Annotated in this window: 86 protein-coding genes and 1 riboswitch (2 of these 87 cut by a window edge); of the genes, 33 read left to right on the plus strand and 53 right to left on the minus strand. The window is 71.6% G+C overall.

What is annotated here, in order from left to right; translation table 11 throughout:
* Positions 1 to 7 carry the start of a PaaI family thioesterase gene (locus tag ACIBAG_RS33460; protein ID WP_399110320.1) on the minus strand. Its footprint begins 578 nt before the window's first position, so the window shows 7 of its 585 coding nt (coding positions 1-7); its start codon is at positions 5 to 7; its stop codon lies off the left edge, out of view.
* 111 nt (positions 8 to 118) lie between these two features.
* Here ACIBAG_RS33460 and ACIBAG_RS33465 point away from each other — a divergent pair, with 111 nt between their 5' ends.
* On the plus strand, positions 119 to 580 hold the full coding sequence (locus ACIBAG_RS33465) for a DUF3093 domain-containing protein (protein ID WP_399110322.1): 462 nt from the start codon (positions 119 to 121) through the stop codon (positions 578 to 580).
* 112 nt (positions 581 to 692) lie between these two features.
* Here ACIBAG_RS33465 and ACIBAG_RS33470 read toward each other — a convergent pair whose 3' ends face one another.
* The 4 genes from ACIBAG_RS33470 to ACIBAG_RS33485 all read right to left on the minus strand — a co-directional run bounded on the left by ACIBAG_RS33470 (position 693) and on the right by ACIBAG_RS33485 (position 4,239).
* On the minus strand, positions 693 to 1,619 hold the full coding sequence (locus tag ACIBAG_RS33470; RefSeq protein ID WP_399110324.1) for a hypothetical protein: 927 nt from the start codon (positions 1,617 to 1,619) through the stop codon (positions 693 to 695).
* Between the two features lie 13 nt (positions 1,620 to 1,632).
* Positions 1,633 to 1,929 (minus strand): DUF4193 domain-containing protein, encoded by a 297-nt coding sequence (locus ACIBAG_RS33475; RefSeq protein ID WP_003997302.1) that lies wholly within the window; start codon positions 1,927 to 1,929, stop codon positions 1,633 to 1,635.
* A 405-nt stretch (positions 1,930 to 2,334) separates the two neighbouring features.
* Positions 2,335 to 3,579: a sensor histidine kinase gene (locus ACIBAG_RS33480; protein ID WP_399110326.1), complete on the minus strand. Its 1,245-nt coding sequence runs from the start codon at positions 3,577 to 3,579 to the stop codon at positions 2,335 to 2,337.
* A gap of 6 nt (positions 3,580 to 3,585) precedes the next feature.
* A complete protein-coding gene (locus ACIBAG_RS33485; protein WP_007385219.1) occupies positions 3,586 to 4,239 on the minus strand; it encodes a response regulator transcription factor in 654 nt (217 codons plus the stop codon).
* Positions 4,240 to 4,656: 417 nt separating this feature from the next.
* Between ACIBAG_RS33485 and ACIBAG_RS33490 the strand changes: the two genes are divergently transcribed.
* On the plus strand, positions 4,657 to 4,830 hold the full coding sequence (locus ACIBAG_RS33490) for a hypothetical protein (protein WP_399110327.1): 174 nt from the start codon (positions 4,657 to 4,659) through the stop codon (positions 4,828 to 4,830).
* A gap of 71 nt (positions 4,831 to 4,901) precedes the next feature.
* Here ACIBAG_RS33490 and ACIBAG_RS33495 read toward each other — a convergent pair whose 3' ends face one another.
* Complete coding sequence (locus ACIBAG_RS33495; RefSeq protein ID WP_399110329.1) at positions 4,902 to 5,717, minus strand: inositol monophosphatase family protein; 816 nt, start codon at positions 5,715 to 5,717, stop codon at positions 4,902 to 4,904.
* 8 nt (positions 5,718 to 5,725) lie between these two features.
* Positions 5,726 to 6,853, minus strand: coding sequence for a ferrochelatase (locus ACIBAG_RS33500; protein WP_399110331.1), 1,128 nt, complete (start codon positions 6,851 to 6,853; stop codon positions 5,726 to 5,728).
* Positions 6,854 to 7,072: 219 nt separating this feature from the next.
* On the opposite strand from ACIBAG_RS33500, the gene ACIBAG_RS33505 reads away from it, so the two are divergent.
* From ACIBAG_RS33505 to sepH, 3 genes are all read left to right on the plus strand, one after another.
* Positions 7,073 to 8,311, plus strand: coding sequence for an MFS transporter (locus ACIBAG_RS33505; RefSeq protein WP_399110333.1), 1,239 nt, complete (start codon positions 7,073 to 7,075; stop codon positions 8,309 to 8,311).
* A complete protein-coding gene (locus ACIBAG_RS33510; RefSeq protein ID WP_399110334.1) occupies positions 8,271 to 9,590 on the plus strand; it encodes a D-arabinono-1,4-lactone oxidase in 1,320 nt (439 codons plus the stop codon). Before ACIBAG_RS33505 ends, ACIBAG_RS33510 begins: the two co-directional genes overlap by 41 nt.
* A 461-nt stretch (positions 9,591 to 10,051) precedes the next feature.
* Positions 10,052 to 11,092, plus strand: coding sequence for a septation protein SepH (gene sepH / locus ACIBAG_RS33515; RefSeq protein ID WP_399110336.1), 1,041 nt, complete (start codon positions 10,052 to 10,054; stop codon positions 11,090 to 11,092).
* Between the two features lie 91 nt (positions 11,093 to 11,183).
* Here the strand turns inward: sepH and ACIBAG_RS33520 are convergent, their stop codons facing one another.
* The gene (locus ACIBAG_RS33520) at positions 11,184 to 12,035 is read right to left on the minus strand and encodes a sulfurtransferase (protein ID WP_399110338.1); all 852 of its coding nucleotides are present in this window, start codon (positions 12,033 to 12,035) and stop codon (positions 11,184 to 11,186) included.
* Positions 12,036 to 12,330: 295 nt separating this feature from the next.
* Here ACIBAG_RS33520 and ACIBAG_RS33525 point away from each other — a divergent pair, with 295 nt between their 5' ends.
* On the plus strand, positions 12,331 to 13,134 hold the full coding sequence (locus ACIBAG_RS33525) for a VOC family protein (RefSeq protein WP_399110339.1): 804 nt from the start codon (positions 12,331 to 12,333) through the stop codon (positions 13,132 to 13,134).
* Positions 13,135 to 13,269: 135 nt separating this feature from the next.
* On the opposite strand, the gene ACIBAG_RS33530 is transcribed toward ACIBAG_RS33525, so the two are convergent.
* The 5 genes from ACIBAG_RS33530 to ACIBAG_RS33550 all read right to left on the minus strand — a co-directional run bounded on the left by ACIBAG_RS33530 (position 13,270) and on the right by ACIBAG_RS33550 (position 20,765).
* Entirely contained in the window at positions 13,270 to 16,218 is a 2,949-nt protein-coding gene (locus tag ACIBAG_RS33530; RefSeq protein ID WP_399110341.1) for an amino acid adenylation domain-containing protein, read from the minus strand.
* Positions 16,215 to 17,123, minus strand: a complete 909-nt coding sequence (locus ACIBAG_RS33535; protein ID WP_399110343.1) for an LLM class flavin-dependent oxidoreductase — start codon at positions 17,121 to 17,123, stop codon at positions 16,215 to 16,217. Before ACIBAG_RS33535 ends, ACIBAG_RS33530 begins: the two co-directional genes overlap by 4 nt.
* A 101-nt stretch (positions 17,124 to 17,224) precedes the next feature.
* Positions 17,225 to 18,595: a DUF6002 family protein gene (locus ACIBAG_RS33540; protein ID WP_399110345.1), complete on the minus strand. Its 1,371-nt coding sequence runs from the start codon at positions 18,593 to 18,595 to the stop codon at positions 17,225 to 17,227.
* A gap of 32 nt (positions 18,596 to 18,627) precedes the next feature.
* Entirely contained in the window at positions 18,628 to 19,980 is a 1,353-nt protein-coding gene (locus ACIBAG_RS33545) for an MATE family efflux transporter (protein WP_399110346.1), read from the minus strand.
* Positions 19,977 to 20,765 carry a thioesterase II family protein gene (locus tag ACIBAG_RS33550; protein WP_399110348.1) on the minus strand — a complete coding sequence of 263 codons (789 nt, stop codon included), beginning with the start codon at positions 20,763 to 20,765 and terminating at the stop codon, positions 19,977 to 19,979. Before ACIBAG_RS33550 ends, ACIBAG_RS33545 begins: the two co-directional genes overlap by 4 nt.
* Positions 20,766 to 20,806: 41 nt before the next feature.
* Between ACIBAG_RS33550 and fabD the strand changes: the two genes are divergently transcribed.
* Complete coding sequence (fabD, locus tag ACIBAG_RS33555; protein ID WP_399110349.1) at positions 20,807 to 21,760, plus strand: ACP S-malonyltransferase; 954 nt, start codon at positions 20,807 to 20,809, stop codon at positions 21,758 to 21,760.
* 37 nt (positions 21,761 to 21,797) lie between these two features.
* Here fabD and ACIBAG_RS33560 read toward each other — a convergent pair whose 3' ends face one another.
* The 7 genes from ACIBAG_RS33560 to ACIBAG_RS33590 all read right to left on the minus strand — a co-directional run bounded on the left by ACIBAG_RS33560 (position 21,798) and on the right by ACIBAG_RS33590 (position 42,234).
* Positions 21,798 to 22,826, minus strand: a complete 1,029-nt coding sequence (locus ACIBAG_RS33560) for a MupA/Atu3671 family FMN-dependent luciferase-like monooxygenase (RefSeq protein ID WP_399110351.1) — start codon at positions 22,824 to 22,826, stop codon at positions 21,798 to 21,800.
* Positions 22,823 to 29,878 carry an amino acid adenylation domain-containing protein gene (locus tag ACIBAG_RS33565; protein WP_399110353.1) on the minus strand — a complete coding sequence of 2,352 codons (7,056 nt, stop codon included), beginning with the start codon at positions 29,876 to 29,878 and terminating at the stop codon, positions 22,823 to 22,825. Before ACIBAG_RS33565 ends, ACIBAG_RS33560 begins: the two co-directional genes overlap by 4 nt.
* A gap of 43 nt (positions 29,879 to 29,921) precedes the next feature.
* Positions 29,922 to 33,419 (minus strand): amino acid adenylation domain-containing protein, encoded by a 3,498-nt coding sequence (locus tag ACIBAG_RS33570; RefSeq protein WP_399110355.1) that lies wholly within the window; start codon positions 33,417 to 33,419, stop codon positions 29,922 to 29,924.
* Positions 33,416 to 35,980, minus strand: coding sequence for a beta-ketoacyl synthase N-terminal-like domain-containing protein (locus ACIBAG_RS33575; RefSeq protein WP_399110357.1), 2,565 nt, complete (start codon positions 35,978 to 35,980; stop codon positions 33,416 to 33,418). The genes ACIBAG_RS33570 and ACIBAG_RS33575 overlap by 4 nt, the downstream gene beginning before the upstream one ends.
* Positions 35,977 to 39,078 carry an amino acid adenylation domain-containing protein gene (locus ACIBAG_RS33580; protein WP_399110359.1) on the minus strand — a complete coding sequence of 1,034 codons (3,102 nt, stop codon included), beginning with the start codon at positions 39,076 to 39,078 and terminating at the stop codon, positions 35,977 to 35,979. Before ACIBAG_RS33580 ends, ACIBAG_RS33575 begins: the two co-directional genes overlap by 4 nt.
* Positions 39,079 to 39,083: 5 nt before the next feature.
* The gene (locus tag ACIBAG_RS33585; protein ID WP_399110361.1) at positions 39,084 to 40,256 is read right to left on the minus strand and encodes an argininosuccinate synthase-related protein; all 1,173 of its coding nucleotides are present in this window, start codon (positions 40,254 to 40,256) and stop codon (positions 39,084 to 39,086) included.
* A gap of 73 nt (positions 40,257 to 40,329) precedes the next feature.
* Positions 40,330 to 42,234 carry a non-ribosomal peptide synthetase gene (locus ACIBAG_RS33590; RefSeq protein ID WP_399110363.1) on the minus strand — a complete coding sequence of 635 codons (1,905 nt, stop codon included), beginning with the start codon at positions 42,232 to 42,234 and terminating at the stop codon, positions 40,330 to 40,332.
* Between the two features lie 70 nt (positions 42,235 to 42,304).
* Here ACIBAG_RS33590 and ACIBAG_RS33595 point away from each other — a divergent pair, with 70 nt between their 5' ends.
* Both ACIBAG_RS33595 and ACIBAG_RS33600 read left to right on the plus strand, forming a co-directional pair.
* Entirely contained in the window at positions 42,305 to 42,826 is a 522-nt protein-coding gene (locus ACIBAG_RS33595; RefSeq protein WP_399110365.1) for a thiamine pyrophosphate-binding protein, read from the plus strand.
* Positions 42,827 to 42,830: 4 nt separating this feature from the next.
* Positions 42,831 to 43,400, plus strand: a complete 570-nt coding sequence (locus ACIBAG_RS33600) for a thiamine pyrophosphate-dependent enzyme (protein WP_399110366.1) — start codon at positions 42,831 to 42,833, stop codon at positions 43,398 to 43,400.
* 433 nt (positions 43,401 to 43,833) lie between these two features.
* Here ACIBAG_RS33600 and ACIBAG_RS33605 read toward each other — a convergent pair whose 3' ends face one another.
* A complete protein-coding gene (locus ACIBAG_RS33605) occupies positions 43,834 to 44,187 on the minus strand; it encodes a hypothetical protein (RefSeq protein WP_399110368.1) in 354 nt (117 codons plus the stop codon).
* A gap of 292 nt (positions 44,188 to 44,479) precedes the next feature.
* Here ACIBAG_RS33605 and ACIBAG_RS33610 point away from each other — a divergent pair, with 292 nt between their 5' ends.
* The 5 genes from ACIBAG_RS33610 to ACIBAG_RS33630 are packed head-to-tail and all read left to right on the plus strand — an operon-like array spanning position 44,480 to position 49,919.
* Positions 44,480 to 45,307: a PIG-L deacetylase family protein gene (locus ACIBAG_RS33610; protein WP_399110370.1), complete on the plus strand. Its 828-nt coding sequence runs from the start codon at positions 44,480 to 44,482 to the stop codon at positions 45,305 to 45,307.
* Positions 45,304 to 45,963, plus strand: coding sequence for a hypothetical protein (locus ACIBAG_RS33615; RefSeq protein WP_399110372.1), 660 nt, complete (start codon positions 45,304 to 45,306; stop codon positions 45,961 to 45,963). Before ACIBAG_RS33610 ends, ACIBAG_RS33615 begins: the two co-directional genes overlap by 4 nt.
* A 43-nt stretch (positions 45,964 to 46,006) precedes the next feature.
* Entirely contained in the window at positions 46,007 to 47,194 is a 1,188-nt protein-coding gene (locus tag ACIBAG_RS33620) for an acyl-CoA dehydrogenase family protein (RefSeq protein ID WP_399110374.1), read from the plus strand.
* 50 nt (positions 47,195 to 47,244) lie between these two features.
* Positions 47,245 to 48,591, plus strand: a complete 1,347-nt coding sequence (glyA, locus tag ACIBAG_RS33625; protein WP_399110376.1) for a serine hydroxymethyltransferase — start codon at positions 47,245 to 47,247, stop codon at positions 48,589 to 48,591.
* The gene (locus ACIBAG_RS33630) at positions 48,588 to 49,919 is read left to right on the plus strand and encodes an amidohydrolase family protein (protein ID WP_399110378.1); all 1,332 of its coding nucleotides are present in this window, start codon (positions 48,588 to 48,590) and stop codon (positions 49,917 to 49,919) included. The genes glyA and ACIBAG_RS33630 overlap by 4 nt, the downstream gene beginning before the upstream one ends.
* 96 nt (positions 49,920 to 50,015) lie before the next feature.
* Here ACIBAG_RS33630 and ACIBAG_RS33635 read toward each other — a convergent pair whose 3' ends face one another.
* From ACIBAG_RS33635 to dapA, 9 genes are all read right to left on the minus strand, one after another.
* Positions 50,016 to 51,194 carry a pyridoxal phosphate-dependent aminotransferase gene (locus ACIBAG_RS33635; RefSeq protein ID WP_399110380.1) on the minus strand — a complete coding sequence of 393 codons (1,179 nt, stop codon included), beginning with the start codon at positions 51,192 to 51,194 and terminating at the stop codon, positions 50,016 to 50,018.
* A 174-nt stretch (positions 51,195 to 51,368) separates the two neighbouring features.
* A complete protein-coding gene (locus ACIBAG_RS33640; RefSeq protein ID WP_399110382.1) occupies positions 51,369 to 52,991 on the minus strand; it encodes a thiamine pyrophosphate-dependent enzyme in 1,623 nt (540 codons plus the stop codon).
* Complete coding sequence (locus ACIBAG_RS33645; protein ID WP_399110384.1) at positions 52,988 to 54,286, minus strand: acetyl-CoA carboxylase biotin carboxylase subunit family protein; 1,299 nt, start codon at positions 54,284 to 54,286, stop codon at positions 52,988 to 52,990. Before ACIBAG_RS33645 ends, ACIBAG_RS33640 begins: the two co-directional genes overlap by 4 nt.
* Positions 54,287 to 54,377: 91 nt before the next feature.
* Complete coding sequence (locus tag ACIBAG_RS33650) at positions 54,378 to 55,478, minus strand: thioesterase domain-containing protein (protein WP_399110386.1); 1,101 nt, start codon at positions 55,476 to 55,478, stop codon at positions 54,378 to 54,380.
* Complete coding sequence (locus ACIBAG_RS33655; RefSeq protein ID WP_399110388.1) at positions 55,475 to 56,743, minus strand: MFS transporter; 1,269 nt, start codon at positions 56,741 to 56,743, stop codon at positions 55,475 to 55,477. The genes ACIBAG_RS33650 and ACIBAG_RS33655 overlap by 4 nt, the downstream gene beginning before the upstream one ends.
* Positions 56,740 to 58,260: an amino acid adenylation domain-containing protein gene (locus ACIBAG_RS33660; protein ID WP_399110389.1), complete on the minus strand. Its 1,521-nt coding sequence runs from the start codon at positions 58,258 to 58,260 to the stop codon at positions 56,740 to 56,742. Before ACIBAG_RS33660 ends, ACIBAG_RS33655 begins: the two co-directional genes overlap by 4 nt.
* Positions 58,261 to 58,529: 269 nt before the next feature.
* A complete protein-coding gene (locus tag ACIBAG_RS33665; RefSeq protein WP_399110391.1) occupies positions 58,530 to 59,048 on the minus strand; it encodes a flavin reductase family protein in 519 nt (172 codons plus the stop codon).
* Complete coding sequence (locus tag ACIBAG_RS33670) at positions 59,045 to 59,554, minus strand: DinB family protein (RefSeq protein ID WP_399110393.1); 510 nt, start codon at positions 59,552 to 59,554, stop codon at positions 59,045 to 59,047. Before ACIBAG_RS33670 ends, ACIBAG_RS33665 begins: the two co-directional genes overlap by 4 nt.
* A gap of 111 nt (positions 59,555 to 59,665) precedes the next feature.
* Positions 59,666 to 60,544: a 4-hydroxy-tetrahydrodipicolinate synthase gene (gene dapA / locus ACIBAG_RS33675; protein ID WP_399110394.1), complete on the minus strand. Its 879-nt coding sequence runs from the start codon at positions 60,542 to 60,544 to the stop codon at positions 59,666 to 59,668.
* A gap of 367 nt (positions 60,545 to 60,911) precedes the next feature.
* Here dapA and ACIBAG_RS33680 point away from each other — a divergent pair, with 367 nt between their 5' ends.
* From ACIBAG_RS33680 to ACIBAG_RS33705, 6 genes are read left to right on the plus strand one after another with little or no spacing between them, the layout of a single operon-like run.
* The gene (locus ACIBAG_RS33680) at positions 60,912 to 61,904 is read left to right on the plus strand and encodes a fatty acid desaturase family protein (RefSeq protein ID WP_399110396.1); all 993 of its coding nucleotides are present in this window, start codon (positions 60,912 to 60,914) and stop codon (positions 61,902 to 61,904) included.
* A gap of 31 nt (positions 61,905 to 61,935) precedes the next feature.
* Positions 61,936 to 63,264, plus strand: a complete 1,329-nt coding sequence (locus ACIBAG_RS33685) for a diaminopimelate decarboxylase (protein WP_399110398.1) — start codon at positions 61,936 to 61,938, stop codon at positions 63,262 to 63,264.
* The gene (locus tag ACIBAG_RS33690; RefSeq protein WP_399110400.1) at positions 63,261 to 64,235 is read left to right on the plus strand and encodes an aspartyl/asparaginyl beta-hydroxylase domain-containing protein; all 975 of its coding nucleotides are present in this window, start codon (positions 63,261 to 63,263) and stop codon (positions 64,233 to 64,235) included. The genes ACIBAG_RS33685 and ACIBAG_RS33690 overlap by 4 nt, the downstream gene beginning before the upstream one ends.
* A 2-nt stretch (positions 64,236 to 64,237) precedes the next feature.
* The gene (locus ACIBAG_RS33695) at positions 64,238 to 65,407 is read left to right on the plus strand and encodes a GNAT family N-acetyltransferase (protein ID WP_399110402.1); all 1,170 of its coding nucleotides are present in this window, start codon (positions 64,238 to 64,240) and stop codon (positions 65,405 to 65,407) included.
* Positions 65,404 to 66,726, plus strand: coding sequence for an MFS transporter (locus tag ACIBAG_RS33700; RefSeq protein WP_399110404.1), 1,323 nt, complete (start codon positions 65,404 to 65,406; stop codon positions 66,724 to 66,726). The genes ACIBAG_RS33695 and ACIBAG_RS33700 overlap by 4 nt, the downstream gene beginning before the upstream one ends.
* A gap of 10 nt (positions 66,727 to 66,736) precedes the next feature.
* Positions 66,737 to 68,038, plus strand: a complete 1,302-nt coding sequence (locus ACIBAG_RS33705) for an acetyl-CoA carboxylase biotin carboxylase subunit family protein (RefSeq protein ID WP_399110406.1) — start codon at positions 66,737 to 66,739, stop codon at positions 68,036 to 68,038.
* A gap of 162 nt (positions 68,039 to 68,200) precedes the next feature.
* Here ACIBAG_RS33705 and ACIBAG_RS33710 read toward each other — a convergent pair whose 3' ends face one another.
* Positions 68,201 to 68,995 (minus strand): response regulator transcription factor, encoded by a 795-nt coding sequence (locus tag ACIBAG_RS33710; RefSeq protein WP_399110408.1) that lies wholly within the window; start codon positions 68,993 to 68,995, stop codon positions 68,201 to 68,203.
* Positions 68,996 to 69,627: 632 nt separating this feature from the next.
* Between ACIBAG_RS33710 and ACIBAG_RS33715 the strand changes: the two genes are divergently transcribed.
* Positions 69,628 to 70,239: an LmbU family transcriptional regulator gene (locus ACIBAG_RS33715; protein ID WP_399110409.1), complete on the plus strand. Its 612-nt coding sequence runs from the start codon at positions 69,628 to 69,630 to the stop codon at positions 70,237 to 70,239.
* 44 nt (positions 70,240 to 70,283) lie between these two features.
* Here the strand turns inward: ACIBAG_RS33715 and ACIBAG_RS33720 are convergent, their stop codons facing one another.
* Positions 70,284 to 71,228 carry a DMT family transporter gene (locus ACIBAG_RS33720; RefSeq protein ID WP_399110411.1) on the minus strand — a complete coding sequence of 315 codons (945 nt, stop codon included), beginning with the start codon at positions 71,226 to 71,228 and terminating at the stop codon, positions 70,284 to 70,286.
* Positions 71,229 to 71,291: 63 nt separating this feature from the next.
* On the opposite strand from ACIBAG_RS33720, the gene ACIBAG_RS33725 reads away from it, so the two are divergent.
* Positions 71,292 to 72,245 carry a LysR family transcriptional regulator gene (locus ACIBAG_RS33725; protein ID WP_399110413.1) on the plus strand — a complete coding sequence of 318 codons (954 nt, stop codon included), beginning with the start codon at positions 71,292 to 71,294 and terminating at the stop codon, positions 72,243 to 72,245.
* A 74-nt stretch (positions 72,246 to 72,319) separates the two neighbouring features.
* Here ACIBAG_RS33725 and ACIBAG_RS33730 read toward each other — a convergent pair whose 3' ends face one another.
* Genes ACIBAG_RS33730 through ACIBAG_RS33745 form a run of 4 tightly spaced genes read right to left on the minus strand, consistent with a single transcriptional unit; the run spans position 72,320 to position 77,706 of the window.
* Complete coding sequence (locus ACIBAG_RS33730; protein ID WP_399110414.1) at positions 72,320 to 72,970, minus strand: thymidine kinase; 651 nt, start codon at positions 72,968 to 72,970, stop codon at positions 72,320 to 72,322.
* 54 nt (positions 72,971 to 73,024) lie between these two features.
* On the minus strand, positions 73,025 to 74,218 hold the full coding sequence (locus ACIBAG_RS33735; RefSeq protein WP_399110416.1) for an alkaline phosphatase family protein: 1,194 nt from the start codon (positions 74,216 to 74,218) through the stop codon (positions 73,025 to 73,027).
* Position 74,219: 1 nt separating this feature from the next.
* Positions 74,220 to 74,807, minus strand: coding sequence for a DUF5998 family protein (locus ACIBAG_RS33740; RefSeq protein ID WP_399110418.1), 588 nt, complete (start codon positions 74,805 to 74,807; stop codon positions 74,220 to 74,222).
* A 52-nt stretch (positions 74,808 to 74,859) separates the two neighbouring features.
* Positions 74,860 to 77,706 carry a GNAT family N-acetyltransferase gene (locus tag ACIBAG_RS33745; RefSeq protein ID WP_399110419.1) on the minus strand — a complete coding sequence of 949 codons (2,847 nt, stop codon included), beginning with the start codon at positions 77,704 to 77,706 and terminating at the stop codon, positions 74,860 to 74,862.
* Between the two features lie 178 nt (positions 77,707 to 77,884).
* Here ACIBAG_RS33745 and ACIBAG_RS33750 point away from each other — a divergent pair, with 178 nt between their 5' ends.
* A complete protein-coding gene (locus ACIBAG_RS33750) occupies positions 77,885 to 78,166 on the plus strand; it encodes an HPr family phosphocarrier protein (RefSeq protein WP_016432192.1) in 282 nt (93 codons plus the stop codon).
* Between the two features lie 278 nt (positions 78,167 to 78,444).
* Here ACIBAG_RS33750 and ACIBAG_RS33755 read toward each other — a convergent pair whose 3' ends face one another.
* The 4 genes from ACIBAG_RS33755 to ACIBAG_RS33770 all read right to left on the minus strand — a co-directional run bounded on the left by ACIBAG_RS33755 (position 78,445) and on the right by ACIBAG_RS33770 (position 83,375).
* Entirely contained in the window at positions 78,445 to 79,140 is a 696-nt protein-coding gene (locus ACIBAG_RS33755) for a GntR family transcriptional regulator (protein ID WP_399110420.1), read from the minus strand.
* A gap of 339 nt (positions 79,141 to 79,479) precedes the next feature.
* A complete protein-coding gene (locus tag ACIBAG_RS33760; protein WP_399110422.1) occupies positions 79,480 to 80,265 on the minus strand; it encodes a M23 family metallopeptidase in 786 nt (261 codons plus the stop codon).
* Positions 80,266 to 80,278: 13 nt separating this feature from the next.
* Positions 80,279 to 80,442: riboswitch (cyclic di-AMP (ydaO/yuaA leader) on the minus strand.
* A gap of 204 nt (positions 80,443 to 80,646) precedes the next feature.
* Positions 80,647 to 82,035 (minus strand): M16 family metallopeptidase, encoded by a 1,389-nt coding sequence (locus ACIBAG_RS33765; protein WP_399110424.1) that lies wholly within the window; start codon positions 82,033 to 82,035, stop codon positions 80,647 to 80,649.
* Complete coding sequence (locus ACIBAG_RS33770; protein WP_399110425.1) at positions 82,032 to 83,375, minus strand: M16 family metallopeptidase; 1,344 nt, start codon at positions 83,373 to 83,375, stop codon at positions 82,032 to 82,034. The genes ACIBAG_RS33765 and ACIBAG_RS33770 overlap by 4 nt, the downstream gene beginning before the upstream one ends.
* Before the next feature lie 915 nt (positions 83,376 to 84,290).
* On the opposite strand from ACIBAG_RS33770, the gene ACIBAG_RS33775 reads away from it, so the two are divergent.
* Positions 84,291 to 86,747 carry a DNA topoisomerase (ATP-hydrolyzing) subunit A gene (locus tag ACIBAG_RS33775; RefSeq protein ID WP_399110427.1) on the plus strand — a complete coding sequence of 819 codons (2,457 nt, stop codon included), beginning with the start codon at positions 84,291 to 84,293 and terminating at the stop codon, positions 86,745 to 86,747.
* Here the strand turns inward: ACIBAG_RS33775 and ACIBAG_RS33780 are convergent.
* Entirely contained in the window at positions 86,744 to 87,856 is a 1,113-nt protein-coding gene (locus ACIBAG_RS33780; protein WP_399110429.1) for a CobW family GTP-binding protein, read from the minus strand. The two genes, ACIBAG_RS33775 and ACIBAG_RS33780, sit on opposite strands and share 4 nt — an antisense overlap.
* A 320-nt stretch (positions 87,857 to 88,176) precedes the next feature.
* On the opposite strand from ACIBAG_RS33780, the gene ACIBAG_RS33785 reads away from it, so the two are divergent.
* The 3 genes from ACIBAG_RS33785 (at position 88,177) to ACIBAG_RS33795 (ending at position 90,441) form a co-directional block, all read left to right on the plus strand.
* Positions 88,177 to 88,728: a DUF6082 family protein gene (locus ACIBAG_RS33785; protein ID WP_399110431.1), complete on the plus strand. Its 552-nt coding sequence runs from the start codon at positions 88,177 to 88,179 to the stop codon at positions 88,726 to 88,728.
* 126 nt (positions 88,729 to 88,854) lie between these two features.
* Positions 88,855 to 89,091, plus strand: a complete 237-nt coding sequence (locus ACIBAG_RS33790; RefSeq protein ID WP_399110433.1) for a hypothetical protein — start codon at positions 88,855 to 88,857, stop codon at positions 89,089 to 89,091.
* Between the two features lie 714 nt (positions 89,092 to 89,805).
* On the plus strand, positions 89,806 to 90,441 hold the full coding sequence (locus ACIBAG_RS33795) for a hypothetical protein (RefSeq protein ID WP_399110435.1): 636 nt from the start codon (positions 89,806 to 89,808) through the stop codon (positions 90,439 to 90,441).
* Positions 90,442 to 90,534: 93 nt separating this feature from the next.
* Here ACIBAG_RS33795 and ACIBAG_RS33800 read toward each other — a convergent pair whose 3' ends face one another.
* The gene (locus tag ACIBAG_RS33800) at positions 90,535 to 91,701 is read right to left on the minus strand and encodes a citrate synthase/methylcitrate synthase (protein ID WP_399110437.1); all 1,167 of its coding nucleotides are present in this window, start codon (positions 91,699 to 91,701) and stop codon (positions 90,535 to 90,537) included.
* A gap of 108 nt (positions 91,702 to 91,809) precedes the next feature.
* Between ACIBAG_RS33800 and ACIBAG_RS33805 the strand changes: the two genes are divergently transcribed.
* The 4 genes from ACIBAG_RS33805 (at position 91,810) to ACIBAG_RS33820 (ending at position 96,626) form a co-directional block, all read left to right on the plus strand.
* Positions 91,810 to 93,060 carry a citrate synthase family protein gene (locus ACIBAG_RS33805; RefSeq protein ID WP_399110439.1) on the plus strand — a complete coding sequence of 417 codons (1,251 nt, stop codon included), beginning with the start codon at positions 91,810 to 91,812 and terminating at the stop codon, positions 93,058 to 93,060.
* Between the two features lie 114 nt (positions 93,061 to 93,174).
* A complete protein-coding gene (locus ACIBAG_RS33810; protein WP_399110440.1) occupies positions 93,175 to 94,116 on the plus strand; it encodes a sucrase ferredoxin in 942 nt (313 codons plus the stop codon).
* Between the two features lie 156 nt (positions 94,117 to 94,272).
* Positions 94,273 to 95,949: an ATP-binding protein gene (locus tag ACIBAG_RS33815; RefSeq protein ID WP_399110442.1), complete on the plus strand. Its 1,677-nt coding sequence runs from the start codon at positions 94,273 to 94,275 to the stop codon at positions 95,947 to 95,949.
* Positions 95,946 to 96,626 (plus strand): response regulator, encoded by a 681-nt coding sequence (locus ACIBAG_RS33820; RefSeq protein WP_399110444.1) that lies wholly within the window; start codon positions 95,946 to 95,948, stop codon positions 96,624 to 96,626. The genes ACIBAG_RS33815 and ACIBAG_RS33820 overlap by 4 nt, the downstream gene beginning before the upstream one ends.
* Before the next feature lie 255 nt (positions 96,627 to 96,881).
* On the opposite strand, the gene ACIBAG_RS33825 is transcribed toward ACIBAG_RS33820, so the two are convergent.
* The 3 genes from ACIBAG_RS33825 to ACIBAG_RS33835 form a co-directional block, all read right to left on the minus strand.
* Positions 96,882 to 98,474: a cation acetate symporter gene (locus ACIBAG_RS33825; RefSeq protein WP_399110446.1), complete on the minus strand. Its 1,593-nt coding sequence runs from the start codon at positions 98,472 to 98,474 to the stop codon at positions 96,882 to 96,884.
* The gene (locus ACIBAG_RS33830) at positions 98,471 to 98,932 is read right to left on the minus strand and encodes a DUF485 domain-containing protein (RefSeq protein ID WP_399110448.1); all 462 of its coding nucleotides are present in this window, start codon (positions 98,930 to 98,932) and stop codon (positions 98,471 to 98,473) included. The genes ACIBAG_RS33825 and ACIBAG_RS33830 overlap by 4 nt, the downstream gene beginning before the upstream one ends.
* Before the next feature lie 242 nt (positions 98,933 to 99,174).
* Positions 99,175 to 101,298, minus strand: a complete 2,124-nt coding sequence (locus ACIBAG_RS33835) for a type IIA DNA topoisomerase subunit B (protein WP_399110450.1) — start codon at positions 101,296 to 101,298, stop codon at positions 99,175 to 99,177.
* A 445-nt stretch (positions 101,299 to 101,743) separates the two neighbouring features.
* On the opposite strand from ACIBAG_RS33835, the gene ACIBAG_RS33840 reads away from it, so the two are divergent.
* Positions 101,744 to 101,974 (plus strand): hypothetical protein, encoded by a 231-nt coding sequence (locus tag ACIBAG_RS33840; RefSeq protein ID WP_380865525.1) that lies wholly within the window; start codon positions 101,744 to 101,746, stop codon positions 101,972 to 101,974.
* A gap of 99 nt (positions 101,975 to 102,073) precedes the next feature.
* Here the strand turns inward: ACIBAG_RS33840 and ACIBAG_RS33845 are convergent, their stop codons facing one another.
* The gene (locus tag ACIBAG_RS33845; protein WP_399110452.1) at positions 102,074 to 102,922 is read right to left on the minus strand and encodes a serine protease; all 849 of its coding nucleotides are present in this window, start codon (positions 102,920 to 102,922) and stop codon (positions 102,074 to 102,076) included.
* Positions 102,923 to 103,164: 242 nt separating this feature from the next.
* Between ACIBAG_RS33845 and ACIBAG_RS33850 the strand changes: the two genes are divergently transcribed.
* The gene (locus tag ACIBAG_RS33850) at positions 103,165 to 103,356 is read left to right on the plus strand and encodes a hypothetical protein (RefSeq protein ID WP_399110454.1); all 192 of its coding nucleotides are present in this window, start codon (positions 103,165 to 103,167) and stop codon (positions 103,354 to 103,356) included.
* A 585-nt stretch (positions 103,357 to 103,941) separates the two neighbouring features.
* On the opposite strand, the gene ACIBAG_RS33855 is transcribed toward ACIBAG_RS33850, so the two are convergent.
* The 7 genes from ACIBAG_RS33855 to ACIBAG_RS33885 form a co-directional block, all read right to left on the minus strand.
* On the minus strand, positions 103,942 to 105,477 hold the full coding sequence (locus ACIBAG_RS33855) for an RNA polymerase sigma factor (RefSeq protein ID WP_399110456.1): 1,536 nt from the start codon (positions 105,475 to 105,477) through the stop codon (positions 103,942 to 103,944).
* Positions 105,478 to 105,904: 427 nt separating this feature from the next.
* Positions 105,905 to 106,792 carry a FadR/GntR family transcriptional regulator gene (locus ACIBAG_RS33860; RefSeq protein ID WP_399110457.1) on the minus strand — a complete coding sequence of 296 codons (888 nt, stop codon included), beginning with the start codon at positions 106,790 to 106,792 and terminating at the stop codon, positions 105,905 to 105,907.
* Between the two features lie 163 nt (positions 106,793 to 106,955).
* Positions 106,956 to 109,019 carry an ATP-binding cassette domain-containing protein gene (locus ACIBAG_RS33865; RefSeq protein ID WP_399110459.1) on the minus strand — a complete coding sequence of 688 codons (2,064 nt, stop codon included), beginning with the start codon at positions 109,017 to 109,019 and terminating at the stop codon, positions 106,956 to 106,958.
* A 208-nt stretch (positions 109,020 to 109,227) separates the two neighbouring features.
* Complete coding sequence (locus ACIBAG_RS33870; RefSeq protein WP_399110461.1) at positions 109,228 to 109,986, minus strand: NUDIX domain-containing protein; 759 nt, start codon at positions 109,984 to 109,986, stop codon at positions 109,228 to 109,230.
* Between the two features lie 198 nt (positions 109,987 to 110,184).
* Positions 110,185 to 112,098 carry a glycogen debranching N-terminal domain-containing protein gene (locus ACIBAG_RS33875; RefSeq protein ID WP_399110585.1) on the minus strand — a complete coding sequence of 638 codons (1,914 nt, stop codon included), beginning with the start codon at positions 112,096 to 112,098 and terminating at the stop codon, positions 110,185 to 110,187.
* 1,296 nt (positions 112,099 to 113,394) lie between these two features.
* Positions 113,395 to 115,086: a DUF4192 domain-containing protein gene (locus ACIBAG_RS33880; protein ID WP_399110462.1), complete on the minus strand. Its 1,692-nt coding sequence runs from the start codon at positions 115,084 to 115,086 to the stop codon at positions 113,395 to 113,397.
* Between the two features lie 239 nt (positions 115,087 to 115,325).
* Positions 115,326 to 115,343: the end of a DEAD/DEAH box helicase gene (locus ACIBAG_RS33885; protein ID WP_399110464.1), read on the minus strand. Its footprint extends 2,142 nt past the window's final position; only the last 18 of its 2,160 coding nucleotides appear in the window; its start codon lies beyond the right edge, outside the window; it ends in the stop codon at positions 115,326 to 115,328.

Here is a 115,343-nt window from a genome sequence, read left to right on the forward strand (position 1 = left end):
CACTCACAGCCGCAGACCTTACCCGCCCGCCCGTCTCCCACCGCCGCCCCGCCTGACGGCGCTTCGCGCCGGCCCCCTGACTCCGGCACCAACCGGACACCGTGCCAAGCTTGGCTCCATGCAGCTCTCCGCCGCCCCGTACGAAGAACGTCTCACCGCCCCCCGCTCCTGGTGGCTGATCTCGTTCCTGGCCGGGGTCTCCCTGGCCCTGATCGCCCTCCCCTTCGGCACGCTGCCCATGCTCGTCGGCCTGGTCGGCGGCACCGCCGCGGCGGCCGTCATGGCCAGCTCGTACGGCTCGGTCCGCATCCGCGTGGTGGGCGACTCGCTGATCGCGGGCGAGGCGAAGCTCCCGGTGCGGGCGCTGGGTGAGGCGCATGTGCTGGACCCGGAGGAGGCCCGTGCCTGGCGTACGTACAAGGCCGACACCCGTGCCTTCCTCCTGCTGCGCGCGTACATCCCCACGGCGCTGCGCGTGGAGGTCACGGACCCCGAGGACCCGACCCCGTACCTGTATCTGTCGACCCGCGAGCCGGAGCGTCTGGCGGAGGCGATCAAGGCGGCCAAGGCCTCGGTCTAGCGCACCAGGCCCTCGGTCTCGCACACCCGAACGGGCCGTCACCGGCCTGGCAAGGACTTGTCCTGCGGCAAGGACTTCGCCGGGCCACGAACCCCTCCCGGCTGAGGAGGTCTCAGCCGCCCCCGAGCTCCTTGCGCCCGCGCGGCCGCGTGATCGCCCCCATGTCCAGCGGTCGCTCGGGGCGCTCCAGCGGGGACAGTTGCGGCAGCTCGTCCCACGGCACCTGCACCTTCCGCAGGTCCGCGCGGATCCGCGCCGCGAGTTTCTTGGTGTCCCGGCGGTTCATGGCCGCGCCCACGGCGGCGCCCACCAGGAAGGGCATCAGGTTCGGCAGGTTCCGGACCATCCGCTTCATGATCTGCTGACGCAGCTCCCGCTTCATCTGCCCGCCGAGCGCGGCGTTGACCGTCGCCGGCTTCATGGGGTCGATACCGCGTTCCTCGGACCACGAGGACAGATACGCGGTGCTGCGGTCCTTGAGGCCGCCGGGCGGGCGTACGCCGTACACCTCGTGCAGCTCGGCGATCAGCTTCAGCTCGATCGCCGCCACGCCGGTGATCTCGGCGGCCAGTTCCGTGGGCATCGCGGGCGGCACCGGCAGCATCGCCGCCGCGCCGACTCCGGCGCCGACCGTCGAGCTCGCGTTCGCCGCGCCCGCCACGAGCTTGTCCGCGAGCTGCTCGGGCCCGAGGCCCGGGAACTGCTTGCGGAGCGTCGCGAGGTCCCGTACGGGGATCCGCGGGGCGTTCTCGATGATCCGGTCGGCCAGGTACCCGAGGCCCGCCCTGGCGCGGCTGCCGCCCTTACGGACGCCTTCCCGGGCCTTTTCCCGGATCACCGCGGCCGTGCGCCGTGTGACAGGCGCGGGAACCGCCTCCTGAGCCTGGATGTCGGCGCGGCCGGGCGCCGGCTCGAGCGAGGCTCCCACACCGGGTGAGCCCCGCTCGTCCTCACGCGTGCCGTGCGGGCCGTCGGACGGCCCTGGGTCCGCTCCCCGGAACGGGAAGCGGCGCTTCCGAGGTGGGGTCGAGCCAGTCATGCCCGACCCGGCCTCAGTCGCAGTCGCGGCAGATCGGCTGACCGTTCTTCTCCCGGGCCAGCTGGCTGCGGTGGTGCACCAGGAAGCAGCTCATGCAGGTGAACTCGTCCTGCTGCTTCGGCAGCACCCGGACAGCCAGCTCCTCGTTTGAGAGGTCGGCGCCGGGCAGCTCCAGGCCTTCCGCGGCCTCGAACTCGTCGACGTCCACAGAGGAGGTCGACTTGTCGTTCCGCCGGGCCTTGAGCTCTTCAAGGCTGTCCGAGTCGACGTCGTCGTCGGTCTTGCGTGGGGTGTCGTAATCCGTTGCCATGTCGCTCTCCCCCTCTGGGTGTCTGCGGTGTCTCCAGCGCACGTAACGCGTGAGAGGCCGGACTTGTGCCCGACCCGAGGCGGAGATTTTGCCTCACATCAAGGTCTGTTACTCAATCGACACCCAACCGGACTCCTCAAGAGTGATCGGCTTGGATGGCGAACGGGACCGTACACGGTCCTAATGCCGCAGTTCAAAGGCGTCTCACCGTGTACTTCCCGTGATCAAGACCCCCGAAAACCCGGATTTTCCCGGCTTTCCGACAGGTCACATGATCACTGAGAGTAGATGGCTGGAAAACCGCCCTTGTGATCGATCACACACGGGGCTGCTCGCCGAGTGCCCAGAAAATTCCGCGCAAAGCGAACATCCCCGTGTGCCGGCGAAGTATCGGCGCACATGTTCTCAGATCGGGAGGGTGACTCGCATCACGAGACCTCCGCCCTCTCGCGGCTGCGCCGAGATGTGCCCGCCGTGCGCCCGCGCCACGGACCGCACGATGGACAGCCCGAGGCCCACACCCTTGTCGCTGCCCGTGCGCTCCGTGCGCAGCCGCCTGAACGGCTCGAAGAGGTTGTCGATCTCGTACGCCGGCACCACCGGCCCGGTGTTGGAGACGACCAGGAGCGCCTGCCCGTGCTGGACCTCGGTGGTGACCTCGACCCAGCCGCCCTCCGGGATGTTGTACCGGACGGCGTTCTGCACGAGGTTCAGCGCGATGCGCTCCAGCAGCACGCCGTTGCCCTGGACGACCGCGGGCTTCTGCTCGCCGCGGATGACCACGCCCTTGGCCGCCGCCTCCGCGTGCACCTGGTCGACGGCCTGCTCGGCCACCTCCGCGAGGTCCACCGGTTTGCGCTCGACGACCTGGTTGTCGCTGCGGGCGAGCAGTAGCAGACCCTCGACCAACTGCTCGCTGCGCTCGTTGGTGGCCAGCAGCGTCTTGCCCAGCTGCTGGAGCTCCAAGGGCGCGTTCGGATCGGACAGGTGCACCTCGAGGAGTGTGCGGTTGATCGCGAGCGGGGTGCGCAGTTCGTGCGAGGCGTTGCCGACGAAGCGCTGCTGGGCGGTGAAGGCCCGCTGCAGCCGCTCCAGCATCTCGTCGAAGGTGTCGGCCAGCTCCTTCAGCTCGTCGTCCGGTCCGTCCAGCTCGATACGGCGGGACAGGTCCGAGCCGGCCACGGCCCGCGCGGTGCGGGTGATCCGGCCGAGCGGCGACAGGACACGGCCGGCCATGGCGTAGCCGAAGGCGAAGGCGATGATCGCCAGGCCGAGGAGGGCGAGGAGGGAGCGGCTGAGGAGATCGTCCAGCGCGACCCGGCGCCGGCTGTCGATGCAGGCGCTGATCGCCTCGTTGAACTGGGAGATGGTGAGGCCCTCCCGGATCGCGGGGCAGTCCTCGCTCGTGACCTGGAGCTTGCTGCCGTCCACGATCTTGAACGGGGGTTCGTTGCCCGTGTTGATCGCCTGCGCGGCCAGCAGATAGATGATCGACAGCAGCAGGATGCCGGCGATCAGGAACATGCCGCCGTACAGCAGGGTGAGCCTTATCCGGATGGTGGGGCGCAGCCACGGGAAGGGTGGCTCCGCCCTCCGGGGGTCCCAGGTGGGCTTGGGGGGCGCCTGGGGAGGCGCGGGAGTCGCTGCCATGGTCGATCAGATCCGGTAGCCGGAGCCGGGCACGGTGACGATGACCGGCGGCTCGCCCAGCTTGCGGCGCAGCGTCATCACGGTGACCCGCACGACGTTGGTGAACGGGTCGGTGTTCTCGTCCCAGGCCTTCTCCAGGAGCTGCTCGGCCGAGACGACCGCGCCCTCGCTGCGCATCAGCACCTCCAGGACGGCGAACTCCTTCGGCGCGAGCTGCACCTCCTTGCCGTCGCGGAAGACCTCGCGGCGGTTCGGGTCGAGCTTGATGCCGGCGCGCTCCAGGACGGGCGGCAACGGGACGCTGGTACGGCGGCCGAGGGCACGCACGCGTGCCGTCAGCTCGCTGAAGGCGAAAGGCTTGGGCAGATAGTCGTCGGCGCCGATCTCCAGCCCTTCGACACGGTCACTGACGTCGCCGGAGGCCGTGAGCATCAGCACGCGCGTGGGCATGCCGAGTTCGACGATCTTGCGGCAGACGTCGTCGCCGTGCACCAGCGGGAGGTCGCGGTCGAGGACGACCACGTCGTAGTCGTTCACGCCGATGCGTTCCAGGGCGGCCGCACCGTCGTACACGACGTCGACGGCCATGGCCTCCCGGCGCAGTCCGGTGGCCACCGCATCGGCGAGCAGTTGCTCGTCCTCGACGACGAGTACGCGCACGTCGCTTGTCCTTCCTGTGTCCACCCGCGTAGCGCTTTCCGGCGCGCGGGCAGGGTTTGTCGATGGGGGTTCCTGGCCTCCATCCTGCCCTTTTCCGCCATAAGTCGGCGGTAAGACGGGTGTGCGGACCATGAAGGACGGGTGTGAAGCCCGGGAATGCGAGATTTTCTCTTCCGGTTGAGGTTTCCGTGGATGGGAGCGGGGGGAGGACGGCTTGTACACCCCGCGATCACGCTCTGCATGTACCGCAACACCATGCGGTACAGCGCAATCCGCTTTCCGCAGAGCGGGTGTGGGTGTCCGGCACCGTCGCCGCCCAGCAGGGCAGCGCTGGGCATCTACTGGAGACGTGATCGCCCCTTCCGAACGGCACACCCCCGTGCCACCGACCCACGACCCAGGACGAGGGGGCGCAGCATGGACGCATTCACCGCAGGACTTCTGCAGCGCATAAAGGCGACCGAGTCCGACCTGACGCGGGCTCGCAACGAGGGCGACGACTTCCTCGTCGAGGTGGAGCAGGGCGAGCTCGACGACCTGCGCCGCCTCGCCGCCGAGCACGGTGTGGAAGTCGGCGCGTCTGGCGTCTGACCCGGCTTGTGAGCGGAAAGCGGGCCCCCGGCGAATCCAGCGCCGGGGGCCCGCTTCATGGTCTTGATCGGCTAGTCGTGCCAGGCCCCGAAGTCCTCCAACAGCCGCTGGAGCGGCTCGAAGACCCCCGGCGTGGCGGCGACCGTCAGATCCCATGACGGCCGCTCTCCGGGCCGCCCACCGGTCAGCGCGCCCGCTTCCCGGGCGATCAGGTCTCCCGCCGCCACGTCCCAGGGGTTGAGCCCGCGCTCGTAGTACCCGTCCAGCCGGCCCGCCGCCAGGTCGCACAGGTCGATCGCGGCCGAGCCGCCGCGGCGGATGTCGCGCAGCCGCGGGATCAGCCGCTGGGCCACGTCGGCCTGGTGGGTGCGGACCTCGGTGACGTAGTTGAAGCCGGTCGAGACCAGGGCCTGGTCCAGGGGCGCCGTGGGACGGCAGCTGAGCCTGCGCTCGCCCTCCCAGGGCCCCGTGGCCCAGGCACCACCACCGCGCACCGCGTGGTACGTCTCGCCCCGCATCGGAGCCGCCACGACCCCGGCGACCGTCTCCCCGTCCTGCTCGGCGGCGATGGAGACGGACCAGGTCGGCAGTCCGTAGAGGTAGTTGACCGTGCCGTCGAGGGGGTCGATCACCCAGCGGACGCCGCTCGTGCCCTCGGTGGAGGCGCCCTCCTCGCCGAGGAAGCCGTCGTCCGGGCGGCGCTCGGAGATCAGGTCGGTGATCAGCTTCTCGGCCGCGATGTCCATCTCCGTGACCACGTCGATCGGGCTCGACTTGGTCGCGGCCACCGCGAGGTCGGCCGGGCGGCCGTCGCGCAGCAGTTCTCCCGCGCGACGGGCGGCCTCCCGGGCCAGGGCGAGCAGGTCCGTGTGCAGGGCGTCGGTCACGGGGCTCCTCATGCGTAGGGGCTGTCGGCGCCCGCGGCGGCGGGCCGGGGCGCACGGGACGGGCAGCAGCCCACCGGGCACAGGTTGTGGCTCGCGCCGAGCCCGCCGAGGACGCACGGCGTGACCTCCTCCGCGCGCTCCACGGCGGCGCGCTCCAGGACGAGGTCGCGGACAGCGGCGGCGAACCGCGGGTCGTCGCCGACGGTGGCCGAGCGGCGCATCGGCAGGCCCAGTTCCTCGGCCTTGGCCTTGGCCTCCGTGTCGAGGTCGTAGAGGACCTCCATGTGGTCGGAGACGAAGCCGATGGGCGCGATGACCACGGCCGGCGCGCCCGCCTCCTGCCGCTCCTCCAGGTGGTCGCAGATGTCCGGCTCGAGCCACGGGATGTGCGGGGCGCCCGAGCGGGACTGGTACACGAGCTGCCAGGGGTGGTCGACGCCGGTGCGCTCACGGACCGCCTCGGCGATCAGCCGGGAGACCTCCAGGTGCTGCTCGACGTACGCGCCGCCCTCGCCGTGGTCCTCGACGGGGCCGGAGGTGTCGGCGGCGGCCGTCGGGATCGAGTGCGTCGAGAAGGCGATGTGGGCGCCGTCCCGGACGTCCTCGGGCAGGTCGGCGAGGGACGCGAGCACGCCGTCGATCATCGGCTCCAGGAAGCCGGGGTGGTTGAAGTAGTGGCGCAGCTTGTCGATCCTGGGCAGTTCGAGGCCCTCGGCCTCCAGGGCCGCCAGCGAGTCGGCGAGGTTCTCGCGGTACTGGCGGCAGCCCGAGTAGGAGGCGTAGGCGCTGGTGGCGAGGACGAGGATGCGACGGCGGCCGTCGGCGACCATCTCGCGCAGGGTGTCCGTCAGGTACGGCGCCCAGTTGCGGTTGCCCCAGTAGATCGGCAGATCCAGACCGTGCTCGGCGAAGTCCTTGCGGAGGGCGTCGAGCAGGGCGCGGTTCTGGTCGTTGATGGGGCTGACCCCGCCGAACAGGAAGTAGTGCTCGCCGACTTCCTTGAGGCGTTCCTTGGGGATGCCCCGCCCACGGGTCACGTTCTCCAGGAACGGAATCACGTCGTCCGGCCCCTCGGGGCCGCCGAAGGAGAGCAGGAGCAGGGCGTCGTAGGGGCTGGCATGGCGCGCGTCTGGCATGGGTCGATCCTGTCATCCGGTACTGACAGCCGGGAAACGGCGGGGTGACCACCCGGGTTCCCGGTTCGTCCGGACGGGTGCGTTAGGGTCACCTAACTCGTAAGCTGTATCGGCCGCCCGCGCGCCTTACCGCACCAGCCCTGAAGTGCCCTTGCGTCACCCCTGAGTTGCCCCCAAGCCACCGCAGTCCCGCGCTGCTTCCGCCTGACCGGAGACCTCGTGCCCAGCCCCTACCGCGCCCTGTTCGCCGCCCCTGGCACCAGGGCCTTCTCCGCCGCGGGTCTCCTCGGCCGGATGCCGCTGTCGATGATGGGCATCGGCGTGGTCACGATGGTGTCCCAGCTGACCGGGCGGTACGGCCTCGCCGGCGCCCTGTCGGCCACCATCGCGCTCGCCGCGGCGGTGGCGGGCCCGCAGGTGTCGCGGCTGGTCGACCGGTACGGGCAGCGGCGGGTGCTCCGCCCCGCGACGCTGGTCTCCCTCGTGGCGGGGGCACTGCTGCTGTTCGCCGCGCACTACGGGTGGCCGGACCGGGTGCTGTTCGTGGCCTGCGTCGGCATCGGGTGCGTGCCCAGCGTCGGGGCGATGATCCGGGCCCGCTGGGCCGCGCTGTACCGGGGGACGCCTCAGCTGCACACCGCGTACTCCTTCGAGTCCGTGGTGGACGAGGTCTGCTTCATCTTCGGGCCGATCATCTCCATCGGGCTGTCCACGGCGTGGTTCCCGGAAGCCGGGCCGCTGCTCGCGGGCTGCTTCCTGGCGGTCGGCGTGTTCTGGCTGACCGCCCAGCGGGCGACCGAGCCCGCGCCGCATCCGCGCGAGAAGCGCGGTGGCGGCTCGGCCCTGCGTGCCCCCGGGCTGCAGGTGCTGGTGGCCACCTTCGTGGCGACCGGAGCGATCTTCGGAGCCGTGGACGTGGTCACCGTGGCCTTCGCGGACGAGCAGGGCCACAAGGGCGCCGCGAGCGTCGTCCTCGCGCTGTACGCCGCGGGCTCCTGTGCGGCGGGCCTCGTCTTCGGACTGCTGCGCTTCAAAGGGTCGCCCGAACCTCGCTGGCTGCTGGGCATATGCGCGATGGCCGTGAGTATGATCCCCCTCCTACTGGTCGGAAACTTGCCGTTTCTGGCCGTGGCGCTGTTCGTTGCGGGCATGGCCGTCGCTCCCACGATGATCACGACCATGTCCCTGATCGAAGAGCACGTACCACGCGCGCAACTGACCGAGGGCATGACCTGGGTGAGCACCGGGCTCGCGGTCGGGGTGGCGCTCGGCTCCTCCGTGGCCGGCTGGGTGATCGACGCCGCCGGTGCGAGCGCCGGGTACGGGGTTCCGGCGGTGTCCGGGGCCGTCGCGGTCGCGGTCGGTTTCCTGGGGTACCGCCGGCTCAGCAGGCCGGCTCCGCGTCGGGGAGGCACCGTTGAGCAGCACAGCGAGCGGGAAGAACGGCACGTGGCGTAACTGGGGCGGCAACGTCGCCGCCCGTCCCGCGCGTGAGGTCACTCCGGCCTCCGTGGAGGAGCTGTCGGCGGCGATACGCCGGGCCGCCGAGGACGGCCTGAAGGTGAAGGCGGTCGGGAGCGGACACTCCTTCACGTCCATAGCCGCCACCGACGGCGTGTTGATCCGCCCTCAACTGCTGACCGGCATACGCGACATCGACCGGGACGCCATGACCGTCACGGTCGAGGCCGGCACCCCGCTCAAGCGGCTCAACATGGCCCTGGCCCGCGAGGGCCTGTCGCTCACGAACATGGGCGACATCATGGAGCAGACGGTCTCCGGCGCGACCAGCACCGGCACCCACGGCACGGGCCGTGACTCGGGCTCGATCGCCGCCCAGATCAAGGGACTGGAGCTGGTCACGGCCGACGGTTCGGTGCTCACCTGCTCCGACAAGGAGAACCCGGAGATCTTCGCGGCCGCCCGCATCGGGCTCGGTGCCCTGGGCATCGTCACCGCGATCACCTTCGCCGTGGAGCCCGTCTTCCTGCTCACCGCGCGCGAGGAGCCGATGCCCTTCGACCGGGTCGTGGCCGAGTTCGACGAACTCTGGGCCGAGAACGAGCACTTCGAGTTCTACTGGTTCCCGCACACCCGCAACACCAACACCAAGCGCAACAACCGCAGCGCGGGCCCTCAGAAGCCGGTACCGCGGCTCCAGGGCTGGTTCGAGGACGAGTTCCTCTCCAACGGCGTCTTCCAGGTGGCCCAGTGGGTCGGCCGCGCGGCGCCCGCCGGCATCCCGGCGATCGCCCGGATCTCCAGCAAGGCCCTCTCCTCGCGGACCTACACCGACATCCCCTACAAGGTCTTCACATCGCCGCGCCGGGTGCGCTTCGTGGAGATGGAGTACGCCGTCCCGCGCGCGGCCGTCATCGAGACGCTGCGCGAACTCAAGGCCATGGTCGACCGCTCCGGGATGCGGGTGAGCTTCCCCGTCGAGGTGCGCACGGCCCCCGCCGACGACATCACGCTGTCCACCGCCTCGGGTCGCGACAGCGCGTACATCGCCGTCCACATGGCCAAGGGGACCCCGTATCAGCGGTACTTCACCGCGGCCGAGCGGATCTTCACCGCGCACGAGGGGCGGCCGCACTGGGGCAAGGTGCACACGCGGGACGCCGAGTACTTCGCCCAGGTGTACCCGCGCTTCGGCGAGTTCACCGCGCTGCGTGACCGGCTCGACCCCGACCGCCGGTTCCAGAACGACTACCTGCGGAGGGTGTTGGGGGCGTAGCGCCCACCGGCCCGAGCCGGCGTTCGGCCAACCGCGCGGCAAGGGGACGTATGCGCGAAACCATTAGTTCCGTTTCGGCGGATTGCGTGAAGTACGCCACGTTGAAGATCGGACAACGGCTCAACGGTCGGCCGAGTCACGCTTCTTGCCAGAAGTTGGACGGCGTGCCAATCCACGCACGTGGCCCAAATGGAGTACTGTTGCGAGCCCTGGGTCCGGTCTCCCGCCAGGGCGTCCGTGGCCTTCAAGGACCGCCGGGAGGGGGCTAGTTGCACAGGGTGACGGAGTTGGTCACTTAGCGTTGCGAATAGGTAACCGTGCCATAACGGCGATCCAGGGCCCGCGCCCGACACGCCGGGCAACTCGGCAAGGTTGTGGCAGGCTGCACCCGGGCAGGCCACACTCGACTAGCGGAAGCAGCGACGCACGTGACGTCGGCAGGCACCACCCGGGAGGTCCCCATGCCCGAACTGCGTGTCGTGGCCGTCTCGAATGACGGCACACGGCTGGTGCTCAAGGCTGCCGACGCGACGGAGTACACCCTTCCGATCGACGAACGGCTGCGCGCCGCCGTGCGCGGCGACCGGCCGCGTCTCGGCCAGATCGAGATCGAGGTGGAGAGCCATCTCCGCCCCCGTGACATCCAGGCGCGGATACGCGCAGGTGCCACCGCGGAAGAGGTCGCCCAGCTCGCCGGCATCCCCGTCGACCGCGTACGGCGCTTCGAGGGCCCCGTCCTCGCCGAGCGCGCGTTCATGGCCGAACGTGCCCGCAAGACTCCCGTCCGCCGCCCCGGCGAGAACGCGGCCGGTCCGCAGCTCGGCGAGGCCGTCCAGGAGCGGCTGCTGCTGCGCGGTGCCGAGAAGGACTCCGTGCAGTGGGACTCGTGGCGCCGGGACGACGGCACCTGGGAAGTGCTGCTGGTCTACATGGTGGCGGGCGAACCGCACTCGGCGAGCTGGACGTACGACCCGCCCCGGCGGCTCGTCCAGGCCGTCGACGACGAGGCGCGCTCGCTGATCGGCGAGTCCGACGACCTCGCGGCGCCGGAGCCCAGCTTCCCGTTCGTGCCGCGGATCGCCCGGCTTCCGCGCGAGCGTTCGATGGACCGTGCCCTCGACCGCGTCGACCGGCCGAGCCTGCCCGCGCAGGCCTCCGAGCCGGCCGAGGAGACCACGGAGGAACGGGACTCGCTGACCAGCCTGCTGGAGGCGGTGCCCAGCTTCCGCGGCGACCTGGTGGTGCCGGAGCGCCCGTCCGAGCCCGACGTGGAGGAACCTCCCGCCGAACCGGCCGCGGAGGAACCTCCCGCGCCGGCCGCCTCGGCCGGTTCGGCCTACGCGGACGTCCTTATGCCCCGCTCCGTCGGCAGCCACCGCGACCGTCTCATCGGCGCCACGGACCGCCAGGCCGAAGCGGACGGCGTCCGCCCCGGCCGCCGGGCCGCCGTCCCGAGCTGGGACGAGATCGTGTTCGGTACGCGCCGGAAGAAGCAGGAGTAGTCGGTCGTACGGCTGCCCAGGCGGCCGTACGAGGACGAGGGCCGCGTGGGTCGCAACGCGGCCCTCGTGCCGTTCGGGGCGGTGCGGCGCCCTACTGCGGATCCGGTCCCACGGCCACCGGCCGGGACGGATCCGACGACCACTCCGACCACGAACCGACGTACAGCGCCGCCGGAATCCCCGCGACCGCCAGCGCCAGCACCTCATGGGCGGCGGAGACGCCCGAACCGCAGTACACGCCGACGTCCGTGCCCTCGGACGCGCCCAGCGCCGTGAAACGGGCCCGGAGTTCCTCGGCGGGCAGGAAGCGGCCGTCCGCGCCGACGTTGTCGTTCGTGGGGGCGGACACGGCACCCGGGATGTGGCCGCCGACCGGGTCGATCGGCTCGACCTCGCCGCGGTACCGCTCCCCCGCACGGGCGTCCAGCAGCACCCCGGACCGGGCGAGCGCCGCGGCGGCGTCGGCGTCGAGCAGCCCCGTCGCTCCCGGCGCCGGCTCGAAGTCGCCCTCCGCCGGGGTCGGCACGGACGTCTCCAGGGGTCCCTCCCAGCTGGGCAGTCCGCCGTCGAGGACCCGCACATCCGGGTGCCCCGTCCAGCGCAGCAGCCACCACGCGCGTGCCGCCGCCCAGCCCTGACCGCCGTCGTACACGACCACCGGCGTCCCGGACGACACGCCCGCCCGGCGCATCGCCGCGCCGAATCCGGCCAGGTCCGGCAACGGGTGGCGGCCGCGCGAACCGGGCGTGGCGGCCAGTTCCCGGTCCAGGTCGATGTAGACCGCGCCGGGGATGTGCCCGGCCTCGTAGGCCTTCCTGCCGTCGAACGGGGGCTCACCGGGCGTCCTGGCCAGGGTCAACTGCCAGCGGACGTCGAGCAGCACCGGCGGGTTCTCCCCCGCCGTCGCGCTCGCGAGTTCGGATGCGGAGATGATGGCGTTCATGGCGACCATCCTTGCGCACGGGGTGGCCGCATCGGCTCGCTCCGGATACTCTGCCCGCCGGACAGGCCCGATCACGAGGCGTACGGGACCGGGCACATGCTGTACAGACGATCGACATCCGTCGGCAATCGCACGGAAACGGGCGGTAAATCGCACACCGGGCATCCTCCGGGCACCGGCCGCCGTGCGCGGCGCGCCCGCAGCGCGCGCGGCCACGGGTGGTGCGAGCATCGGCACGGGGGTCCGGACAGCGGAAGCGACACGGCCACCGCGAGGGACCGAGGAGAGAGTGACCATGACCGAGGCACGGGGGTCGGCCGGCCCGAACGGCGCGACGCACGCCCGCCACGCGCCCGGCACGCCCTGCTGGGTGAGTCTGATGGTGCACGGCCTGGCCGCGACCCAGGAGTTCTACGGCGCGCTGTTCGGCTGGGAGTTCCAGCCCGGCCCCCAGCAACTCGGCCCCTATGTGCGGGCCCTGCTGAACGGCCATGAGGTGGCCGGCATCGGCCAGCTGCCGCCCGACCGCCACCTCCCCATCGCCTGGACGCCCTACCTCGCCTCGAACGACGTGGACCTCACCGCCGAATCGGTACGGCTGTGCGGCGGCACGGTCGGTGTGGGCCCGCTGGACGCCGGCGAGGCCGGCCGGATGGCGATCTGCTCCGACCCCTCAGGCGCCGTCTTCGGGATCTGGCAGACGGCGGCCCACCTCGGCACGGCCGTCACCGGCGTGCCCGGCACCCCCGCCTGGAACGAGCTGCTGACCTTCGAGTCGGTGAACGTGGCCAAGTTCTACGAGTCGGTGTTCGCCTACGAGGAGGAGCCGGTCGTCTCCGCCGACCTCGACTACGTCGCCCTGCACATCGACGGCCGCCCGGTCGCCGGCATCCACGGCGTCGGCAACGCCCTGCCCCGGGACCGGGGCCCGCACTGGATGACGTACTTCGAAGTCGCCGACACGGACGAGACGGTGGCCGAGATCGTCCACCTCGGCGGCCATGTGCTGCGGCCGGCCCACGACAGCGCCCACGGCCGTGTGGCGACGGTGGCGGACCCGGAGGGGGCTCGGTTCTCCGTCATCGAGAACCCGCACTGACGACGCCCGGAGCAGAGCCGCGGGACGCGGCCGTGGATCAGGCCGGCCGCACCGGCAGTACCTCGGGCGACGCCACACCGCGCCGCCGCGCGTGCGCCGGGATCGTCGACCATGCGCGCGAGTCGGTCCATCCGCCTACGGCAGGACAGCCGCGTCGGACAGCAGCACGTCATGCAGACGGCGGACGCAGTCCGTGGCCACCGCGCGCGGGTCCCACTGCAGCTCGACCGCCACACCGTGATCCGTCAAAGGCCTTGCTTCCAGGTGCAGTTGGAAGGGAGACGCGAGCGGGGTGACCGGAACGCGGCGGATCTTCCGGCCGGGAACCCGGAGCGTGGCAGGGGCAACGTTCTGGTACGTCATGGCGGCCTGGAAGACGGGGGGCGTGCCCGGTCGCCGCCCCGCCGTCGGGGCCAGGCCCATCAGGTCCTGCATGGAGAGCGGGACCTGGGAGACGGACCTCAGCCACTGCTCTCGCACGTCCCGGTTTCCCGGGAACCGCACAGGGACAGGGCGCACGAAATACCCGACGGCGTCCTCGTCCACCTCCTCCCGGCCCGCGTAGTAGGAGCCGACGCAGAAGTCGGGTGTCCCGGTCACCGTGCGCAGTGCCGTGGCGAACCAGGTGAGGAGGCCGGCGTGCAGGTCTCCCCCGGCCGCCGAGCCGAGCCGCTGCGCTTGGTCGGCGGACAGCGTCCAGCGCAGGAAGTCGGCGGTTCGCGGGCTTTCGGGGTTGCCGGGTTCGAGGTCGAGGGAGCCCGATCCCTTGAGAAGGTCCGTCCAGTGGCTCCGGGCCGCCGCCAGTTCGGCCTCGCTCCGCTGCGGCTCGAGGTACACGCGGTCGCTCACCGGCTTTTTCAGGCCACCTGCGAGCGCGGTTGCGAAGTCGCGGGCGATCACTTCTTCGGACCAGCCGTCGCAGGCGATGTGGTGCACGACGAAGGTGACGTGGGTGCCGGTGCCGGAGCGGGTGACGAAGCACCTGGCGGGCGGCTCGGACTCCAGGTCGAAGGGGCTGGTCCAGGCCGGGTCGACCTCACCCTCGGGCGGGCTCTGCGCCCACGTTTCGGCCGAAGCGCTGTCGCTGGGGAGCAGCTGCGCCCAGAGCGCGTCCTCCTCGTACCGGTACACCGTCCGCAGGGCAGGGTGGCGTGCCAGGAGTGCGCTGAACGCCGTACGCACCACGTCCTCCGGTACGGCGGGCTCCACCGCGTAGGAGCTGACCAGGAATTGGGCGGGGTCGCCGGGGAGCATCTGCTCGCGGAGCCAGATGTCGAAGCGGCCGTCCGTGACCCGTGCCCGGCGGACGGGTCCAGCGGCGGTCTCGGCGCGCACGGCCACCGCCGCCTCGGCCATGGCACGCGGTGTACGGCCGCGGTGCAGGGCCTCCACGCCGACGGATAGGCCGTGCAGCCGGCGCAGCCGGCTGACCAGGCGCATGCCGAGCAGGGAGTTGCCGCCGTGGGTGAAGAAGTCGTCGTCGGCGCGGACCTGCCGCCCCAGCAAGGACGTGGCTTCCCGTATGCAGGCCCCCAGTGCGGTGAGGGGTTCGGCTGTGTGGTCGGCGGCAGGCCGCACGGGGGGCAGGGCGTTGCGTGCGATCTTGCCGCTGGTGTTGACGGGCAGGGCGGCGATGGGGACGAAGGCCGCGGGGATCATGGGTGTGGGCAGCAGTTCGGCGAGGGCGGTGCGCAGCGTGCGCTCGTCGGGCCGCTCGCCGTCACGGGCGACGTAGTACGCGGCGAGGAACGACTCCTCCCCTTCCTGCTGGACGGCCACGGCCGCGGCGGTCACCCAGGGCAGGGAGTTCAGTGCGGCTTCGACCTCCTCGAGTTCGATGCGGTGGCCGTTGACCTTCACCTGGTTGTCCATACGGCCTGACACGACGAGGTCTCCGGACGGAGTGCGCCAGGCGATGTCGCCGGTGCGGTAGAGCGGTCCGCCGGGGTCGAGGGCCGGAAGGCTGACGAAGCGGCGGGCGGTGAGGTCCGGATCCTTTACATAGCCCTTCGCCACCCCGTGCCCGCCGAGGAGCAGTTCGCCCGGTTCGCCGTCCGGGACCGGGACGAGTTGCTCGTCGACCACGTAGGCCCGGGTGTTGGCGATGGGCTGCCCGACGTGGATCTCCGTGGGATCGTCCGGAACAGTCCAGCAGGTGGACCACACCGTGGTCTCGGTGGGGCCGTACATGTTCATCACGACGTTACGGCCGAGGGCTTTCAGCCCTGTGGCGAGAGCGCGGTCCATGGCCTCGCCGCCCACCAGGACCAGGTCGAGACGCGCCATCGCCGCACGTGCCGTCGGGTCGTGGAGCAGCATGCGGAAGAACGTCGGCGTGCCCTGCATCGCGGTGACGCCGTGCCGGAGGATCAACTCGTGGGGCATGGCCGGTGGACCGCCGTCCGGCAGGGCCAGTTCCCTGGTCTCCGCGGTCTCGGCCAGGACCACCGGGATGCCTCGGCTCGCCGTCCACAGCAGTTCGAGGACGGCGATGTCGAAGGTGACCGCCGTGATCGCGAGCCACACGCAGGGTTCCGGCAGGGGGATCTCGGCGTCGAGGGCGAGGAACAGATTGGCCAGGTTGGCGTGGGTCACCTCGACTCCCTTGGGGACTCCCGTGGAACCCGAGGTGAAGATGACGTAGGCGCTGTCGGTGCCGGTGATGGCGGGCAGCGCTGGGTGCGGATCCGAGCGGAGCAACTCGTCGACGTCGACGTGCATGATGTCGTGGCCGAGGCGGCGGTGCGCATACGGGGCGTTGGTGAGCAGCGCGGCGCAGTCCGCCCGGCGCAGGGTTTCCGCGGCGCGTTCGGCCGGGCCGGTGCCGTCGACCGGCACGTAGACGAGACCGGCCCGCATGATCCCGAGCAGAGTCATGACGAGCTCTGGGGAGCGGGAGACGAGGACGCCGACCCGCTGCCCGGGCCGCAGTCCCCTGCGGAGCAGGCCCGAGGCGACGGCTGTCGCACCGGCGTCGAGCTCGCCCCGCGAGACGGTGCGGTCCCGGTAGGTGAGGGCGGGGGCGTCGGGGGCTTCGGCCAAGCGCGCGGCGATCGCGTCCGGGGCGAGTGTCTGCTGTGTCACCTGGCACCTTTCTCGAAACCGCGTACCACGGGGAGGGCTTCGGCAGCGATGCGCTCCAAGGTCCGCACGTCGGCGGCGAACGGCGCCGATCGACGCGGGTAGTGGACGACGAGGTCAGTGAATCCCCGTTGCGCGCAGCGGCCCGCAAAGTCGACGAACCGGTCGACCGAGGCGAGCGGTTCATCGCCCACGACGCTGCCGTTGATCAGCCGGGAGAGTTCCGCGGGGTCGCGGTCGAGGCCGGCGCAGGCCTCGTCGAGCCGCTCCTGCTGTCGGCTCACCAGGTCGAGCCCCTCGGCCTCGGGCACCTGCCCGAACCTGCGCGGGTCCCCGTTGGTGATCCAGATCTGGGCGTGCTCCGCGGCGAGCGCCAGGCCGCGCGGGCCGGTCGCCGCGAGGGCGAAGGGGATTCGCGGGCGCTGGACGCAGCCGGGCTCCATGCGCACGTCCACGGCGGTGTAGTAGGTACCTCGGTGGGTCGTCGCGGGCTGCCGCAGCAGCAGGTCTGCCGTCTCCACGAATTCGCGGAACCTGTCCTGCTTCTGCCCTGCGGTCAGTTCGGGGCCGCCGAGTGCCGTGGTGTCGTGTCCACCCGCGCCGGCCCCGATGCCCGCCACGAAACGGCCACCGGACACGTCGTCCAGGGTCATGACGTCCTTGGCCCAGGTCACGGGGTGCCGGAAGGTGGGCGAGGCAACCAGGGTCCCGAGGGTGATCCGCTCGGTCACCGCAGCGGCCGCGGTAAGGGTGGGGATCGCGCCGAACCAGGGGCCGTCCCGCAATGACCGCCAGGACAGGTGGTCGTACGTCCACGCGTGGTCGAATCCCATCTCCTCGACCTCGCGCCAGATCCGGCGGGCCTCGCTCCACCTGTGTTCGGGCAGCACTACGACGCCGACACGCATGTCTTCTTCTCTTTCGAAGTCTGTTCTTCCGGTCGCCAGAGGGGTCGGGCCGGAGGCCGCCGGATCGCGGCTTCCGGCCTCGTGGCATCGCCGCCGGCCCCTCAGGCGGACAACGACTCGACGATCACGTCGCTGAGTTCGTCGACGTCGGTGACGGGGTTGACTGCGGCCTCCTCCAGCTCGGTGAAGTCCGCGGTGTGGTAGCTGCCGCTGCCGTGGACGACGATGTCCTCCCCGGCGGCGAGGAGTCCGCGGTCCGCCGCGTTGAGCACGCCGGTGAACGCCATGACGAGGGACCACTCGCGCAGTTGCCGCGGGTCGGCCGGCAGGGTGATGCCGGCGGCGCCGAGCAGGGCCCTGATCTGCGGGTAGCGGCTGAAGCACTCGTGGAGGGAGACGACGATGCCATCGCCGCCCTGACGGTGGATCAGCCCGGACATCTCCTCGGCGGTGACCGGGGTCTGCGTGTAGAAGGTGGTTTCCAGCGTCTCCCCGGGGTCGGCCGTCACGGCCGGGAAGTGCGGATCGGCGTCCTGCCGGTGCAGACCCGTGGCGGCGTCGTAGGTGAACGCGGGCACGCGGGTGCGTGAGAAGTCGCCGCCCCGCAGGTGCAGGACCATGTCGGGGGTGTCCAGGTGCTGGACGAGCAGGTAGCGCGGTGCCGCGCCCTCGGACGCGAGCAGGTGGCGATGGCCGAACGCGTGGCCGAGCAGGCCGTAGGCGCTGGAGACGGCGTGCGCGTGGAGGCGGCCCCGCTCCGGGGCTGGGCCCAGGGTGTCCTGCTCCACGAGGGCGCGCAGGGCGTCGGCCATCTTGTAGTTGGCGATGGCGAGGCTGTACCAGATCCGGTAGCCGGTACGGCTCTCGGTCTCCGCACCGAACTTGTCGACGAAGGACGCTGCCAGGTCCTTCACGGAGGCCCGCTGCGGCCCGTCGTAGGTGATGACCGGGTTCTGCGCCCGCCGGTCGGTGTCCTGGCTGAGAGGCGAGGACCAGAGCTTGCGGCGCGCCGCGCCGGGGACGACCACGGCGATGCGCAGTTCGTCGCCGGTGACGAGGCCGCAGTCCACGGCCCGCTGGACGGCGTCGCGCAGGGCCGTCGCCTTGTTCGCGGAGGATGGCGTGATGATCGCTATGCGCTCGCCGGTACGGCGGATGTGGTGGACGGCCCGGGCCACCATGAGCAGCGACGCGAACGTCTTGGTCGTACGGGTCCCCGGGTTGCTCATCATGTTCAGCAGGGTCAGCGAGTGCCCCTGGTAGACGTCGAGTTCGTGGACCGACACGTCGGAGGCGGCCAGATAGCGGCGCAGGTCCTCGGTCAGCGGCGGGAGTTCGAAATCCGGCTCGAAGCCGGGGTGCCCCGGGGCGGCCTCCGCGGCCAGCAGGCGGGCGGCCTCGCGCGCCCTGTCGTAGTAGCGCGCGAGGACGTTCTCGACGCGGACCGTGCGGGGGGTCTGGCTAGCACTCATGAAGATCGCTTCCGGTCGGAGTGGGGTGGACATCAGGCGGCGGGGCCGGGTTGCTCGGGGGCAAGGCGGGCGCTGTGCCGGTGGAAGATGACGCCCTTGGTGATCGCCTGGAGGAGGTTCGCGCAGATCAGCGCGGACCACAGGGCGGTGAGCCCGCCGGCGTCGGCCACCGGGACGGCGCTCAGGCACAGCAGGCCGAAGAAGACGGCGGTGGAGACCAGGCTCGGGAAGGTCCGCTTCAGCCCGAGCATGCCGAAGCCGGCGATCGCCTGCAGAGCGTCGGTGACCACCACGGCGAACACGAGGGGGAGCTGGTCCTCCAACTGCGGCCGCAGGGAGGCGTCTTCGCTGAAGAGCGGGACGATCCAGTGGCCGAAGACCACGAGGACGAGACCGAGGGTGCCGACGCCGCACAGCGCGACCCCGCCGCCCGCGAGGACACTGCGGCGGGCCCCGGCGACGTCGGCGTCGCATGCCGAGCTCGCCACGATGGGGACGGTCGCCTGTCCGATCGCCACGGCGAGCGTGTAGATCAGGTTGACCAGGGTCTCCGACACCCCGTGCACGGCGGCCTGTTCGGTGCCGAGCCGGGCCGCGGCGAACGTCAGGACGCCGAGGACCACGAACTTGATGAGGACGGTCCCGGCGAGCGGGATGCCGACTCTTGCGAGCCGGAATACCTGAGGCAGGTCGGGTCGTCCGGGGCGCAGGGACTGGCCGGCCAGCACCGGGAGCCGGTGCAGGGCGAGCTGGACGCGGACTGTGGTGACGAGGCTGGACGTCAGCATGGCGATGCCGGCGCCGTTCAGCCCCAGGGCCGGAAGGGGTCCGGTGCCCGCGATGAGGCCGATCGACAGCAGCACGGCGACGGCGGTGCCGACGAGTCCGGCCCGCATGACGAGCTTGCCCTGTCCGAGGGCGACCAGGACGGAGATCGCGGAGGCGCCGACCGACGTGGACAGCACGGCGACGGCCAACAGGTAGGGGAACGCTCCGAGATGGTCGAGGGTGGATTCGGGGACGCCGGTCACGCGTCCGATGACCGGCACCCCGGCCACGGCGACGGCGCCGAGCAGGCCGACGATGAACCCCAGCCACATGCCGTTGCGGACCAGCGGAGCCATGCCGTCGGGGTCGTCCTCGTGCTGGCTGACGAACGGCATGACGCCGCGCAGGGCGCCGGTGACGGTGGCGGTGGCGGGGCTGTAGACGGCGATGGTCACGGCGAACGCGGCGAGCGAGGACGTCGCGTGTCTGCCGAGCAGGGCGGTGTCCACCAAGGCGCCGGCGGAGGACGTGACCATCGTGAGGTAGAGCGGTAGCGCGGTCTTCGCGATCCTGCTGAAGGGGTTCTGCCGCCGTTCGGTCGTGGCGGTTTCAGTCATGAGATTTCCTGTCGGTTCAGTCCGCTTGCTTTCTGCTCCCGGACCCTTGCTTTCCGCGCCAGCGCCCGGTCGAATGAAGTGGTTATGACGGTCGCCAGTTCTCCTTCCGAACCGAACAGGTAGAAATGACCGCCGGGCCAGGAATGGCCGTTCACCGCATGGCGGAAGTACTCTTCCCAATGGCGGGTCTCGACCCCGTCGAGGAGCGGGTCGGCGCGGCCGTGGAATATCTCCGCGACCGTGTCCAGCGGGGCTTGGGTGCCGCATACGTACGTATCGACGAGTTCCAGATCGGGGCGGATCACTTCCAGCAGGTAATCGACGACGTCCGGGTCCTGGAGCAGTTCCTCGGGCGTACCGCCGAGGTCCCGCATGAAGTCGACGAGGCGTGCGTCGTCCCACAGGTCGCGCCTTGTCCGCGCGAGGGGCGAAAGGCTGGGCGGACGTACGGCGGACAGGCCCAGCCAGGTGACCGGGGTGCCGCGTCGCTCCAGTTCGGCGGCGAGCTCGAAGGCGACCACCGCTCCCATGCTGTGCCCGAACACGGCGTCCGGCAGGACACCTTGCGCGTCGAGGGCGTCGAGGCAGAACCCGACGGCCTCCCCCGCGCTCCGGCACGGCTTCTGCCCGAGGGACGCCCCCCGGCCGGGAAGGTCGGGCGTGAGCGTCCTGAATTTCCCTCCCAGTGATTTCGCGAGTTCCCGATAGGCGATTGCCGAACCGCCGGCATGATGCAGAATCAACATCACAGGCAATGGCGAAACTGCCGCATCGTCAGGATTCAAGGATTGCCTCCCGGATGAGCGGGGTGGTACAAACTTGTGTCATGAAACGAATCGCTGTCGTTTACCCGGGTCAGGGCTCGCAGGTTCCAGGAATGGGAAAGGATGCGGCGGAGGCGCGCCCGGACCTCTCGCGAAGTTATTACGAGGCGGCGGACGACATACTCGGGCTGCCGCTCAGCCGTATCTGCTTCGAGGGCGACGCGGAGCAGTTGCGCGACACCGCGGTGACCCAGCCCGCGATCTTTCTCACGAGCCTGGTGTTCACCCGGCTCCTGGAGGAGCAGGGGGTCGTGCCGGACGTGGTCGCCGGCCACAGCCTGGGCGAGTACGCGGCGTTGGTGACGGCCGGGGTGCTCGACTGGACGGACGCGCTGCGCCTGGTCCGCCGTCGCGGCGAGCTGATGGCGGCGGTGAACCGCCGTACACCCGGCAGGATGGCCGCCGTGCTCGACCTCGGTGCGGACCGGATCGACGAGCTGTGCGCGGAGGTCACACGGCAGGGGCGGGGCACCGTGCAGGTCGCCAACTACAACTCCGCGACGCAGACCGTGGTCTCCGGAGACGCCGGCGGCGTCGAGGAGTTCGCCGCCGCCGCGCGCCGGGCCGGCGCCCAGCATGTCGTCGACCTCAAGGTGGGTGCGCCCTTCCACTCGGTGTTCATGAAGGAGATCGAGGCCGAGTTCGCCGACGATCTGGCGGGCGTGCGCTTCGCCGAGCCGGCGCTGCCCGTCGTGGCGAACGCGACGGCCGGGTACGTGGAGACGGCGGAGGCGGCCCGGGAGCTGCTGCGCCGTCAGCTCGCCTCTCCGGTCCTGTGGACACAGACCGTGGAGCTGCTCGTCGCCGCAGAGGTCTCGGCCCTGCTCGAAGTGGGCCCCGGGCGCGTGCTGTCGAACATCGCGCGTGCCTCGGCGCCCGGGCTGCCCGCCCTGCCCGTGGGAACGATGCGTCAGCTCGACAAGGCCGTGACGCAGGTGTCCGCTGTCACCGTGTGAGGTGAGGGGGGCGGCCCGGCGGCCGCCCCCCACCGTGTCAGACATCCGCGCACACCTCGCTGAGCCCGGCCAGCGCCTCCAGCCCGCGCAGCACCTCGTCCACCGGCAGCCCGAAGTCGACCAGGCAGGCGATCTCGTCCACCCCGAGCTGGGCCAGTGACTCCACGATCGGCAGGCAGTCCTGGACCGAGCCGATCAGACACCGGCTGCGGGTGTAGCCGTCGTAGACGTGTTCCAGCATCTCGGTGAGCTCCTCCTCCGGCACCTCCCCCGAGGAGAGAGCGGCGGGAAGGGCGAAGAGGTTCAGCGACGAGCGCATGTACGCCGTCAGCGGCGCCCTCGCGGTGTCCCGGGCCCGCTGCCCGTCGTCGGCCACATAGGTGTGCAGCATGACCGCGACCCGCTCCCTGTCCAGGCCGTGACCCGCCTTCTGCAAGGCCTCGCCGTAGTCGACCAGGTTGTCCTCCAGCTGCTCCCAGGTCTGGCCGAGCAGATGGGTCAGCACTCCGTGCCCGAGCTCCCCGGCGAGGGCGAAGGTCGCCGGGGAGCCCGCCGCGGTGATCCACAGCGGGATGTCCTGCTGGACCGGACAGGGGAAGGACCGAATGGCCACCATGCCGCCGTCGGGCCCGGGCCGTTCGACCTCCTCGCCCGCCCACAGGGACCGGACCTCCGCGAGCTTCGACCGCAGGGCGGACTTGTTGTCCGCGAAGGCGTCGGGGGCGAGCACGAAGTCCCTCGGATTCCAGCCGGATGCGAGCGCCAGTCCCGTACGGCCACCGGACAGCTGGTCGACGACGGCCCACTCCTCTGCCACCCGGATCGGGTCGTGCAGCGGGAGAACCACGCTGCCGGCCCGGATCTCCACACGTTCGGTCATGGTCGCGAGGGCGGCCGCCGTCACCGAGGGGTTCGGGAAGGGCGCGCCGAACTCGTGGAAGTGCCGCTCGGGTGTCCAGACTGCCGTGAAGCCGTGGGAGTCGGCGAACCGCGCCGCCTCCTTCAGCAGACGGTACTGCTCCTCGGGGGCGTCCCCGCTGGAGAAGAAGAAGAGGCTGAACTTCATGCGGTGGCTCCTGCCGGTGCGGGGTCGACGAGGCCCGGAGCGGAGTCCGGTTCGAACAGGAGGCGGAAGACGGCCTCGCGGTAGAGCCGGAGCAGCTCCTGCGCGTGCCAGGGCCCGTCCGCGTCCCTGCACAGCAGTTCCACCCGCAGGGAGTCGGGCGCTTCGATCGGGAGGAACTGCAGGCTCTGTCCCGGCGGGAGGGTGTCCGGCTCCAGCGCCTCGAAGGGCGCGCCGGCCAGCAGGACGTCCTGGCCGTCGTCACGGACGTAGGTGAAGGACACCGGCTGCGAGGTGTGGGCGGCCAGCGCGGGGTCCTGGGCCGCCAGGTCGCCGAAGGGCACCAGGCGCACGGACTCGATGCGGGCATGGACGCGCTGCGCCTCGGCGAACGCCTCAGCGGGGGACTGCTCCGGTGCGAAGCGCAGCGGTACCGGGACGACGTTCGCGAACGCGCCCACCGAGTCGCTCAGCGCGGAGTGCACCCGGCCGTCGAACGCGACGGAGAAGCAGACGCCCTGCTCGCCGGTCCGGCGGGCCAGCGCCGAGGCGAAGGCGGTGAGGTGCAGCAGGAACGGAGTGGTCCGGCGGTCCGCGCACCACGAGCGGATCACGGCGTGCAGGGAGGCTTCGGGGCGCCAGCTCACACGGTGCACGGGTGCGGTGGGCGGCACGGTGTCCGATGCGCGCTGCGTGGGCAGCAGCTCCCGCCACACGTCCAGCGCCTGTGCGAAGGACGGCATGGACGGCAGCTCGTCCCGCCAGGCCAAGTACCGCAGGAATCCCGGGTCCTCGGCCGTGGCCGCGCCGGGCGCCGCGTCGTAGGCCTCGGCGACCGACCGGACCAGGTTGAGCAGGCCGATGCCGTCCAGGGCGGCCGCGTGGACCGTGAAGGAGACCAGCAGGCCCTCCTCCGGCACCCGCACTGCGCGCACCCGCAGCAGGGCGTCCCGGCGCGGGTCGATCGGGTCGGCCTGGCCTGCCTCGGCCAGCCACTCGTGCGCGCCCCGCGGCGGCGGAGGCGTCGGCAGCCGCAGCTCCTCCACGCTCGCCGCGTGCTCGCCCGGGGCGGCCAGGACGGGGCCGCCGTTGTGCGGGTAGCGCACCCGGAGCGCGGGGTGCCGGACCAGCACCGCGTCAAGCGCCGACTCCAGCCGTCGCAGGTCGAGTTGAGCCCCCGCACGGAAGACGAAGGTCTTCTGGTGGGCGGCGCCCGGGCTCTGGACCCGGCGCAGCAGCCCGCCGGGGACGGTGTCAGGAAGCCGTGGCGGGGGCAGGGTCACCGCGTCGTCGGGCCGGGCGGACCTGTCGGCCACGACAGCCGCCAGTGCGGACGCCGTTCCGGCCGTGTAGAAGTCGCGGATCGACAGACGAACGCTGAATGTCTCGCGGACGAGGTGCAGGGCTCGGGTGGCCAGGAGCGAGTGGCCACCGGAGTCGAAGAAGTCGTCCTCGGCCCGCAGTCGCGGCTCCTGGAGCAGTTCGCGGAAGACGCCGAGGACCTTGGTCAGGACAGGGTCGTCGCCGTCGTCGGTGGGCTGCTGCGCGGCTGCCGACTCCGGGTGCGGCAGCCGGGACGGGTCGACCTTGCCATTGACGTTCACCGGGAAGGCGTCGACCACCGTGAACGAGGACGGCACCAGCGACGGGGGCAGTTCCTCGCGCAGCCGGTCGCGGACCGTGCCTGCCAGGTTCTCCGCGTGGCCCGCGGAGATGAGGTAGGCGTCGAGGCGCTTGTCGCCGCTCTCGCCGGTGACCCGCAGATAGACGTCCCGCACGCCCGGCACCCGCCGGACGACCAGTTCGATCTCGCCGAGCTCGACGCGCGTGCCGCGGATCTTGACCTGCTGGTCGCCGCGGCCCAGATAGAGCAGGTCGCCGCTGGACAGCAGCCGGACCCGGTCGCCGCTGCGGTAGGTGCGCTCGCCCGTCACCGGATGGGTGGAGAACCGCTCGGCGGTCAGTTCGGGCCGGCCCAGATAGCCCGTGGCCACGCAGGGGCCGCTGAGGAACAGCTCGCCGATGCTCCCGTAGGGCACGGGCCGGCCCGCCTTGTCCTTGATCTCATAGGTCACGTTCTGGATCGGACGGCCGATCGGCGCGTACCGGGGCCAGGTGCGCGGAGGGCCCGTGAAGCGGTAGAAGGCGACGCAGTGCGTCTCGGCCGGGCCGTAGTTGTTGATGAGTTGGCACTCCGGGAGTGCCTCGAAGAAGCGGATCATCTGCTCGCTCAGGCGGAGTTGTTCGCCGGTGGTGGTGATCTCCCGCATGGTCGCGAAGAGCGAGGGGTCCGCCTGGTAGCGGGCGGCGAGCGCGTGCATGAGCGAGACCGGGAAGATCGCCTTCTGTACGCCGTGGTCCCGGATGAACGCGGGTAGCAGCTCGTGGTCGTGCTTGTCCTCGTCGTCGACGACGTGCAGGGATCCGCCCGAGCACAGCGCGCCGAAGGTCTCGTGGAAGGAGACGTCGAAGCCGAACGAGGCGAACTGAAGCCAGCGCGTTCCGAGGGGGGTGACGCGGGTGTCGTAGTCGGCCAGGTTGGCCAGGGCCCGGTGGGTGAAGTGGATGCCCTTGGGGCGTCCGGTGGTTCCGCTCGTGTAGGTGACGTAGGCACCGACGGCCAGGTCGACCGCGTCGCCGGGCAAGGGTCCCTCGGGGCCCTGGATCCGTGTCACGTCGGCGAGTTCGAGCGGTTCGGCCCCGGTGGCGAAGCGGGCGTCGGTCGCGTCGGCGCAGAGCACGAAGCGGGCGCCGCTGTCCTCGGCGATGACCGCGAGTCGCTTCGGGGGGTGCGCCAGGTCGAAGGGCACGGGGGTTGCGCCCGCCCGCATCACGCCCAGGAGTGCGGCCACGAGGGGAACGCCGCGCTCCATCGCGATGCCGACGGTGTCGCCGTGCGCCACGCCGCGCTCGGTGAGCAGGCCTGCGATGCCGGCCGAGATCCGGGCGAGCTCCCCGTAGGTGAGCCTCATCCGCTTGTCGGCCACCGCGGTGCGCTCGGGATGGCGTGCGGCGAGCTCCGCGAAGACGGCGTGCACCGGCCGGTCCGGTACTTCGGCGAACGGGCCGACGAGGGCTGCCGCGGTGCGTGCCGCGGCCTCGGGGGTCTCGACGGGCAGGTCGGCCGCGAGGGTCTCGGGGGCGCTGGTGGCCCGGTCCAGCAGCTGGCCGAACCCCTCCTGCCAGGCGGCCACCGTCTGGGCGTCGAAGCGGTCCGAGTCGTACATGAACCGGCCCGACAGCGTGCCGTCGCGGCCCAGCCACCAGCTCAGCGAGAGCTCGTAGGTGCTGGCCTCGCGGTCGAAGGGCACGGTGACCGCGCGCAGGCCCTCCGGCGCCGGGGGCGCGCTGGCGTCCTCGCTGAGCATGTTGAACAGCACCTGGAACACCGGGCTCACGGACAGATCGCTGTCCGCGCCGAGATGCCGCGCGAGCACCTCGAACGGCAGGTCCTGGTGGTCGAGGGCGTCGGTGAGGCGATCCTGCGTGCTGTGCAGCAGGTCGCGGAAGGTGTGCTGCCGCTCCCAACGGGTGCGCATCGGCAGGGTGTTGACGAAGTTGCCGATGAGCTCCCGGGTCTCCGGGCGGTGCCGTCCGGAGACCGGCGTGCCCACGACCACATCGCGGCTGTCGCTGATCCGGCCGAGGAAGAGCGAGAACGCGGCGGACACGACGACGAAGGGCGTGGTCCGCTCCCGGGCGGCCAGTTCCCTCACCCGCGTGGCCAGTTCGGCCGGGAGGCTGAAGTCGAGGTTGCGGCCCGCGTAGCTGCGGGACGAGGCGCGTGGGCGGTCGGCGGGCAGCTCGATCGCCTTGGGGGCGTCGGCCAGTTCACTCGTCCAGAACTCCAGGTGGCGACGCATGTCCGCGGATTCGAGCGCCTCGGCCTGGCCGAGAGCGTGCGCGGCCAGCAGGCCGTCGAGCGGTGGCAGGTCGGGGACCTCGCCGCGGACGCGGTGTGCGTAGGCGGCGTACAGGTCGGTGAGGAGGATGCCGGTGGAGCGGGCGTCGGCGCAGATGTGGTGCACGGCCATGGCCAGCACATGGCGTTCGGGCGCGAGCCGGAAGACGCGCGCGAGCAGGACGGGTGCGCGGTCCAGCGGGATCTTGGCGGCGAGCAGCGCGCGGATCCGCTGGCGCAGCTCGTCCTCCGTGACGTCCTCGACCGGCAGGTCGACCTCGGCGGCCGGGTGGATCTGCTGCACCGCGCGCCCGTCGACCACCGTGTACACCGAGCGCAGCGCCTCGTGGCGCGCCACCACGTCGCGCAGGGCGGCGTGCAGCGCCCTCGTGTCGAGGGGGCCGCGCAGGTCGGCGAGGACGGGGACGTTGTACGCCTCGGCAGCGTTGTCGATCTCGTCGAGGAAGACGAACTTCTCCTGATGGGGGGTCAGCGGCAGGAGGCTGCGGGGGCGGTCGGTCACGGGGGCCGTGGCGGGGGAGGCCGCGCGCACGAGTTCGGCGAGCCGGCGCGGCGTCGGGCCGCGCATGAACGAACCGAACGGCACGACCGCGCCCCAGCGGGACTTGGCGGCGGCGACGACGCGCTGGGCCAGCAGGGAGTCGCCCCCGAGGGTCAGCAGGTCGTCGTCGGCGGTCACCTCGTCCACGCCGACGGCCGCACGGAAGAGTTCGCGTGCCTCTTCCTCGAGGTCCGCGCCGGGTACGGCGTCTCGGGCGGGCGCGTCGGGGGCGGCGTCCTCGGCCTCAAGCCAGTACCGCTGCCGGTGGAAGGGGTACGCCGGTACGTCCACCACTGAGCCCGGTGCCACGTCGGCCGGGGGCAGGACGGCGCCCTGGACCCCTGCGGCCCAGGCGCTGACGGCGCCTGCCAGCAGGGTGTCGGCGCCGGGCCGGACGCCCTCGGGGAGGCTCGGCAGGATGGAGACCAGGCGCCCCAGCCGGCCCAGGGCCTCGGCGGCCGGCGGCTGAGCGTCGGGCGTGACCGCCGGACGTGCCACGGTGAGCCCGCGCGGTGGCAGCGTGCGCAGACCGGGCGAGGCGGGCGCACCGGCTCCCAGATGGGCGGGATCCGCCGCCCGCCCGGCGGGGACGAGTTCACTGCCGTCGGCGTCGTACCAGGTCAGCTTCGCGGGGCCGAGGGTGAGGCCGCGCGCCGCCGTTTCGACGGGTTCGCCGGTGGCGAGCCGGGCCAGCAGACGCTTCAGCTCTTGTGGGGGCAGTACGCCGGTGAGCACGGCTGCCGCCAGCCGGCACTCCGGGGCGGCGAGTACGGCCGCGGGCTCAATGCCGTGCTCGCGCCAGACGGCGGTGGCGCCGAGGGCCGTGACCGTGGCCAGGACGGCGTGCGGCAGGGCGCCGAGGCTGGGGTCCGAGCCGGGACCGAGGCCGGACCGCCAGGCGTCCAGGAGTGGGTCCGCCGCCGTCCGGAATGCCGGCAGGGTGTCGTACAGGTCGCCGAAGAGGTCCGCGATCGGTCGTGGGAAATCCAGCAGGAGGGCCACCGGCCGGGCCATGGGGGTTGCGGTCTCCGCCGGTCCGACCCGGACGATGTCGCCGCCGGGACGCCACAGCAGGGCCCGGCGCAGGGGGTGCTGGGTGCGTCCCCGCCGCAGGGTGAACGCGATGTCGTGCGCTCCCTCGGCGGAGGTGACGTTGCTGAGGTGCTTGCGCAGTTGGGTGTCCAGGGCGTCGAGGGACTCGGGTGACCTGGCGGTGAAGGCGAGCAGGACGGAGTCGTCGGCGAGCACGGGCGCCGGTGTCCGGGGCTGCCGCGGGGCCTCCTCCACCAGCAGGTGGACATTGGTGCCGCCGATGCCGAAGGAGCTCACCCCCGCCCTGAGCGGGTGTGCTCCCTGCCAGGGGCGCAACTCCCGGTTGAGGTAGAACGGTGAACTCGGCAGGTCCAGATGGGGGTTGGGCTCCTCGCAGCCGAGTGTCGGCGGCAGTTCGCGGTGGTGCAGGGCGAGGACGACCTTGATGAGGCCGGCGATGCCCGAGGCCGAGTCGATGTGCCCGATGTTCGACTTCACCGAGCCGAGGGCGCAGAAGCCGGTCGCCGTCGTCGTCTCCCGGAACGCCTCCGTCAGGGCGCTGACCTCGATCGGGTCGCCGAGGGCGGTTCCCGTGCCGTGGGCTTCCACGTAGCTGACGGTGTCGGCCGGGATGCCGGCCAGCGCGTGGACGGTGGCGATGAGTTCGGCCTGTCCGGCGGCGCTGGGCGCGGTGTAGCCGCTCTTGGAGGTGCCGTCGTTGTTGACGGCTCCGGCCCGGATCACGGCGAGGACTCGGTCGCCGTCCTCCAGCGCGTCCTCCAGGCGGCGCAGCACCACCAGGCCGACGCCGCTGGCGAAGACGGTGCCGGCGGCCTCGGCCGAGAACGGGCGGCAGCGACCGTCCGGGGAGGCCGTCCCGCCCTCGGTGTACAGATAGCCGAGGTCGCGGGGCTTGATGCAGGAACCGCCGACGACCATGGCGTCGGCCTCGTAGTCCAGCAGTGTGCGGCAGGCCTGGTGCACGGCGGCCAGGCTGGACGAACACGCGCAGTCCACGGCGAGGCTCGGACCGGTCAGTCCCAGCCGGTAGGCGAGCTGGGTGGCGGTGAACCCGCGGTCGTTGCCCATCAGGGTCCGGTGCCAGCCCAGCCGCTTGATGGCGTCACGGTGGGGCAGGACGTTGTCCAGGAGGTAGTCGGAGTGGTTGAGGCCGAGGAACACGCCGATGCGCCCGGAGAACCGGACGGGGTCGATCGCGGCGTGCTCCAGGGCGTGCACGGCCGTCTCCATCAGGAACCGCTGCTGCGGGTCGGTGATCTCCGCCTCCGCCGGGGTGAGTCCGAAGAACCCGGCGTCGAACAGCGCGGGATCCGCGAACCTCTTGCGTACGGCCACGTAGGCGGGGTCGTTGATCAGGCTCTCGGGCAGCCCGGCGGCCCGCAGCTCTTGGTCGGGGACGTTCTCATTGGGCTCCCCGCCGCTGCGCAGCAACTGCCAGTACTCCTGCACGGAGTCGGCGCCCGGGAAGCGGCAGGCCATGCCGACGACGGCCACGGCCGGGACGTCGCCGTCCACGGGTTCGGGCAGCGCTTGGGACATGTGGATGCTCCTAGGGGAAGTCAGATGCGGTGGGCGAAGCGGGTCAGGCGCCGTCGGATTCGCGTGCGTACGGTGGCCGTTGCTGTCGGGCCGCGGCGATCTCCTTCTTGCGCCGTACCTGTTCGCGCCGCTGCTGCTGCGCCATGCGGCGTGCATCGATCCGTTCGTTCACCTCGGTGGCAGCCCGCTCCCCCGGCCTACCCGGGGTCTCGGCGCTCTGTGCAGGCCGGGTGACATGAGCGGCGTACCGGCGCACCGTGGGGTGGCGGAAGAGGTCCACGATGCGGGCGTCGGGCACCAGTTCCCGGCGCACGGCGCTCAGCAGCCGGGCCACGAGGATGGAGTTCCCGCCGATCTGGAAGAAGTCGTCATCGGGGCCGACGGAGGGGTTGCCGAGCACTTCGCGCCACACGGCCAGCAGACCGGTCTCCAGTGCGCCTTCGGGCTCCTCGGCCGGTCGGGCGGGCGCGGCGAGCGGGATCTCCGGGAGGGCCCGCCGGTCCACCTTGCCACCGCTGGTCGTGGGCAGTTCGGGCGTGGCGGCGAAGGCCACGGGGATCAGCGCATCGGGGAGTGTGCGGCCGAGGCCCGCGGCCAGGGCGGCCTCATCGACGCCGCTGCCGGGTGCGGGGACGCAGTGCGCCACCAGGGCCGGGCCGGACGGGGTGTGCTGCACACACACGGCGCAGTCGGCGATTCCCGGCAGGGAGTTGAGCGCCTGCTCGATTTCCTCCAGCTCCACCCGGTGGCCGTTGACCTTGACCTGGTTGTCGATCCGGCCGACAACCTCCAGGGTGCCGTCGGGCAGCCACCGCCCCATGTCGCCGGTCCGGTACACCCGGGTGCCGGGGTCTCGGCCCAGGGTCACGAAGCGCTCCGCAGTCAACTCCGGCTGGCCCACGTAGCCGTGAGCGACCCCGGCGCCGCCGATGACGAGCTCGCCGTACATGCCGACCGGCAGCGGAGCGAGCCGGTCGTCGACGACGTACACCTCGTTGTTGGCGAGCGGCTGCCCGATGCGGACCGGCTCGGGGGCGTCCGGCACCTGCCAGCAGGTGGACCACACGGTGGTCTCGGTCGGGCCGTACATGTTGAGCACGGTCGGGATGCCGAGTTCCTTGAGCCTGCGGGCCAGGGTGGCGTCCAGGGCCTCGCCACCGACCATGAGGAGCTGCAGCCGGCTCAGGGCCTTCTCCGCGTCGGGCAGCCGCAGCACGCTGCGCAGCAGGGTTGGGGTGGCCTGGAGGGCGTTGGCCCCTTCGGCGAGGATCAGTTCGGGCAGTGTGCGGGAGTCGTCGGCGTCGCCGAGGGTGAGGGTTTCGGTGGTCTCGGCGAGGACGACGGGCACCCGGCGGGCCTGTGTCCACAGCAGTTCGACGACGGAGATGTCGAAGGTCGCGGCGGTCACGGCCGCCCACACCGGGTTGTCCGGCAGCGGTACGGCCCGGTCGAGCGCGACGAACAGGTTCGTCAGGTTGTGGTGGCTGACCTCGACGCCCTTGGGCTGCCCGGTGGATCCGGAGGTGAAGATGACGTAGGCGGCGTCGTCCGGGTCCGGGGTGTGGGGGTCGACGGCGGGTGCACCGCTCCGCAGGAGTTCCTCGGAGCGCAGCCGGAGCGCGGCGCTGCCGCGGCAGTGGTCCGTGTACGGTCCGGCCGTCACCAGGGCCGCGCAGGCGGCGCGGTCCAGCATGGCTGTGAGCCGGTTCTGCGGCGAGCGTCCGTCGAGCGGCACGTAGACGAGTCCCGCGTGGAGGATGCCCAGGACGAGCGCGAGCAGGTCGGGAGAGCGGGGCACCAGGACGCCGACCCGCTGACCGGGACGCAGGCCCGCGTCGCGCAGGCCGGCCGCCACGCGCGCGGCGGCCGCGGCGAGCTCGCCGCGGCTCATCCGCCGGCTGCGGAAGCGGACCGCAGGGCGTTGCGGGTCCTCGGCCAGGGCCTTCCGTATCTCGTCGTACACCGGGCGCGCCGGCACGGGGACGCGCGCCGCCGCGTTCCAGGCGTCGATCCGCCGCGCGTCGGCCGGGTCCGCCAGTTCCAGGGAACCGACTGTGGCGTCCGGGTGGTCGCACATCGCGTTGACCAGCCGCTCGTACAGGGTGACGAACCGTTCGGCGTCCTCGCGGGAGAGCAGCGTGTCGTTGAAGATGAGCTGCCCTTGAAGCCCCTCGGTGTCCGGCTGCACCTTGAACATCAGGTCGTACTGGGCCGAGTAGATCGGGCAGTCGGCCTGCCGGGCCTTCACTCCGGGCAGCCGCAGCTCCTCGTCCGGATAGCTCTGGAAGATGAAGAGGGACTGGAAGACCGGGGAATGGGAGGTGCTGCGCTCCGGCGCCGCCGCGGAGACCACCTGGTCGAACGGAAGGTCCTGGTGGGCGAATGCGTCGAGGACTGCGCGCCGGCAGCGGCGGACGTAGTCACGGACGGACTCCTCCGCATCGATGCGGGTGCGGATGGTTATCGAGTTGAAGAACAGGCCCAGGGTCCGCTCCAGGACCGGGTAGGCGCGGTTGGCGAGGGGGCTGCCGACAGTGATGTCGTCGGTTCGGGACATCCGCGACAGCAGGAGGCTGAAGGCGGCGACGAGGGTGCCGTACAAGGTGCTGCGGGTCTCGGAGCCCAGTCGGCCCGCGGCCGCGACCGTGTCGGCGCCCAGCCGGAAGAGCAGCTCGGAGCCGTGGAAGCTCTGCACCGTCGGCCGCTTCCGGCCGGGGACCAGCTCCAGCGGGGCCGGCAGGTCCGCGAGCGTGCGCCTCCAGTACGACCGCTGCCGCTCGGCCATCTCGCCGCCGAGCCATGACTGTTCCCAGACCGCGTAGTCGGCGTAGTGGACATCGACGTCGGCGAGCCGTGCCGCCCGGTTCTCCAGTCGGGCCGCGTACAGCTCCGAGAGCTCCTTGCGCAGCAGCCCGGCCGACCAGCCGTCGGAGATGACGTGGTGCTGGGTGAGCACGAAGGTCCAGCTCTGCGGACCCTTCCTCAGCAGGTCGAAGCGGATGAGCGGGGCCCGGGACAGATCGAAGCGGGTGGTGACGATCTCGAAGAGCAGCTCGTCATGGCCGCCGTCGGTCACGTCGTGGACCCGGAAGTCCGCCGGGCACCGCGGGCTGACCGACTGCACGAGTCCGTCGTCGGTCTCCACCAGGGCGGTGCGCAGCACCTCGTGACGGTGCATCACCTCCTCGGCAGCGGCACGCAGGGCCGCCGCGTCGACGGGGCCTTCCAGGTCGTAGGCGAAGTACATGTTGTAGACGGGCAGGTCCGTGCCGAGCTGCTCGACGAGCCACAGGCGTTGCTGGGCGTACGAGGCGGGCAGCGGGGCACTGCGGTCGGCCCGTTCGATGCGGACGCCGCGGCGCGCCTCCTCCTCCCGCTGCTCCCGCAGGAAGTCGACGATCTCGGCGCGGCGGGACCGGATCTCCTGCCGGATCTCCTCCGGTATGCCGCCGCCGTGCGTGGAGGCCAGCAGCCGGTCGCCGTCGAGGGAAAGGCGGACGCCGGCGGCGGCCAGGTCGGCAAGCAGGTGTGACAGGCTCACAGTTCCACCGGCTCCCAGGTCGTTTCACCGTCGGCTGCCCGGTCGTCGGAGAGCTGCCGGTACAGGTGCATGGCTGCCAGTTCCTTCTCGACGAGCGTCGCCATGTCCCGGAAGGACTCCCCGGCGAGCAGGTCGCCCAGGCTGATGCGGACGCCGTAGGTCTCCCGCAGCCGGGCCAGCACCTGCACGGCGATGATGGAGTGGCCGCCGAGGGCGAAGAAGTCGTCGTCCTCCTGGATGCCGTCGACGCCCAGGACATCGCGCCAGATGGCGGTGAGGACGACGGAGACGTCCTCCTGCGCGGCCGGTGCGGGGGCGTCTGCGGCGGCTTCTTCCCGTGCGGCGGGTCCGGGCACGTTCGGCCACCAGTGCCGCTGCCGCGCGAACGGGTAGGCGGGCAGCGGAATGCGCCGACCGGCGCCGCCGGTTCGCAGCCGCGTCCAGTCGAGGTCGCCGCCGCGTTCCCACGTGCGGGCCAGGAGGCCGAGCCACGCCGTCCAGGAGACCAGGCCCTCGGCCAGGTCGAGGCCGCCCTCCGGCGCCTGTGCCGCTCGGGGGTCCATGACGGCGTCGCGGGACATCTCCGCCAGGTGGCGGGCCGCGCCCTCGTGGCCGACGGGCAGGACCGTACCCTGCTGCGCCGACCTCACCTCGATGGTCAGGGCGCGGTGCGCCGCCGATTCGAGCAGTCGGTCGATCTCCTCCAGCAGCGACTCGCAGCGGCTGAGGTCCTGGCCCGCCTCCGCGAGCCCCACGGCCTCGGTGTGCAGGAGCGCGGCCCGCAGCGCGATGTCGGCGGGCAGGGCGCCCGCGACGGCGCAGGCAACGTATTCGCCGGCCCCGACGCCGACCAGCGCGTCGGGTCGGGCACCGACGTCCATGAGCGCGGTCAGGCCGCCGTGCAGGCGCCACAGGCGGCGGCCCGCCTCGTCGGCGGCCGCGGCCCGCCCCAGGGCCTCGGCGAGCTGCGGCAGCCGCGTGTCGAGCTCGGCGGTGAGCGCGCCCGGCACGTGGTCCGGCCGTACGGTCACCACCCGCTCCCGGAGTGTGCGGGGCTGCGGATCGGCGGCGAGGGCCGTGCTCAGGTCGGCGGTGCGTGCGGCGACCCAGGCCCGCCGCCACGGGTGCTTGCGGCGGCCCGACTGGAGCGTGGCCGCCACGTCGGCGACCGGGAGCTCCGGTTGCCGCTCCAGCGCCCGGGCGAGGGCTCCGCTCAGATGCCGGAACGCCTCCGAGGTGTGCGAGGAGAGGGGGATGATCCACGGCTCGCCGTCCGGGGTGGAGGCCGGTGCCGGGGGCGGTTCCTCGACGATCACGTGGGCGTTGGTGCCGCCCATGCCGAGGGCGGTGACTCCGGCGCGGCGCGGCTGCCCGGAGTCCGGCCAGGGCCGGGTCTCGGTGTTGACGCGGATCCCGCTGTCCGTCAGGTCGATCTGCGGGCTCAGCTCGGTGTGGTGCGCGGTGGCGGGCAGGACGCCTTCCCGCACGGCCAGCGTCGCCTTGACGAGACCTGCGATCCCGGCGGCCGTGTCCAGGTGGCCGATCGAGGACTTCACCGCGCCCACGGCGAGCGGCCCGGAGGCCTTGTGCGCGGCCCGGGCCTCGCGCAGCGCGGCCAGTTCCACGGGGTCGCCGAGCGCCGTGCCCGTGCCGTGGGCCTCGACGAAGCCGACGGTGCCCAGGTCGATCCCGGCGTCGTCGGCGGCGGCGAGGATGACGTCGCGCTGGCCCGTCACCGACGGCGCGGCGAAGCTCAGCCGGTCGGCGCCGTCGTTGTTCAGGGCGGAACCGCGGATCACCGCGTGCACGGTGTCCCCGTCGTGCAGGGCGTCGTCGAGTCGGCGCAGGACGACGACGCCGACTCCGCTGCCGGGCACGGTGCCGTCCGCCGACGCGTCGAAGGGGCGGCACACACCAGTGGGGGAGGTCACCGCGCCGTCGCGCCAGTCGTAGCCGTGCTCGTGCGGGAGCTGGACGGAGACGGCACCGGCGAGAGCGAGGTCGCAGTCACCGGCGAGGAGACTGCGCCGGGCCAGGTGGACGGCGGTCAGCGAGGTCGAACAGAGGGTGCTGACGTACACACTGGGGCCGCGCAGGCCCAGGTGGTAGGAGACCCGCAGAGGCAGCGAGGCGGGGTTGCCCCACTGCTCGACGTAGGTCCGGGCGACGGGGTCGTCAGGGTCGGCGAGGGCGGCGTAGCGGTTCTCCCCGCTGCCGCAGAAGACGCCCACCCGGACGTCGGGTGTGTCGGCCCAGCCGGCGTCCTCCAGGGCGTGCAGGGCCTCTTCGAGGAACAGGCGGTGCTGCGGGTCCATGGCGGCGGCCTCGGCGGGTGCGATGCCGAAGTACTCCGCGTCGAAGAGGTCGGCATCGTCGATGGCTCCGGCCACCGGTACCCGGCGGGTTCCCGCAGGCGATGCGGGGGCCGCACTCTCCGTGCGCCGGACCGCGGTCTCGCCGCTCAGCAGCCGCTGCCAGTAGGCGGTGACGTCGCCGCCGCCGGGGAACCGTCCGGCGAGACCGACGATCGCTACGGCGTGCTCGGGGTGGGAATCGGTCATGACGTCTCCTCGGCTCGGTCGGCCGCGACGGCCCTGGCCACCGCGGCGACCGTCGGGTACTTGAACAGGTCGGTCACCGCGAGGGAGGGGGAGATCTCCTCTCTGATGCGCCGGTGCAGGCGGACCAACGACAGTGAGCTGCCGCCGAGTTCGAACAGGCCGACGTCACGGGGCACCCGGTCCGGGGTGGTCGCGAGGACCTCTGCCCACAGGGCCGCCAGGCGCGATTCCAGGACGGTGCGCGGGGCCTCGGAGACGGTGACCGTGTCCCCGGCCGGCGGCGTCGGCAGCGCGCGGGTGTCGAGCTTGCCGCTCGCCGTCACCGGTAGCGCGTCGAGCCGGACCACCTGTGCGGGAACCAGGGCGGCCGGCAGGCGTTCGGCCAGGTATGCCCGCACGGCCGCGCCCTCCAGCCCTTCACTGCCCGTCAGGTAGGCCACGACGGCGTCGTCACGGTCGCGTCGTACGACCACGGCGACGTCGTCGACGTCCGGGTGCCCGAGGGCCAGCCGGCGGATCTCGTCCAGCTCGACACGGATGCCGTGCAGCTTGACCTGGGAGTCGTCGCGGCCGAAGTACTCCAGTTCGCCGCCGGCTGTCCAGCGGGCCAGGTCGCCCGTGCGGTACACCCGCAGGTCCTCGCCGTCCGTGAGCGGCAGGGTCACGAAGCGCTCCGCGGTCAGCTCGGGGCGGCTGACGTAGCCAAGGGCGAGCGGGGTGCCGCCGACGCACAGTTCGCCCACGAAGCCCGCGGGCAGGGGCTGGTCGCCGGCGCCCAGGACGAAGACTCGGGCGCCGGGAACGGGACGGCCGATCGGCATCCGTGGGCCGGTGTCCGTGGGGCGGCAGTGGTGGGCCGTCGTCTCGATGGCGGCCTCGGTGGGGCCGTAGAGGTTGACGACCTCGCACCCCCACACCGACCGCACCGCCTCGACGACGGCAGGGTCCAGGCTCTCCCCGCCGACGAAGACCCGGCGCAGGGAGTCGGGCGGTGCGGCCTCCTCCTCGGCGAGCACGCTCTTGAGGAGCGTCGGCACGAACTGGGCGACGGTCACCCGGTGTTCGCGCATCTCGTGCAGCAGGTGGCGCGGGTCGCGGTGGGCCCAGTCGGGGGCGATGACGATCTCCGCACCCAGGGCGAGCGGCGTCAGGTACTCCCAGAGGGAGGCGTCGAAGACCGGCGGCGTCTTGAAGTAGAAGCGGTCCTGGTCGGTGAAACCGAAGTCTCGGATCTTCCAGGCGATGTTGTTGGCGATGGCCCGGTGCGGTACGGCGACGGCCTTGGGCAGGCCGGTACTGCCGGACGTCGTGATGACGTACGCCGCGTCGGTGTCGTGTACCGGCGCCGGGTCCGGAGCCGACTCCGCGCCGGCTGCCGTGAGTTCGTCCAGCGCGATCACCGGCAGGTCCTGCGTCGTGTCCTTGACGTCGTCGCGGGTGCGGACCACCAGGGCCCGCGCCCCGGCGTCGGCGATCACGAAAGCTCGGCGGCGCACCGGCTGTTCCATGTCGACGGGCAGGAAGGCCAGCCCCGACCGGAGGACGGCCATCGCCGCGATCACGTACTCCGGCGAGCGGGGCAGGCACAGCGCGACGGGCGACCCCGGGGACAGGCCCAGGGCCGTCAGCCGGGCGGCGAGGGTGCGGGTGCGCTCGTCGAGTTCGCCGTAACGGATCTCGGTGTTCCCGTACCGCAGGGCATTACGCTCCGGGGCCGCCTGGGCCCGGGCGAAGAATGCCTGGTGGAGGGGGGCGTAGGGCAGGGCCGGTTCCGGGGCGCCCCAGTCCGCGACGACCTGCGTGAGTGCCGTGCGGTCCATCAGCCGGACCGCGGCGGCCGGGGTGGCGGGTTCCTCCAGAAGCTGGACCAGTACTTCGTGGAAGGCGTCGGCGAGGCTCCGCGCCGTTTGCTCGTCGTAGAGCGCGGTGTTGAACTCCAGCCGTCCGGTCACCCGCCCATCCGCATCGTGGAGGTCGAGCAGCAGGTCGGCCTTGCCGTCACGGGTGTCCAGGGGGAGCTTGCGCGTCACCGTGCGCGCAAGGCAGAAGTCGTCGTCGGTGTCGGTCAGGGAGACCATCGCGGCACCGCGCAGTCCGTCCACCGGGTTCGCGGCCCTGACCTGCTCCCACATGGCATCCAGCGGTGCGCCGCGGTGGTCCATGCTCTCCAGCAGGGCTCCGTGGACGTCGCGTGCGAAGTCCAGCAGAGTCGCGTCCGCGAGGCCGGGACTGCGATAGACCAGCAGGTCGGTGAACGGCCCCACGACCAGTTCGAGTTCCGTCCGCTGCGGATCAGCGGCGGGATAGGTCAGCAGCACGTCCTCGGACCGCAGGAAGTGCCGCAATACGACCGCGAAGGCGGCCATGTGGAGGGCGAACGGGGTGCACTTCAGACGGGCCGACCGCGCAGCCACACCCTCGGGGATGCGCACGGGCACGGATGCCTTCGCGATGCGCTGCGCCCTGTGGGTGCCGCCGACCGAGGGTGGTGAGTTGATCTCCCGCAGGTCGTGCAGATAGGTCTCCCAGTACTTGCGGGCGTCCGCCTCGACGGCAGGATCCGCGAAGCGCCGCTGTTGCCACTCGACGTAGTCCGCGAAGCCAGGGCTTCGCGGCTGTGCGTCACCGCCGGCGGCGGACCGGCCGTCGGATGCGTACTCCTCGGCGAGGTCGCGGAGGAAGACGGTCACGGACAGCGCGTCCATCACGAGGTGGTCGAAGACGAAGAGGAGGACGGCGCTTCCCGGTGCGCTGCGGAAGAGCTGGACCCGCAAGCGCGGTCCCGTGTTCGTGAAGGGCGCGCAGGCCGCCTCGGCGACGGCGGTGGCCACCTCGTCCGCGGCGCACGAGGTGACGCGGACGACCCGCTCGGGCACGGCTCCCAAGCGCTGTCGGGGGTCGCTGTCCGCGCTGTCGTCGATCTCCAGGAGCAGGGCGTCATGCCGTCGTGCCACGGTGCGAACCGCGCGGTCGAACGCCTCGTCGTCGACGGGTCCGGTCACCTCGTAGGCGACCGGCACGTTGAAGACATCGCTGTCGGGGTCGAGTTGCCGGGCCGTCCAGATGCCGCGTTGCTGCTGGGAGAGGGGAAAGTCCATGCGGATCACCGGAGTTCAGCCGCGATCGACCGGCGCTCCCAGGCCTCACGGTCGCGCAGGTAGCGGGGGTGCTCGGCGATGATGGACGTTGTCTCCGCCTGTCCGGCGGACAGCCGCCAGCCGACGGTTCCGCTCACCTGCTCCAGGCACGTGTCGACGAACGCCTGGCAGGCCAGGCGCAGTTCGCCGAACCAGCGGCCCTCCAGCGCCTCGCGCACCCAGACCTGCTCGACGCCGATCTTCTCCCGGAGGGTCTCGGCTTCCAAGACCGCGGTCTCCAGGTGACGGCGCGAGGCGAGGAGCAGGCGGGCGGCCGGCATCTCGCGGATCTCCAGGACCTTGGAGCCGTCGGCCAGGTGCTCCAGACCGCTGTAGCGGCCGAGCCCGAAGGCTCCTGCCCGGGTGTTGAGCGCCTCGATGAGCGCCTCCAGCTTGAGCTTCTCACCGTCGACGGCCACGGGGTTCCCGGCGACGAAGGTGATCTCGACGTGGTCCGACGCGGTCACGTCGCGCAGGCGGCTCCAGCGGTAGAACTCCTCGGGCACGGCGTGTGCCTCGGGGTCGTCGAGCAGTCCGGACTCGAACTCCCGGCACCACAGGTTGGAGTCGCTGCTGACGGCGCGCGTTGCCATCTCGTCGACGCCGGCAGCCTTCAGCTCGTGCATCTTCCGGCCGCGGTCCACGGGGTCGAGGTCGTATGGGCTGCCGTAGGTGCCGCGGAATCCCAGCAGGCCAAGTGCTCCGTTGATGCGGCGCAGCGAGTTCTGGGAGCGATTGGCGGTGTGGAGGACGCCCGTGGCGCCGATCTCCTCTGCCACCCCCATGACGGTCTTGGCGAGGAGGGGACGGCTCAGGGTGGAACTGACGGGGTGGGTGTCCAGGTACACGCCGTGTGCCGCGATGGCGGGACGCACGTAGAGTTCGGCGAACTCCGAGCGGGCATCGACGTGGTGGAACCGTACGCCGATCTTCTCCGCGATGCGCGCCTTCTCCTCGCTGGTCTCGTCGCCGCCGAGGTCGATGCTGACCGCGTGGACGTCGGAGGCTCCGGCCTGGACGAGGCGGAGCAACAGGTAGCTGCTGTCGAGCCCGCCGCTGAACAGCGTCACGACCGGTCTGCGGAGGTCGGATCCGTGCTCGGTCAGATCACGGAAGGACCGTATCAATGGGCCGTACAACGGTGATTCTCCTTGAAACACTCAAAAGGCGCGGTGGGGTGACGCGGGCCGGACGGGTGCGAGACGGAACGGCTCAGCCAAGGCGGCGGCCGAGCTCGGCGGCGAGCCCCGTGACGGTCGGGTTGCGCAGCAACTCACGCATGGAGACGGGGATTCCGAGGACCGCCTCGAGCTGCTTCACCGCACGGACGGCCTTGAAGGAGTCACCCCCGGCCTCGAAGAAGTCGTCGTCGGGGCCCAGGCCGGGGGCGGCGAGGACGCGGCCCCAGACCTCGGTGATCGTGTCCTCCAGGCCCTGTCCGGCCGCCGCGGATCCGTCCGCGGGCGCGGACGTCATCGTCTCGGGCGCCGCCCACTTGGCGAGCAGGTCGCGGTCGATCTTGCCGTTCTGGGTCAGGGGAAGGGCGTCGACGGTGCGCAGCATGGCGGGAACCATGTAGCCGGGGAGGCGCTCCCGCAGGGCGGTGCGCAGCCGGTCGATCGCCTCGGCCCCGCCGGGCAGGACGACGAATGCCGTCAGACGCGCGTCGGCGCCGCTGCCGGTGACGGTTGCCGCCGCCTGCTGTGCGCCGCCGTGGCGGATGGCGGTGGTCTCGATTTCGCCCAGCTCGATGCGGTATCCGCGGATCTTGACCTGGCGGTCCACGCGGCCCAGGAACCTCAGGTCGCCGCTCGGCTCCCGCTGCACCAGGTCGCCGGAGCGGTAGAGCCGGCCGCCGGACCCGCCGAGGTGGTCCGGGACGAACCGCTCCCTGGTGAGCTCGGGCCGGTTCAGGTAGCCGATCGCGAGTCCCGCGCCACCGATGTACAGCTCGCCCGGGGCTCCGTCGGGGACCGGGCGTCCGTCCTCGTCGAGGATCCACAGCACGGTGTCATCGATGGCGTCGCCGATGAGCACGGTGTCCGGTGCGGGGTCACGCGGGCACTCCCAAGCGGTGCAGTAGATGGTGCACTCGCTCGGGCCGTACAGATTGGTCAGGGAGGCGGTGGACCTTGCCTGGAAGCGGCGGACCAGCTCGGGGCTGAGCGGCTCACCACCGGTCAGTACGGCGCGCAGGCCGTCGAAACGGACGTCCTCGTCATGCGCCAGCAGGAAGAGGTCGAGCAGGGAGACCACGCAGTAGAGCACTGTCACGCCCTCGTCGCGCATGAGCCGGGCCAGATACTCCGGTTCACGCTGGCGGCCGTGCTCGGCGATGATCACGGTGGCGCCGAACATGAGCGGCCAGTAGACCTCGATGAGGAACATGTCGAAGCTGCACGCCGTGTGGTGGACCATCCGGTCCGACGGGCCGAGGCGGTGGGAGCGCTGGAGGGCGTTCAGACGGCTGGTCACCGCCCGGTGGCTGATGAGCGATGCCTTGGGAGCGCCAGTGGACCCGGAGGTGTAGATGACGACCGCCGGTTCGTCCTCCAGGTCGGCTACCGGCTCCCAGGCGATCGAGTCCGACGCAGGCGCGCAGTCCTCCATGAGAAGGACGGGCAGGCGGGGTCCTGCGCCGAGGCGGCCGCTGAGCACCCGGTCGGTGACGACCAGCCGTGGGTCACAGTCCTCGAGCATCCCGCGGGTGCGTTCCGGCGGATCGCCCACGTCGATCGCGACGTGCGATCCACCCGCGAAAACCACAGCCAGAATGGCGACGACGAATTCGGAAGAACGGTTCAGGTAGACGGCAACACGATCGCCGGGCCGCACACCGGAGTCCCGCAACTTTTGACATAAATTTACCACACGAATGAGCAGGTCTTTACCTGTGACCTTCTCTCCGTCTTCAATCAGAGCGACGCGGTCGGGGTGTTCTGCGAGCCGTCGATAAAGGGCAACATCAAGCCTGTTTGCTGCTGGCACGTACCTCTCCTCGGATAACCATGTTTCGGCCCGTTTCAAGATCGCAACAGGAAGACTAGCCCGGCGGATTAGATTCGCCGAAGAGGAAGTCGTGTGACTAGTGTCACTGCCATAAATGATGGAAGGCACAGCCCTGGATTCACGTACACTCGCCAGCCATCACATCGGGAGATTACCGACACAAGGGATGAGAAGAACAGTGAAAGCGACTGTTTCCACCAAAGCGGCGAGCTCTGCCGCCGAGGTTCATGACGCGCTGATCACAACCGGGTTCGGCCCGTTTTTTGCGACTCCGTGCGGAGTGCTGGCGCCTTTGCTTTCCCTGCTGGCGCAGCGGCCGGATTACCACGTGGTCGCACGCGAGGACAGCGCCGTGGGTATGGCTGCCGGGGTGAGCCTCAGCGGCGGTCTCCCGGTGGTACTGATGCAGAACTCCGGGTTCGGGCAGTCCGTGAACGCCCTCGCCTCCCTGACCCTGCCGTACGGCCTGCCGGTGCTGCTGATCGTCAGCATGCGCGGCACGGGCCCGGACACGACCACGGAAAATCTGGCGATGGGCCGGCTCACGCCCGTGATCCTCGACGGACTGGGCGTGGAATCCGAATACCTCAGCGGGGAAACGGCGCATACACAGATGAAGTCCGCTTACGACGCGATCGCCGTCGAGAAACGCGCGTTCTGCTTCCTGATCCGTCCCGACGAGTTCGAGTGGAGTGTGTGAGGCAATGCCGTTGCTGAAAACTCCGGCGATCGCCGCGGCCCTGAGCGCCCTGCCCGAGGCACCCACCGTTTTCACCACCGGGTACACGTCCCGGATCGGCGCCTCTCTGGGCGAGCGGGAGAACCACTTCTACATGACCGGCTCCATGGGGCTGGCGGCCAGCGTGGGCATCGGCATCGCCCTCGCCACCCGGCGCACCACGCTGGTGCTCGACGGCGATGGAAGCGTGCTGATGAACCCTGGTGGTCTGATGTCCGCCGGTGCCGCGAAGAATCTCGGGCTGATCCACGTGGTGCTGGACGACGGGTGCTACGACTCGACCGGGGGCCAGACGTCACCCGCCCCGGAGGTCGACCTCACGGGGTGGGCGACGTCTGCCGGATTCCCGACGGTGCACGAGGTGGAAACCGCCGAGGAGCTGACACGCGTCCTGCGCCACGAAGGCGGCAGACCCGCCGCACCGGTATTCGTCCGCTGCATGGTGCGACCCGACACCACTCCCCCGCCGCCCCGCATCACCGACGACCTGGCCTCCGTCGCCCGGCGCTTCACGCGGTACGCGGGCCGTGACTGAACAGCCACTGCCGACCCCCCGCGGCGGCTCGTCCGCGCGCCTCCCGCAGTGGACGGGCCCTTCTCGGGCTGGAGCGTGGGGATGCCCGTACAGGGCCTCCTGCCCCTGATCCACGTGGTGCCGGACGACGGCTGCTACGGCTCCACGAAAGGCCGGCCGTCACCCGGCCCGGGCGTCGACCTCGAAGGTGGGCGGTGGCCGCCGGATACGCATCCGCGCACACGGCGGCCACCGCCGAGGAACTGACGTCCGTCCCGCGCGGCGCGAGCGGAAACCTCACCGGACCGCTCGGTCGCCCGGCGCCTCACGCGGTACCGCTTCGGTCGCCCGGCGCCTCACGCGGTACGCGACGGCTTGAGCGGCGGTGGCCGGTGCCGCCGCGACGCGGGCCGGACAGTGACGACGGCGACGCCGCTGACGAGCGAACTGCCGGTCAGCGGCTCACCCGCTGCGCCCGCCCGGCCGCCGCGTCCTTCTCCAGTTGCCTGGCCGCCAGCACGAGCATGGCCGCCAGTCCCTCCCGGTCCTCCTCGCCGAGGCCCGGGGCCTCGATCTCGTGCTGGAGCATGAGGATGCTCGCCACCGCGCCCCGGGCCCGGTACAGAAGGATGTGCCGGTCCGGGTCCGTGGGAATCACGGCGGGCAGATGCAGACAGCCCAGCTTCTCCAGCAGCCCGAGAATCTCCTCGCAGGAACGGCCGGCCGCGGCGCGATTCAGCTCCGCGACGGTGAGAAAGGCGAATCCCTCGCCGTCCTCCACGGCCCGCATGACGTCTCGGATGTCCATGGTGCTCCCCCTGCCTGGTATCGGCTTCACGACCACCGCCCCATGATCACTACTGCCCTCGGGGCAAGTAAAGACCGCCTCGAAGGTTTGCCCATGGGTACTGTGAGGCTCATGTGGCGGGTGGTGTTGGTGTCCCGCCGGCGGGACATACGATCCCCCGCCCCGCCGCGCCGGACTCCAGGAAAGTCCCCGCACAATTCCGCGCGAGGACGGATTCGCCGCTGTTCTCTGCGGCCCGCACCGATTACACGGGGCTGCAATGTTGCCGACACGACGTTGTACGGTGACCGCCATGCGAAATGAGCAGCGCAGCAGCGAGGCCCCGCTTCTCCCTTTGCCCGGTCAATTCCCACGCGCCCTGGTAATTGCGGCGCATCCCGATGACGCGGAATTCAGTTTCGGTGCCACGGTGAGCCGGCTGGCCTCCGAGGGCACGAATGTCACCTATGTGGTGTGCACCGACGGCTCGCAGGGCAGCGAGGACCGCGAGGTGCCGGCCGAGCGGCTCAGAGCGATGCGCTACGCCGAGCAGCGGGCCGCCGCCGCTCGTCTGGGCGTGGCGGACGTGATCTTCCTCGGCTTCCGCGACGGCTCCCTGACCGCCGGCCCCGCGCTGCGCCGGGCGCTGACTCATCAGATCCGTCTGCACAGGCCGCAACTGGTCCTGGCGCACCAGCCGTTGCGTTCGCTGGTCTTTCCCATCGGTGCGTCCCACCCCGACCATCTCGCGGCCGGTGAGGCGACGCTCGCCGCGGTGTATCCGGACGCGCGCAATCCGCGGGCGTACCCGGAACTGCTGGCGGCCGGCCTGGAACCGCATGTGGTGGACGAGGTCTGGCTGCCCGGCCACGAGCACACCGACCTCTACGTCGACGTCGGCGAGCACGCCCGGCGCAAGATCGAGGCGATCCTGTGCCACCGCAGCCAGTTCGCCGCCTCGGCGGACCCGGAGGCGGACCTCGCCTGGGTGACCGACCGGATGCGGGCCGGGGGCGGGGCGGCGGGCTGCGCCTACGCCGAGGCGTTCAAGCGGGTGGTGACCGGCGCTCACGCGTCGCCCGGCCCCCGGCCGGCGCCCGCCGCGGATGTACCGGCGGTCGTGGGAGGGGGGCGCCGGTGAAGGCCGTCATCCCGGCGAAGAACTCCTCCACCCGGGTGCCGGGCAAGAACTTCCGGCCGTTCCACGAAGGGCGGTCCCTGTTCGACATCAAGGTCGCCCAACTGCTGCGCCATCTGCCGCCGGAGGATGTCTTCGCCAGCAGTGAGGACCCGGCCGTCGCCGAGCACACCGCGCGCCTGGGCATCAACTTCCTGCCGCGCGAGCCGCGTCTGGCCCGCAACGAGACTCCGTACGCCCATGTCGTCAGCGAGATCTGCCGTCAGGTTCCCGGCGACGACGACATCGCCTGGGTCCATGTCACCGACCCCCTCTTCGACGACTTCGGCGCCTGCCTCGACGAGTGGCGCGGGGCGCGGGAGAAGCACGACTGCCTCGTGGTGGTCTATCCCTTCCGCGGCTATCTCCTCGACGCGGACCACCGGCCGATGGGCTTCGGCTTCGGACCCTGGCACACTCCGTCCCAACTTCTGCCGGTCCGCTACGAGTTGGGCTTCACGCTGTCGCTTCTGCGCCGCTCGGCCGCGGTCGGCCTCGGCCCCATCGGCGCGCGTCCGCACTGGTTCCACGCCCGCAACCGCATGGTCGACATCGACGACGAGGACGACTTCGCGCTGGCCCAGGTGCTCTACGACCGGCTGACCCGGCCCACGGTCTGATGGCGGCCCCTCAGCTGTTCGAAGAACATCCGAAGGAGTACACATGAGCGATCCGGCCTCCCGCTTCCCCGAGTACGCCGACCTGTTGGCGCGGGTCTCCGCCGGGGCGGCCGAGCGCGAACGGCTGTGCGTCGATCCGCACGAACAGCTGGAGATGGTCCGCAAGAGCGGGCTGACCGCGCTGACCCTGGACGAGTCCCTGGGCGGACCCGGCGGCACCGTCGTCGATCTCATGACGTTCGTGACGGACCTCGCCGAGGCCGACCCGATCGTCGCGCACATCCTGCGCTCCCACTACCTCCAGCCGCAGATGGTCAGGCGGCTGCCGCCCGGCCCGGTCCGGGACCGGTGGGCCTCGGCGATCGCCGCGGGCCAGGTCTTCGGCAACGCCACCAGCGAACGGGACGGCGCCCTCGGCACCGCCCAGTACGCGACCCGTCTGCTGCCCTGCGAGGAAGGCTGGCGGCTGACCGGCGCCAAGTACTACAGCACGGGGACGGCGTTCGCCGACTGGGTGATGGTGGTGGCGCACCTGGACGACCGGCGCATCGCCCGCATCAACGTGCCGCTGGACCGGCCGGGCGTGGCGGTGCGGGACGACTGGGACGGCATCGGCCAGCACCGCACCGGGACCGGGACGACCTCGTTCACCGACGTCCTCGTCACCGAGGACGACATCGTCCAGGTGACCGACCCCGACCGGCATCGGGTGGCCTCCGAAGTGCCGCTGATGCAGCTGTACTTGCAGGCGCTGATCGCCGGAATCCTGCGTTCCGTCGTGACCGACGCCCGTGAGCTGCTGGCCGGCCGCACCCGCACCTTCGACCACGCGCCCGCGGCCACGCCGACCGAGGATCCGGTGCTGCTGGCCACCGTCGGACGGCTCGCGTCGACGGCGTACGCGGTGGAGAGCCTCGTACTGGCCGCCGCCGCCGACATCGACGCGGCGTACGCGAGCGAGCGGGCCGGTGCCGCCGATCCCGACCTGTTCGCGCGGGCCTCGCTGTCGGCGGCCCAGGTCAAGGTGCACGCCGACGAGGTCGGACTCGCCGCCGCGGCGGCCCTGTTCGACGTGGGCGGCGCATCCGCGGCCAGCCGGGCCCGCAACCTGGACCGGCACTGGCGCAACATCCGGACCCTCACCCTGCACAACCCCGCCTCGTACAAGGCGATCGCCGTCGGGGACCTGCTGGTCAACTCCGCGGCCCTGCCCGCCAACGGCTACTTCTGACCCGGGTGCGGCCGGGCGAGCCGCCGAGCAACGAGACAAGGAGCCTGAACTTGGGAAAGCCACTCGCCTCCCCTGACCAGCAGCCCGCCGACCCGGAATCCCTCGACGGGATGCCCTGGTACGAGGACCTGCCGCACCGCCCCTGGCACGACGCGGACACGGCCCGGTACGTGGCGGCGGAGCTGGCGCGCCAGTCGGCGACCGTCAACCTGATCGCCGCCGCCAACTACCTCAGCCCCGCGGTCCGGGCCGCCATGCACCCGGCGCTGGAGGCGATCCACTGCGAGGGCTACCCGGGCCGCCGCTACCACGAGGGCCAGGAGACGGCCGACGCGATCGAGGAGCTGGCCGTCGAGCGCGCCCGCCGTCTGTTCGGCGCCGATCACGCCAACGTCCAGCCCTACCGCGGCACTTCGGCGAACCTCGCCGCCGCCGTCGCCGTCCTCGAACCCGGCGACACCCTGCTGGGCCTCCAGACCGCCTCCGGCGGGCACTACACCACGGGCGGTTCCCTGCACCTGGTGGGCCGCATGTTCCGGGTCGTCGCCTACGAGGTCGACGCGGCGGCGCACACGCTCGACTACGACGCCGTCGCCGCCCTGGCCCGCGCCGAGCGCCCGCGCGCGATCTTCTGCGGCGACACCTCCTACCCTCGGCTGTGGGACTACGCGGCGCTGCGGGCCATCGCCGACGAGGTGGGGGCGGTGCTCGTCGCGGACATCTCCCAGACGGCCGGGCTCGTCGCGGGCGGGGCGATACCGAGCCCGGCTCCGTACGCGGACATCATGACCGCCGCGACGTACAAGACGCTGCGCGGTCCTCGCTCAGGGTTGATCCTGGCCCGCCGGGGCCTGGCCAAGGCCGTCGACCGGGCCGTCTACCCCGTCTGCCAGGGCGGGACCAACGTGCGGGTGCTGGCGGGCGTGGCCGCGGCCCTCGGGGAGGCGGCCACCGAGTCGTTCGCCGCCTACACCCGGCGCGTCCTGACCAACAGCCGATGTCTCGCCGGCCACCTCGCCGAAGAGGGGTTCGGCCTGGTCACCGGTGGTACCGACAACCACGCCTGCCTGGCCGACGTGACCTCCTTCGGGCTGACCGGCGACGCGGCGGCCCGTCGGCTGGCCGCGGCGGGCATCCTCGCCAACGGCAACCAGGTCCCGAACGACCCCCGTCCGCCCCGCACCCCCAGCGGACTGCGGTTCGGCACCCCGGCCGTGACCACCCTCGGCATGGGGCCGGAGGTGATGGCGGAGCTCGCCGGGCTGACCGCGGCCGTCCTGCGCGACGGCGCCGCCGTGGACGAGGTCCGCGCCCGGGTTTCCGAGATCCGCCGTGCGCACGGCAGCCCGGGCTCCGAGTGGTCCGGCATCGACACCGAGGAGCTGGTCCGCCCGTGAACCCGGCACTGATCATCGAGAACACGTCCGTCGTGGACGTCGTCACCGGCACCCTCCTGCCCGCGCGGGACGTCCTCGTCGGCGCCGACGGCACCATCACGGCCGTACGCCCCCACCAGCCGTCCGCCACCACCGCCGGGCGGCGTCTCGACGGCCGCGGCAAGTACCTGCTGCCGGGCCTGACCGACTCGCACGTGCACATCGCGTTCAACGGATTCCTGGACGTACGGCCGGACTTCACCCGCACGCTCAAGCAGTACCTGCTGCACGGGGTGACCGGCGTGGTCGACTTCTTCACCGTGGGCGGCGACTTCCCCGGCTCGTCCCCGGAGACCGTGCGCGACGACGTCAACACGGGCCGCTTCCTCGGCCCCCGGATGCTGACCTCGTACAGCTGCCTGAACGCGCCCGGCGGCTTCTGCGACTGCTCCGTCGGCGACGCGGCCGCCTCGGTGGTCACCCGCGACGACGTCGACCGGGAGCTGGACCACATCACCGCGGTGCGCCCCGACTTCGTGAAGATCGTCTACGACGACGTGTTCGGCACCCTGCCCAATCTCACCAAGGAACTGCTCGGCGAACTGATCCGGTCGGCGCACGAACGGGGCTTCCGGGCCGCCGTCCACGTGGCTTCCGGGGCGCACGCGCTGGACGCCGTGGAGATGGGCGCCGACATCATCGGCCACGGCATCGTGGACGACGTGCCCGACGGGCTCGTCCCGCGACTGGTCGAGCGGGGCATCGTGGTGATCCCGACGCTCGCCTCCTACGAGGCCCGCTCGCTGGAGCGCCGGCGGATCGCGCTGCCCGCCGCCTCCCCGCCCGAGGTGGTCGCCCGGTACCTCGCCACCCGGCGCAGCCTGTACGAGATCAACGGCCAACTGCCGCTGTACCGCGAGGCCTTCGAGAAGTCGCTCAAGGCGCTCGCGCACATGGTGGAGGAGGGCGTGGCGGTGGTGGCGGGCTCGGACGCCGGGACCTGGTACACCTTCCCCGGCGACTCCCTGCTGCGCGAGCTGTCCCTCTACACCGAGGCCGGGCTGAGCCCGGCGCGGGCGCTGCGGATGGCGACCAGCGACGCGGCCGCGGCCTGGGGCTTCGCCGACGACCGCGGCACCGTGGCGCCGGGGCAGCGGGCCGACCTGCTGCTGGTGGACGCCGATCCGCTCCGGGACCTCTCCTCCCTGGGCGATCCGGCGGCCGTGATCCTGGGCGGCCAGGTGCTCGACCTGCCGGCCCTGGCGGCCGACATCATCAACGGCCCGCTGCGCCCGGCGCCCGAGCCGGTCGACGAGGTGCCGTGCAGCCCGCACCATCTGCGTGGCTGACCGAGGCCGGTGACGCGGCTGACCGAGGCCGGTGACGCGGCTGACCGAGGCCGGTGACGGGATGTCATATCCCCTCACCGGCCTTTTCTTCGGCCCCTATACGGCCGCGACGAGCCGGTCCAGCGCCTCCGTGAGCCGCTCGGGCGACTGGGCGAAGCAGATCCGGAAGTAGCCCTCGTAGCCGGGGCCGAACGCGGTCCCCGGGGCCAGGCCGACACCGGCGCGGGCGACGAGCCGCTTGGCGAACTCCAGGTCGTCGTCCACCCCGTCGATCCGGAAGAAGGAGTAGAAGGCCGCCGGGGGCATCGGGGCGGTGATGCGGTCGTTGCCCTTGAAGGCGTCCGCGACCAGGTCCCGGCCCGCGGCGCAGCGGGCGCGCAGCTCCTCGACGAACGGCTCGCCCTCGTGGATCGCGGCGACGCCGGCGTGCTGCACGAAGGTGGCCGAGCCGGTGCTGTTCACCGCGCTGAGGTTGCCGACCTGGTGGGCCAGCGCGGCCGGGTGCACCAGCCAGCCCAGCCGCCAGCCCGTCATCGACCACGTCTTGGAGAAGCTCTGCACGACGAACAGGGCGTCGTCGTCCCGGGCCACCTCCAGGAAGGAGGGGGTGGCCACCGAGCCGTCGTAGACGAGCCGGTTGTACACCTCGTCGGCGATGACCCAGATGCCCCTGCGGCGGGCGAGTTCCAGCAGTTCGCGCTGCTGGGCGGAGGTCGTCGTCCAGCCGGTGGGGTTGCCCGGCGAGGCCAGGAAGACGGCGCGGGTGCGCTCGTCGCAGGCGGCGTCGACGCGTTCGAGGTCGAGCGTGAAGCCCTCGGGTCCGGCGTCGAGTCCGACGAACCGGGCCTCGGCGCCCATGGACTCCACGGCGATGGTCACGTTGGGCCAGACCGGCGTGACGACCACGACGTTGTCGCCGGGTTCGACCAGACACTGGAGCGCGATCATGATCGACGTCATGCCGGAGGAGGTGGCGCTGATCCGCTCGGGGTCCAGGTCGATGCCGTGGGTGCGCCGGTGGTAGGCGTGGATCGCCTCGCGCAGCGGCGCGATACCGCGGCGGTCCGCGTAGCGCGTGTGTCCGGCCTCCATGGCCGCCGCGGCCGCCGCGCGCACGACGGCGGGGGTGGGCAGGTCCGACTCGCCGAAGCACAGGCTGATGGCGCCCGGGTGGTCCTGGCAGACCCGGTTCACCGCGACGATGCGCTGGGTGCGCATCCGGGACAGGGCCGCGCGGAAGGGCGGGGTGGTGGTGGGCCGGTCGGTCGGGGTCATGGGAGGGGCGTCTCCTTGGCGGCGGGGTGGGGCGGGGTGCGGGTGGTTTCCGCGCAGGCGGGCGGGACAGGCGGCGGGCGGGTTCGGCACCTGCCGGGCGGGCGGGTGCTGCGCTGCTGGGCAGGCCGGGCGGGTGCGGGCGGTCCGGGTCGGGCCCGGCGCGCGCGGACACGTTCAGCGCACCCTGGGCAGGCGGATCAGTGACCAGGGGCTCGGCATCTCGCCGACCGGGACCTCGATCACGGTCGGGACCTCCCGGTGCCGGAGCGCCTCGGTGACGCGGTCGGCCAGTTCCCGGGGGCCGTCGGCGCGTACGCCGCGGGCGCCGAAGGACTCGGCGTAGGCCACGAAGTCGGGGTTGTGCAGCTCGGTGGCGATGGTGCGGCCCAGCAGGGCGCGCTGCGAACGCGCGATGTTGGCATAGCAGTTGTCGTTGAAGACGACGGCGACGACCGGGATCCGGTGCTGGACGGCGGTGGCCAGTTCGCTGCCGGTGTAGAGGAACCCGCCGTCGCCGGAGACGGAGAGCACCGCCCGCCCGGGGTGGGCCACCTGCACACCCAGGGCGGTGGCGAAGCCGTAGCCGAGTCCGCCCTGGTAGGTGGCCGGGATGTAGGCGTAGGGGCGCGGGACGGGGAGGCCGACGCGGGCGGTGTAGCCGACCTGGGTCAGCTCGTCGACGAAGAAGCCGTCCTCGGGCAGGCTCGCGCGAAGGGCGCGGAGGAAGTCCATCTGCGGTACGAGCCGGGCGAGTTCACGGTCGATCTCGTCGCGGGCGCGGCGCGCCTCGGACAGCCAGGCCTCCCGTTCCGGCACGTCCGGCAGGCCGTCGAGCAGCGCCCTGAGGGCCTGTCCCGCGTCGGCGACGAGGGCGACCTCCGGTGCGGCCACCCGCTTGATCTCCTCGGGGTCGAGGTCGACGCGGATCACCTTCAGCCGGTCGTCGAGTCCCCATTCGGCCTGGGGCCGCATGAACCGGGTGCCGACCGCCAGGACCACGTCCACCCGCGGCCAGAGCCGGTGCGCGGCCGGGTAGGACAGGGCCAGTTCGTGGTGGTCGCCGGGGATGCCCCTTCCGCCCATCTCCGAGGTGACGGGTGCCTTGAGGCGTTCGGCGAGCGCGGTGACCTCGGCGGCCGCCGCCCGGGCTCCGCTGCCGACGACCACCAGGGGTGTCCGGGCCCCGGTGAGCAGGTCCCGTGCCGCGTCGACGGCGGCCGGGTCGGGGGCGAGGTCGGCCTCGGGCGCCGTCCACGGCTCGGAGTCCGGGACGGGGGCGGACAGCACGTCGGCCGGTATCTCCACGGCGACCGGCCGGGGCCGCCGGGTGTGCAGATGGTGGAAGGCGGCGCCCAGGACGGCGTTGACCCGACGGGGCTCGGTGATGCGGTCCGCGCGGCCGGTGAGGCCGCGCAGGACGCCGAGCTGGTCGGGGATCTCGTGGGGCACGCCGAGGCCGCGGCCGAGGGCGGCCGTCGGGATCTGCCCGGCCAGGCACAGCATGCGGGCGTCGCCCGCGTAGCCGAGGGCGAGCCCCGCGGTGGAGTGCAGCACGCCCGGCCCGGAGATGACGGCGTGGACGGCGATCCGGCCGGTGGAGCGGGCATAGCCGTACGCCATGAAGGCCGCGCCCTGTTCGTGGCGCGCGGGCACGATCCGCAGGCCCGCGTCGGCGACGGCGCCCATCAGCGGGTCGATCTGCTCGCCGGGGACCGTGAAGACGGTGTCCACACCCTCGGCCACGAGGGTCGCGGCGATGTGCTCCGCGACGGTGTTCGGCGGTTTCACGTCGGTCACTGTGCGCACCCTTCCGCGTCCCGGGCGGCCCGGGAGTTGAGCTGTCTGAGAGTGGCCGCGTCCACGACGGTCTCCCCGTCGGGCCCGGCGAAGGCGAACTCCAGTTCCGGCAGGCAGGCGGCGAGGACGGCGTCCACCTCGTGCGGGGAGTCCGCGGTGCCCGCGATCCGGTCCAGGAACACCGACCGCAGGTCGTCGGGGAGTTCGCTGCCCGGCCGTACGAACTGGCTGTAGGAGTCGATGCGGTCGCGCGGCAGAAAGGCGCGTACGCCCTCCACGCGGGTCAACCGGCGTGCGTCCAGCGGGGGTTGGCTGTAGTACTGGAAGACCGTTCGCCCCGCTGCCGGGCGCTCCGGGGGAGGGAGCGGCTCGCCGAGCGCCGCCCGGGCGGCCACCTGGAGCAGGTCCAGGCCGTGGCCGCGCCGGTAGAGGTCGACGAGGTTGCCGCCGAGCCGCCCGTTGACCTCGATGATCCTCGGCCCGCGGTCGGTCAGTTTGATCTCCGTGTGGGTGACGCCGTGCCGTACGTCCAGTGCGCGCAGCGCCGCCTCGGCCAGCTCCTCGACCTCTCTGAGGGTCCCGTCCGGCAGGGCGGCGGGCAGGAACTGCCCGGTCTCCCGGAACGGGGGCGCCAGCGGGAGCTTTCCGGTGACGCCGAGGTGCCGTACGGACGAGCCCCGGCACACCGACTCCACCGACACGTAGTCGCCGAAGGGGCGGGTGCGGGCGCCGGCGAGGTACTCCTCGGCCACCAGCGCGGCCTCGGGGCCGTCGAGCAGCCGGGTCACCAGCGCCCGGCCCTCCTCCGCGTCGCGTACGAGCCGGGTGTTACGGCTGCCCCTGCCCCGGCTGGGCTTGACGACCAGCGGCAGGGACAGCGCCCGTACGGCGGCGTCCCAGTCGGCGGGGGTCCGCAGCAGCCGGTGGCCGGCGCCTCCCACTCCGGCCCGGTCGAGCAGGGTCCGCTGGGTGTGCTTGTCCGTCAACGCCCCTGCGGTGCGCGGGGAGTGGAACGGCAGTCCCAGTTCCGCCGCCGGTCCGGTGGCCAGGGCCACGCCCCGGTCGCCGATCGGCATGATGCCCCGCACCCCGGCCGCCCGGAGGCGGCCGGCGTCGGTGGCGGTGTCGCCGCAGAGGGTGAGGATCGTTCCGGCGGTGCTCAGCAGGGGCTCGAAGCGCCGGGCGTACGGGTCGTCCTCGGCGAGCGCGAACACGACGTCCCGGTACGGCTCCAGCGAGGTGAGCAGTTCGCCGGCGGTGGCGGCGGCCTGCTCGAAGACCACGGCGAGGGTCATGGCGCCGCCCGGAGTCCGAGCGGTTCACGGCCCCCGCCCGCCGCCTCGCCGGCCTCGGCGTCCGCACCGCCACCGCCCTGGTGCCGGGGGGTCACGGCGCGTGCCGCTCGATGATGCGGGCGGCGACGTCGGGATGGCCGAGCAGGGGCCGCGGATGGTCGGTGCCGAGGTCGAACCAGTGCGTCTCGCAGTCCGGCAGGACGGAAAGCCAGTTCCGTTCGGTGTCGGCGCGGTCCCGGACGTCCTGGAAGAGCAGGACGGGTCCGTCGTAGGGACGGGGCTCGTACTGGTGCAGGGCCAGGGCGATGGCCGCCCACTGGACCTGGAGGCGGGGCAGGTCGGCGGGGCCGAGGCGGTCGTCGTACCACTCGTCGGCGCGCATCCGCTCGTACACCTCCCGCAGGCTCTCGTCGCCCGTCAGGCCGAAGGTGGCCGCGAGGGACTCCAGGCGGTAGCGGGTGATGTCGTCCAGGCCCCAGCCGTAGCTGACGAAGCGTTCCAGCGCGGACGGCTTGACCATGGCGAGGAGCGCGACCTCCTCGCCCCGGGCCCGGAGCCTGCGCGACAGTTCGTAGGCGACGACCGCGCCGAAGCAGTGTCCGGCCAGGTGGTAGGGGCCTTCCGGCTGTGCCCGGAGCAGTTCCGTGAGATAGCGCTCGGCCACCTCCTCGACGGTGGTCAGCGGGCGGATCGCGCCGCGGAAACCGGGTGCCTCGAACCCGTACACCGGGCGTCCGGCGGCCCAGGCCCCGGTCGACTTCCAGACGAATCCCGCGTCGTTGCCCCAGTGGACGATGAACAGCGGCTCGCCGTGCCCTTCCGGTGCGAGCGGGAACAGACAGCGCGGGGCGTCCGGCGCCCAGGTGCTGCCGTGGGTACGGCGCAGCTCGTCGGCGCTGAGGAAGAGCGCCTCGGGCGCCCGGGGTGCCGTGCCGGGGCCGGTCGCCGCCGCCTCGGCGGCACCGGTGAGGAAGCGGGCGAGGCCGGCGGGGGTGGGGTGCTTGAAGACCGCGGAGGTCTTCAGGTCCAGGCCGAGTGCGCGGGCCTCGACGACCACGTCGACGACCAGCAGCGAGTCCCCGCCGAGCTGGAAGAAGTCGTCCGTGGGCAGGACCTCGGTGTCCAGCAGCCTCCCCCACAGCTCGCGCAGGGCGTCCTCGGTCTCCTGGACCGTTGTGGGCCGGGCGGTCATACGGTCTTGCCCCCTTCGTGGGTGTTCTGAGCCGTGGGTACGGCGGGCGGGGCGGCGGTGGTCGCGAGCAGGTGCCGGTGGGCGACCGCCGCCAGCGGGGGGACCAGGGCGCCCGCCGCGAGGAGCGCCGCGGCCATCAGCCACCAGCCGTGCGGCGCCTGCTGGACGACGACGAAGGTCACCAGGGCCGGGCCCACCACGTCCTGGAGCGCGGAGCCGAGCGAGAAGGCGCCGAGGTGGCCGCCGCGCCCGCCGACGGGCGCGAGTTCGAAGGACAGCCCCCAGCTGCCCGCCGACTGGAAGATCTCCCCCACCGTCAGCAGGGCGGTTGCCGCCAGCAGCAGGGCGATCGCGGCCCAGCCGCCGCGGTCGTGCGTGCTCGCGAACACCGCGCAGCACGCGGCGACGACGGCACCCGACCCGGCCAGCGCGCGGGTGGCTCCGCGCACCGTGTCCGACCAGCGGCTGAGCGGGACCTGGAGCGCGACGACGAGCACCGTGTTGGCGAACAGCAGCAGGGAGACGACGGACTTGGGGACGTCGGTCTCCTCCAGTACCCACAGCGGGATCGCCACTTCGAGGATGGTGATGTGCAGTCCCAGGAAGCCGGTCACGAAGCCGAGGAGGACCAGTCCGGCGCCCGGTCGCGGGGGTCGTTCGGCGAGGTCGGCGCGCACGCTCTGGTGCGGCACGGGCAGCCGGACGGTCACCTGGGACACCATCAGGTAGCACAGGCCGACGCCGATCAGCATGGCGACGAAGGGGCCGCGGTCGGTGAGGGCGATCACCGGCGCGGCGATCAGCACGCCCACCGAGACGCCGATGTTGAAGGCGCTGCGGGTCAACGCCGTGACGCGAACGCGCTGTTCGGGTCCGACGACGTCCGCGACCAGGGCCTGCCAGGCGGTCTGGCCGCCGCGGGTGGCGGCGCCCAGCAGAGCGACCAGGATCAGCAGGTGCCAGAACGACTGGGCGGCTGCGAGCAGCAGTACCAGGGCGGCCTTGGCCAGTTGGAGGCCCATGGCGGTGCGCCGGGCCCCGATCCGGTCGACGAGCTGGCCGAGCGGCACCGTCGCGAGGAAGCCGACGGCGCCCGAGAGCGACAGGATCACCCCCAACTGGCCCACGGAGAGCCCGAGGACACGGGTGAAGTAGATGATGCCTGCGGCCGAGTAGGCGCCCTGTCCGAGGGCGGTCAGGAGTGCCCCGGCGACCAGCCCGTGGTGCGGCCGGAGGCGGCCCTGGATGCGGTGCGGGAGTTTCACGGGCGCGGGTCACCGCCGCGTTCGGCGAGGGCGTGCAGGGCCTGCCGGTCGAGCTTGCCGGAGGCGGTCAGCGGCAGCGCGTCGACGAACGCGAAGCGCCGGGGCACCATGTGCGCGGGCAGCCGGTCGCTCAGGTGGCGGCGCAGTACGGGCCGGTCCGGTTCCGTGCCGCGGTGCACGACACATGCGAACAGGGCTGCCCCGCCGCGGGTTTCCCCGACGCCGACCGCCGCGTCGCGCACGTCCGGATGGTCGCGCAGCGCGGCCTCGATCTCGCCGGGCTCGATACGGAAGCCGCGCACCTTCACCTGCTGGTCATTGCGTCCGAGGTACTCCAGTTCGCCCGACTCCGTGCGGCGGGCGAGGTCGCCGGTGCGGTAGAAGCGCCGCGGGCCGGCCTCGGTGTCGAGGGTGCGGAAGCGCTCCGCGGTCAGCTCGGGCCGGTTGAGGTAGCCGAGGGCGACTCCGGCTCCCGCGATCCAGATCTCGCCGACCTCGCCGTCCGGCACCGGCTCCAGGTCCGCGTCGCGCAGGCTGATCTCGACGTGTGGCAGGGGCGTGCCCAGCGGGGCGCCGCCCCGGCCCGCCAGGTCCGCCTCGCTCAGGAACTTGGCGGTGGAGTGCACGGTGGCCTCGGTGATGCCGTACATGTTCACCATGACCGGCGGTCGGGGCGCGGTCGCCTGTGCGAACTCGGCGGCCACGTCGAGGTCGAGGCGCTCACCGCCGAACACGACGTAGCGCAGGGCGAGTCGGCGGGGCTCGGCCGACGTCATCCGGGCGAGGGCGCGGAAGGCCGAGGGGACCTGGCTGAGGACGGTGACGCGTTCCCGTTCGAGCAGGTCGAGGAAGTCCTCCGGCGCCCGCGCGGTCTCCGCCGGTACGCACACCGCGGTGCCGCCGGTCAGCAGGGCGCCCCACAGCTCCCACACGGAGAAGTCGAAGCACGCGGAGTGGAAGAGGCTCCAGCGGTCGTCGGGCCCGCAGTCGAACAGGGGCAGGGCGCCACGCGTCAGCGCGAGCACGTTGCCATGACTGACGAGACAGCCCTTGGGCCGGCCCGTCGAGCCGGAGGTGTGGATGACGTAGGCGGGGTCACCGGGCGCGATGTGCTCGGGCGGCGGGGCGGCGTGCGGCGCCTCGGCGAGGTCGACCGGCTTCGGCCTTCTTGCGTCGACGACTTCCGGGACGGTCAAGGCCTCCAGTCCGCAAGCGCGTGCCGTCTCCGGGGCGCCGAGGACGAGTGTGAGGCCGCAGTCCTCGCTCACCTGGCGCAGGCGTGCCGTCGGGTAGAGCGGGTCCAGGGGGACGTAGGCGCAGCCCGCCTTCAGAACCCCGAGCAGATGCACCGGGGTCTGCCACGTCCGGTCGACGGCGACGCCGACGAGGGTCCCGTGGGCGACTCCGCGCGCCCGCAGGGCCGCCGCTGTCCGGTCGGACGCGGCGTCGAGTTCGCCGTAGGTGAGGCTCGTGCCGCCGTCCCGCAGGGCCGTCGCGTGCGGCCGGCGCCGGGCCACGGCGCGGAAGGCCGCGGGCAGCGAGGGGAATTCGCATGCGGCCGCGGATTCCTCGCCCTCTGCGGGCGCGGTCGCCCTTGAGGGCTGTTTTGCGGCTGCCTTTGAGATCGGTTCTGCGGTCGTTTCTACGGTCGTGTCTGCGGCCGTTTCTGCGGTCGTTTCTGCGGTCGTTTCTACGGTCGTGTCTGCGGCCGGTTTTTCTTCGGGCACGGATTGCCGGGCATCCTGCCTTTCCACCGTGATGACTCTCCTTACACCAGGTCAGCGGCTCACGCCAGGCGGAGTTTCCGGGACCGCCCGGAATTCAGGGCGGCGTAGCTTCCCCGGTAATAGAGAAGGGGCGGCGCCTCGGAGGCGACGGCCGACCGGTGCACCCGCGCGACGACGACGGTGTGATCGCCGCCGGGGTACTCCGCGTGCAGCGTGCAGTCGAGCCAGGCGAGTGCGCCGCGCAGCCGCGGAGCGCCCAGCGGGGTCGGCTCCCAGTCGATGCCCGCGAACTTGTCGGCGCCGGAGCGCGCCATGCGCGCGCTCACCTCCCGCTGGTCCTCGGCGAGGACGTTGACGCAGATGGAGCCGGTGTGCCGGATCAGGGGCCAGCTGGTGGAGGTGCGGGCCACGCCGAACATCACCAGCGGCGGGTCGAGGGAGAGTGAGCCGAAGGACTGGCAGGTCAGGCCGGCGGGCCCGTCGGGTCCGCACCCGGCCACGACGACTACGCCGGTGCAGAAGTGGCCCAGGACCTCGCGGAACAGGGCGGCTCCGGACGCTTCGTGGGGGGCCGTCACGCGGTCGGTGAGGGGGCCGCGGCCACCCTGCCGGTGGAGCGCCAGAACGCCCAGCCGCACAGGAACTCGATGGGCAGTCCGTGCGCGCCGAGCACCGAGCACACGTGCGTGCGGTGGTCGTTGCCGTGCTGGATCGCCTCCAGCAGCACCAGCGGGCGCGCCCCGGGGACGGGCGGCCAGGGGTCCCTCGCGGGCAGGGTGACGTCGAGTTCCTCGCCCTGGGCGAGGACCGCGCGCCAGCGTTCGGCCTGCCGCTCCCAGACGGCGTGCAGCTCCTCCAGGGTGAAGGAGCCGTCCTCCGTCACCTCGGTCCCGGCCGGCTCGCCGGTCAGCCGCCGCAGCAGGCGCTGGTCCTCCGCGATGATGTGCGTGATCGTCGGGACGATCGCGCCGTACGTTCCCGGGGTGGTCAGGGCGAGTTGTTCCGGAGTCAGTTTCCGACAGTGCTCGATAAGAGTTCGGGTGGCCCATATGTGATGCTCGAAAATTATCTCAAGGTCGCTCACGGCTGGCATGTTAGGGAACGCCCTTTGCCGGGGCAACCGACGATCGGAATTCGCTTCCGTCAATTCCGTGCGCGATTCGAATGAGGCGGTGCCGATGCGCCGCATTTCTGGCTAGCGGATCGCCGGCAGCCCGGCCACCAGGTCGTCCAGCCGGGCGGCGAGCCCGTCGGAGACGCGGGTCAACGGCAGCCTGCACTCGGGCGAGTCGATCAGTCCCAGCCGCCACAGGCAGTGCTTCAGGGGCATCGGGTTGGCCTCGGTGAACAGCGCGGGGATCAGCCGGCTGACCCCGCGCCAGGCCGTGCGCGCCTTGACCAGTTGCTCGGCCGCGACGGCGTCGGCGACCTCGACGAAGGTCTCGGTCGCGAGGTGGGCGGAGGCCAGGATGCCGCCCGCGGCGCCGTTCGCCAGGCTGGTGAAGTACAGCGGGTCCTCGCCGGTGAGGACCGCCAGTTCGGCCGGGGCACGCTCCAGCAGGTCGAGGCTCTGGCCGAGGTCACCGGTGGCGTCCTTGACCGCCCGGATGCCCGGCACCGTCGCGGCCAGGTCCAGAAGGACGTCGTTGGGCAGGTTGACGCCTGTGCGGTACGGCACGTTGTAGGCGATGACGGTCCGGCCGGTCTCCCCCGCGACGGCCCTGAAGTGCTCGGCCAGACCGTCGGCGGAGGGCCGGTTGTAGTAGGGGGTGACGACGAGGTAGCCGGCCACGTCCAGGGACTCGTACCCGGCGAGGGCGCGCGCCACGTGTTTCGTGGAATTCCCGCCGACACCGACGTACACGGGCAGTTCACCCGCCACTGCGTCGAGCGTTTCCTCGACGATCGCTCTCTGTTCGTCCGGTTCCACCGTGGGGCTCTCCCCGGTGGTGCCCAGCATGACGAGACCGGCGATTCCCGTACGCCGGTAGTGCGCGATCAGGCGCCGCAGCGAATTCAGATCGACGGCGCCGTCCCGAAACGGCGTCACGAGTGGCAGGAATACGCCGTTCATCTGGTTCACCGTTCACCTTCCGCCAAGTGCGGGAAAAACCCGGACCGATGGATGACCGCGCGTTTCGCCGGTCATCGCGGCGGCGAGCGTACCACCGCACGACCCCCCAAGGACGCCTCCCTGCAGGGCAGTTGACCAGCGGTGACGTACGGCCTTCCGGAACCGCGTCCGGCCCGCCGTGTCCCGCTGGCGGGACACGGCAACGGCCCGCCCGGGCCGCTTCACCGCGCGCGGACAAGCCCTTTGAATCCGGCCAAGTGCGGCCGGGAAACGGAGTCTTCCATTTCCCGTGGGCGACGGTTCTTCCTTGCCGAATTCCGATACTCCACTGCACAATCACCGCCGTTGCCGACAGGGAGGAAAGAAAGTGAGCCAGGCAGTCGAGCCCGATCTCGATGGTTCCGTCAACGTATTGCTCGCCCCGGTCCGAGGTAGGGACGAACGGCGGGCTCTGCCGAAGACGATGTTCGTGAAGAAGCCTTCCGTCTTCACCGCGAAATTCCTTCTGGCCGTGGCGATCTGCGCCGCCGCCTGGACCGCGGTCGCCCTCAGCCCGACCTGGTGGGTCATCGCGCTCACCGTCCCGGTCAACGGGCTCATGTACGCGCACCTCGTGGAGCTCCAGCACGAGACCCTGCACGAGCACGCCTACAACCGCCGCTGGCTCAACCGCGCCGTCGGCTGGCTGGCCGGCGCGCCGATGCTCAGCTCGTACTGGCACTACAAGCACGACCACCTGCGGCACCACGCCTACCTGGGCACGCCGCAGAACCAGGAGTTCTTCAACTACCGCTTCGACGGCCTCGGCACCCTACCGGGCTTCCTGCGCGGCGCCTACCACCTCGGCCGCTACGGCGACGTCGCCAAGGACATCGGGCGCTCCCTGCTGGGCCGCACCAACCCGACCGTCACCAAGACCGTCGCGGCGAAGAAGATCCGCACCGAGTACCTGCTGTTCACGGTGCTGATCGTCGCGGCGATCGTCTACTCGGTGCTCGCTCGTGACCTGTACCTGGTCTGGGTCTGGGTGCTGCCCACGCTGCTCTTCGCCGAGCCCGCGCACTTCCTGATCGAGATGCCGGAGCACTACGGTCTGAACACCCAGACCGACCCCAACGTGCTGTCCAACACCCGCACCATCGAGGCGGGTTGGTTCGCCAAGTGGTACACCAACGGCAACGACGTGCACACCGCGCACCACTTCCACCAGGGCGTTCCCATGGTCAACGTGCGGGCCCTGCACCAGGTGATCGAGGGCCGTATCGAGGCGGTCGCCCCGTCCTACTGGTCCTTCTACAAGGACGTCTTCACCGGGCGGATCACCTACCAGGACCAGTCCGAGAACTGCATGACCCGGTGACCGACGGACCCCACGAAAGGAAGCACGCCTGATGTCCGCCCAGACCGCCTCGCCGTCCGGCCCCGCACTGGAACAGCTGAAGTTCCTCTCCCCGGCCGAGGTCCGCCACGTCGCCGAGACCTTCGGCACCCCTGTCTTCGTCTACGACGAGCAGCGCATGCGCGACGGGGTCGCCCTCCTCCAGCAACTCCCCAGCGCCTTCGGGCACACCGTGCGCTACTCGCTCAAGGCCTCGCCCAGCGCGGCCGTGATCCGGATCTTCGACAGCATGGGCGTCCACTTCGACGCCAGCTCGGTGTGGGAGGTCATCCGCGCCGTCCGGGCCGGTGTGGCGCCGGAGAAGATCCTGATGACCGCGCAGGAGGCCGACTTCGGCGCGCCCGAGCTGCCCGAACTCATCCGACAGGGCCTGAAGTTCGACGCGGGCTCCCTCCAGCAGCTCACCGAGTACGGCGAGGCCTTCCCCGGCACCGAGGTGTCGGTGCGCATCAACCCCGGCTTCGGCTCGGGCCTGGTCCGCCGACTGACCTCGGGCGGCCCGAACTCCAGCTTCGGCATCTGGCACGAGCAGGTCGCCGAGGTGAAGGCCATCGCCGAGCGCTACGACCTCACGGTCGTCCGGCTCCATGTGCACATCGGCTCCGGCCACCACGCCGACGTCCTGCTGCCGGCCGCCCGGCGGATCCTGGAGATCGCCAAGGACTTCGCGGACGTGGCCACCGTCAACCTCGGCGGCGGCTACCGCCTGACCGTGATGGCGGACGACCCGGTCTACGACCACTCCGAGTGGGCCGAGGAACTCAGCACCGACCTGCGTGAGTTCGCCGAGGCGACCGGCCGCGAGCTGCACATGGAGATGGAGCCCGGTACCTTCCTCGTCGCCAACGCCGGGTCGATCGTCGCCCGGGTCATCGACGTGGTGACCACCGGTGACGAGGGCCGCCGCTTCGTGAAGATCAACGCCGGTCTCACCGAGATCCTGCGGCCCTCCTACTACGGCTCCCCGCACCCGGTGGTGGCCGTGACCCGCGAGGGCGAACTGCCCACGGAGGGCCCGCTGACCGATGTCGCCGGCCACTGCTGCATCGCCGGTGACGTGCTCACCACCCGCCCCGGCTCCGTGGAGGAGCTCAGCCCGGTGCGTCTGGGCGCCGTGCAGCCCGGTGACTACCTCGTCGTGGAACGGGCCGGCGGCTACTGCGCGAGCATGGCGATGAAGAACTTCAACTCCTACCCGGAGGCGCCCGAGGTGCTGCGCCGCCCGGACGGTTCCTTCACCCTCATCCGCGCCCGCCAGACCATCGACCAGGTGACGGCCAACGAGATCGTCCCCGACGACCTGAAGACGGAGGCGGTGTGACGACGACCGTCCAGCAGCCCGGGGCCACGGCCCGGCTGAACGCGACATTCGACGGCGAGGCCCTCGCCGGGGAACTCGCGGAACTGCGCCGGCACGCCTGGCAGCGCCAGCGCGTCTACGGCGACGAGATCGGCTGGGAGTCGAAGGTCGACTGGACCTGCCTGGCCCTGCGCAGCCCCGGCGGCGACGGCGGACGGACCGACCCCGGTGGTCCGGGACCGGTCGACTTCGCCGACACGCCGTGGCTGGAGCGCGCCCCGCACGCCCGCGCGGTGCTCAGCGCCATCCCGGCCCCGCTGCGCGCGGTGCGCTACATGGCGCTCGGCCCTGACACCCACAGCCATCTGCACTTCGACACGAAGTACGGCCCGTCGTGGGGCGTGGCCCGGCTGCACGTGCCGGTCACCACCAACCCGGACGCCGTCCTGCACCTGGACGGCGAGGACTACCGCTGGCAGCCCGGCGAGTTCTGGTTCGGCGACTTCAGCCGCAACCACCAGGTCGGCAACGACGGCACCACGCCCCGGGTCCACCTGGTGATCGACACCCTGATGGTGCCGGAACTGGCGGAGATCTTCCCGGACTCCTGGAAGGAGTTCCTGCTGGACGGCGGCGCGGTGCTCAACCGGCCCAACACGCCGCTGCCCGGTGCGCCCGAGGAGTGGGAGTGCGCCTTCGAGGTGCCGGAGACCTTCACCGACTGGGAGGAGGAGGACGGCGCGTTCCTCGACCCGGCCGTGCCCCGGCGCGGCGCGACGGTGCGCGCCGAGGACGACCACCTGCTCCTCACCTACGAGGGCGGGTCGCCGATCCGGCTGATCCACATCGAGAACGGGGAGTTCCGCTACGCGGGCTGGTCGGAGGAGCGGACGGTCCAACTGCGCCGTGAGAACGGGGAGGTTGTACTGCGCAGCCGGGTCGGCAGTACGGTGCGCAGTCTGACCCTGCCGATGATCCACGACCCGAGGTAAGGATGAACCCCTTCGTCACAGCTACCGGGGGCCTGGCTCCCGGTAGCTGGGACCGCCTGGTCGGTCCCCACCTGTACCAGTCGTCCGGCTGGCTCGACTTCTGTCACGCGGACCGGCCGGGCCACGTCGGCGCCGTCTACACCGGCGGCCCGCAGCGGCCCGAGGCCGCGGTCCCGGTGACGGCCGTGCGGAGCATGGGCAACGCCTTCTACCAGTGGCACGAGTTGCTCACCGCCCGCGGCCTTCCCGGCCCAGGCGCCCAGGGGCTGATGGTGGGTCAGCACTGGGGATATCACACGCAATTGCTGCACGACGCGGCCCTCTCGCACGACGAGGCCGCCGCCGCTCTGCTGCCCGAACTGCGCCGCCAGGCCGCCGCCCCGGCCACCCGTGACCTCGTCGGCATCGGGGCCGGCGACCCGGTGCCGTGCGTGGCGATGTACGTGGACGACCGCACCGTCGCCGCGTTCCGGCGGGCCGGGGTCACCGCGCCCCCGGTACTGCTCCAGCTGGAGGCCTGGATACCCGTGCCGGAGGGCGGCTGGGAGGGCTATCTGGACAGCCTCGGCTACAAGCGCTCGGTCCGGGTGCGCCGCGACCGACGCCGGTTCGAGGAGGCCGGGTACCGCGTGGAGCAGCTCACGCTGGACGAGTGCTGCGAGGAGACCGGCCACCTGCTGGCCTGCACCCAGCGCCGCTACGGCCACGCCGCCGACGCCAAGGCCTTCGCGGAGTCCTTCCAGGACCAGGCGCGCGCCATGAAGGGCCGTACCGAGGTGTTCCTGGCCCGCGCCGCCGACGGCCGGCCGATCGGCTTCTGCCTGTACTACGTGTGGGGCGACTCCCTCTTCCTGCGCGCCGCGGGCTTCGACTACGAGGCCCTCACCGGGGCCGCGGAATACTTCAACATCGTCTACTACCTGCCGCTTCAGCAAGCCTCCGAGCGCGGGGTGCGCCGGATGCACGCGGGCATCGAGGCGTCCGAGGCCAAGGCGCTGCGCGGCGGCCGGCTCGGCGCCCTGTGGCTGCTCGACCTCAGTGAGCACAGCGTCCTCGAAGGGCTGGACGAGCAGGTGGCCGAGGCCAACGCGCGGACCCTGCGCACGCTCGTGGGCAGCTCGAAGACCGTGGCGGGCGCCCTCGCGGACCCGGCGCTGGCGGAGCTGCTGTGAGCGGGGCCGAACAGCGGGTGCTGACCGGCCCGTTCCTGAGGTTCTGGCTGATCCAGATCTGCGCGCAGGTCGGCGCCAAGGTGGCGCTGCTGTTCCTGCCGATGCTCGCGATCAGCGGCTACGGCGTGAGCCCCGCGGTGCTGGGCTTCCTCAACGCCCTTCAGTACTTCCCGGTGCTGGCGGTCGCCCTGCTCTTCGGCGGCGCCTTCGACCGCTGGGACCGGCGCACCTGCTTCGCCGTCGCGTTCCTCGGCAACAGCGCCGCCCTGCTGATGGTGCCGCTCTACGGCGACGGCACGCACCGCGTGCTGGTCCTGGTGGCCGTCTGTACGGTCATGGGCTGCCTGGTGGCGTTCGCGGACATGTGCGCACAGACCGTACCGCCGGACCTGGTGCCGCCGGAGCGGCTGGTCGCGGCCAACGGGCGGCTGGAGTTCGTCTACTCCATGTGCCTCGTCGGCGCCCCCGGCGTGGCCGGTCTGCTCTACGACCGGACCGGCTCGGGCCCCGGTCTGGTGGTGATCAGCGTGCTGTGCCTGGCGGCCGGTGTGCTGAGCCTGGGGCTGCGGATCCCGCGCCGCCCGGAGGCGAAGAGCGCGCAGAAGCCGCGGGTGTGGGCGGCGACGGTCTCCGGCATGGGCTTCCTGCTGCGCCACCCGATCCTGCGGGTGACGACCGTGCAGGCGGGTCTGTTCAACTTCCTCGAGCAGGCGGTCCTGACGATCTATCTGCTGCTCGCCGTGCGCAGCTGGGGCCTGTCCCCGGGCTCGGTCGGCCTGACGATCACGGTGGGCGGGCTCGGCACCGTCTTCGGCGCCGTGGTGGCCGGCGGCCGGGGCGGGAAGATGTCCACGGTGCGGGCGCTGGTGGTCGGCATGGGCCTGGCCTCGCTCACCCCGATGCTGCTCGTGTTCGCCACGGGCCCGCGCCTGGTTCTGATGACGATGGCGTCCGCCGCGTTCCTGATCTACGGCTTCGGCATGACGGTCTACAACGTGCACGCGGTCTCGCTGCGTCAGGTCCTCACCCCGCCCGAGCGGCTGGGCAGTGTCTCGGCCGCCTACCGGTTCTTCGCCTTCGGGCCGATCGGGCTCGGTGCCCTGCTCGGCGGCTGGGCGGGCGGTGCCCTCGGGCTGCGCGCCTCGATGACCGTCTTCGTCGCGCTGCTCGCCGTGAGCTTCGCCGCCTTCGCCGCCGTCGTGCTGCGGCTGCGCACGGCGATCACCGCGGCGCTGCCCGGCGAGAACGCCGGGGCACCGGACGCCGACCCGAACGAGCCGGTGGACTCCGCCCCGGTCTCCCCCGCACAACCCTCGTGAGGTGACCCCCATGTACCCCGACAACCGCAAGCCTGCCGTGGTCGTGATGAGCGACCTGGTCGTTCTCGGGCGGCAGACCCGGCTGATCGAGGAGATCGTCGCGCGCGACCTGGTGCCGCTGGTCCTCGTGGGGCCGGACACGCCGCTGGACCGGCTGCGTGCGCACATGGCCGACCCGGCGCATCCGCTGTCGCTGATGGACGAACTGGTGGCTGTCCCCGACTCCTCGGTGGACACGGTGCTGGCGGCGGTTCAGGACTGGGTGCGGGAGTACGACGTCCAGGCGTCGATCTGCTGCGGCGAGGTCTTCGTCGACCCCGCCGGGGCGCTCGGGGAGCTGCTGGGGCTGCCCGGACCCGGCGGCTGGGCGTCCCGGGTCTGCCGGGACAAGATCATGCAGCGGACCGCGCTGGACGCCTTCGGTCCCCGCTGGCGCGCGGTCGCCCCGTCGGGCCGCGCCGAGGCCGAGCCGCCCTGCTATCCGGCGGTCGTCAAGCCCGCCGGCCGCATGTACAGCTCCGGGGTGCGCCGGGTCAACGACGCGCGGGAGCTGCGGGCCGCGCTGGAGGGTTACGGCCCCGAGGAGTCGGTGCTGCTGGAAGAGCTGGTGGAGGGACCGGAGTTCTCCGTGGAGGCGCTGGTCTTCGACGGGGAGGTGCTGTGGTCCGGCATCACCGCCAAGCGCACCAATGAGGACGGCGGCCGCTTCTTCACCGAGATGGGCCACACCAGCCCCGCGCCCGGCCTCACCAAGGACGAGGAGGCGGCGCTGCTCGCGGCGAACGCGGGCGTGCTGGCGCGGATCGGCTTCCGGCACGGGATCACGCACGCCGAGTTCCGTCTGTCGCGGGGCGAGGCGGTGCTGATGGAGGTGGCCGCGCGGCTGCCCGGCGACGCCATCACGATGCTGTGGCATCTGGCGACGGGGGTTGCGCTGGAACCGGCGATCGTCGATCTGGCCCTGGGCGTCAAGCCCGACTACCCCCAGCCGGTCCGCCGGGCCGTGCAGCGCTATCTCGACCACGGCAGCGGTGTACTGGGCGAGGTGACTCTCGACGGGCAGCGGACCGAGGTGAGCTGGATCAAGCGCGACGGCCTGTGGCCGGTGGCGGAGCCGGCCGACGCGCAGGCGCCGCCCCGCTGCACGGCCGTGCTGGTGGCCCGGGAGTCCGGTGAAGTCCTCGGTGAGCAGGCGGACTCCGGCGCCCGTTCGGTCTCGGTCGTCGGCGACGGACCGCTCGACGCCGACGTCGACGCGCTGAGCCGTGAGTGGGTGTCGGCGGTGCGCGTCACCACCGCCGAGACCGCTTGAGCCTGTGTCATATCTCCGGCCGGAACGGCGCACGGCGTCATGGTCCCCCCTGCTCCAGCGAAGTCGAGAGCCTGGGGGATTGCGTGCCAGGGGTCGCGCGCCCGGCCGGGGATGTCACACACGCTCTCAGGGCCGGTCCTCGCGAGCAGGAGCGGCACCGCGCTACAGCCAGCCGCGGGTCACCGCCTTGATGCCGGCCTGGAACCGGTTCTCCGCGCCCAGCTTGTCCATGAGCGCCGCGAGGGTGCGGCGCAGGGTGCGGATGGAGACGCCGATCTCCCGGGCGATGACCTCGTCCCGGACTCCTGCCGACATCAGCCGCAGGATGGCCTGTTCCTGCGGGGTGGGGGCGCCCGGCGGCCGGTTCACGAGGTCGTCCAGCGGGGTCGCGGTGACCCACCAGTGTTCCAGGACGCGGCGCGCGGCGCTGGTGATGAACGCCGGGCGCAGGACGACGAAGCCGTCGTCCTCCGGTGCCGAGAACATGGCGAGGCTGTCGCTGACGACGACCCGGAGGGGCACCGAACCCATCAGCCGGACGCGCACGCCGATGGTGGCCAGATCGCGCAGATGCTTGGCTCCGCCCGGCGACTTGAAGTAGCACTCGCCGTACAGACTCCGTACCACAACTCCCCGCTCGCGCGCGTAACGCGTACGTTCCAGTTCCTCCGCGAGGGTTCCGTCCGTCGGCACCGGGCCGGGGTGGGTACTGACGATCTCGTTGACGGCGACGGCCGCGGTGTCGAACAACGCCTCCGTGATCTTGGCCGGTTCGGTGAGGTGCTGCATGGTGTAGGACGCGCCGTCGGACTGCGCGCGGCGGCCGGGCGAGGCCGCCGAACGGCCGAGGGACTCGCCGAGATGGTTGAACTCGCCGGCCATGTCGCGCAGCACGGCAGCGGTCCGTTCGACCAGACGGCGTACTTCCGCTTCCTGCTCCAGCCCAAGTGGCGGCACATGTCCGGGAGACGGGGAATTCCCGAGGACGCAGGGACACTTCGACGGTCCCGCACTGAGCTGATCCATACCTGCCACACCATTCGAACCGGTTCGCGAACCCATCCACCCTCCCTCGAACAGGGGGCGCAGCCTACCAAGATCATCTGTTGATGTGGCCAAAAATCTTCTCGCACGGACATTGCGAATCCGGACGATCTTCGTCCGTTACCGCCGCGCGCAGTGACCTGTCGCGGCCAGACCCATTAATGACAGCGGAACGATCTGGACCCCGGCTCGAACGCAATGTCACAATGGGCTCACCGCCAGGAACGATTGCTTGCCGTTTCCACGGCACGGCACCCAGCGCCCTTGACACGTAGACCCCCCACGATGCGGAAGAGGCCGAGTTGTCGAACTGTAGCGATAACAACCTCCGCACACGCTGTTGTCGCGCGTGTCCGGATCTCGCACATCAGTCGGCTGGTCAGGGGCGCGCCACAGCGGCCACTCCGCAGCTCTAGGGGACTTCACAGTCGGGAAAATTCGGGCACACGCCTGCCTTTGGCGTGTTCCGCCAGTTACGCGTGCAACCACGCACCCCTTTCCGACTTTCAACCATCAGTCAGCCCTTTACCGAGGAAGTGATCTGCATGGGGAAAACTGCCACCCTGGCCGATCTTCGAGGTGCCCCCACACCTCCGCTCAACCCTCAGGCGCTCACTCGCCGGACAAGCCTCTCCCTGCCGCCCGACTTCTCGCTGACTGAGTGGCAACGCTTCGGAAGGCACTTGTTCCTGATATCCGACTCGTCCTGCTGGTGGCTCGGTGACTGGCTTGTCTACGGTCAGGAGAAGTACCCGAACCGATACCGCAAGGCGACCGAGGAAACGGGCCTCGACTACAAGACACTGCGCAATTACGCCTGGATCGCCCGGCGTTACCCGGCGCCCGAACGGCATCCGAAGGTCAGCTTCCAGCACCACGCCGAAGTCGCCTCCCTGGAACCCACCGAACGCGCGATGTGGCTCGAACGCGCCGCCCAGGAGGGCTGGTCGCGCAACATGCTCCGGCAACGGGTGCGTCAGGCGCTGAGCACCCCGCAGGGGGAGAACAAGCAACAGGTGCGTCTCCAGGTGCAGGTCAGCAGCGAGCAGGAGAGCAGATGGGCGACTGCCGCCGAGCGCCACGGCCGTAATCTGGCCGAGTGGATCGTCCTCTGCCTCGACCAGGCGGCGAGCCTGGAGGACACGCCCGCGCACTGAGCGACCGGCCGGCCCGCCTCAACTCCGCGACCGGCCGGCCTGCCTCAACTCCGCGGCGGGCCTGCCTGACTCGGCGCCGCCGACACCGCACCCGAGGCGCCCTCGGCACTGCGCCCGCCCCCGGCCGCGACGGCTCTCGGCCGCCTGTTGAGCAGGGCGACACCCCCGAGGGTGACGACTCCGCCGAGCAGTTCCACGAGCCGGGGCTTCTCACCGAGCCAGACGAAGGCGACCACGAGCGCGGTCACGGGCACGAGATACAGCGCCGCCGTCGCGGCGGTGACGGTCAGCCGGGCAACCGCGTAGCCCCAGACCACGAACCCGGCGGCCGAGGGCAGAACCCCGAGGTAGAGCGCGGCCAGGGTGGCGTCGGCCGGGGCGTCCAGCGCGGCGTGCGCGGTGGCGGGAGCGAGCGGGAGCAGCAGGAGGGTGCCGGCCACCATGGCGTAGGCGGCGACCTCGAACCCGCTGTAGCGGCGCAGCAGCGGTTTGATGGCGAAGTGGTACACGGCCTGCGCCACCGCGGCCGCGAGTACGGTCCAGGCCGCCGCCGTGTACCGCGTCTCACCGCCGGTCAGGGCGATGATGGCCGAACCGGCGAGCGCGCAGACGGATCCGGCGACTTTGCCCGGTCCGAGCCGCTCCCCGAGGAAGGCCGCGGCCAGCAGGGCACTGAACGCCGGGACCGTGGCGACGATCAGGGCCGCCGTACCGGCCGGAACGTGCACCTCTCCCCAGTTGAGCAGAAGTTGGTACGCGCTCATGCCCGTGGCGCCGACGACGAGGATGCGCGGCAGGTCGCGACGGTCGGGCAGCCGTACGTCCACCCAGGGGAGCACGAGGGCCAGCGCCGCGGTGGCCACCACGAGGCGGAGCAGGGACAGCGGCGCCGGGCCGTATCCCTCCAGGGCCACCCGGATCGCGGGGAAGGCGGAGGCCCACAGCACGACGGTGACGACGAGGGCGAGCAGGGTCTTGTCGAGCTTCACCCCATCGACTGTGCCCCGTACAATCGATTAGGTCCAGTTAGGTTTTCTTGCAGGAAACAGTAGGTGAGCTACTTGTTGGACGTCCGGCGACTGCGTCTGCTCGCCGAGTTCGCCGCGCAGGGCACGGTGGCGGCGACCGCGGAGGCGCTGCATCTGACCGGTTCGGCGGTGTCCCAGCAGCTGGCGGCCCTGGAGAAGGAGGCCGGCGTCCCGCTGCTGCACAAGCGCGGGCGCAGACTGGAGCTCACACCCGCCGGACAGCGCCTCATCGACCATGCCCATGTGGTCCTGGGCAACCTGGCCGCCGCCGAGTCCGACCTGGCGGCGATGCGGCGCGGCGAGCGCAGCAGCGTGCGGATCGCGGCGTTCCCGACCGCCGCCCGCGCCCTGCTCCCGAGGCTGTGGCCCGACCCGGGCCGGGCTCCGGCCCCGGACGCCCCGGTCATCAACGTCGTCGAGCACGAGCCGCACGCCGCCGAGGCCGCGCTGCGCAAGCACCAGGTCGACATCGCCGTCACCCACACCTACAGCTTGGTGCCCCGTCCGCTGCCTCCGGGCTGCGAGCAGCGGGCGCTGTTCGACGAGCCGGTCCTGCTGGTGCTGCACCCGGTCGACGCCGCCCGGCGCGGTCTGTCGGCGGGTGCCGCGGCCGAGCTCGCGGCCTTCGCCGACGCGCCGTGGCTGCTCCCGGGCCCCGAGACGGCCTGCCACGAAATGACCCAACGCGCATGCGGAGCAGCCGGCTTCGTGCCCCGGCCAGTGGCCGTGGCGAACGACTTCACCGTCCTGACGGCACTGATCACCCGCCGCGCAGGAGTCGCCCTCATCCCCCGGCTGGCGCTGCCGGCATCCTCACCGGAACTCAGCGTCCATGCGCTGACCACCCCGGTCCGGCGGAGCGTCCAAGCTCTGTACCACACGGGAATGGCCCGCCGCCCCGACATCTGCGGTGTACTCGACACATTGGCCGCGGCAGCGACCTCGGCAGTTGAGGCGGCCGCTGAGCCCCGGAGCTGAACCGAAACGAGGACTCTTCCCCGCGCAGCTTCCGCATCACGTCCTGGACCGACGCGCTTCTCGCCGGCCGGAGGTCAGGTGGCGGTGACCGGCAGCACGTCCGGCGACAGCGCCGCCGCCCGCGCCGTGGCGCTCGTCATCCGCCGGCGGTGATGACGCCGGCAGAGCACCTCGTACCCGACCTCCGCCGCCGACTGAGCCACGTCGCCGACGACGACCTGCTCCCCCTCGACGACCATCTCCCCGCCCACGGTGCGCGCATTGTGCGTGGCCCGAGCGCCGCACCAGCACATCGCCTCGACCTGCAAAGTCTCCAGGCGATCGGCAAGTTCGATCAGGCGCTGGGAGCCGGGGAAGAGCCTCGTCCGGAAGTCGGTGGTGATGCCGAACGCGAAGACGTCCAGCTCCAAGTCGTCGACGATCCGGGCCAGTTGGTCGATCTGTCCGGACAGCAGGAACTGGGCCTCGTCCACGATCACGTAGTCGACCCGGCCACCCCGGGACAACTGCTCCACCACATAGCCGTACAGATCCAGCCCCGGCCCGGCCTCCACCGCGTCGGTCACCAGCCCCAGACGCGACGACAGCTTGCCCTCACCCGCACGGTCGTCACGCGTGAAGATCAGGCCCTGCAGACCACGCGCCGTTCGATTGTGCTCGATCTGCAGCGCCAAGGTCGACTTCCCGCAGTCCATCGTTCCGGAGAAGAACACCAGCTCGGGCATGTTGAGTTGAGCACCTTTCGGCAACGAGGGGAGGGAGGAGGGCTGCGGGACGCGTCAGGAGCGTACTTCGAGCAGGGGCACCAGCTGCTCGGCGGGGGTCATGGAGCCGTGGTTGCCGACCATCGCCGACTCCTTCGGCTCCCGCTCGGACGCGATGATCAGGACGTCGTCCCGAGCCGCCGCGACCACGTCGCCGATGCGGTCGTAGACCCGTTCGTCGATCCGCGGCCCGAACCAGCCTGCCGCGATCGCCTCGTCCCGTGAGGCCACCCAGAACTGCTCGCCGAGCACCTCGCGCCAGCAGGTCAGGACGTCCTGCTGGGCGCCCGGCACCGCGTACACGTGCCGCGCCCGGCCCTCGCCGCCGAGCAGGGCGACGCCGGCGCGCAACTCCCAGTCCTCGTCGAAGTCGATGCGGTGCTGCTCGTCGAAGGGCACGTCGATCATGCCGTGGTCGGCGGTGACATAGAGCGCGCTGCGCGGCGGGAGCTGCTCGGCGAGGCGCTGGACGAGCCGGTCGACGTACATGAGCTGGCCGCGCCAGGTGTCGGAGTCGACGCCGAAGCGGTGGCCTGCGCCGTCCAGCTCGGCGTAGTACGTGTAGACCAGGGAGCGGTCGGCGGCGGCCAGTTGCTCGGCCGCGAGGTCCATGCGGTCCTCGCCGGTCAGCCGCCCGAGGAACGTTCCTCCGCTGAGCGCGACCTTGGTCAGCGGGGTGTTCTCGAAGGCGGGCGACGACACCTGGGCCGCGTGCACGCCCGCCTGCTGTGCCAGCTGGAAGACCGTGGGATACGGCTGCCAGACGCGCGGCGACGTCCATGGATTCCAGCGCAGCTGGTTCATCAGCTCGCCGGTCTCGGGGTTGCGCACGGTGTAGCCGGGCAGGCCGTGGGCGCCCGGTGGCAGGCCGGTGCCGACGGAGGCGAGGGAGGTCGCGGTGGTCGCCGGGTAGCCGGCGGTGATCGGGCGTCCGGTGCCGCCGCGCGAGCTGCCCAGCAGGGAGCTCATGAAGGGGGCGTCTTCCGGGTGCGCCTTCAGTTGCTCCCAGCCGAGGCCGTCGATCAGGAACACGCAGTTGCGGTCGGCGGCGGTCAGCTCGGGGATCGCGGCGGTCATGTCCGGTACGGCCATGCCGGCGGCCAGGGTGGGCAGCAGGTCCGCGAGCGAGCCGCTGCCGTACTCGGGGGGCGGCGCGGAGGTTACGGCGAGGGGTTCCGGGTGGGAGTCCCAGGTGGCGGGCTGGATCATCTCAGCGGGTGACGTCCGCGGTCGCCTCGGAGAGCGACTGCGCGAAGGCGAGCGCCTGGCGCACCGTCTCGGGGCCGTCACCGGCCTCGCTGACGCGCAGGCTCAGGTCGTCCGCCGTCGAGCTGCCCGTGTAGCCGTGGTCGGCCTCGCAGTTGGGGTCGCCGCAGGCGGCGGGCTCCAGGTCGATGCGGGAGACGGCGCCCCAGCCGATGGTCAGCACGACCTCGCGCGGCAGCGTGCCCGGGGCGTACTGCTCCGGGTTGGCGACGACGCGGCTGACCACGACCGAGGAGATCCGGCCGAGCTTCACGGACTCCGTGGACGTCGTGGCGTACGGCGTCGGGGAGGTGTTGTCCGCGGCCTGCTCGTCGGTGTGGCTGACGATGAAGCGGTTGCCGGTGAGGACGAGCACGGTCACGTGCCGCCGCACCTCGTTCTGGTCGAACGTCGTCTCCTGATGGACCAGGTACGACCGGATGGGCTCGCCGCCCACGGCGGCCTCCACCGCCTCGGCCACGAGGGCCGGGTAGTAGCCGCTGCGCTCGATCGCCGCGCGCAGCCCCTGGGTCGTCGTACTGGTCTTGGCCATGACGCCCATCCTACGGGGGTGCACTGACTGCGAGGCACCGCTCACGGCGGTCTCAGTACGCGGGGAGGGTCCTCGGCCCGAGGTCGTCCCGGGCGGGCGGCGGCGCGAGCCGCACGGAGGCGCCGAGCACGCTCAGACCGTGGGTGGCGACGACGACCGGCTCGAGGGTGACCGCGACGACCTCCGGGTGGTCGTCGACCAGCCGTGACACCCGCAGGAGCAGTTCCTCCAGGGCAGGGGTGTCGACGGGTGCCGAGCCGCGCCAGCCGAACAGGAGCGGTGCCGTCCGGATCGACCGGACGATCGAGGTCGCCTCGCGGTCGGTGACCGGGATCAGCCGGTGCGCCATGTCGCCGAGCAGCTGGGAGGCCGCGCCGGCGAGCCCGAAGGACAGCACGGCGCCGGCCGCCGGGTCGATCACGGCCCGTACGACGGTGTCGACGCCGCGCGGTGCCATGCTCTGCACGACCGGCCGCAGCTCCTCCGGCTTCCCGAACAGCGCGGTCAACTCGGCGTACGCCCGTCGCAGTTGCTCCTCGTCCGCGAGGTCGAGGCGTACGCCGCCGAGGTCGGCGCGATGCCGCAGGTGCGGGGCGGTGGCCTTGAGGGCGACGGGGTAGCCGAGGGTGCGGGCGGCTTCGGCCGCGGCGTCGGGGGTGGGGGCGTGCAGGGCGCGGTGCACCTGGATGCCGTATTTGCCGAGCAGGTCGCAGGTCTCGTCCGTGCCGAGCGTGAGGCCCTGCCCGCGCGCGAGCAGCCCGTCGATCAGCCGGGCGGCCCCCTTCTCGTCGATGTCCTCGTACTCGGGCACCTTGCCGGGGTCGGCGCTCTCGCGTCGCCACTGGGAGTACTTGACGGCCTCGGCGAGGGCCCGGACGGCGCGCTCGGCCGCGGGGTAGGCGGGGATGAGGCGCGGGGTGTCGTCGGCGGTGTCCGGCTGCTCGGCCGGCGCCTCGGCCAGGAAGTCCAGAGGACGGAACGGGTGGGGGCGGACCGTGGTGCCGGATGCCGGGGTACCCGCCCGGGGTGCGGTGCTCGCGGCTGCCGACAGCGCCTCCGCCAGCCCGCCCAGCTCCACGTGCACCACCAGCACCGGCTTGCCCGGCACCCGCTCGGCCGCCGACCTCAGGGCCTGAGCCAGCTCGGCGTCACCGGTCGTGGCGTCCCCGATCGCCGGGATCGCGGTGACGACGACCGCGTCGCACGTCTCGTCGGCCAGCGCGCGCGACAGCGCCGCGTGGAAGTCGGCCGCCGACGCCCCCGTCGTCAGGTCCAGCGGCGGCAACGGCCGCAGCCCCTCGGCCAGGCACGCGTCGTAGGTCAGCAGTCCCAGCGACTCGGAGTTGCCCAGGATCGCCACCCGGGGCCCGGCCGGCAGCGGCTGGCGCGCGAGCAGCAGTCCCGCGTCGACCAGTTCGGTGATCGTGTCCACCCGGATCACCCCGGCCTGCCGCAGCAGCGCGGACACCGTGGTGTGCGGCAGCCGCGTGGCCCGTACGGCGTGCCCCTGCGGCGCCGCGCCGCCGTGCCGCGCCCCCTGCACCACGACCAGCGGCTTCGCCGCCGCCGTACGCCGGGCGAGCCGGGTGAACTTGCGGGGGTTGCCGATGGACTCCAGGTACATCAGGACGACGTCGGTGTCCGGGTCGTCGTACCAGTACTGGAGGACGTCGTTGCCGGACACGTCGGCCCGGTTGCCGGACGAGACGAAGGTCGACACACCGGTGACGCCGGTCACTCCGCCGCCGCGCCGGTGCAACCGGGACAGCAGCGCGATCCCGATCGCGCCGGACTGTGCGAACAGCCCGATCCGGCCCGGGCGGGGCATCTGGGGAGCCAGGGAGGCGTTGAGCCGTACGTCGTCGGCGGTGTTGATGATCCCGAAGGCGTTCGGCCCGATGATGCGCATGCCGTACGCGCGCGCGTGCCGGACGAGTTCGCGCTGCCGCTCGCGCCCGTCGGGCCCGCTCTCGGCGTACCCGGCGGAGACCACGACCAGTCCCTGCACGCCGTGCTCGCCGCACTCGGTGACCACCTCGGGGACGTACTCCGCCGGCACGGCGACCACCGCGAGGTCCACCTGCTCCTCGATGTCCCGCACACAGCGGTGCGCGGGCACTCCGTCGAGCTCCTTGAGGTCCTCCGGGAACGCCTTGTTCACGGCGTACACCCGCCCCGCGAACCCGGCGTCCCTGATGTTGCCGAGGACGCTGCGGCCCACCCCGCCGGGCGTGCGGCCGGCGCCGATGACGGCGACGGAGCCGGGCACCAGCAGCCGCCGCACGGACCGGGCCTCGGCGCGCTGCTCGCGCGCGTACTGCACTGCGAGCGAGCGGTCGGTGGGCTCCAGGTCGAACTCCAGGCGGACGACGCCGTCCTCGAAGCTGCGCTTCTGGGTGTACCCGGCGTCCGTGAACACCTTGATCATCTTGGTGTTGGCGGGCAGCACCTCGGCGGCGAACCGGCGGATGTCGCGCTCGCGCGCGACCGCGGCGATGTGTTCGAGGAGGGCGGAGGCCACACCGCGCCCCTGATGGGCGTCCTGGACCAGGAAGGCGACCTCGGCCTCCTCGGCGGGTGCCGACGCGGGCGTTCCGTCGGGGCCGATCCGGTCGTAGCGTACGGTTGCGATGAACTCGCCGCCCACCGTGGCCGCGAGTCCCACCCGGTCCACAAAGTCGTGGTGCGTGAAGCGGTGGACGTCCTTCGCGGACAGTCGCGGGTAGGGCGCGAAGAAGCGGTAGTACTTCGACTCGTCCGACACCTGCTCGTAGAAGCTGACCAGGCGCTCGGCGTCATCAACGGTGATGGGGCGGATGCGTGCGGTGCCGCCGTCGCGCAGCACCACGTCGGCTTCCCAGTGGGCGGGGTACTCGTGCCGGTCCGAGGCGCTCTGCATGGGGCCCAGCGTACGGCTCGCGTACGACAACGGCGCGAGGCAGTCTGTGGAGGACGTATGTCGGGTCGAGGCCGCGACCCGACGGTCACCTCAGGAGGGGCGTTTTGTCCCTCCCGGCATGCTTCACGGGTGTGGGAAACTGGTCTAGACAACCCTGAAAACCGAAGGGCAGCATCACATGGCTGAGCGCCGCGTCAACGTCGGCTGGGCCGAGGGCCTTCACGCCCGCCCCGCTTCCATCTTCGTCCGGGCCGCCACGGCCGCAGGTATCCCGGTGACGATCGCCAAGGCCGACGGCAACCCCGTCAACGCGGCCTCCATGCTGGCTGTCCTGGGCCTCGGCGCCCAGGGCGGTGAGGAGATCGTCCTCGCCTCCGACGCCGAGGGTGCGGACGCCGCCCTCGACCGCCTCGCGAAGCTGGTCTCCGAGGGGCTCGAGGAACTGCCCGAGACGGTCTGAACGACCTGAGCGGGCTCCCGCAGCACGCGGTGAAGCCGCGTCCGCCTTCGGCGGGCGCGGCTTCACTGTTTCCGGCGGGCGCGGCTTCGCTGTTTCCGGCGGGCGGATGACGAGTCGTAACCGGGGGCCGACGAGAGTTCCCGGCGAGGGCCGGCGAGTTTCCGGGCGGAGGCCGACGAGTTTCCGGGCGGGGGCCGACGGAATTAACGGCACACCTGAAAAAGGGCAGCGGAAATTCCCCGCCACCGAATATCTCTTCTTTGTATACGGCGCCCTTGTTAATGCCGCAGGCTCGGCATGTTTACGGGATGTTGCGAATTCCTCACGCGCTCCGCGCGGTCACCGCCGGAGCCGAACCGCAGCCGGTGCGCGGAGATCGCGCGCTCGGTGTGCAGCGCCGTGATCGCACGGGCGCGTTCGCCGTCGCCGCGCGCCACCGCGTCCACGATCGCGCCGTGCTCGGTCCAGTACTCCACCGGGTCGGCCGGCGACTCCACGGCGTACATCCACGCGATCTTGTGCCGCAGCTGGGTCAGCATCGAGGTCAGGGCGGGGCTGCCGGAGGCCTGGGCCAGCGTCTCGTGGAACCAGCCGCCCAGGGAGCGCAGATCGTCGCTGTTACCCCGCCTGGCCCGCTCCTGGCCAAGCCTCACCAGGCCGCGCAGGACCTTCAGATGGGCCTCGGTGCGCCGCTGGGCGGCCCGGGAGGCGCCGAGCGGCTCCAGGAGGGTACGCATCTCCAGCAGGTCGGCGGCCTCCTGCTCGGTCGGCTCGGCGACGCACGCGCCCGCGTGCCGCCGGGTCACCACGAAGCCCTCCGCCTCCAGGGTGCGCAGGGCCTCCCGCACGGGGACACGGGAGACGCCGTAGCGGCGCGCGAGGAGTTCCTCGGTGAGCCGGCTGCCACGCTCGTAGACACCGGCGACGATGTCGTCCCGGATCGCCGTGCACACCGAGTGCGCCGGAATACGCATGACCGACCTCCGCCTTAATCCCCGTGAAACGTCGACGAATGACGTGTGTTCAGTGACTCTATTGCAACCGGCCGGAATTTCCGACGGCGGACCGGAATCCATGGATATTTTTTGGACAGCGGTTCGTGCGAAACACCGAAAGCCCCGGCCAGGAGAGCCGGGGCTTCGGGGAGCGGAGCCAGTGCCGTCGGACGACCAAGCGGGCATCGTCAGACGATCACGGGGATGGTGAGCCTCCACGCGGGTGGAAGTGGAAAGGGTCACACACGCGGGCGCGTGGAAGGCGTCACCTCCGCGCGCGTGGGAGTCGTCAGACCCCTCACGCGCGCGTGGAGGGCGTCAGAGGTTCACGCCGTGCGAGCGGAGGTAGGCGACGGGGTCGATGTCGGAGCCGTACTCCGCCGTCGTACGGGCCTCGAAGTGCAGGTGCGCCCCGGTGACGTTGCCGGTGGCGCCGGACAGGCCGATCTGCTGGCCCGGGGTGACCGTCTGGCCCACCGAGACGCCGACGGACGACAGGTGGCCGTACTGGGTGTACGTGCCGTCGTTCATCTTGATCACGACCTGGTTGCCGTACGCCCCGCCCCAGCCGGCCTCCACGACGGTGCCGGAGCCGACGGCGTGCACGGAGGTGCCGCTGGCGGCGTGGAAGTCGACGCCCGTGTGGCTGCCGGAGGACCAGACGGCGCCGCCGGCCTTGTAGCCGGTGGAGACGTACGAGCCGGAGATCGGGGCCACGTAGGACAGCAGACGCTTGCGCTCGGCCTCGCGAGCGGCGCGTTCCCTGGCCTCGCGCTCCTTCTTGGCCTTCTCCGCCGCCTTCTTGCGCGCGGCGTCCTCGGCGGCCTTCTTCGCCGCGGCGGCCTCCTTGGCCGCCTGCTCCTGGGCGTCGGCCTGGGCGTCGATCTGGTCGGCGATCGAGTTGTCGACGCTGATGACGGGTATGAGGCCGGTCTGTTCGGCGGCGGGTTCCGCGGCGAGTGCCGGGGCGGCCAGGGTGCCCATGACGCCGGTGGCGGTGAGGGCGGCGACGCCGGCCGCACGGGCCGTCGTGCGCTCGAACCGGCTGGGCCGGCGGTGCTTCCCGGTGGGGCGGTTCTTCCCGGTGGCGCAGGTGAACGCCATGTAGTGGCTGATCCTTTCCTTCCTTCTCGCCTACCGGGTTAGCTGACGGGTTCGGAGCAGGAAGGTCTCCTACGGACCCCCTCGCCTTCGCGCGGGCGTCCGATTCACCCCAGGGACTACGGGTGGGTCCCCGGCTCCCCTGGCTCGCGCCGTACGGGGACTCGGCGATGACTGTCCGGTGCCGCGGGCGCGGCGCACTGCCTGACGGACAGCCCGGAAGACGCTAAACGGGACATCTTTCAATCCCCAAATGGATCCCGGATTTTGTAGCGCATCCCACAGGCCAGACAGGCAACCTCTCCTCAATTCGGGCATAAAGGGGCCCTGGCGACTCTGTCGTCACCAGGGCCCCTACGCGCGCGCGGCGCCGTAATGCACCGTCTACTCGGCTGCCACCACGGTGACTTCGCCGATGCCGAGGGCCTCGACGGGCTCCCGGATCGCGGCCGCGTCGCCGACGAGGATGGTCACCAGGCGGTCCGCCGGGAAGGCGCTCACGGCCGCCGCGGTGGCCTCGACGGTGCCGGTCGCGGCGAGCTGCCGGTACAGCGTCCCCTGGTAGTCGTCGGGCAGGTGCTGCTCGACCTGGTCGGCCAGCGTGCTCGCCACGGACGCGGCGGTCTCGTACTTCAGCGGCGCGACACCGACGAGGTTCTGCACGGCGAAGTCCCGCTCGGCGTCCGTGAGGCCTCCCTCGGCGACGCCACGCAGTACCGTCCACAGGTCCTGCAGCGCGGGACCGGTGTTCGGGGTGTCGACGGAGCCGCTGATGGCGAGCATGGCCGCGCCCGTGCCGTCCGGGGCGGAGCGCAGGACCTGCCCGAACGCGCGCACGCCGTAGGTGTAGCCCTTCTCCTCGCGCAGGACCTTGTCCAGCCGGGAGGTGAGGGTGCCGCCGAGGCAGTACGTGCCGAGCACCTGCGCCGGCCACACGCGGTCGTGCCGGTCGGGGCCGACCCGGCCGATCAGCAGCTGCGTCTGGACGGAGCCGGGGCGGTCCACGATGACGACGCGGCCGGTGTCGTCCGCGGTCACCGGCGGGACGGGCCGCGGCTCGGCCGGGGAGCCGGTCCAGGCGCCGAGGGTGTCGCCGAGCAGGGCGTCGAGGTCGACGCCGGTGAGGTCGCCGACGACCACGACGGTGGACGTGGCGGGGCGGACGTACCGCTCGTAGAAGGCCCGCACGCCCGCGGAGTCGATGCCCGCGACCGTGTCCTCGGTGCCCTGGCGCGGCCGGGACATGCGCGAGGTCGCCGGGAACAGCTCCTTGGAGAGCTCCTTGGCGGCGCGGCGCGAGGGGTTGGCCAGCTCGTGCGGGATCTCGTCGAGCCGGTTGCGCACCAGGCGCTCGACCTCGGCGTCCGCGAACGCGGGCGCCCTGAGGGCGTCGGCGAGGAGGTCGAGCGCCTTGGGCAGGCGGGAGACCGGCACTTCGAGGCTGACGCGGACGCCTGGGTGGTCCGCGTAGGCGTCGAGGGTGGCACCGCAGCGCTCCAGCTCGGCGGCGAACTCCTCGGCGGTGTGCTTGTCGGTGCCCTCCGACAGGGCGCGCGCCATGATCGTGGCGATGCCGTCGAGGCCCTTCGGCTCGGCGTCCAGGGGCGTGTCCAGGAGCACCTCGACGGCGACGACCCGCTGGCCCGGGCGGTGGCAGCGCAGGACCGTCAGGCCGTTGTCCAGCTTGCCGCGCTCGGGCGCCGGGAAGGCCCAGGGCCGGGCCTGGCCGGCCTGGGGCTGCGGGTGGAACTCCATGCTGGCGAGCTCGGTCACTGCGCCGACTCCTCGTTCTCGTCGGTGGTCTCGGCGGCCTCGGCTGCGGTCGGCTCGTACACGAGCACCGCGCGGTTGTCGGGGCGCAGGCGGGCCTTGGCGACCGCCTGGACCTCCTCGGCGGTGACGTCGAGGACGCGCTGTACGGCGGTGAACGCGAGCTGGGGGTCGCCGAACAGGACGGCGTACCGGCACAGTTCGTCGGCGCGGCCCGCGACGGTGCCGAGCCGGTCCAGCCACTCGCGCTCCAACTGGGCCTGCGCGCGCTCCATCTCCTCGGCGGTGGGGCCCTCCTGAGCGAAGCGGGCGAGCTCCTCGTCGACGGCCGACTCGATGACCGGGACCTCGACGTCGCCGGAGGTCTTCACGTCCAGCCAGCCCAGGGAGGGCGCCCCGGCCAGGCGCAGCAGGCCGAAGCCGGCCGCCACGGCCGTACGGTCGCGGCGTACGAGCCGGTTGTAGAGGCGGGAGGACTCGCCGCCCCCGAGCACGGTCAGCGCCAGGTCGGCGGCGTCGCACTCGCGCGTGCCGTCCTTCGGGAGCCGGTAGGCGGCCATCATCGCGCGCGCGGGGACGTTCTCCTCGACGACCTCGCGCAGCTGCTCGCCGATCACGTCGGGCAGCGAGCCGTCGCGCGGCTCGGGCTTGCCGTCGTGGGCCGGGATGGAGCCGAAGTACTTCTCGACCCAGGCGAGCGTCTGCTCCGGATCGATGTCGCCGACGATGGACAGGACGGCGTTGTTGGGCGCGTAGTAGGTGCGGAAGAACGCGCGCGCGTCCTCCAGGCTGGCCGCGTCCAGGTCGGCCATCGAGCCGATCGGCGTGTGGTGGTACGGGTGTCCGTCCGGGTACGACAGGGCGGTCAGCTTCTCGAAAGCGGTGCCGTACGGGACGTTGTCGTAGCGCTGGCGGCGCTCGTTCTTGACGACGTCCCGCTGGTTCTCCAGGCCCTCCTCGTCAAGCGCCACCAGGAGGCTGCCCATGCGGTCGGCCTCCAGCCACAGCGCGAGCTCCAGCTGGTGGGCGGGCATGGTCTCGAAGTAGTTGGTGCGCTCGAAGCTGGTGGTGCCGTTCGGCGAGCCGCCCGCACCCTGGACGAGCTCGAAGTGGCCCGTGCCCTTCACGCTTGCCGAACCCTGGAACATCAGGTGCTCGAAGAGGTGGGCGAGTCCGGTACGGCCCTTGACCTCGTGGCGGGAGCCGACGTCGTACCAGAGGCAGACCGCGGCGACCGGCGTGAGGTGGTCCTCGGAGAGCACCACGCGCAGGCCGTTGGCCAGGCGGTGCTCCGTCGCGGTGAGGCCGCCGGATTGTGCCTCCGGTGTGGCCGTGTGACCCATGGGCAAGGTGTCCTTCCGGTCGCGTGCACTGCGTTCTGCCGAGCGGTTCGGCTTCAGTTCCTGCCACTGTATGCAGCGTCCGAAGGGTCGGCGAAGTTCCCGGTCAGAACGCCGTGCCCGTACCGGGGTGAACGCGGGCGGGGGCCGCCGCGGAGAACGGGCATCGGGCAGGGCTCGGCGCCCCGTACCGGGGGACCGCCGAAGAGGACGGGGAAGGCGGGGACCGGCCGTTCCCTCGCCCCGGCGGAATCCGCGCGACGGTCGGCGGCAGGCCGGCGCATCGCACGCGCGCGTGCCGTCGGTACGGCAGTGGGCGCGCAGTCGTCCGCGCCGGTGAGAGCCCGGCCCGGCACGGTGCCCGCGATCACTCCGGCGAGTGAACGGTTGCGCGGCGCGAGCTTGCCTTCGTTGAACGGCCGCCGATCGCGACGGTCCGTACCGATCCTTTCCTGCCCGGGCCGCTGTCCGGCGTCGCACGCGACAGGCACCAGGCTGTCCCAGGGCGCACGCGGCAGGCGGAGGCTCTTCCGCGTCGCCGCACGCGGCAGGCGGAGGCAACCCCGCGTCGCCGCACGACATGCGCATGACGCCACCGCGTCCCAGGATCTGCGCAGGACGCTGTCCGTTATCGCGAAACATGGCCAGGCAGCCACCAGGCACCGCGGCGGACACCTCGCGGCGGACACGGACCGCGGCCACCACGAATCGGGCGGTCCACAGCGAGAAGGGCGGGCTCGGCCAGGGCGGTTGGTGCCCGGTACCACCCGCCGGTCGCAGGCGGGGCCGTGCGTCGGCGACACTTCTCGGACGCCGGGCGGGAGCCCAACATCGGGTCCTGGTCGATGCTTGTCAGTGCCGCGGTCCACAATGGTCCGCGTCAGATCCCGTCAACGCTTCAGCAAGGAGCCGGCAGCGATGGCCCGCCGCAGCACGAAGACCCCGCCGCCCGACGACTCGTACGAGGAGAGGATCCTCGACATCGACGTCGTCGACGAGATGCAGGGCTCCTTCCTCGAGTACGCGTACTCGGTCATCTACTCCCGCGCCCTGCCGGACGCCCGCGACGGCCTCAAGCCGGTGCACCGCCGCATCGTCTACCAGATGAACGAGATGGGCCTGCGTCCCGACCGCGGCTATGTGAAGTGCGCCCGCGTCGTCGGCGAGGTCATGGGTAAGTTGCACCCGCACGGCGACGCGTCGATCTACGACGCCCTGGTGCGCATGGCCCAGCCCTTCTCGATGCGCGTCCCGCTGGTCGACGGCCACGGCAACTTCGGCTCCCTCGGCAACGACGACCCGCCGGCCGCCATGCGGTACACCGAGTGCCGGCAGGCCCAGGCGACGAGCCTGATGACCGAGTCGATCGACGAGGACACTGTCGACTTCACCCCCAACTACGACGGCCAGGAGCAGGAGCCGGTGGCGCTGCCCGCCGCCTTCCCGAACCTCCTGGTCAACGGCGCGTCGGGGATCGCCGTCGGCATGGCCACGAACATGCCGCCGCACAACCTCGGCGAGGTCATCGCGGCCGCCCGCCATCTGATCCGCCACCCGAACGCGGATCTGGACACCCTGATGAAGCACGTCCCGGGCCCCGACCTGCCCACGGGCGGCCGGATCGTCGGCCTCTCCGGAATCCGGGACGCGTACGAGACGGGCCGCGGCACCTTCAAGATCCGCGCCACGGTGGAGATCGAGACCGTGACCGCCCGCCGCAAGGGTCTGGTCGTCACCGAGCTGCCCTTCACGGTCGGCCCGGAGAAGGTGATCGCCAAGATCAAGGACCTGGTCGGTTCGAAGAAGATCCAGGGCATCGCCGACGTCAAGGACCTCACCGACCGCGAGCACGGCCTGCGCCTGGTCATCGAGATCAAGAACGGCTTCGTGCCGGAGGCGGTCCTGGAGCAGCTGTACAAGCTGACGCCGATGGAGGAGTCCTTCGGCATCAACAACGTCGCGCTGGTCGACGGCCAGCCCCTCACCCTGGGCCTCAAGGAGCTCCTCGAGGTCTACCTCGACCACCGCTTCGAGGTCGTACGGCGCCGCAGCGAGTTCCGCCGCGGCAAGCGCCGCGACCGTCTCCACCTGGTCGAGGGCCTGCTGACGGCGCTGCTGGACATCGACGAGGTCATCCGCCTGATCCGGTCCAGCGAGAACTCCGCGCAGGCCAAGGAGCGCCTGATGGAGCGCTTCTCGCTGAGCGAGGTCCAGACCCAATACATCCTCGACACTCCGCTGCGCCGCCTGACCAAGTACGACCGCATCGAGCTGGAGGCCGAGAAGGACCGGCTCAACCAGGAGATCGCCGAGCTGACCCGGATCCTGGAATCGGACGCGGAGCTGCGCAAGCTGGTCTCCTCCGAACTGGCCGCGGTGGCCAAGAAGTTCGGCACCGAGCGGCGTACGGTCCTGCTGGAGTCGGCGGGCGCCCCGGCCGCCGCCGTACCGCTGCAGGTGGCGGACGACCCGTGCCGTGTCCTGCTGTCCTCGACGGGTCTGCTGGCCCGTACGGCGAACGGCGACCCCTTCGCGGACGCCGAGGACGCCAAGCGCACCAAGCACGACGTGATCGTCTCGGCCGTGCCGGCCACGGCTCGCGGCGAGGTGGGCGCGGTGACATCCGCGGGCCGCCTGCTGCGCATCAACGTCATCGATCTGCCGCAGCTGCCGGAGACGGCGTCGAGACCGAACCTGTCGGGCGGCGCACCGCTGTCGGAGTTCGTCTCGCTGCGGGACGGCGAGACGCTGGTCTGCCTGACCACACTCGACGAGTCCTCGCCCGGCCTGGCGCTCGGCACGGAACAGGGCGTCGTCAAGCGTGTGGTGCCGGACTACCCGTCCAACAAGGAGGAGCTGGAGGTCATCACCCTCAAGGAGGGCGACCGGATCGTGGGTGCGGTGGAGCTGCGCACCGGTGAGGAGGACCTGGTCTTCATCACGGACGACGCCCAGCTGCTGCGCTACCAGGCCTCGCAGGTCCGCCCGCAGGGCCGTCCCGCGGGCGGCGTGGCGGGCATCAAGCTCGCGGAGGGCGCGAAGGTCATCTCCTTCACGGCGGTGGACCCGGCGGTCGACGCGGTCGTCTTCACGGTCGCGGGCTCACGCGGCACGCTGGACGACTCGGTCCAGACGACCGCCAAGCTGACCCCGTTCGACCAGTACCCCCGCAAGGGCCGCGCCACCGGAGGCGTGCGCTGCCAGCGGTTCCTGAAGGGCGAGGACTGCCTGTCCGTGGCCTGGGCGGGCGCCACCCCGGCACGGGCCGCACAGAAGAACGGCTCCCCGGCCGACCTCCCGGACATCGACCCGCGCCGCGACGGCTCGGGTGTGTCGCTGCCGAAGACGGTGGCGGTGGTGGCCGGGCCGGTCTAGATCTCCTCGAGGGCCGCTTCCTCCGGCTCTCCCAAGGATTCCTCCGGTCCCCGCACATAGCGCAGAACGCCCCACATGCCGTGCTCGTCGGCGTGTGGGGCGTCGCTCTTGCACGCCTCGAGCTCCTTGGCCAGGCCCGCGGCATCGATGCCGGAACCGATGAGGACGAGCTGGGTCAGGCGCGCGTCGGCGCCGGCCCAGGGCTCCGGGTAGAAGCGCAGGAAACGCCCGACCGCGTGCACGGCGTAACGGTTCGTGGCGTCGTGCGGGCCGAAGTCGACGTATCCCTTGATTCGGTACAGCCCCTCGGGCCTGCTGTCGAGGAACCCCATCAACCGGCGCGGGTCGAGGGGCACTTCGGACGTGAAGGACAGACTGTCGTAGCCGGTGTGCAGATGGCCGGTGTGGTGCTCGCCGTGCCCGTGCGGATCGTCGTGCTCGTGCAGGTCGTCGTGCTCGTGCAGGTCGTCGAAGGACAGCTGCCCGATGCGCTCCTCGCTGGGCCTGCACTCGAAGAGGAACTCGGGGTCGATCCGGCCGTAGGTGGCGGGGACGACCGCGGCACGGCCGGCGAGCTCGCGCACCAGCCCGAGGACACGCTCGCCGTCGCCGGCCCGGTCGATCTTGTTGACGACGACGAGGTCGGCGAGGGCGAGGTGCCGGTCGATCTCGGGATGCCTGGCGCGCGTGTCGTCGAACTCGGCGGCGTCCACCACCTCGACGAGCCCCCCGTACACGATGCGCGGCTGCTCACTGGCGAGCACCATGCGCACGAGTTCCTGGGGCTCGGCGAGTCCACTGGCCTCGATGACGATGACGTCGATGCCGGTGGAGGGGCGGGCGAGCCGCTCGAGATAGACGTCCAGCTCACTGGCGTCGACCGCACAGCACAGACAGCCGTTCCCCAGGGAGACGGTGGAGTCACCGAGCGCGCCGGCGACGGCCATGGCGTCGATCTCGATGGCGCCGAAGTCGTTGACGACGGCCCCGATGCGGGTGCCCCCGCTGCGGTGGAGGAGATGGTTGAGCAGAGTCGTCTTGCCGGAACCGAGGAATCCGGCGAGGACGACGACCGGAATCTGCTGCGGACCGGGGTTCGGCTGGCTCAACGTGCGACCTTTCTCACGCCGACGGGTGCACCGGCTCACAGCTCGGCGCACGTACGAGGATTGAATGCCGACCCAGGATACGAGCCGGAAGAATCACCGCGAAGTGAACGATTGTTAGCAGCACTTGCCGGGCAGACGTTGGGCAAGGCGCCGGAGCGTGCGACCCTCGCTTCCCTCCGTGCGCCTCCTCTCCGCCTCCCCGCCGATCAGAGCCGCTCGGCACTCTGGGAGACGGCAAGCGCCGCCCACCGCTCGCCGGTCCCCTCCAGTCGACCCGCACCCCGACGACCGGCGGACGGCCGCCTGATTCGGGGGTTGACATGGCCACAAAGAAGAACGCCGCGAGGAGGCTGGGCTCCGCCGCGGCCAGTCTGCTGCTCGCCACCGCCGGGATGACGCTGGCCTCGCACCGACGGCGCCTCGAAGCGGAGCGGCTGCAACTCAGGCGCCTGGAGCTGGAAGAGCTCGACTCCCGGCGAAAAGCGCTGGCTCACCAGCAACGCATGCACTGGGAGTTGCTGTCCCGGGCGATCGACAACCCCTCCCTGGCCGCCGTGATCGACACGTACGACCCGAACATTCCGGCGGAGAGGCGGCGGCAGTACTTCTATGCCAATGCCTGGTACATCAACCTCTACCACCTCCATCGAGCGGGGATCCTCGACCAGGAGGAGTTCCACGGACACGCGCGCGAGCTGTTCCAGAACCCCCTGATGCGTGAGTACTGGGAGGCCTCGAAGGGGCAGCGCGCAACTCTGAAGCACTCGTCCGACGAGGCCCGGGTCGGGCGCATCGTCGACCGTCTCATCAAGGACCTCAACGAGGCGGACACGGACGAGTGGTGGGTGGTCGGCGACCCGCCGACTGCTTGATCGACTACGCCAGGGGGTGGCACCGGTCAACGCACCGACACGAGTCGCGCCACTTTACCGACACACCTCGGGAATCCCAGTAACGTGCTTCCGTCCACGAAACCCTTCATAAGGATCGGAAGCACCTTGAAGATCGTGCGCCGCATTGGTGTGCCTCCCAGCGCCCGGGGCAGTGCCTCGGGAGCCAACTGCCCAGACGTGTTCGAGCTGAGTGACGGCAACTTCGCCGTGATCGGCACCGAGGCCACCGAGGCGCTCGAGCGTGAACTCCCCGCCGACGCCTCCCGCGCCGACTACGAGCGCATCGTCATCGTCAGCCGCGAGACTCTCATCCGCGCCAAGCAGGACATCCCCGACGCTTAGGTCCACCGCACGGGCACGCGTCCACCCCAGACCGTACCGTCACACTCCCCGGCCGCGCGCCACCGTTGAGCGAGCCGGGCCACCCGGCGAGCAGCCGGCACCCCGTCACTGCTCGATCCCCACCGATGAGGCCTGGCGCCGGAACGGCACCAGGCCGCACGCGTTCTCAGGCTGCCCGCGGCACCTTCACCGGCGCCTCGGACCCGCTACCGTGCCACCCGCCGGCGACGGCAGGGCAGTGATGGTCGTCGGTGAATCGCCGCTCGAGAACCATGCCTGATCCACCAACTCCTCACCAGTGGCCCCAGGCGGGCTCCACTGAGGTGATCACGTGCGCCCGTTTGTCCTCGCCGCTCACCGAAGCGACCGAGCGAACCCGCGCACCTCGCTTCGGACTCCGCAAGCCGTAGCCTCACGACGGCGCCGGGACCAAGAACCACAGCAGGCTCGGTCGCGAACTTCTCCCGCTGCCTTGCCGCGCCGAACGGCAGCCGCCGCTCCCCAGGTTTCCTACGCCTGACGGGGAGCGGCGGGAGTACACCGGCATCTCCCGTACCAGGAGCCAGTCCAGTGCAGATCAAGGATCCCACTTCCCGGATGGCCAGTTGCGCACCGACGCCCCATCCATCACCCCCCAGCACCGCCCCCAGCTGCACCGACACCTTCCCCCGCAGCACGACTCCGAGGCGTTCTCTGCCCGTATGGGTGAGCCGGTTGGCCGGATCGCTCGCGCTCGGGGCGGCCCTGCTGCTGTCGCACGCGCCCAGTGCCGCCGCCATGTCGACTCACAGCGCCGCCGTGACCGGTACGCGCGCTGCGGCGTCGACGACGGCGCCTTCCCCGAGGGAGCACATCCCGGACGCTCACCCGGCCTACACGCTGCTGAACGCCGCGGGCACCGCCGAGGGCGGCTTGAACAGCTCGTGGACGTGGGCCGCGGTCTTCGCCGGCATCAGCCTGGTCGTGGCTCTGCTCGGTGTGATCGTCACGATCCTCCACCACCGACGCGACAAGCAGGCCCAACGTCACGCGCCCATCGACATCCTGCTCGACGAGGCGGCCGTCGAGATCGACAGACTGGCGACCCTGTCCGCCACCAAGACCGACATGGACGACCTCGCCGAACTGCGCAGGCGGATCAAGCAAGCCGCCAAAGCGTCGTCCATTCCGATGGACACCGTTGTTGCGGCGATCGAGGCGTACGAGAGGACCGCGCTGCCCGACGACTTCGCGACGAGGCTGGCCGAGGGCACCTCTGGTGAGATTCTCCGGCTCAGCCGCCGGCAGGGCGCCGGAATCGAAGCGGTACGTGCCGCGATCGACGCGGTCCAAGGACTCCTCAGGAGGTGACGCCACCCCCAGCGCCGTACATCACGCGACGACCGGTTACCGGCTAATCGGGGGGGGACCGGTGACCAAGGAGTGCTGGGGGCCGGACCTGCCTCAGGCCATCGGCGGCACGCCCACCGGCGCCCCCGGCCCCACATACCGCGCCACCGGCCTGATGATCTTCGAGTCCTGTGCCTGCTCCAGGATGTTGGCACTCCAGCCCACGACCCGCGCCGCGGCGAACGTAGGTGTGAACATCTCGCGCGGCAGACCGCAGAGTTCCATGACCACGCCGGCGTAGAACTCGACGTTGGTGTGGAGCTCGCGGCCGGGCTTCAGTTCGGCGAGGATCGCCTCCACGCGGCGTTCGACCTCCACCGCGAACTCGACGCGTGGGCCGCCGAAGGTCCGAGCGATCTCCCGGAGCATCCGGGAGCGGGGATCCTCGGTGCGGTAGACCGGGTGGCCGAAGCCCATGATGCGGTCGCCGGCGAGGACGCGTTCACGGATCCAGGCATCGATGCTGTCGGGAGCGCCTATCGCGTCCAGCGTGTCCAGCGCACGACTGGGCGCACCACCGTGCAGCGGCCCCGACAGCGCACCCACGGCACCGACAAGGCAGGCCGCCACGTCCGCGCCCGTGGATGCGATGACGCGCCCCGTGAAGGTTGACGCATTGAAGCCATGGTCGATGGTCGAGATCAAGTATTGCTCGATCGCCCGCGCACGCTCCGGGTCGGGTTCTGAACCCGTCAACATGTACAGGTAGTTCGCCGCGTACGGCAGATCCTCACGCGGCTCGACAGGATCAAGTCCGCTGCCCAGCCGGTGCAACGCGGTGAGCAGAACGGGTACGGCCGCGGCCGCGACGAGGGTGTCCCGGCGGCGCTCGTCGGCGTCGATGTCGTACACCGGCCGAAAGCCGTTCGCCGCGCCGAGCAGGGACAGCGCGGTACGCAGGCCGGCCAGCGGGCCGGACCGACCGCTCGCCGCCGCGATGGCGGGCAGGGCCGCCCACACCTCGTCGGGCAGCCGCCTGAGCGCGGCAGTCTCGGCCGCGAAGGCCGCTGCGCGTGAGGGGTCCGGCAAATCACCCTGGACAAGGAGATGCCAGACATCCTCGAACGGGCGGGTCTGCGCGAGCTCGACAGCCGAGTACTGGCGGTAGTGGTAGAAGCCCTCAAGCCCCCGGACGTCGCCGACCTCGGTGTCGGTGACGACGACACCCGCGAGTCCACGCGGCACGTCGACGAGCGTGGCTGCTGACCTGTTGACGGACATGATTCCTCCCTGAACTTGATTAGACTGTCTATGCTTGACTATTCCTCTGTCAATATTGATTGAATCAATACAGGGATCAATGTCCCCTCTCCTGGATACGGTGACCCCATGCGCGATCAAGAATCCGGCCCCGGGGGACGACGGCTGACCACTCAGGAGGCCGCCGAGCTGCTCGGCGTGAAGCCCGAGACCGTGTACGCATACGTGAGCCGCGGTCACCTCAGCAGCCGCCGCGCGCCCGCCGGCCGGGGCAGCACCTTCGACGCACAGGAGGTCGAGGCGCTCGCCCGGCGCAACAGGCGGGAGAGCACGGGCGGTTCGGGATCCGGCGGCGAGCTGTCCGTGCGGACCCGCCTCACATTCATCGACACCGACCGCTACTACTTCCGAGGTGTCGACGCGACCGAACTGGCCACCCGGCACTCCTACGAAGAGGTCGCCGAGTGGCTGTGGACCGGCCGGTTGCGCCGCGGCGTCACCTTCGCCGCCCCCGACGGCTCCGTCGCCGCTGCCCGCCGCGCCGTCGACGCCCTGCCCGAACACAGCGGCCCCACCGACCGGTTGCGAGTCGCGGCGGTCGCCGCCGCGGCGGCGGACCCGCTGCGCTTCGACCTCTCCGAGGAAGCCGTCGTCGGCACCGCCCGCACTCTCATCCCGACCCTCGTCGCCGCCCTGACGCCCGCGGGGTTCACCTATCGCGACCAGGGTTCAGTCGCGCAACGTCTGTGGCGAGGGCTGAGTGGGCGGCCCGCCGACGAGGCGGCACTGCGGGTGCTGGACACAGCACTCGGGCTACTCGTCGATCACGACCTGGCCGCATCGACGCTCGCCGTACGTATCGCCGCGTCGGCCCGCGCACATGCCTACGCGGCCGTCTCCGCCGGGCTCGGAGTGATCGAGGGCCCCCTGCACGGCGCGGCCAGCGGCCTCGCCCACAAGCTCATCATGGAGGTGCTCGACCGGGGCGACGCGGGTCCCGTGATCGCGGAGGAGCTGCGAGCAGGCCGGCGCATCCCGGGGCTCGGGCACCGGCTCTACCCCGGCGAGGATCCACGCGCGCGTGTCCTGTTCGAACTCCTGGAGGAGATCCCCCACTGCGCGCCCGCCCTCGCCGCGGCCCGCGACATGGTCGCCACGGCCGCCCGCCACACCCCGCTGCACGCCAATGTCGACTTGGCCCTGGCCGTGTTCACGACCTCCTCCTCCATGCCCTCCACGGCAGGCGAGACGATCTTCGCCGTTGCCCGCACGGCGGGCTGGATCGCCCACGCCCTGGAGGAGTACGGCGAGCGCCCGCTGCGCATACGGCCGAGCGGGCACTACACGGGCCCGAAGCCGCCTCGGCCCCTCCCGGAGTAGGACACACCGGGCGCTGCCGCGACAGGACGGCCGAACGCTGCCGCAGCGGGACAGAAGCCTCCCGCAGCCCCCTCGGCAAGCCGGCCCTACCCAAGTCAGGTTAGGCTCACCTTTGTGAGTACGTGCTCAACTGTCTCGCAGGACCTCGACGAGCCCATCGCGGGAACCGCGGCGACCGCAACGACCTGGCTGCTGCTGGAGCAGGCCGGTCCGTGGGGTGCCCAGGCGCTCACCCAGAGCCACCTGGATCCCGAGCTGGGCCGCGCCCTGGAGGCCGCGGCGAAGGGCACGGGCGTGCGCGTCGCCCTGATCCGCCGTCCCGGCCGGCACGCCGACTGCGGAGTCCCCGCCGAGCGCAGGGTCTACGTGGCTCACACCGTCCCCGGCAACGTCTGGCTGCACGCCGCCACGACGCGCGACCCGCGGCGGTTGCTCGACCTGGACTTCGCCGCGCTGGGCATGGGCGACCCCCACACCTTCGGCTCGGTCCTCCAGGGGCGGCCGCACACAGGCGATCCGCTCGCCCTCGTCTGCACCAACGGCAAGCGGGACCGCTGCTGCGCGCTCCTCGGCCGCCCTCTCGCGGCCGAGCTCGCCGCTTCCGGCGTCGAAGGCGTCTGGGAGGTCACCCATCTGGGTGGACACCGGTTCTCACCGACGCTGCTCGTGCTGCCGTACGGCTACGCCTACGGCAGGGCTGAGGCCCACGCCGTCAAGGAGGTCCTGCACAGCGTCCGGGACGGCCGGATCGTCGTCGACGGCTGCCGCGGGAACTCGGCGTGGGAGCGGCCGGGACAGGCCGCCGAGCTGGCCGTGCGCCGAGCCACCGGCGAGGACGCCGCCCAGGCGCTGAGCGTCGTACGGACGGACGGCGCGGCCCCCCGGTGGGAGGTGACCGTCGCCCACAGGGACGGGCGCCACTGGCGGGTCGGCGTGGCGCAGAGCACCTCGCTGCCGCCCCGACCCGAGAGCTGCGGGTCGGCGCTCGGCTCGCCCGCGCGGATGGACGTCGTAGCGGTGCGCGAGCTGACGATGGCCACGGCGCTCGCGAGCTGACCCCGCCCGCGCACGCCGGTGGCGCTGGATACAGGGCCCCGCTGAATACGGCTCCTGGATGTACAGACGGCCGGACAACCCGTCCGCGCCGTCGATCAGGAGATCCACACCACACCCCTCTACGGGGCTACCGCGCACCCACGTACCGTCATGGGTATGAGCCCCTCTCCCCCCGCCCGCCGCCTGCGCCTCGGTCTGCCCCGGCAGATGTTCGCGCAGGTGTTGCTGATGCAGGTGGCGATCGCCGCGGGAGTCGCGGTGCTCGCGACCGGACTGTTCCTCGCTCCGCTGAGCGACCAGCTGGACGACCAGGCGATGCGCCGCGCGCTGTCGATCGCCCAGACCACGGCGGCCCAGCCGCAGATCGCCGAGGATCTGGTGAACACGCCCGCGACGGCCGGCGGCCCGGTTCAGCGGGAGGCGGAGCGGATCCGAGAGGCGACCAAGGCCGAGTACATCGTCGTGATGGACCGGCGTGGGGTGCGCTGGTCCCACCCCACGGCGAGCGAGATCGGCAGGCGCGTCTCGACCGACCCGGGCCAGGCCCTCGCCGGCCACGAGGTCATGCAGATCGACAGCGGCACCCTGGGCCGGACCGCACGCGGGAAGGTGCCGTTGCGCGACGGGGAGGGGAAGATCATCGGGGCGGTGTCGGTCGGGATCGCGTACGACAGCGTGCGGGCCCGGCTGCTGCACGCCATCCCGGGGCTGTTCGCGTACGCGGGCGGCGCCCTGGCCGTCGGCGCGCTGGCCGCCTGGCTCATCTCCCGCCGGGTCCAGCGGCAGACCCGTGACCTGGCCTTCTCCGACATCTCGGCGCTGCTCTCGGAGCGCGAGGCGATGCTGCACGGCATCCGGGAGGGTGTGGTCGCCCTGGACCGTGGCGGCCGTATCCGTCTCCTCAACGACGAGGCGCGGCGCCTGCTCGGCATCGGTGACGAGGCCGTCGGCCGCTCCCTCGACGAGGCGCTCGGCGAGGGCCGTACGACCGACGTGCTGGCGGGCCGGGTGACCGGCACCGATCTGCTCACGGTCCGTGGCCAGCGCGTCCTGGTCGCCAACCGCATGCCCACCGACGACGGCGGCGCCGTCGCCACCCTGCGCGACCGCACCGAGCTGGAGCAGCTCGGCCGGGAGCTCGACTCGACGCGCGGCCTGATCGACGCCCTGCGCGCCCAGGACCATGAGCACGCCAACCGCATGCACACGCTCCTCGGGCTGCTCGAGCTGGAGATGTACGACGACGCCGTGGAGTTCGTCGGCGAGGTGGTCGGCGATCACCGGGCCACCGCCGAGCAGGTCGCCGAGAAGATCCAGGACCCGCTGCTGGCGGCCCTGCTGGTCGGCAAGGCGACCGTGGCGGCCGAGCGCGGCGTCGCACTGCGCCTGGCGGACCGGACCGGGCTTCCGGACCGGCTGATCGACCCGAGGGGGCTCGTCACCGTCGTCGGCAACCTCGTGGACAACGCGCTGGACGCCGTCGCGGGCACGCCGCACGCGCGCGTGGAGGTCGAACTGCGCGCCGAGGGGCGCACCGCGATCCTCAGGGTGCGCGACACAGGGCCGGGAATCCCCGAGGAGCAGCGCGAGTTGATCTTCACCGAGGGGTGGTCCACCAAGCAGCGCCCGGCCCACCGCGAGCGCGGCATCGGGCTCTCCCTGGTGCGCAGGCTGGCGGAACGGCAGGGCGGCACCGCGACGGTGGGCGATGCGGCCGGCGGGGGCGCGGAGTTCGCCGTCGTCCTGCCCGAGGCGCTGGCCGAACCGGACCTGCAGCCCGCCCTCACCGTGCCGTCAGCTGCGCAGTCCGTCGCCGAGGAGGAGTCGCGATGATCGAGGTCCTGGTCGTGGACGACGACACGCGCGTCGCGCGGGTCAACGCCGCCTACGTCGAGAAGGTGCCGGGCTTCCACGTCGCCGGTGAGGCGCACAACGCGGCCGAGGCGCTGCGCCATGTGGAGGAGCTGCCCCAGTTGGACCTGGTCCTCATGGACCACTATCTGCCCGACGAGACGGGACTGTCGGTCGTCCAGGAGATGCGGCGACGCGGCCACCAGACCGACGTGATCATGGTGACGGCGGCGCGGGACGTGTCGACGGTGCAGGCGGCGATGCGGTACGGCGCGCTGCAGTACCTGGTCAAGCCGTTCGCCTTCGCCGGACTGCGCGCCAAGCTTGAGGCGTACGCGGAGCTGCGCCGCACCCTCGACGGCGGCGGCGAGGCGGAACAGGCCGAGGTGGACCGCATCTTCGGCGCCCTGTCGGCCCCCTCGGAGCCCGACCTGCCCAAGGGCCACTCCCCCACCACCGCGGAACTCGTACGCCGCTCCCTGATGAACGCCGAAGGCCCCCTGTCGGCCCAGGAGATCGCCGAGCGGACCGGGGTGAGCCGCCAGACCGCCCAGCGCTATCTCAAGCTCCTGGAGCGCACGGGGCGGGCCCGCCTCACCCTGAAGTACGGTGACGCGGGTCGCCCGGAACACCGTTACGTGTGGGCGACCCGCGCCTGAGGCACGGCCCGTGGGGGCGGGGGAAGGAACCGTGCCTGCCCCTTCATACGGATGCGGACCGCCCAAACGTCAGCCGACGGCTCGACGGTCTCGCGAGTCGCCTCAACCAGGCAGTGACGCGGGCCGCTTCAGCCAAGCCGTGGCGCGGTTCGCTTCAATCAGACCGTGACGCGGACCGCTTCAGCCAGGCCGTGGCACGGGCCGCCTCAACCACCGCCGGCAGGGAAGTCGTACGACGGTGAAGGCGCCGCTGCCCTAGACCGCCCCCGCCCCCGTCAGCGCCCGCACCTCGGTCTCCGCGTGCTTGGCCTCGTCGGGGACCTCGGCCGAGGTGAGAGTGCCGAGCCAGCCGGCGACGAAGCCCAGGGGGATCGAGACGAGGCCGGGGTTCTGCAGGGGGAAGTACTGGAAGTCGACTCCGGGGAACAGTGAGTCGGGGCTGCCCGACACCACTGGCGACAGCAGCACGAGCAGCACGGCCGGGACCAGGCCGCCGTACACGGCCCATACGGCGCCGCGCGTGGTGAAGTCCCGCCAGAACAGCGAGTAGAGCAGCACCGGAAGGTTGGCGGACGCGGCGACGGCGAAGGCGAGGCCCACCAGGAAAGCGACGTTGAGGTCGCGGGCCAGCAGTCCGAGGGCGATCGCCACCACGCCGATGCCGACCGCCGCGACACGTGCCACGGCCACCTCGCTGCGGGGCTGGGCGCGCCGGCGCCGTAGGGAGGCGTACAGGTCGTGGGCGACGGAGGCCGAGGAGGAGAGGGTGATTCCGGCGACCACCGCGAGGATCGTGGCGAAGGCGATGGCCCCGACGAGGGCGAAGAGAACCGTTCCTCCCGTGGAAGCCGCGCCGCCGCCGAGATCGAGGGCGAGCAGCGGCACCGCCGTGTTCCCGGCCGCGTTCGACGCGCGCAGCGCCTCGGGCCCGATGATCGCGGCCGCGCCGAAGCCCAGCACGATGGTCATGAGGTAGAAGCCGCCGATGAGCCCGATCGCCCAGACCACGGAACGCCGTGCCGCGCGGGCGGTCGGCACGGTGAAGAAGCGGGACAGGATGTGCGGCAGCCCGGCGGTGCCCAGCACCAGCGCCAGGCCGAGGCTGATGAAGTCGAAGCGGGCCGTCCAGTCACCGCCGTACTTCAGCCCGGGCGCCAGGAACGCGTCACCGTGACCGCTGCGCTCGGCCGCCGTGAGCAGCAGCCGGTCGAAGTCGCCGTGGAAGCGCACCAGGACGAGCGCGGTCAACGCGACGGTACCGCCGAGCAGCAGGACCGACTTGACGATCTGGATCCAGGTGGTGGCCCGCATCTTTCCCAACGACACATAGATCACCATGAGCGCGCCGACGCCGATGACGGTCCAGGCCCGCGCCGCCTCGCTCGTGCCCCCGAGCAGGAGTGCGACCAGGGTGCCCGCACCCACCATCTGCGCCACCAGATACAGAACGGACACGGTGACCGAGGAAGTTCCCGTGGCGATCCGCACCGGGCGCTCCCGCATCCGCGCGGCGACGACATCGGCGAGTGTGAACCGCCCGCAGTTGCGGACCAGTTCGGCGACGAGGAACAGCACCACCAGCCAGGCCACGAGGAAGCCCACCGAGTACAGCATCCCGTCGTAGCCGAACAGCGCGATGAGCCCGGAGATGCCGAGGAAGGAGGCTGCCGACATGTAGTCACCGGCGATGGCAAAACCATTCTCCATGGGCGTGAAGAGGCGCCCGCCCGCGTAGAACTCCTCCGCCGAACCACGCCGTTTGCGGCTCACCCACGTCGTGATGGCCAGCGTGATCGCCACGAAAACACCGAACAGCAGCAGGGCCAGGGCCTGGTGGTCGTCCGTCACGAGGCACCGCCCTGTGTGACGCGCGTCAACTCCTGGGTGTCCCAGCGCAGTTCGAGCGCGGCTTGGTCCCGGCGCAGCCGTGCGTGGCGGGCGTAGGCCCAGGTGAACAGGAAGGTGGTGAGGAACTGCCCGAACCCCGCGACCATCGCGACGTTCACGGCACCCACGACGGGACGGGCCATCAACCCCGGTGCGGTCGTGGCGGCCACGACGTACGCCACGTACCAGGACAGGAACCCGGCGACCGCCGGAACGACGAACCTCCGATACCGGCTCCGCACTTCCCGGAAGGCCGCGCTGCGCTGCACCTCGAGGTACACGTCACCCGCGACCGGAGGATCGGCCTCTGTGGCGTCCGTACCGCCCGACTCCCCCCACCCGGAGGCGAGGGCGTCGTACCAGGGATCGTCGTACCGCGCGCCGCTGGCTTCGCCCGGACGACCGTCGCTTGAGCACATGCCCAAGCATGGACAGAACGGAAAGATCGCCGACTTGGCTTCTCAACGCGCTTCACCCCATCAGGTGATTCACTCGCCGAAGGCGCATAGCGCGTACCACCGCAAGCCGCCAACGGCGAGAACGCGCCACCGGGACCACCCGCACCCGGCGACGAATGCCGCACGCGCGGTGCGGGTGGGAACAAAAACCAGCGCCGAAGGCGAGGCCGAGGCCGAATCCCGGCCAAAGCCCAGCGCAGCGGCTACGCGTCGATCCGCGACCGATCCAACGTCGCCGCCGAGCTGGAGATGAACTCCTTGCGCGGCGCCACGTCGTTCCCCATCAGCAGATCGAAGACCCGCTCGGCGGCCTCCAGATCGGAGAGGGTGATCCGGCGCAGCGTGCGGTGGCGCGGGTCCATCGTCGTCTCGGCCAGCTGGTCGGCGTCCATCTCGCCGAGACCCTTGTAGCGCTGGATGGAGTCCTTGTACCGGATCCCCTTGGTCTCGAACTCCATGAGCTTGTCGCGCAGCTCACGGTCCGAGTACGTGTACACGTACTTGTCCTGGCCCTTCTTGGGCTGGACGAGTTCGATCCGGTGCAGCGGCGGCACCGCGGCGAACACCCGGCCCGCCTCGATCATCGGCCGCATGTAGCGCTGGAACAGCGTCAGCAGCAGCGTGCGGATGTGGGAGCCGTCCACGTCGGCGTCCGTCATCATGATGATCTTGCCGTAGCGCGCGGCGTCGATGTCGAAGGTCCGTCCGGACCCCGCCCCTATGACCTGGATGATCGCACCGCACTCGGCGTTCTTGAGCATGTCGGTCACGGACGACTTCTGGACGTTGAGGATCTTGCCGCGGATCGGCAGCAGCGCCTGGAACTCGGAGTTCCGGGCGAGCTTGGCGGTGCCGAGCGCGGAGTCACCCTCGACGATGAACAGCTCGCTGCGGTCCACGTCGTCGCTGCGGCAGTCGGCGAGCTTGGCGGGCAGCGACGAGGACTCCAGGGCCGTCTTCCGGCGCTGGGCGTCCTTGTGCTGGCGGGCCGCGATACGCGTACGGGCGGCTGCGACGGCCTTCTCGAGGACCACGCGCGCCTGTGCGGCGGCGTCGCGCTTGGTGGACGTCAGGAACGCCTTGAGCTCCTTGGAGATCACGGTGTTCACGATGCGCCGGGCCGCCGAGGTGCCCAGGACCTCCTTGGTCTGGCCCTCGAACTGCGGCTCGGCGAGGCGCACGGTGACGACCGCGGTGAGGCCCTCCATGGCGTCGTCCTTGACGATGTCGTCCTCGGCGACGCGCAGCAGCTTCTTGGCACGCAGCACCTCGTTCAGCGTGCTGGTGACGGCCGTCTCGAAGCCCGCGACGTGGGTGCCGCCCTTGGGGGTGGCGATGATGTTCACGAAGGACCGCAGGGTCGTGTCGTACCCGGTGCCCCACCGAAGCGCCACGTCGACGTCGAGCTCACGGGTGACCTGCGTCGGGGTCATCTGACCGTGCTCGTCCAGGACCGGGACGGTCTCCCTGAAGGTGCCCTGGCCGGAGAAGCGCAGGACGTCGCAGACCGGCCGGTCGGTGGCGAGGTACTCGCAGAACTCACTGATGCCGCCGTCGAAGCGGAAGGACTCCTCGCCCTTACTGCCGCCCTCGCCGAGGCCGAACTCGTCACGGACGACGATGGTCAGGCCGGGCACCAGGAACGCGGTCTGGCGGGCGCGCTGGTGCAGCGTCTCCAGGGAGAGCTTGGCGTCCTTGAGGAAGATCTGGCGGTCGGCCCAGTAACGCACGCGCGTGCCGGTGCGGGTCTTGGGGATCTTCTTGGCCTTGCGCAGGCCGCTCTTGGCGTCGAACTTGGCGTTCGCGCCATCGGCGGCGAAGGCTCCGGGAACGCCGCGCCGGAAGCTGATGGCGTGGGTGTGCCCACCCCGGTCCACCTCGACGTCCAGGCGCGCGGACAGCGCGTTCACCACGGACGCGCCGACACCGTGCAGACCGCCGGAGGCGGCGTACGAGCCGCCGCCGAACTTGCCGCCGGCGTGCAGCTTGGTCATGACGACCTCGACGCCGGACAGGCCGGTCTTGGGCTCGACGTCGACCGGAATGCCGCGGCCGTTGTCCCGGACCTCCACGGAACCGTCGTCGTGGAGGATCACGTCGATGTGGTCGCAGTAGCCGCCGAGGGCCTCGTCGACGGAGTTGTCGATGATCTCCCACAGGCAGTGCATCAGACCGCGGCTGTCGGTCGATCCGATGTACATGCCCGGGCGCTTGCGCACGGCCTCGAGGCCCTCGAGGACGAGCAGGTGCCGCGCGGTGTAGTTGGAACCGTCCCGGTCTGCTCCTGCCAGCAGCGCTGTGGACGGCACGGACGTCTCGGCGGTCACGCGGTTCGCTCCTCGCTGAATTTCAGGTGACGCCCTGATGGGTAAGGGCGCGGCATCGGTAGCCGTCAAGAGGGTACCGAGGCCTGGTAGAGCCGTTGTAACGCCACCCTCGTACGAAACACAGACTAGTCCAGGATCGCATGCGTGTTCGATCCCTCGATGGGGTGAAGTACATATCACGTTCCCTTCCAGGCATGAACCATTTAGGCTCCGGGCACGTCCTCATGAACAAACCGGCAACCCAGCCGGGAGGACCTGACCTTGACCGACAGCGCGAAACCGTAAGCAAGACAGAGACGCGATACGGCACATTCGCCGCCAAGCCGGCAGCAGCCAGCCCCCTCGGAAAAATTTCACTGAGGGTGAAGCCACGAGCGGGAACGTTTTGGGGCTGGTTGGATGTTGACCCTGGTACGACAGCTCGTCGAGCTAGAGAAGAGGCGACGTGACTACTGTTCTGACCCCCGCGAGCCCGCTGACGGCCGCTGACCGCTGCGACCGCTGCGGCGCACAGGCGTACGTGCGCGTCGTCCTGCTCAGCGGCGGAGAGCTGCTCTTCTGCGCCCATCACGGTCGCAAGTTCGAGCCGGAACTCAAGAAGATCGCCGCTGAGATACAGGACGAGACGGAGCGGCTGACGTCCGTTCCCGCATCGGCGTCCGACGAAGAGCGCTGACACCTCGCATCAACGACGAGCCAGCTCCGGCACAGGCCGGTTGACGGGCGGCCGCCCCTCACCTCAGGGGCGGCCGCCCGCGCTCATACCCCGCTCGGCTCAGGCCTTGCCGGGCGCCCGGACGCTCCACCGCAGCGCCCGGGCGATCTCGGACACCCGCGTGTAGACGCCAGGACTGCCCGCGCGACCGCAGCCGGTGCCCCAGGACACCAGCCCGATCAGCTTCCCCTGAGCGACCAGCGGACCTCCGCTGTCTCCCTGACAGGCGTCCCGCCCACCCTGCGGCTCCCCGGCACAGACCATGCTGTCGGCCATGTACCTGCCTTCACCTCCGCCTGGATAAGCGTTTCTGCACAGAACGTCGGGCAGCACATGCACACGCGCCGCCCGCAGCCCTCGCGCGTAGTCACCCGCGCCCGTGACGTCCCCCCACCCGTAGACCAGGGCCGACGCCCCCGGCAGATAGGCGGGATCGCCGGCGCCCGCCATCCTGATCACGGCGCCGGCGGGCAGCGGCTGAGCGAGGGTGAGCACGGCGAAGTCGCCCGCGTTGGTGGCCTGGTCGTAGCCCGGGTTCACCCAGGTGCGGCGGACGCGGATCTCCTGACCGCCGCTCGACAGCAGGTCCGAGCGGCCCGCGATGACACTGAAGTCGCTCAGTCGGTCCGGCGTGGTCCCGAGGACCTCCTCGCCCATGCAATGGGCCGCCGTGAGGACGGTGGACCGGCTGACCGCCACGCCGACGCAGAACTGACCGGCCCGCGTACCTCCGAACCGGTCACGGCTGGACAGCGCCACGGTCCAGGGACTGTGCGACACATCGACCGGAAACCCGCCGACGACGACACTGTCAGCGGCCGCGGGGGCGGCGGACACCAGCGGTACGGCGGCTGCCGCAGCCGCCAGAACCAGCGGCCCGGCCAGCGCCCGGGCAAAGGTACGACGCATGGCGCTCCTCACTCTCGGGTGGTCGTGGAAAACCCAGAGTGAGTCAGCCCGCGACACCCCGCACCTGCGGCGACAGCCCGAAGGCCCGCTCCCCACTCGGGAGACCCGGCCCTTGGGTGCCGTACGAACGCGACCTCGTCGGCAGTCGCGCAGTATGGACATGTGAGCGCTGTGCTCGGCCTGCGTGACGCGGGCGGGTGGGGAGCGCAGTCCGCGGAACACCTTGGATTGGGGTGACCGCCATGACCCTCCGCACGATCGCCCATCACCTCGGTCTGCCTGTCCGGCGTGACCCACAGGAGGTGGCGAAGATCATCGAGGGACTCCGCCCCAGGCTGGACGAGCTTCCCGACGACAGGCGGGAACGGCTCGAAGCCGAGTGGGCCAAGGTCCTCAGCGAACGCCACTGGCACCGGCCCTACCTCCACGACTGAGCGGACACCGCCGGTGACCGCCGATACGACGCCGGCCCAGCCCGCCCCGCCGACCTCGGACTTGTCCTGCACGGGCTGCGGTGCCCGGCCGGCCGGAGGGTGGTCACCCGCGGGCCGGATCAAGCTGTATACGAGGACCTTCGTGAGCGGGCGTGGAGAGGCCGTGCCAGACAGTCGGTTCCGCGCCGTCCCGGACGCTGAAGGACGGTGGCGCCCATGAGTACGACGTCGATCAGCGGGACGCAGACCAGCAGTGCACCGCCAAGAAGCCGCCGCCCGGCGACGTAGCGCGCCACCAGGCCCCCGACGAGGAGGACCCGGAACAGCACGTCACAAGCGCAGGCCGACGCCGCGGGTTCCGCGTCCCCACGTCCCCACGTCCCCGCCCCGGCGGCCCGGTCCCGGAAGTCGCCGTCGAACCCGGGGACGTTGCGGGCGGCTGGTGATCGCCGGCGGGGGCGGCGGCCACCAGGTTGACTCTGATCCGACGGCCCACCCGGCGGCCCGCGACGGCTGAGGCGAGGGCACACCAAAGCGCCCCCGACCCGCGGGGAAGCAGGTCAGGGGCGCCGGAGTGGATCTGACTCAGTCCAGGTAGTCGCGCAGCACCTGGGACCGCGACGGGTGGCGCAGCTTCGACATGGTCTTGGACTCGATCTGGCGGATGCGCTCACGCGTCACGCCGTACACCTTGCCGATCTCGTCGAGGGTCTTCGGCTGACCGTCGGTGAGACCGAAGCGCATGGAGACGACGCCCGCCTCGCGCTCGGACAGGGTGTCCAGCACCGAGTGCAGCTGCTCCTGGAGGAGCGTGAAGCTGACCGCGTCGGCCGGGACGACCGCCTCGGAGTCCTCGATGAGGTCACCGAACTCGCTGTCGCCGTCCTCGCCCAGCGGGGTGTGCAGGGAGATGGGCTCGCGGCCGTACTTCTGGACCTCGATGACCTTCTCCGGGGTCATGTCGAGTTCCTTGGCCAGCTCCTCCGGGGTGGGCTCGCGGCCCAGGTCCTGGAGCATCTGGCGCTGCACACGCGCGAGCTTGTTGATGACCTCGACCATGTGCACCGGGATACGGATGGTGCGGGCCTGGTCGGCCATGGCGCGGGTGATCGCCTGACGGATCCACCAGGTGGCGTACGTGGAGAACTTGTAGCCCTTGGTGTAGTCGAACTTCTCGACCGCGCGGATCAGACCGAGGTTGCCCTCCTGGATGAGGTCCAGGAAGAGCATGCCGCGGCCGGTGTAGCGCTTGGCCAGGGAGACCACCAGACGGAGGTTGGCCTCCAGCAGGTGATTCTTGGCGCGGCGGCCGTCCTCGGCGATGATCTCCAGCTCGCGCTTGAGCTTGGGGGCCAGCTTGTCGGCGTTGGCCAGCTTGTCCTCGGCGAACAGGCCCGCCTCGATGCGCTTGGCGAGCTCGACCTCCTGCTCGGCGTTGAGCAGGGGGACCTTGCCGATCTGCTTGAGGTAGTCCTTGACCGGGTCGGCGGTGGCACCGGCCGCGGCGACCTGCTGCGCGGGCGCGTCGTCCTCGTCCTCGTCGGAGAGCACGAAGCCGGCACTCTCGGCGCCCTCCGGCTCGTCGCCGACCTTGGTGTCCTCGAGGACCTCGTCCTCGAGCAGCTCGGCGTCGTCCTTCTTCGCGGTCGTCTTCTTGGCCGCGGCCGTCTTCTTGGTGGCCGCGGTCTTCTTGGCGGCCGCCTTCTTGGTCGCGGTCGCCTTCTTGGCGGCGGCCTTCCTGGGCGCCTCGTCCTCGACGGCGGGTTCGGCGGCGGGCGCCGCAGGGGTGGCGGTGGCGGTGGCCTTCTTGGTGGTCACCGTCTTCGCCGCGACCGTCTTGGTGGCGGTGCGCTTGGCCGGACTCTTCGCTGCGACGCTCTTTCGGGTGCGCTTGGGCTCCGCGGCACTGACCATCAGCGTCACACCCTCTTCCTCGAGGATCTGGTTGAGGCTGCGCAGTACGTTCTTCCACTGAGTGGCCGGAATCTGGTCGGCTTCGAAGGCCCGACGCACATCGTCGCCGGCGATCTGCCCCTCAGCCTTTCCCCGCTCGATAAGAGCCATGACAGAGACGGACTCGGCGATCTCCGGCGGGAGCGTACGGGATGTGCTGGCCGACACGAACAACCTCTCGGAACGTTGGAAAACGGCTTCCGGCCCCGTCCACTGCGGACAGGAGCCGACCACCGGCTTGGGGATGGGCCGACGGTGCGGGCGGGGGCCGGGAAGATGCACAGCGCCTTGAGCGGCGTCCGTATTCCCTCCTCGGCTGTCACCTCTTAGGTCATCGCGCTGTTCCCCCGAGCGTTACGCCCAATCTGCGTGGCCCGAGTCACATCCCGTAACCGATCAAAACGGGCAGACACGGACAGAAGAGTTCACCCATGGCCTCAACCATGCACTGTACGGCGATTCCGCGGCCTCGTCGCACCGTCGGACCCGCAGGATCCGGGGTGGATCCTGCGGGTCCGACGGGAGGGCGCGCAGACCGGGCGAGGCCCCAGGAGGGGGGAGGCGTCAGCCTCGGCCGCGCGACCGGGGTGCGCGGTCAGTGCTCGCGGGGTGCGGGCACCACGCGCTCCACCTCGGGATGGACGGTGAGCAGCTGCCGCATGGCCGCCTCGGCGGCCGCCCCGTCGCCGGTGGCGAGGGCGTCGACGATCCGGCTGTGCTGCGCCAGCGACGTCTCGTTCGGCCGGTCACAGCCCGTGACCGGGCCGCCGGAGACCTGGAGGGCGGCCGAGACGATCCCCGAGAGGTGCTCCAGCATGCGGTTGCCCGCGACCTGGATGAGCAGCGTGTGGAACTCGGAGTCGGCGCGGGAGAAGGTGAGGACGTCGCCCTGGCTCATCGCGTGGCCCATGATCTCGACCATGTCGGCGAGCCGCTGCTGGACGTCGTCGCGCCCGTGCCCGGCCGCGAGGCGGGCGGCGAGCGGCTCGATCGTCCAGCGCAGCTCGCTCAGCTCCCGGCGCTGGTCGTCGCGCTGCGGCCCGAAGGCACGCCACTCGATGATGTCCGGGTCGAGGAGGTTCCAGTCGCTGACGGGACGCACGCGCGTGCCGACGTTCGGGCGGGCGCTGACCAGGCCCTTGGCCTCCAGGACGCGGAGCGACTCACGGACGACGGTGCGGGAGACCTCGAACCGCTGGCCGATCTCCTCCGGCACGAGCGGACGGTCGGCGCCCAGGTCGCCGGAGACGATCATCTGGCCGAGCTGCTGGACGAGTTGGCCGTGCAGCCCGCGTCCGCGGCTGCCGGCGGCGCGCCTGCCGACACGGCCCAGGTCCGGGTCCGCGCCTTCCCAGGCGGGGGATCCGACGCGGTCGGCGACGGGGGCCTCGGCGTACGGGTAGCGGTCGAGATCGCCCGGGCCGGCGAGACCGGAGTCGGCGGCGCGGGCGGCGGTCATCATGGTGTGCGCAAGGGTACTCACGGATCCTTTGTCGGCGCCGTCCTCAACTCCCTTGAGGTCTTTGGTGAAAAGCACACGAAAGGGTGATCGCTCACCCCGTCGCAATTGACGCCTTATCGGAAAGAAATGGGCTTTCCCCGGGGAGTTGTGTGCATGACGGGGCCGGGACGTGCATGGACGGTCGTCATCGGACCCTGCTGCGGGCGGTCGTGAGCAGATAGGCGGCGAGCAGCGCGGCCAGCGACAACGTCAGTGCGCCGCCGACGGGTTGGGCGACCACGCGCGCGACGGCGGCGAGATAGCGCTCTCCCCCGAACGGCCACTGCGACAGGAGCACCTCACGCAGCCGCAGCGGAAAACCGGCCGCCGTCCGCACCGACGGCCCCTCCATCACCTGCTGAACGAGGGGTACGAGCAGCACGGGTACGGCGACCACCGCCGCGAGCCCCGCCGTGGTCGAGCGGAACAGCCCCGCGGCCAGCACGCCGGCCCAGGCACAGCCGACCATCAGTCCGAGCCAACTGGCGCTCAGCGAAAGCCAGTCGGCGGGAACTTCCGCGAGTTCCCGCCCGTAGACGAGATAGAGCACTTCGATGTCACAGCCGACGGTGAGGACGGCCAGCACCAGCGCGGTGGCGGAGGCGACGAGGAGTTTCGCGGCCAGCAGCCCCAGCCGGCGGGGGACGGTGCCGCGGTCCGCCGCCAGCGCGGGATGGCGGAACTCCTCGCCGAACGCGATCGCACCGAGCAGCCCGGCCCCGAGCGCCGCGGGCGGCAGCGGGAGCTCCCGCGGCCACGCGACCAGCAGGCGCGGATGCGGAGTGTGCCCGACACGGGCGAGCAGTACGGCGGTGAGCGCGGACACCACGAGCACGGCGCCGGCGGTGAGGAACCCGGTGCCCACTCCGGCGGCCCGGCGGAGTTCGTAGCGGAGGGGGCGGAGGGGGCTGGGGGCGGGACGGACCGAGATGGGGGGTGGGAGATCGGGAAGGGGGTCGGCTGTGGAGTCCGCGGGGCGCGAGGCGGCGGGTTGCGGGGCGGTGGCTCGCGAATCGGCGGGCCGGGAGTCGGGCTGCGGATCGTCGGGATGGGCTGCGGCCTGCGCGCAAGGCGGGTAGCCCTCGGTGGCTTCGTCGGCCTGTCGCGGCTCGCCGGTGGCCGCCTGGGGGGTGCTCGGCTTGCTGTCCGGCGCGGGCGACGCCTCGCGCGGCCCTGGGAGGTCGTCGGCCGTGGCCGATCCTTTGTGCCGCATCGGCACCGGCACCTGCGACGTGGCCGCACGCCCGTGATCCCGGGCGGCGATCGCCTCACGGACCGGCGACAGCGGCGCCTCGTCGGCTCGCGGCTCCGCCGACAGGCCCGCAGCCGCGTCCGACCCCATGTCGCCGATCTCGTCGGCGAGTTGGTGGACAAGGATGCCATGACGGTACGCGGTCTCGCCGATCGCGGCGCATGTACTGCCGTACACGGAGAGGCGGTTGCCGCCCTCGCGTACGACCTCCACGGAGCGCCGCGTGGTGCGCGCCTCCTTGGCCAGCAGGGCGGCGAGACGGGATGCGTGCGGCGTGCGGACGGCGACGCGGGGGCGCAGCCGGGTGCGGGAGAAGTCGGCGGCATCCTGGTCGGCGGCGAGTCTGCCCCGCTCCAGGGTGACGACCTGGTCGGCGGTGCGCGCCGCCTCCTTGGGGTCGGCCGTGGTCAGCAGGACCGTGCCGCCCTGCGCCGCGTGTGCGCGCAGCATGCCGTGCAGCCAGCGGCCCTCGCGAGTCGAGAGCCCGTCCGCGGGTTCGTCGAGCACCAGGGTGTGCGGGTCGGCGAGCAGCGCGCAGGCCAGGCCGAGGCGGCGGTCCATACCGCGCGAGAGGGTGCCGAGGCGCTCGTCGCGCAGGCTGACGAGACCGACCACCTCCAGGACTTCGTCCGCGCGCCGCGCCGGGACGCCCGCGGCGGCGCACAGCATGCGCAGATGGCCTCGGACGGTGCGGGCCGGGTGCCCGGGGACATCGCCCATAAGGACACCGACCTCCCGCGACGGATGGGCGATGCGATGCAGGGGACGACCTCTGAAGTAGGTGATCCCACGGCCGCGTTGAAGTTCGAGCATGAGTCTGAGCACCGTCGTCTTGCCCGCTCCCGCCGCCCCGAGCAGCGCGGTGACACGGCCCGCGCGCGCCTCGAAGGACACGTCGTCGACGGCGGGAGGAAGCTGCTTGCGAGTCTCGCTGGTCAGTCCGATGGCCTGGATCACCCTCAGCAAGATAGCGCGTTATGTCCGTTTTTCCGGGCAGCGCAAGGCCCGTAGCCCGGGCGGCAGTCGACCGAACCGGATCCTTGTTCGCCTCTGCCGGCCCGCATTCGCCCTTCGCCCCGGCCGTTCCAGTGCCCGGACCACCGTCCTTCCGGCGCCCGGATCGCCGCGGTCCTGCCCCGCCGGGCTCCTGTCCAGGGCGCTGGGGTCAGACCTCGGGGCGCAGCATCGGGGGGTTGAGCAGCGTGGCTCCGCCGGCTCGGAAGAGCTGGGCTGGGCGGCCGCCCTGACGTGTGGTGGTGCCGCCGGTGGGGACGAGGAAGCCCGGCGTGCCCGTCACCTTGCGGTGGAAGTTGCGGGGGTCGAGAGCCACACCCCACACCGCCTCGTAGACCCGGCGCAGCTCACCGACCGTGAACTCGGTGGGGCAGAATGCCGTCGCCAGTGACGAGTACTCGATCTTGGAGCGGGCGCGCTCCACTCCGTCGGCCAGGATCTGCGCATGGTCGAAAGCGAGCGGTGCGACCGGCTCGCCGTCGCGGCCATAGCCGCCCTGCTGCAGAAGTTCCTCGACGGGCGCCCAGCGGGCGTTGCTGGCGTCGCCGCCCGCGCGGGGTGCGGGCAGGTCGGGGGCCAGCGCGAGGTGGGCGACGCTGACCACGCGCATCCGGGGGTCCCGCTTGGGATCGCCGTATGTCGCGAGCTGCTCCAGGTGAGCGCCGTTGTCCTGCGCGGGCACGGACGGGTCGTGGGCACGCAGCCCGGTCTCCTCGGCCAACTCGCGCGCCGCGGCCTGCGCCAGGTCCTCGTCGGCCCGTACGAACCCGCCGGGCAGCGCCCAGCGCCCCTGGAACGGCGGTTCGCCCCTGCGCACCGCCAACGCGCACAGGGCATGGCGGCGCACGGTCAGCACGACCAGGTCCACGGTGACGGCAAAGGGCGGAAAGGCTGACGGGTCGTAGGGCATGCGGCGATCATAGTCGTCTGCCTGACGATAAACACTCCCTTCGCCGGCCGCAGCGACGGCTGATCCAATTCGGCCGGTATGCGCCTCACCTCCCCTCCGGCATGTCGTTGCCTGTGGCATCGCAGGGTGCCTCGCGGCCGCCGTGGACGATGGGCGGCGCGAGGTCACATACGTCGTGCGGTATGGCGTCGTCCGATGTCACGCCCGCAGCTGCAGCCCGTCGGCCGCCTCCTCGACCATGGCGAGGCCCAGCCTGCTGACGCGCAGGGAAAAGGGGGCACCGGCAACACGCAGGCCCGTCAGGACGATCTCGCCCAGCGGGGCGCTGCGCATCGGCCGCAGGGTGACCGTCCCTCCGGGTGCGTCCGGGCGGATGCCCGCGAGCGTCGTCAGCACGAGAACCCCGGCGGCCGCCGACGCCGCAGCCGGGCGGCAGGCGGCAGGGTGCGGGAGGGGAGCGCTCCCCTCGGTGCGCTGCTCCCCCGCGTACATCTCGGGAAGCCGGTGGCCGAACGCCGCTGCCGCCGCCAGCACACCTCGCAGCAGCGCGCTCGCCTCCTTCTCGTAGTCGGCAGCGGCCAGGCCCGCGATGGCGAGCGCGGTCGCGTGGACCCGCACGGCGCCGCTGCGATGACCGAACGGGTTGTGTCCCGCCTCCTTCGCGCCCAGTCCCCGAAGGCCCCATCCCGAGTCCATGGCCGGAGCGCCGAGCAGCCGGGCCAGCTGCTCGGTCTGCACCTTGTCGAGCAGACCGGGCGCCTGTTCTCCCCCGCCCAGCAGACCAGTGTCGAGGAGATGGACGGCGGCGGCACCCAGCTGCGGCACGAGACGTCCGTCCGGGGTCCGGGCAGCGGCGGGTCGGCCACCGCCCACGTCGTCGATCCAGAGGTCCGCGCGGAACGCCGTCCGCAGCGCCCCGGCCCACTCGCGCAGCTCTGCGCCGCCCGGCCTGCCACCGGCGTCGAGGAGATCGGCGCCGAGCAGCGCCGCACGATGGGCGTGGGCCTGGGTCTCACAGCGGACCGGGCCGCCGGGGTACGGGTCGCGCAGGTACGTACCGTCGCCCACGGTGGCCCGCAGCCACGTCAGACACCGCTCGGCCGCCGGGAGGAGCTCCTCGGTCTCGGACTCGGGCAGCCCCCAGCGTCGGGCCTCCGCGAGCAGCGCGGGAAAGAGCAGCGTGGCCTCCGTGCCGGTGCAGCCCGGTGGCAGATGCGTGCCCGCGTCCCGTATCGGCCCGGGGATCATCCCGGATTGCGCTCCCTTGACCCGGAGTTGGGTGCGGGCGAGTGTGCGGAGTGTGCCCACGGCGAGCCGGGTGCCCAGGGACAGGGTCATCCGGGCCGCGGCAAGGGCGTCGGCCGGGGCCAGTCCGCAGCGCCAGGGCACACCCGCGGCAAGGTGGGTGTCGGAGGGATGGGCGGGGTCGCGCAGCAGGAGTGCCTGCAGGTCCTCGAGGCTCGTCCGCAACAGGGGCTCCACCCGTGGGTCGTCGCCGGACGCCCGCGCGACCGCCAGCGGGCTCGTCGCGGCTCGGCCCACGGCCCGTACGGGTCCTGCCCCGGACCGCACCCGCAGCTCGATGCTCGCGCTGCCTCCTGGGGGCAGCGCGAACTCCCAGCGCAGCAACCCCGCGGAGGCCAGCGCGTCGGCCGGCGGCGGGTCGGCCGTCACCGCCGAGCTTCCCCTGGCGGACGACCACCGCAGGCCGGAATCGTGCACAGTAGCGGGCAGTTCCGGTCCTACGTCGCCGCACGCGATCGCGCCGAGATCTGCGAGGTCCGTCCCCAGGGCGACCTCCACCGGCACACGCAGGGGGCGAACAGCCGCACTGTGCAGTGTGATCCGCTCGGTGCCGTCCGCGTGCCGGGTCCGTTCGACGACTACCTCCGGGTCGGGGCCCGCCTGCGGTGAGGCGCGCAGTGTGCCGACGAAACGGGCACTGTCGGCCCCGCTCATCCTGGCCTGCACCGCCAGCGGTTCGCGTCCGGCCACCCGCACCTGACAACGCGAGAGCACGCGCCGCCCCGCGCGGTAGAACCCTTCGAGTCCCCGTCCGGTCAACTGGCCCTGGTCCGAGGAGATGGCGAGGCCCGGGAGAGCGACGCAGATCAGGGCCTCGTGGGTGGGAGGGAGGTCCGTGGGTCGGCGTGCGGGGGACGGTGGTGTTGCCGAGGCGGCCGATGGCCGAGTCGGCACGGGGAGCGATGACGCCGCCTGAGCGGGGACCGACAGCGGCACAAGTGAGGGCTGCGACGGCCGCGGAGGCGCAGAGGTCGATGTCGTCGGCTGGGAGCAGACAGGCTGCGAAGCGACCGGGACAACCGACGGCCGGGCGGACGACGAGGTCGATGTCGGGGGCGGCGAAGCGGCCGACGGTCGAGTCGGCGAGGGGGCGTCTTGAGTCGGGTGGGCAGGTGGCCAGGAGCGCCACGTGGGGTCGGCATGCGGCAACGTCTCGCTCTGCCCGACGGGCGATGGGGACGAGAGACTTGGGCTCCCGTGTGGCGGCCTTGTGCGCCTTGTGGGCCCTGTCGGCTGTACAGGCAGCTCGGCCCGCCCTCCCCACGCGTGGGCGCGACCGCCCTGGTCTGCCGCAGGCCGCCAACCAGGGGGTGGTGGATTCTGGTCCGCCGATCGGACAGCGGGTCCCTGGTCCCCCACGTTGGGAGGGGACCCGCTGCGGCTGCCCGGAGGGGAACCGCCGCGGCTGCTCGGTGGGGAACTTCGAGCGGAATCGCCCGGATACCTCGAGGCGCCCTGCCCCGAACCGCCACCGATCGCGGTCTGCCCCCCACCCAGGACGAGGGACGGCACCGGTCCATCAGTCACCGTGCGACCGGCGGCGGGCGGGGAGGTCGGAGTCGGCTGGGGCATGGCGGTTTCCTCTGTTCTCAGTGCGCCTCAGGCAGATGCGACGTCGGCGGGGGGGATCCGGAGTGACAGGGGCGGTGCGGCGGCACGGTCGGTCCAGTCGTTCCGCCACTCAGGTGAACGGGGCGGGACTCCTGCAGGTCACGCCCGGTATGGGGTAACCCCGCCGAAGCGGAGCGGCGTTCAGCGTGTTCGGCCGGCGGGGTGAGGCGGTGCGGGGCGCCGAAGCGCAGCACTCTGACCGAACCCGGCTGTTCGCGCCGACTCCCATCTCAGACGTGCTCGTGGCGACCCGGGGCCCGGATACCGTGGTCTGTTCGACGCCTGCGCCCGTCCCGCAGCCACCGTCTGCATCCATGGCATCCCCGAGTGCCGCCGGGTTTCCACCCGCAACAGCCCCCAACCTCACCGCATTTGCCAGAGCGGCACCCGCGACACCCGCGACCACACCCACCAGGGCTCCACTGCCAACAGCCACCCGCCGGGTACCTCGGTCAGGGCTCTGCTGACCTCGGCGGCTCACGTGTCCCCCTCTCACGTGTCCCCCTCAGCGCCGGTGTTCTTGGAACGCACACCATCCGGACGGGACCCGCTCCGACGCACGGCTCCCTTCTTCGCAGTGCCCGCAGCCGTGCTCTTCGGCGTGCGCGACGCCGTGCTGCCCGGGCGCGTGCCGGCGAGATTCGCCCCTGCCGACGTACGAGGGCGCGCAAGGCGGCCAACCCGATCTCGCCCGGCGGCGGTTGCGGAGCGAGGACAGCTGTCCGTGGAATCCGCGCGGCGCCGAGCCCGACGGCGGCCACCCGCGTCGGTTGTCGGGCGGTCGGCCTTCACCGCCTCAGCTTGTACGGGCGCTTCGCCGCCCTGCGGCTCCTCGAGCCGTCCGGCGCCCCGCTCCTCGCGGCCCGCACGTTCCGCCCGCAGGCAGCGGCGGATCGACTCGGGATCCAGACCCTCGTTGCAGGCTTGGTGCAGAAGGCGGGCGAAGAGGTAGTCCGAGTCGGCGCCGAGTGCCATGGCGAGGGCTTCCCGGGCCTCCAGGTCGTCGCCGCTGGACCAGGCGACCCAGCCGGCGAGGGTCAGGGGTGCCGCGGCGTGCTCGCGGTACGGTCCGACGCAGCGACGAGCCAGCGCTCGCCACAGCCGAAGAGCGGGAGCGGCCTCGTCGCCCTCCATCCATGCGGCCGCGCGGTCACGGGTCGCGCGGTCCTGCAGCCCAAGAATGAGCCTCGCGGCCTCGTCGTGTCCGAGCAGTTCGTCGTCGCGCAGATCCGCGGTGAGCGTCCCGGACACGGGCGGTGCCGCGACGAACCGGCTCATCAGCCGTTCGGCCAGCCGCAACGTCTCCTCTGCCACACCCGCACGTGTCGCGTCGTCGAGGATCCTGGGGACCAGTGCCATGCCCGCGGCGTCCAAGGCGATCTCCTGTTCCAGGGCGGCGGCGGTCTCCCAGGGCAGCAGCCTGGCCCGCAACTCGCGCAGAGTCCCACGCACCTGAACTCCGGCATACGTGGCCGCGGCAGCCAGCACGGACGTACCAGGAAGGCCCATCGGCCGACCCTCACGCGGACAGCACTCCTCCCTGTCGCAGCAGTACGACCAGAAACGCCCGTCCGAGATGCACAGGGCCTCGATCACCGGCACGTCCAGATTGCCGCACGCGACCCGCATCCTCTGGGCCAGGGGGCGAAGCCGCTCCATGACCTGTCGGCCCGTCTCCCCCTTCACCGGTTCCTGGCAGAGGAAGGCGACCATCTGCTCGGGCCGGGCTCCTCTGCGCTCGCCGCCCCTCACCAGTCCGTCGGCCAACTGCCTCGCGGCGGGCTCCCAGTCGTCCGTACTCGCGGGAATGCCGAGCCGCGCACGGCCGCCGAACCGGCCTCGCCCGTCGCTGTCGTGCAGGGCGACGAGCACGACGCTGTCCTCTGGGCGGTATCCGAGGAGATACGGCAGCGCGTCGGCCAGTTCGGCCGGGGTACGCAGGGTGACCTGGTGCTCGGCCAGCGGGCCGTCGTAGCCGGTGCAGTCGAGTTGGTCCGCTTCGGGCGAGCGCCCCGGAAGTTCGCCATTCCGGCGGCGCCCCCCGTGGGCCTCGGAAACCTCAGCTGCTTCGCATGCCTCATGCACGCCATGCGACTCGGTTGCCCCACTGGTTTGAGGCTGTTCGCTGTCTGCGGCGGTGTTGTCGTTTCCGGGAGATCCAGTCGCTTCGCTGTGATTCGTCATGCGAAGACGATCTCGCGGATCGTGCGACTCCGGTTTGCCCTGTGGATAAGTCCGACCAGGGACACGACAACCCGCCCAGAAAGAACCGTCAATCGGCCCGCACCAGTTCAACGAGAGCGGCGAAGCCCGCCCCTTGCAGTCCCCTGTCCAGCCCCGCGTCCGGTGGGCGGGATGTGCAGAGTGGAGGAAGGCGATGGGAAGGCCTCATGCCGGCGCCTTCCCCTTCGCGCCCTCCGAGGTCAGCCCGCGGCCGCGAG

Origin of the sequence: Streptomyces sp. NPDC051243 (assembly GCF_044455405.1) — a bacterium.
GTDB lineage: Bacteria > Actinomycetota > Actinomycetes > Streptomycetales > Streptomycetaceae > Streptomyces.

Bases quoted from the DNA above. Each gene is read 5' to 3' on its own strand.
- ACIBAG_RS33465 (WP_399110322.1), top strand. From the start codon at position 119: ATGCAGCTCTCCGCCGCCCCGTACGAAGAACGTCTCACCGCCCCCCGC.
- ACIBAG_RS33470 (WP_399110324.1), bottom strand. From the start codon at position 1,619: ATGACTGGCTCGACCCCACCTCGGAAGCGCCGCTTCCCGTTCCGGGGA.
- ACIBAG_RS33475 (WP_003997302.1), bottom strand. From the start codon at position 1,929: ATGGCAACGGATTACGACACCCCACGCAAGACCGACGACGACGTCGAC.
- ACIBAG_RS33480 (WP_399110326.1), bottom strand. From the start codon at position 3,579: ATGGCAGCGACTCCCGCGCCTCCCCAGGCGCCCCCCAAGCCCACCTGG.
- ACIBAG_RS33490 (WP_399110327.1), top strand. From the start codon at position 4,657: ATGGACGCATTCACCGCAGGACTTCTGCAGCGCATAAAGGCGACCGAG.
- ACIBAG_RS33500 (WP_399110331.1), bottom strand. From the start codon at position 6,853: ATGCCAGACGCGCGCCATGCCAGCCCCTACGACGCCCTGCTCCTGCTC.
- sepH (WP_399110336.1), top strand. From the start codon at position 10,052: ATGCCCGAACTGCGTGTCGTGGCCGTCTCGAATGACGGCACACGGCTG.
- ACIBAG_RS33520 (WP_399110338.1), bottom strand. From the start codon at position 12,035: ATGAACGCCATCATCTCCGCATCCGAACTCGCGAGCGCGACGGCGGGG.
- ACIBAG_RS33525 (WP_399110339.1), top strand. From the start codon at position 12,331: ATGACCGAGGCACGGGGGTCGGCCGGCCCGAACGGCGCGACGCACGCC.
- ACIBAG_RS33535 (WP_399110343.1), bottom strand. From the start codon at position 17,123: ATGCGTGTCGGCGTCGTAGTGCTGCCCGAACACAGGTGGAGCGAGGCC.
- ACIBAG_RS33540 (WP_399110345.1), bottom strand. From the start codon at position 18,595: ATGAGTGCTAGCCAGACCCCCCGCACGGTCCGCGTCGAGAACGTCCTC.
- ACIBAG_RS33545 (WP_399110346.1), bottom strand. From the start codon at position 19,980: ATGACTGAAACCGCCACGACCGAACGGCGGCAGAACCCCTTCAGCAGG.
- fabD (WP_399110349.1), top strand. From the start codon at position 20,807: ATGAAACGAATCGCTGTCGTTTACCCGGGTCAGGGCTCGCAGGTTCCA.
- ACIBAG_RS33560 (WP_399110351.1), bottom strand. From the start codon at position 22,826: ATGAAGTTCAGCCTCTTCTTCTTCTCCAGCGGGGACGCCCCCGAGGAG.
- ACIBAG_RS33565 (WP_399110353.1), bottom strand. From the start codon at position 29,878: ATGTCCCAAGCGCTGCCCGAACCCGTGGACGGCGACGTCCCGGCCGTG.
- ACIBAG_RS33575 (WP_399110357.1), bottom strand. From the start codon at position 35,980: ATGACCGATTCCCACCCCGAGCACGCCGTAGCGATCGTCGGTCTCGCC.
- ACIBAG_RS33580 (WP_399110359.1), bottom strand. From the start codon at position 39,078: ATGGACTTTCCCCTCTCCCAGCAGCAACGCGGCATCTGGACGGCCCGG.
- ACIBAG_RS33600 (WP_399110366.1), top strand. From the start codon at position 42,831: ATGCCGTTGCTGAAAACTCCGGCGATCGCCGCGGCCCTGAGCGCCCTG.
- ACIBAG_RS33605 (WP_399110368.1), bottom strand. From the start codon at position 44,187: ATGGACATCCGAGACGTCATGCGGGCCGTGGAGGACGGCGAGGGATTC.
- ACIBAG_RS33610 (WP_399110370.1), top strand. From the start codon at position 44,480: ATGCGAAATGAGCAGCGCAGCAGCGAGGCCCCGCTTCTCCCTTTGCCC.
- ACIBAG_RS33620 (WP_399110374.1), top strand. From the start codon at position 46,007: ATGAGCGATCCGGCCTCCCGCTTCCCCGAGTACGCCGACCTGTTGGCG.
- ACIBAG_RS33635 (WP_399110380.1), bottom strand. From the start codon at position 51,194: ATGACCCCGACCGACCGGCCCACCACCACCCCGCCCTTCCGCGCGGCC.
- ACIBAG_RS33645 (WP_399110384.1), bottom strand. From the start codon at position 54,286: ATGACCCTCGCCGTGGTCTTCGAGCAGGCCGCCGCCACCGCCGGCGAA.
- ACIBAG_RS33650 (WP_399110386.1), bottom strand. From the start codon at position 55,478: ATGACCGCCCGGCCCACAACGGTCCAGGAGACCGAGGACGCCCTGCGC.
- dapA (WP_399110394.1), bottom strand. From the start codon at position 60,544: ATGAACGGCGTATTCCTGCCACTCGTGACGCCGTTTCGGGACGGCGCC.
- ACIBAG_RS33685 (WP_399110398.1), top strand. From the start codon at position 61,936: ATGTCCGCCCAGACCGCCTCGCCGTCCGGCCCCGCACTGGAACAGCTG.
- ACIBAG_RS33695 (WP_399110402.1), top strand. From the start codon at position 64,238: ATGAACCCCTTCGTCACAGCTACCGGGGGCCTGGCTCCCGGTAGCTGG.
- ACIBAG_RS33705 (WP_399110406.1), top strand. From the start codon at position 66,737: ATGTACCCCGACAACCGCAAGCCTGCCGTGGTCGTGATGAGCGACCTG.
- ACIBAG_RS33715 (WP_399110409.1), top strand. From the start codon at position 69,628: ATGGGGAAAACTGCCACCCTGGCCGATCTTCGAGGTGCCCCCACACCT.
- ACIBAG_RS33730 (WP_399110414.1), bottom strand. From the start codon at position 72,970: ATGCCCGAGCTGGTGTTCTTCTCCGGAACGATGGACTGCGGGAAGTCG.
- ACIBAG_RS33735 (WP_399110416.1), bottom strand. From the start codon at position 74,218: ATGATCCAGCCCGCCACCTGGGACTCCCACCCGGAACCCCTCGCCGTA.
- ACIBAG_RS33740 (WP_399110418.1), bottom strand. From the start codon at position 74,807: ATGGCCAAGACCAGTACGACGACCCAGGGGCTGCGCGCGGCGATCGAG.
- ACIBAG_RS33745 (WP_399110419.1), bottom strand. From the start codon at position 77,706: ATGCAGAGCGCCTCGGACCGGCACGAGTACCCCGCCCACTGGGAAGCC.
- ACIBAG_RS33750 (WP_016432192.1), top strand. From the start codon at position 77,885: ATGGCTGAGCGCCGCGTCAACGTCGGCTGGGCCGAGGGCCTTCACGCC.
- ACIBAG_RS33755 (WP_399110420.1), bottom strand. From the start codon at position 79,140: ATGCGTATTCCGGCGCACTCGGTGTGCACGGCGATCCGGGACGACATC.
- ACIBAG_RS33760 (WP_399110422.1), bottom strand. From the start codon at position 80,265: ATGGCGTTCACCTGCGCCACCGGGAAGAACCGCCCCACCGGGAAGCAC.
- ACIBAG_RS33770 (WP_399110425.1), bottom strand. From the start codon at position 83,375: ATGGGTCACACGGCCACACCGGAGGCACAATCCGGCGGCCTCACCGCG.
- ACIBAG_RS33775 (WP_399110427.1), top strand. From the start codon at position 84,291: ATGGCCCGCCGCAGCACGAAGACCCCGCCGCCCGACGACTCGTACGAG.
- ACIBAG_RS33785 (WP_399110431.1), top strand. From the start codon at position 88,177: ATGGCCACAAAGAAGAACGCCGCGAGGAGGCTGGGCTCCGCCGCGGCC.
- ACIBAG_RS33800 (WP_399110437.1), bottom strand. From the start codon at position 91,701: ATGTCCGTCAACAGGTCAGCAGCCACGCTCGTCGACGTGCCGCGTGGA.
- ACIBAG_RS33805 (WP_399110439.1), top strand. From the start codon at position 91,810: ATGCGCGATCAAGAATCCGGCCCCGGGGGACGACGGCTGACCACTCAG.
- ACIBAG_RS33815 (WP_399110442.1), top strand. From the start codon at position 94,273: ATGAGCCCCTCTCCCCCCGCCCGCCGCCTGCGCCTCGGTCTGCCCCGG.
- ACIBAG_RS33820 (WP_399110444.1), top strand. From the start codon at position 95,946: ATGATCGAGGTCCTGGTCGTGGACGACGACACGCGCGTCGCGCGGGTC.
- ACIBAG_RS33830 (WP_399110448.1), bottom strand. From the start codon at position 98,932: ATGTGCTCAAGCGACGGTCGTCCGGGCGAAGCCAGCGGCGCGCGGTAC.
- ACIBAG_RS33845 (WP_399110452.1), bottom strand. From the start codon at position 102,922: ATGCGTCGTACCTTTGCCCGGGCGCTGGCCGGGCCGCTGGTTCTGGCG.
- ACIBAG_RS33850 (WP_399110454.1), top strand. From the start codon at position 103,165: ATGACCCTCCGCACGATCGCCCATCACCTCGGTCTGCCTGTCCGGCGT.
- ACIBAG_RS33870 (WP_399110461.1), bottom strand. From the start codon at position 109,986: ATGCCCTACGACCCGTCAGCCTTTCCGCCCTTTGCCGTCACCGTGGAC.
- ACIBAG_RS33880 (WP_399110462.1), bottom strand. From the start codon at position 115,086: ATGACGAATCACAGCGAAGCGACTGGATCTCCCGGAAACGACAACACC.